The sequence below is a fragment of the Acinetobacter sp. YH12134 genome (assembly GCF_013418555.1).
Taxonomy (GTDB): domain Bacteria; phylum Pseudomonadota; class Gammaproteobacteria; order Pseudomonadales; family Moraxellaceae; genus Acinetobacter; species Acinetobacter indicus.
This window is the reverse complement of record NZ_VPBT01000006.1, coordinates 1-115,343: the sequence shown is the minus strand read 5'-3', so window position 1 is coordinate 115,343 and position 115,343 is coordinate 1. Positions and strand designations below refer to the sequence as shown.

Sequence of the window (115,343 nt, the reverse complement as noted above, 5' to 3'; positions counted from 1 at the left end):
CCAGTGTTTTGAGAATAGACACACGCGCACGTTCAATCAGGTCATTGGTCTGGCCTGCTGAAATGTATTCTGATGCAATATATGGATCGAGTGTTAACACCTGTGCAACGGTTACTTTACTGCCGAAAGCTTTGGCAAGCTCGACTGCTTTGGCAACTGCTGCGTAAGAAGTTTCAGAACCGTCCACTGGAACTAAAATGTGTTGAAATGCCATCGTTATTTCTCCTTATTGTGTCATTCAACAATAAAAAATTGAGGGAACACTTTCTATTGCCTTAATCTTATCTTAGCGCTTATTTTTAAATAATAAAACCCAGTAATTTCATAGGGATAATTATTTTTTAAGGAAGTTTAAGCCTTTCTAATTTAACATGTTTTTGAGTAATTAATCAGCAGTTTACACTAAAGTTGAAGGCTTATTTCATTAAGTCTGGCTTTAGAATGTGTTTAGCTCAGGTTTTTTGAGTTTTAATATCGATTAGATGAAAGTTTTGACCTGATGCTTGGCCTAAGCAAAAGTCCAAGGGAATAATCAGCAGTCTTTGAAATAATCAACCAAAGCAGCAACATCCTCTGTCTGTAACTGTTCCCGCATCTTTAAAAACTGCTTTTCATCCATCTCGTAAATTTTAAGGGAAAGCAGTTTTTCTATATCTTCTTGTGGAAAGCGATATTTAATAATTTTGGCAGGAACTCCTCCCACCACGGCATAAGGTGGAACGTCTTTTGTTACGACCGCACCACTTGCCACAATTGCACCTTCACCCAGCGTCACGCCTTGCATAATCATGGCACGTGAGCCAATCCAGCAACCATCACCAATAACAGTATCGCCAGCAGGTACAAAACTGCGCGTATCAAACGGAAAGGCAGAAATCCAGTCAGTTCGGTGTAACTGATTACCGCCCATCATAATCACGCATTCCGCCCCAAAACACACGAAATTGCCAATATAAAGCTGATCAATTGGCTTCTCAGGCGTAGAAGGCTTGTCATGCAAATAACGCACAACACAACGCTCAAAACCCTGATCCCAATAAGCAGAATAATAAGAATAGTTTCCCTTAATGTGAATATTAGGGTTTTTCATAGTTTTAGAAATAAATTCGAATTCACACCAATGCTTAACAGGGGAATTAATTAAGGGTTCAGCCATAAGAGCAATCAAAGAACAAGCGTAACGCCATTATAGCCGAAGTTAACTCAAATGCTTAAAGGCCTCAATTGCACGAACACGACTGCTTTTTAAATCTACAATCGGCTTTGGATAATCCAATTTTAGTTGTGGATTTTTCGCATAAGGTTCGTGAATTTGTTTCGCATTTAAATGTGAAATTTCAGGTACCCATTGACGAATATAATCGCCATTTGCATCAAACTTTTGCGACTGACTTACAGGGTTGAAAATACGGAAATACGGTGCAGCATCTGTTCCTGTAGATGCACACCACTGCCATCCACCGTTATTGGCAGCCAAATCACTATCAATTAAATGCTGCATAAACCATGATTCGCCTAAACGCCAATCTATCAGTAAATTTTTGCTTAAAAACATCGCGCAAATCATACGAGCACGGTTATGCATCCAACCCGTTGCAAGTAACTGTCGCATGCCAGCATCTACAATTGGGATACCTGTTTGCCCATGCTGCCAAGCCTGTAAATCTTCAGGAGCATTGCGCCATACAATGCGTTGAGTGTCTAATTTAAATGGTAAGTTTTTCGATACGCGAGGGTAGTCGAATAAAATATGCTGATAAAACTCACGCCAAAGGAGTTCATTTAACCAAATTTGTTGCCCATTGTTTTCAAATTCCATACAGCCGTGACTGTGGCGAAACAAAGCTTGTAAACATTGGCGAATAGAAAGAATGCCAATATTTAAATAAGCTGCAAGTTTACTCGTGCTATTCAAATTCGGGAAATCACGTTCAATATGATAATACTCAACTTGATTTTCAATAAACTCATCTAAAAGTTCCCAAGCATGATGCTCACCAATTTGCCAAAGATTCTGTAGGTTTTCGCTGATTACTTTTTCTTCTGAATCTGAGTAAATATCACTTAATTGTGGAACTTCTCTTGTAAAGTCATTGTGCTGTGGAATTGGTTTTTGAACCTCAATAGTTGGGTAGCATTGTGGCAAGCTTATGCTGAGTTTCTCATAGCATTGCTTTTTAAATGCACCAAATACTTGATATGGATGACCAGTTTTATTACGAATGCTTCCAACAGGGAAAATAGTTCGGTCATGATACAACTCAAAACGAATATTATTCTTTTCTAATAGCTGTTGAGTTTGAGCATCGCGTTTTAATTCATTTACACCCAATTCTATATCGGCATGAACAGCTTGAATATTATGATTTTGGCATAAGCTTAATAATTGATTTGGCAGGTCTTTCCATAATGGAATAGTTAAAATAACAAGTGGAATATTTAACGTGGCAAGTTCATTTTTTAGATGATTCAGTTGTCTTAAATAGAAGTCAATTTTAATTAGCGCATCATTGTGCACTTGCCATTGTTTTGGCGATAGCACGACTAAGGCAATGCATGGGCCAGCTTCGCGAGTATGCCAAAGAGCTGCATGATCATGAATTCTTAAATCTTGACGGAACCAAATAAGCTGCATTTTAAAATTTATAGAAAAATATTGACTATTAAAGCATATACATTTGCTGTAATTTTTTTGTGAACTTTTGTTTGAAAGATAATAAAAAAACCCCTCAAACGAGGGGCTTAGGCAATCTGGGCATTGAATTGATTAGATATATTCAACACTTACGATTTCGTATTCTACTTCACCTTGCGGGGTGACAATTTTTACGTCATCGCCTTCATTTTTGCCCAACAGGCCACGCGCGATTGGAGAGTTCACAGAAATCTTGTTAATTTTGAAATCTGCTTCGTCATCACCGACGATCTTGTAGGTTTTTTGCTCTTCAGTATCCAGGTTTTCAATCGTTACTGTAACACCAAAGACCACACGGCCATTTTGCTCTAATTCTTTCACATCAATAACCTGAGCCGCGCCCAGTTTACCTTCGATGTCTTGAATACGGCCTTCGCAAAAACCTTGCTGCTCGCGGGCCGCATGATATTCTGCATTTTCTTTTAAGTCACCGTGTTCACGTGCTTCTGCAATCGCAGCAGTAATACGTGGGCGTTCAACAGTTTTTAACTGGTGTAATTCTTTCTCTAAGGCGACTTTGCCTTCAGGAGTCATAGGATAACGTTGCATTGTTGTCCCTCAAGTTGAATATTAGAAAAATACAGCTCTATAAATGAAAAAAAGCCCGCCACCGAGAGGTGACGGGACTTCTCGGTATACAATTAACCTTTGCTTAAATCTTGCAAACGATAAACATCCATCGGCAATTTAATGGCTAACGCTTGGCATACCGCATCGGCACCATTCAGGGTAGTCGTATGATAGACCTTACCTTGCAGGGCAGAACGGCGGATTGAGAATGAATCCTGCTGCGCTTGTTTGCCTTCAGTGGTATTGATAATGAGGTGAATTTCGCCATTTTTCAAGCGGTCCACAATATTCGGACGACCTTCAGTTACTTTATTCACACGTTCACATTCAATTCCTGCGGCTTTGATCACATCATAAGTACCGCCGGTAGCGATAATTTTGAAGCCAAAGTCTGCAAGCTGTTTGGCAATACCTGCTGCACGTGGTTTATCAGAATCACGTACTGAAATGAATGCATGCTTGATTTCACCTTCGGTTGGCAAACCTGGTAAGCGTTCATTCGAGCCTAACACAGCTTTGTAGAATGCTTCACCAAAAGTTTTACCCACACCCATTACTTCGCCTGTAGATTTCATTTCAGGGCCAAGGATTGGGTCAACACCCGGGAACTTGTTGAATGGGAACACCGCTTCTTTAACAGAGAAGTGCTCAGGAATAATCTCGGTTGTGAAGCCTTGTGACTCCAGAGATTGACCCGCCATACAACGTGCAGCAATTTTCGCTAATGATTCACCGATACACTTAGATACGAACGGCACGGTACGAGAAGCACGTGGGTTCACTTCCAGAATGTAAACGTCATCGCCTTTTACCGCGAACTGTACGTTCATTAAACCGATAACGCCCAGCTCTTTGGCCATCGCTACGGTTTGACGACGCATTTCGTCCTGTACTTCGTTTGATAACGAGTAAGGTGGAATCGAACATGCAGAGTCACCTGAGTGAATACCCGCCTGTTCAATGTGCTGCATGATCCCGCCGATCACCACATCTTTACCGTCAGATACGCAGTCTACGTCAACTTCAATCGCATCATCCAGGAAGCGGTCAAGAAGAACAGGGGCATCATTCGACGCCTGAACGGCATCACGTAAGTAACGCTTCAATTCTTCTTCGTTGTACACGATTTCCATCGCACGGCCACCTAGTACGTATGATGGACGTACCACCAGTGGATAGCCCACTTTCGCCGCTTCAGCAATACCTTCTTCAGCAGATTTTACGATGCTGTTGTTTGGTTGACGCAGTTGCAGACGTTGAATCATTTGCTGGAAACGTTCACGGTCTTCGGCACGGTCAATCGCATCTGGAGATGTACCAATGATTGGTGCACCAGCCTCTTCTAACGCACGCGCCAGTTTCAGCGGTGTTTGACCACCGTACTGTACGATAATGCCTTTAGGCTTCTCGGTACGCACGATTTCAAGCACATCTTCCAAAGTAATTGGTTCGAAGTACAGACGATCTGAGGTGTCATAGTCAGTAGAAACCGTTTCAGGGTTACAGTTCACCATGATGGTTTCATAACCGTCTTCACGCATCGCAAGCGCCGCGTGTACACAGCAGTAATCGAATTCGATACCCTGACCAATACGGTTAGGACCACCACCGATGACCATGATCTTGTCTTTCGCAGATGGATTCGATTCACATTCTTCATCGTAAGTTGAATACATATAAGCGGTATCAGATTCGAATTCTGCCGCACATGTATCCACACGTTTGTAAACCGGAGTCACGCCCAGGTTCCAGCGGTGTTTACGGAATTGTTTTTGTGAAATACCCATCAGGTTGGCGATGCGCAGATCCGATAAACCTTTGCGTTTGAACGCACGGATATTGTCTGCGTTTAAATCACCGAAACCTAAAGTTTTGATCTGGTTTTCAGTATTGATGATGTCTTCAATCTGAATCAGGAACCAGCGGTCAATTTTGGTCGCTTCAAATACTTCGTCTAAAGTGAAGCCATGACGGAAGGCATCCGCTACGTACCAGATACGCTCTGGGCCTGGAACTTTAAGTTCTTGCAGGATTTTCTCGCGTGCGCCTTCAGTACCCACTTCGATTTTTTCATCAAAACCAGAAGCACCGACTTCTAGACCACGAAGGGCTTTGTTGACAGATTCCTGGAAGTTACGGCCAATTGCCATTACTTCACCCACAGATTTCATCTGAGTCGTCAGTGTTGCATCTGCTTGCGGGAATTTTTCGAAGTTGAAACGTGGAACCTTGGTTACAACGTAGTCAATTGATGGCTCGAACGATGCAGGAGTTGTACCGCCAGTGATGTCGTTTTTCAGCTCATCCAGGGTATAACCCACTGCCAGTTTCGCTGCGATTTTCGCAATCGGGAAACCTGTTGCTTTAGACGCAAGGGCAGATGAACGCGATACACGCGGGTTCATTTCAATGATAACCATACGGCCATCTTTCGGGTTAATACCGAACTGAACGTTAGAACCACCGGTTTCTACACCAATTTCACGCAGTACCGCTAAAGACGCGTTACGCATGAGTTGATATTCTTTGTCGGTCAATGTTTGTGCCGGAGCAACTGTGATGGAGTCACCAGTATGCACGCCCATTGGGTCAAAGTTTTCGATTGAACAGACGATAATACAGTTGTCGTTTTTGTCACGAACAACTTCCATCTCGTATTCTTTCCAGCCAATGAGTGATTCATCAATCAATAACTGGTGAGTCGGAGACAGGTCGAAACCACGTTCACAGATTTCAAGGAATTCTTCGCGGTTGTACGCGATACCGCCACCAGAACCACCCATGGTGAATGATGGACGAATAATCACAGGGAAACCGAAGCGCGCCTGAATGTCCAGCGCTTCTTCCATAGATTCCGCAATCGCAGCTTTTGGACATTCTAGACCAATTTTACGCATTGCTTCGTCAAACAGTTTACGGTCTTCTGCTTTTTCAATCGCTTCTTTAGTCGCGCCAATCAGCTCAACATTGTATTTTTCTAAAATACCGTTGGCATCCAGAGCAAGGGCACAGTTCAGTGCAGTCTGGCCGCCCATGGTTGGTAAAACTGCATCTGGACGTTCTTTTTCAATGATCGCTGCAACGGTTTGCCAGGTGATTGGCTCGATATAGGTTGCATCCGCCATTGCCGGGTCAGTCATAATCGTCGCCGGGTTCGAGTTCACCAGAATGACGCGGTAACCTTCTTCACGCAGCGCTTTGCAGGCTTGAGCACCCGAGTAGTCAAACTCACAGGCCTGACCGATAACAATAGGACCAGCACCAATAATTAAGATGCTTTTAATATCCGTACGCTTTGGCATTATTTGCTCCTTAATTACTTCTTAGCTGCTTCAAGAAGTTCGATGAAATGATCGAACAGTGGGGCACAGTCGTGTGGACCTGGGCTGGCTTCAGGGTGACCCTGGAAGCTGAATGCCGGCTTGTCTGTACGGTGGATACCCTGGTTAGTACCATCGAACAGTGAACGGTGGGTAACACGCAAGACTGCTGGCAGGTTGCTTTCATCCACTGCGAAGCCGTGGTTTTGCGAGGTAATCATCACTGTACCATCTTCGATGTTTTGTACAGGATGGTTGGCACCGTGGTGACCGTGCGCCATTTTCATGGTTTTTGCGCCAGAAGCCAGAGCAAGAATCTGGTGACCTAAACAGATACCAAACACAGGGAGATTGGTGGTTTCAACAATAGTTTTTACAGCTTCAATTGCATAATCACAAGCAGCTGGGTCGCCAGGGCCGTTCGACAGGAACACGCCATCTGGATTTAACGCAAGTACGTCAGCAGCAGGGGTTTGTGCAGGCACAACGGTCAGTTTACAGCCGCGGTCTGCCAGCATACGCAGGATGTTGGTTTTGACACCGTAGTCGTATGCAACCACATGGAATTTAAGTTCAGGTTGAGTAAAGCCTTTGCCAAGTTCCCATGAGCCTTCGGTCCATTCAAAACCGTTCGGGTCACAGCATTCTTTTGCAAGGTCTAAACCGTTTAAGCCGCCAAATGCACGTGCTTTTGCAATTGCTTCTTCTTCAGTGATATTTTCACCAGCCAGAATACAACCGTTTTGCGCACCTTTTGCACGTAAAATACGAGTCAGTTTACGCGTGTCGATATCGGCAATGGCAACCACATTGTGTTGCTTCAGGTAATCCGCTAAAGACTGTGTAGAACGGAAGTTGCTATGCAATAAAGGCAGATCACGAATGATTAATCCGTTGGCCCATACTTTATGAATACGACCAGATTCTGCGTCTTCTTCATTACAACCTGTGTTACCAATATGCGGGTAAGTTAAAGTCACAAGTTGCTGTGCATAACTCGGGTCAGTCAAAATTTCTTGATAGCCAGTCATGGCAGTGTTAAAAACGACTTCACCAGTCGTACTACCCGATGCACCGATTGACGTTCCTTTGAAGATCGTACCGTCGGCAAGGGCTAAAATGGCGGGGGTGCTCAAACCAAAGCTCCTGAAATTTAGGCTGTAAAAAAGCGAGTAGACGAAAAAAAAGGAAGGCTACTATACAACCTACCCTCCTCACATCTGCTCGCTTGAACTTAACAGCGCATTATACGCACCAACTCTGAAAAAGTCCACGTTATTGAAGCGGAATATCCAATAAAAAAGTATTCTTTTGGTGCAAAAGCATGTTTGTCACGCAATGTCACAGAAATGTAAGCATTTAATAATTGTCTAACAAATCAAAACTTAAATTTTATCTGTTTCTACTATGCTGTGGTCTTTCATAATAACAGGCGGGTGAACGGCAATGACAGCAGAACAAAAACAGCCAGCGGCTAAAAACTCCTTAAAAGACGTGGTGGCAGAAGGCACTGAAAAGCTTGAACAGGCAGCGCAAGAGGCCAAGCAGCAGGTTACTGAAGCAGTCGGGGAGACCCAGGAAAAACTGCAGACCGAAGCGAAAAAATTTAATGGCAGCGTGCAGGAGCAGCTCAGTCAGCTCAAGAAGGAGCTACTGCAGAAAATTGAATCGCTCAAGGAAAATTTTGGCAGCTCACAAAAAGATCTTGGTGAACTGAAAGAGTTTGTGAAAACCGAGTTTAATGCGGTGATTGAAGATTTGAATAAAATTGGCAAAGAGCTTAAAGCTGATGTCAGCCAGATTTCAGTCAAGCATAAAGACCAGTTAACCGAAACCTTCAAGCGCTCCAAAGAACATACCTTGGAAACCTGGAAAAAAGTTGTACCAGCAAAAGAGGCGGCACCTGCTTCTGAAACCGACACCACCCTTAAAAGCTAAGGCGTGTTGTAGCGGGTGCGTGCGATGCAGGCAATAAAAAAGTGAGGTCATGTGCCTCACTTTTTTTATACTGCGTTTTAGTTCAGACATAATGCCTAGAACTGATGCAGCCAATCGCGCTTGTTATGAAAATCGGCCTGTGGGCTGCTGTGCTGCATGGCGTAATAGTGTTCACCTTCAGAAGTGTTTAACACGGCAGTTAAACCAATGAACAGATCCGACCACTTTAATTTATGCTTGGCCATGAATTCGCCCAAGTCCAGACTGACATTCAGTCCATAATGGGTGCGTTTCAGCTGGTTGAGCTCAATATCATAGGCGGCTTGCGGCGGCATATCTTCCGGATAGCGATATTCCTCAAACTGATAGGCCTGCCAGGCTTGAGATGGAGAAAGATTAATTTCACGATAAAAATCTTCCCCATGAACCCCAATAAACACTTCAAAACAGGTGTTCTGCCAGAGAAAATCCTGACGCGGATGCGCAGACACCAGATCGGGCCACTGCACATACTGGTTCGGATCACGCAGCCAGTAACCAATATTCAGGTTAAACGGGCTTTGCTGCTCAATCGCCCCGACCAGGGAGATGGCCTGAAAACGGCGATCAAAAGCACTCAGTTCATAACTTGCCATAAGGAAAAATTATTTTGCCAGATGCGCGTGACGAACCAGGTTCGATAATTTTGGATTTTGCGGTTTGGCTTTTTTATACAGCAGGGCAATTTTACCAATGGTCTGTACCACTTCTGCACCAGTCGCTTCTGCAATTGCCTCAATTACAGCTGCACGTGCTTCACGGTCTTCACCGCCAATTTTCACTTTAATCAGTTCGTGGTCGTTTAACGCACGCGTGGTTTCTTCAATGACATTTTCAGTAAGCCCTTGTCCGCCAATCATCACAACCGGATTGAGTGCATGACCGATTTGACGTAAACGCTTGCGTTCCTGAATAGATAAAGCCGCCATAAAAATAACCTGATTTTAAAAACGGCTTAGTATAGCAAATCCCAATTTGAAACGCTGTAAAATCTGCGCAAATAATCGATGCAAATAATAGAAAAAATCACACCCTCTACGTCCATTTAACTACACATCTGTACTGCAAGCGCGGCAATTTTCACGTACAATTATAAATTAGAAGGTTTTTAATATTTAGAGAGTTATGGCAACACGCATTACCAACCAGAAATTATCCAAAAGTAGTCGTGCGTGGATGAGAGAGCACCTGGATGACCCTTTCGTGAAAAAAGCCCAGAAGGAAGGTTATCGTGCGCGTGCTGCGTATAAACTGCTAGAGATTCAGGAAAAATATAAAATTATCAAACCCGGCATGACGGTGGTCGATCTGGGTGCTGCGCCCGGCAGCTGGTCGCAAATTGCCGGCAAACTGGTCGGTGACAAAGGGCTAGTGATTGCATCGGATATTTTGCCTATGGATGCCTTACCAGATGTGACCTTCCTGCAAGGTGACTTCCGTGAGGAAGAAGTTTTTGAAAAATTGTTAAATATTTTAAATGGCCGGACTGTAGACGTTGTAATTTCCGATATGGCCCCCAATACATCAGGTAATAGAGCAGTAGATCAGCCACGACAAATCTATTTATGTGAACTGGCTTTGGACTTTGCGCAAAAAGTGCTGGGGCCAAACGGACAGTTTGTCGTGAAGGTGTTCCAGGGTTCTGGCTTCGATGAATTTCGCAAGCAGGTCGTCGACAGCTTCGATGTATTAAAGACTGCAAAACCAGCAGCTTCTCGTGCACGTTCGAAAGAAGTGTTTTTGATCGGACAGGGCCGGAAGAAGGCATTCAAATAAAGTTTACTTGCCAAGCCGTTAAAAATTGTGCATTTTGTACGTTTTTAAGAGTTTTGTAGGCTGATCTTCAGCTTTAACATTAAGGTCACCCTGTAAAGGGCATGATCAAATTAGATTGATATGGGAATAAAGCTTTGAGCGATCTCTTCAAGAATGCCGTATTGTGGCTAATTATACTTGGTGTACTGATTCTGATTTTCAGTAACATCAATGGCAGTGATAAGCCAACGTCAATGAACTATTCAGAGTTCGTTGCGGCGGTGGATGCTGGTCAAATTAAAAAAGTTACAATTGATGGCGAAAGAATTAGTGGTGAAAAAGCCAATGGCTCACCATTTGAAAGTATTCGTCCGGCGGTTCAAGATCCTGAACTCATGCCGAGCCTCATTGAAAACAACGTTGTTGTTGAAGGTACTGCACCTCAACGTCAAGGTTTGTTGATGCAACTACTCATTGCTAGTTTCCCTGTACTTTTAATCATTTTGTTATTCATGTTCTTTATGCGCAACATGGGTGGCGGTGCAGGTGGTAAAAACGGCCCAATGAGCTTTGGTAAGTCCAAAGCGAAAATGCTGTCTGAAGACCAGATTAAAGTAACCTTTGCCGATGTTGCAGGTTGTGATGAAGCCAAACAGGAAGTAGTAGAAATTGTCGACTTCCTGAAAGATCCGGCCAAATTTAAACGTTTGGGTGCAACCATTCCGAAAGGCGTGTTAATGGTTGGTCCTCCGGGTACCGGTAAAACTTTGCTGGCAAAAGCCATTGCTGGCGAAGCTAAAGTGCCATTCTTCAGTATTTCAGGTTCTGACTTCGTAGAAATGTTCGTGGGTGTGGGCGCCTCTCGTGTCCGTGACATGTTCGAGCAGGCGAAACGCCACGCGCCATGTATTATCTTTATTGATGAGATTGATGCGGTCGGTCGTCACCGTGGTTCAGGTACCGGTGGTGGTCACGATGAGCGTGAGCAGACCTTAAACCAGATGCTGGTCGAAATGGACGGTTTTGAAGGCAACGAAGGTATTATCGTCATTGCCGCAACCAACCGTGCCGATGTACTGGATAAAGCTTTATTACGTCCAGGTCGTTTTGACCGTCAGGTGATGGTGGGCTTACCCGATATTAAAGGTCGTGAGCAAATCTTGAATGTTCACCTGAAAAAATTGCCTTCAACCACAGGTGTGGATGTAAAAGTCCTTGCACGTGGTACACCGGGCTTCTCGGGTGCACAGTTGGCCAACTTGGTGAACGAGGCAGCGCTATTTGCTGCACGTCGTAACAAGAACACGGTCGACATGCATGACTTTGAAGACGCCAAAGACAAGCTGTACATGGGTCCTGAACGTAAATCAATGGTGATTCGTGAAGAAGAACGTCGTGCGACGGCTTATCATGAAGCAGGCCATGCCATTGTGGCGGAAATGCTGCCGGGTACGGATCCTGTGCATAAAGTTACGATTATGCCGCGTGGTTGGGCGCTGGGTGTAACCTGGCAGTTGCCTGAGTTTGATCAGACCAGCCATTACAAAGACAAGATGCTGAAAGAAATTTCAATCCTGTTTGGTGGTCGTATTGCTGAAGAAATTTTCATTAATCAGCAATCTACCGGTGCATCGAACGACTTTGAGCGTGCAACCAAAATGGCACGTGCCATGGTGACCAAATACGGTATGTCGGACAAACTAGGCGTGATGGTTTATGAAGATGATTCACAGCAATCCTTCATGGGCAGCCTGGGTAGCCGGACCATTTCTGAAGCGACACAGCTGGAAGTGGACCGTGAAGTGCGCCGCATTCTGGATGAGCAATATAAAGTGGCCTGGGATATCCTGGAAAACAACAAAGAGATTGCCCATGCCATGGTAAAAGCGCTGATGGATTGGGAAACCATTGATCGTGAGCAGATTCGTGACATTATGGAAGGCCGTGAACCACAGCCACCAAAAGTATATGTTGCAGAAAATCCGGTGATTGATGTAACCCCAAGCAATGGTCCAAGCACACCGCCACCATTGCCAGCCAACTAAGAATATTTTAAGAAAACCACCTTCGGGTGGTTTTTTTATGCATGAAATTTGCATGTATTTATCGGTACCTGACCCAATTGGTTAGATGAAAGGTCTATGCAAGCCATAAACCCGGACAGGAGAAAAGACAACAATTAAAGATTGTAGAAATTTTTATCCTTTGTCATATTAAAAACGCAATAAAAATACCACGTGCCACAAGCACACATGCTATTCACCACAGACCACAAGTACAGGGTGAACAGGGGATTCTCAACATGAATAACCAATCTAATCCAAGCGCGTTAAAAGCTGCGCCTCTACCATCGATGCATCCGCTTAAACATAGTTATATGGATGACAGCCTAGCACTGTTCTCAGGAACGCTGTTTGTCGGAATTACCCTGATTCTGTATGAACAGGCAGGTCTGCTGACCGGGAGTACCGCAGGGATTGCTTTTGTGCTGCACTATGCAACTGGCTGGTCGTTTAGTTTGCTGTATTTTCTGATTAATCTGCCGTTTTACTGGTTTGCGTGGCGCAGACTGGGCAAAAGCTTCACGCTGAAAACCTTTATTTGTGTGTCCTTACTTTCTTTATTGACCTATATTGTGCCGCAATATCTGGACATTCATTATTTGCATCCACTTTTTGCCGCCATTGCCGGTGGCTTAATGCTGGGAACTGGTATTCTGTTTTTGGCTCGGCATCAATCGAGTTTGGGCGGCGCCACCATCTTGTCGATGTATTTGCAAGATAAAGCTGGCATCAGTGCCGGTAAGGTACAAATGGCCATTGATTGTGTGGTCGTTGCATTGGCTTTTGGGGTGATGCCATATCAGCAGGTGTTGTGGTCTATCTTGGCAGCGGCGATTATGGGTATCTTTTTGGCCCTCAATCATCGGCCGGGGCGTTATCAGGGTCAGTCATAATCTCCTGTCTTTAATAGGGGATCTATCAGCTGTTTTGTCGGACGAAAAATGATCCCTTTTGTGAAATTAAGCCGACTGTCCAAGCTGTTGCAATATGCAAATAAGCCGCAGTTTGACATCTAAGGCTTTACTTTACTGAATTATCCATAAGACAATATTTGCCTTATTGTGAATGAGGAGAAAAACATGCAGCTGATGCCATTACCGCAGCGTCAATGGAGCTTTGGAGCTTTAACTTTGGATCTGTCTCAGCCGCATGTGATGGGAATCTTGAATGTAACCCCGGACTCGTTTAGTGACGGGGGGCAGCACAATGAAAAAGAGCAGGCGATTGCCCGTGCCAAACAGATGATTGCTGAAGGTGCCACCGTCATTGATGTGGGGGGTGAATCGACCCGTCCCGGCGCAGCGGTGGTGGAAATTGAGGAAGAAATCCGCCGGGTGGTGCCTGTGGTCGAGGAGCTGGCCAAACTAAATGTGGTGATTTCAATTGATACTTCACAGCCAGAGGTGATTCGTGCGGCAGTAGCGGCCGGTGCGCATATCTGGAATGATGTGCGGGCTTTAACCCGTCCTCAGGCGCTGGAAACCGCAGCTGAATTAAATATTCCGGTGATCATCATGCATATGCGCGGTGAGCCAACCACTATGAATAATCTGGATCAATATGAGGATGTCACCACAGATGTCATTCGTGAGCTTTCGCAACGGGTTCAGGATGCACTGGATGCCGGGGTCAAGGCTGAAAACATTATGATTGATCCGGGCTTTGGTTTTGCCAAAAATGCCCAGCAAAATCTGCAATTGCTAAATGAGTTCCATAAACTGACTGACATGGGTTATCCAATTTTATCTGCCTTGTCGCGTAAACGTTTTATTGGCAGTGTGCTGGATGCCGCAGAGCCACAGCAACGTGCAGTTGGTTCAGCCACTGCGCATTTGCTGAGTATTCAGCAGGGTGCCTGTATGGTGCGCGCGCATGATGTGAAAGCTACCGCCGATGCCATTAAAATCTGGCAGGCGATGCAATTGGCTTAAGGGCTGCTCTATACCAGCCTGCTTTATATCATATAGGTATTCAAATCTCGCTCAGTTTGGCTTTTCAGGGGCTTTGTGCTATATAGCCTGTCTTGAATTTGACCTTTTGTAGTTTTGAGTGCCTGTATGTTTACAGATTTACTTCTCCCCATGTTTGACGATGACTATTATCCCGATATTCTGGTCGCTGAAATCAAACAGTCCATTGAACAGTTTGCGAAAAAAGTCGCCAAGCCGAATTTGTCCGAGGCTGACATTTATCACTTCGCGCATGAAACGGTAAACGTCATCAACAAGATGAAACCACAATTTGAAGATCTGGATTCATCACTGGATGATACTGCGGCAGATTATATTGCCGAAGCGATGATGATGGTGCTGCAAGATGCCGGCTATTTCGAGCTGGAAATGGAAGAACTGGTATCGAATCGAGAGTGGTAAGCCGCTCTCTTTTTTTATAATGGGGTGATCTGGGTTTGAGATGATTCTATCGCTCAATCTTACAGGGTGTACAGTAAATAGCAGCTCTGTTTCGGATATGCTTTAGTCCTCTCATCTACCTGCACGACCTACTCAGTGTGTTACTCTGCTGTACGGGCGTTTCTTGATCATATTAAATGCTTGATTCATCGGCGGCATAAATGCTTGAAAAACAGCTTGGCAAGGTGAGTAGGGTGACCTGATATTTCATTCTTCTTTTTATATTTCTTCTCTTTCTATTCAATCTGTTTTATTAAATTTCGGGCATAAAAAAACCAGCTTGACGCTGGGTAATTTATTGCACCATTTTAAGATCTATTAAAATGGTGCCCGAGGCCAGACTCGAACTGGCACGCTTTGAGGGCGGGGGATTTTAAATCCCCTGTGTCTACCGATTTCACCACTCGGGCATGTGCGCAATAATAGAGGAGGATGGAAAACTTGGCAAGTAAATTTGCTTACAATTGCTTTCTTTTCAAGCAAATCATTGTATTAGCCTAAACTCGAAGCAGGCTGGATGTCGACTGTCATCATTTTTTCATCAAAATGAGATCAAAGCTAAACCTCGGTTTTCTAAGGTAGATCAAATAAAAACAACAGGAAAACCGTATGACAACGCACATGAACCGTCGCGAACTGATTCAAAAAACCATTGCTGGTTTTGGGGCACTGTCTTTGCCACTCAGCTTAACTGCCTGTGGCGATGATGATCCAGAGCATCCATCTCCTGATGCGCCACAAATACAATTTTTACATGGCGTGGCCAGTGGTGACCCATTGGCAGACCGGGTGATTCTATGGACCCGTCTTAGCCCCGAAGATACGGCTATGCGTCTGGAAGTACAGTGGGAAATCGCGACCGATCAGGCGTTTCAGCACATTGTAAATACGGGCAAAGTGCTGACCACACAGGCGCAGGACTTTACCGTCAAAGTTGATGCAGACGGTTTAGAAGCCAATCAGACCTATTTCTACCGTTTCCGCTATGGCGCACAAAGCTCACTGGTGGGCCAGACCAAAACCTTGCCGCTTGATACCGCTGCCGTAAAGTTTGCAGTCTGTTCTTGCTCTAACTATCCGGCCGGTTATTTCCATGTCTATAAGGAAATGGCCAAGGAAAATCTGGATGTGGTCATCCACCTGGGTGATTATATTTATGAATATGGCGCCGATGGTTATGCCACTGAAGATGCCGAAAAACTGGGACGTACCCTGGCCGCCGATAACAATCAGGAAATTATCCGTTTAGATGATTATCGCAAGCGTTATGCTCTGTATCGTGGAGATGCCGATTTGCAGGCAGTGCACCAGCGTCATCCGTTTATTGTAATCTGGGATGACCACGAGCTAACCAATGACACTTGGATGGAAGGGGCGGAGAATCATCAGGACAACGAAGGTGATTTCTTTGCACGCAAGTTGGCTGCATTGCAGGCCTATTTTGAGTGGATGCCAATTCGTCCGGTCTCTGAAAATGACCATCTGAATATTTACCGCCAGTTCAATTTCGGTCAGCTGGTGCAGTTGAATATGCTGGATACGCGGGTACTAGCACGTCACAAGCAGCTGGATTATGCCCATTATTTAACCGCGACCGGTCTGGATGCCGCCCGATTTAACGCAGATTTAACTGACACTAACCGTACCTTGCTTGGACGTACTCAGTTTGCCTGGCTGGCCCAGCAGCTGACTCAATCTCAAGCCACCTGGAATGTGCTGGGGCAACAGGTGCTGATGGCGAAAATGCTGATTCCGGTGGAAATCTTGCAGGTGCTCGGGCAAATCACCAGTGGTCAGGCAACCGTAGAGACCTTGGCCAATGTCGAGCGGATGCTAGTAGAACTGGTCACATTGAAAAGCCGTTATTTACAGGGCGATCCCACTTTAACCGCACAGGAAAAGGCCCGTATTTTGACCGTGGTGCCGTATAATCTGGATGCCTGGGATGGCTATGCTTACGAGCGTGAAGCACTGTATAGCATATTGGGTCAACTGGGTAAAAAAGTGGTGGTGCTGGCGGGCGATACTCATAATGCCTGGTCTGCACAGCTGTATGATGCCCAGCAGAACTTTGTCGGGGTGGAGCTGGCCACCAGTTCGGTGTCCTCTCCGGGGATGGAAAAATATCTGCAGATTCCGGCGGCCAAGCTGTACGAATTTGAATTTGCCTTTAATACCCTGATTGATGAGCTGAGTTATTGCAACCTGAATCAGCGAGGTTATCTGACCGTCAGCTTTACGGCAGATGAAATGCTGGCCGAGTGGAAATTCGTGAACACGGTCAAAGCAGCAGATTATCAACTGGATGATGCGCGTTATCACCGTCTGCAATACACGCCGGCTCTGGTGGAAATTAAAGAACTGCCGGCCAGTGCTTAAACCCTGTTTCTATAAAAAAACCGGGATTGTCCCGGTTTTTTTATTGGCTGATTTCGTTGAGATAACTGTCCAGATCAATAAATTTAATCTGCTGCGCAAACTTGTGTTCAACCTGCATGATTTGCTGATGCAGATTGGCATATTTCATCCGCTGTACCGCCAGGTCTGCATAGCGTGCCGAACTTTTGGGATAAAAGTACATTTTTAGGTGGGTATTACGAAGCTGACGATATGACCAGTACGCTGCACGGCGAATCTGCTGCAAACAGTATTGCTGTTCTGGTGTAGCCTCATGACGAAACAGGTTTTCTTTATAAAAACGTACAAAGCCAAAACTCAGGGCAAAAAAGAACAGTATCCCTTGCAATAGCACGCTTTGCCAGTAATAGACATTCAGTGCCTACACTAAAATCACGATCGCCAGTTTGATTGGGGTATGGCGGAGCATGCGATATAAGGCCGCTGCACTGTGTTTGAGTTGGTAAATCACATAGGGTGTCGTGAGCATCAACAGCAACATGAGCGCTAAAATTGCCATACTTTTGCTTTGTGCGGCATCAAACTGTGGCAAGTGCTGCTGAATCACATCTGCAAGGACCATCGACAGCGGAATAAAAATCAGCAGGGCCAGCACCCAGGGGAGGATTTCTTTCCACTCATCCAGCATGCCTTTGATTTTTATTGCGCCATACAGCAGAAAATTGCGTTTAAATGCAGCCGGATGGTGTTGTTGTAGCTGTTGTAGAAAAAGCAGGGGCTGTTGTGGGGTCATGGACAGGGTCAACGCAGAAGCTAAATTGCAGGCATAAAAAAACCAGCTTGACGCTGGATTCTTTACTGCACCATTTTAAGATCTGTTAAAATGGTGCCCGAGGCCAGACTCGAACTGGCACGCTTTGAGGGCGGGGGATTTTAAATCCCCTGTGTCTACCGATTTCACCACTCGGGCATTTTTACCAAGATTGGAGGCGGAGGTCGGAATCGAACCGGCGTCCACGGAGTTGCAGTCCGCTGCATGACCACTCTGCCACCCCGCCACGTCTTGGTGATGCACATATTAGCAAGCTCTGGGAAAAAAACAATACTATAAATCGCGCATATGCACATAAATTCGGCATATGAAAGAAAATTGCCTAAATTATCATGTATTATTTGCAAAATTGATTCCTATCAACATTTGGAGATGTGCCGTGGCATTAGTTTTGGATGGTCGTGCATTAGCAAAGCAAATTGAAGCTGACTTGTTAACACGCGTAGAAGCATTAAAGGCGAAAACAGGTCGTACCCCAATTCTGGCGACTATTTTGGTAGGTGACGACGGTGCATCTGCAACTTATGTACGTATGAAAGGGAATGCCTGCCGCCGTGTCGGTATGGACTCTTTAAAAATCGAGCTTCCACAGGAAACCACCACTGAGCAGTTACTGGCTGAAATTGAAAAACTCAATGCCAATCCTGATGTACACGGTATCCTGTTACAGCATCCGGTACCGGCACAAATTGATGAGCGTGCCTGCTTCGATGCCATTTCACTTGAAAAAGATGTCGATGGTGTGACTTGTTTGGGTTATGGTCGTATGGCGATGGGTGAAGCGGCCTATGGTTCGGCAACACCAGCGGGCATCATGACTATTCTGAAAGAAAGCAACATCGAAATCGCGGGTAAACATGCAGTGGTGGTTGGTCGTTCGGCTATTCTGGGTAAACCAATGTCGGCGATGCTGCTAGAAGCCAATGCAACTGTAACCACCTGTCACTCACGCACACAAAACCTGGCTGAATTCGTGAAGCAGGCAGACATTATTGTGGGCGCAGTTGGTAAAGCTGAACTGATTCAGAAAGACTGGATTAAGCCAGGTGCAGTGGTCGTTGATGCGGGCTTCCACCCACGTGAAGGCGGTGGTGTTGGTGATATCCAACTCGTTGGTATCGAAGACATCGCTTCTGCTTACACACCAGTGCCAGGTGGTGTTGGTCCGATGACGATTACAACCTTGATTCGTCAAACCGTAGAAGCGGCTGAGAAGGCTTTGGGTTAATCAAATCCTCCCTAACCCTCCACTTGCGCTAGATTTAAAAGCAGTGCTTTAAATCTTGCTCAGGAGAGGGAAAATTCATTGTAAAAATAATGGATACTCCTTCTCTTGCGCCGTATACGGCTCAGGGAGAAGGTTGGGATGAGGGTAAAACCTCTAACATCAGATTTTTGCTGAAATACATAAAGAATAAAAAACCAATGAGCTGCACCTTTCAATTTCCTAAAGCCCCTGAACATCTATTAAGTGCTTTGCATGATGTGATTCCACATTGTGAACTGCAGGCACAGCAATTGCCTGAAACACCGATTTCACTTTGGTTGATTCCGCCGGTTTTTCCCACCGATAAACTCGATGATGAAGTCATCCGCCGGATCTGGAATGATACGCCGTACTGGATTTTCTGCTGGGCCTCAGGATTGGCCATGGCGCAGTGGTTGCTGGCTGAACCACATCATGTGAAAAATAAAGTGGTGCTGGATTTTGGCGCAGGTTCAGGTGTGGTGGCGATTGCTGCCAAAATGGCAGGTGCCAAGCGGGTGATCTGCTGTGATATTGATCAGGTCAGTCTGGATGCCTGTCGGGCCAATGCCGAACTTAATGGCGTCGAGCTGGAATATCTGGATGATCTCTACAAAGCCGAGCAGGTTGATGTACTACTCGCAGCGGATGTGCTATACGATCAATGCAACCGTTTTTTCCTGGATGAGTTTTTAAAATTTGCCCCAGAAGTGTGGGTGGCGGACAGCCGAGTGAAAAACTTTAGCCATCCCAAATATGAAAAGCTGGATGAGCGTAGTGCCACCACTTGGCCCGATTTAGATGAGTCGCCCGAATTTCGTAATGTCAGTTTTTATAAGACGCTGTAAACAGCGTCTTTTTTATTGGCTTGCAGAAGCTTAAGAGCAGGTATAGCGCACCACAGTTAAAGTGCTTGGGCGGGCAGTGAGGGCATCACGTGTGGCCGGATTTTCACTGCTGTGCAGGCCAGGGGTATTCGACAGGCTGAAGGTGGCACGGGTATCGCCAATTTGACGTCCTGGAGCAGTAAGATTATTACCGGCCGCCGGGTTGGCAATTTCATTGACGCTGAGAATATTTAATTTAAAGACTTTATTGCTGGCCAGCACTTTCTGGCAGGCACGTTGTAGGCGCTGTTCATCTAATTGCTGATTGTTGCGTGTTGCAAGGGTGTAAGCCAGGGTGGCTGTGCTGTCAGTGCGGCTTTCGATCTGATAACCGACATTGCCATTAAATTCGCGTGGCCCACTCTGGCAGGCAGTGAGCAGGGTAACCGTACAGGCAAGTCCTAAAAGTTTATAAGTATTGTGCATTGCTATTATGGCTCATGATCTCTAATTTATACTTTCAAGTATGCCATAAAAGCCTGACCTGGGGACGACTGCTTTCCTCAATGATGTGTTGAAATTTATTGCCGGTAAAATGTAGCGTGTATAGGCAGGCAATAAAAAAGGCCGCTTTCGCGACCTCTTTCATGTTAATCAGTAATTAAGCAGATTTAACCGCTTCTAAAAGCTCGGCTTGACGTTTTTTCAATGCTTCTGGTAAACGCTCACCCAGTTTATTGAATAACTCAGTGTGGCTTTCCAGTTCTTTGATCCATTGATCTTTGTCTTGTGCTGTCACAGTTTCAAATTGCTCTTTAGAGAAATCTAAACCAGTCCAGTTCAGCTGTTCGTAAGTTGGAACGCGGCCAATTGGAGTGTCTACAGCATCTGCACGACCTTCACAACGGTCAATGATCCACTCAAGTACACGCATGTTTTGACCGAAACCAGGCCATACGAAGTTGCCTTCAGCATCACGACGGAACCAGTTCACGTTGTAGATACCAGGCAGTTTGTTACCTGCAGCTTCAGCTTTCGCACCCACTTTCTCACCCATTTCTAACCAGTGAGAGAAGTAGTCCGCCATGTTGTAACCCGCGAATGGCAGCATTGCGAATGGGTCACGACGAACGATACCTTGTTGACCAACCGCAGCAGCAGTGGTTTCAGAACCCATGGTTGCCGCTTTATACACGCCATCAACCCAGTCAAATGCTTCTGAAATTAGAGGCACTGTGTCTGCACGGCGACCACCAAAGATGAATGCAGAGATTGGAACACCTGCTGGATTTTCCCAGTCAGCATCAATTGAAGGACATTGACCTGCAGATACGGTGAAACGCGCGTTTGGATGCGCTGCTTTTTCTTCACCAGTGTGTGGTTGACCTTTCCAGTTGGTCAGGTTGGCAGGTGCTTCTTTAGAAAGACCTTCCCACCATACTTCGCCGTTGTCTGTTACAGCAACGTTGGTATAGATCACGTCTTTGTGCAGCGTCGCCATACAGTTCGGGTTAGTTTTGGTGTTTGTACCAGGTGCTACACCGAAGAAACCAGCTTCAGGGTTGATTGCGTATAGGCGACCATCTTCACCTGGTTTGATCCAGGCAATATCGTCACCTACAGTTTCAATCTTCCAGCCTTCATAACCTGCTGGTGGAATCAGCATCGCGAAGTTGGTTTTACCACATGCAGATGGGAATGCCGCTGCGATGTAGTGTTTTTCGCCTTGAGGATTGGTTACGCCAAGAATTAGCATGTGTTCAGCTAACCAGCCTTGTTGACGACCCATGAACGATGCAATACGTAATGCCAGGCATTTTTTACCTAACAATGCGTTACCGCCGTAACCTGAACCGTAAGACCAGATTTCACGTGTTTCTGGATAGTGCACGATGTATTTTTCTTTGTTGCAAGGCCATGCAACATCTTTTTCACCTTCGGCAAGCGGAGCGCCTACAGTGTGTACACATGGAACGAATTCGCCATCTGTACCTAATACGTCATAAACAGCTTTACCCATACGAGCCATTTTAGACATGCTGACTGCAACATAAGGAGAGTCAGTTAACTCGATCCCGATGTGTGCAATGTGTGAACCGAGTGGACCCATTGAGAATGGAACCACATACAGCGTACGACCTGCCATTGAACCGTCAAATAAACCGTTCAATTTTTCGCGCATTACTGCAGGCGCTTCCCAGTTGTTGGTCGCACCGGCATCTTCCTGGTTTTCAGAGCAGATGTAAGTACGGTCTTCAACACGAGCTACGTCAGAAGGATCAGAGTTTGCAAGATAAGAACCAGGGTGAGTTTCTTGGTTAAGCGCTTGCATTGTGCCGTTAGCGATCATCAAGTCGATATAACGTTGATATTCTTCTGCGCTACCGTCACACCATTCAATTTTTGCTGGTTTTGTTAATTTAGCAATCTCTTCCACCCAAGCAATAAGCTTAGGGTGACGAACGAATTCTGGTGCGTTCACTTGGGTCATGGTGAGGCCTATCTAAAATGTGTACAAACTGTTGTACAAAGTACAATCTGAGAGACGAAATGAACCGCTCAGATGAAATATGAAAAAAAAGTGGCTGTATTAAAGCACAAAATGACGAAAAAAATAAGACTAAAGGACTAAAGGAATTATTTTGGTAGTTAATGCAATCTAAATAATAAGTTTATAAAAAACAAAAAGATAATGTTTAAATAAAAGGTGGTCTTATTTATTTTTTATATTTATGTATATTATTTAATTTACTTATTTCCTTTTAAAACAATAATTTATATCTAAATTTTTTCTGAGAATCATTATTGATTAAATAAATGGTGATAATTCGATTTTTACATAAAGGTGCTTTAAATTTCCACTTAATTGGCTGAAATTAGAACAAATGCTTTAAAGATGTGGACAAAATGTCTGAACAATTCAAGCCATTGTCTATTGTATATAACAAAAAATCAGGCTTTCATGCGACCCATAAAACCGAGGTGTATGAAGAGCTGATCCAGATTTTTTCCCAATACGGTTTTGAAATCCAGTCCTTTGATATTGAACAGTATGCCAGTTTTGATGAATTAATGGCGCAGGTATTTTTACGTCATCAGGACCCGGACAATTATGGCGTGGTGGTGGCCGCAGGGGGCGATGGCACCTTGAATGCTGTGGCGGCCAAACTAATTCATACCGATATTCCCATGGGCATTTTACCTTTAGGTACCTTTAACTATGTGGCCCGCGTATTTGATATTCCGGTGGATATTATTCAGGCAGCGCATGTGATTGCAACCGGCCGGCCACGCAAGGCACATATCGCGCGGATCAATGAACACATCTATTTAAACAATGCCAGCTTGGGGCTATATCCTTTATTTATCCAGAAACGGGAGCTGTATAACCGCTATCTGGGTCGCTTTCCTTTACATGCCTATACCTCCGGTCTGGATGTGCTGATTCGTCATCGCAAGGAACTGAAATTAAAAGTTGAAGTGGATGGCCAGCTGTTTCCGGTGAAAACTCCGTTGGTATTTTTTGGCAATAACCAGCTGCAATTGTCGGAGATGAATTTGCGTATTGCTGCAGCGGTGGCACAGGGCAAGGTGGCTGGCATTGTGGTGGCGAAAAGCGATAAGTTGACCTTGTTTAAAATTTTATGGCAGCTGGTGAAAGGGGAAATTGAACAAGCGCCCGATGTATATACTTTTGCTGCAGATCAGGTGGTGATTCATGCACAACTAAAAACCATGCAGGTGGCCATTGATGGTGAAATTGTCCGGATGCGACCACCGCTAATAGTCACAGTGGAAAAAAATGCCTTAAATATGATGGTGCCTTATGATTCTGCATCTGTCTGACTTGCATTTTGGCACCGAAAAGCCGGCCTGCATGGCAGCCATCCGGCAATTTTGCCTGGAGCATCAGCCTGAAGCAGTGGTGGTCAGTGGTGATTTAACCCAGCGTGCGCGCTTTAAACAGTTTTATGACTGTAAGCAGTTTCTCGACAGCCTGGAGCGGCCGTATCTGGTGGTGCCGGGCAATCATGATATTCCGCTATTCGATTTATGGACCCGTTTTGTCAATCCATTTGCGCGTTATCAGCTGTTTTTTGGCAAGATGGAAACTGTGCTGGAAACCGAGCATTTTTTTCTGATTGGTTTAAACAGTATCCGGCGGCGTTACCATACCCGCGGGCATATTTCGCTGGCGCAAATCCAGCTGGTCGATCAGATTCTGGCCGCGGCGCCGGCGCATAAAATCAAGCTGATTGCTGCGCATCAACCGTTTTATACCCCGCCGGATGATCCGCATGGGGTAAAAGACTGTCCAATGCTTGGCAAAATGGCGCTGGAAAGCTGGAGTCAGCATGGCCTGTTCGGGCTGTTGCATGGTCATCTGCATCAGTCCGCAGTCTATGATTTAAACCAGATTTATCATTTGCAGGCCAGTCATCCGGTGCTGGATATTCATGCCGGCACGGCGCTGTCTTATCGTCTGCATCATCGTTTTAATAACAGCTTTAATGTGATTCATGACAGCGGTGAAATTCAGGCCTATTTTTTTAATGAACGCACACAAAAATTTGAACCGTATTAGAAATATGGGGAATAAAGCGACAGTGGTCTGATGGCTGGCGAAAAAAAAGACAAAAAACAGATTTTTTTTCATTTTTCCCCTTGAAGCGTTTTTTTCCATCCCCACAAAAGTGACATCTAAAATTCATTTTGATGATGACCAAAGGAATAAATAAGTCGTCATCAGTTATCTAACGAAGACTTAGTCTGATGGAGTTATTTATGAGCAACATTCGTCCATTACATGACCGTGTAGTAATTCGTCGTGTCGAAGAAGAAACAAAAACTGCTGGCGGCATTTTATTGCCAGGTTCTGCTGCTGAAAAACCTGCTCAGGGTGAAATCATTGCAGTTGGTAATGGTCAAATCACAGACAATGGCGTACGTGCATTAGATGTGAAAGTTGGCGATAAAGTATTGTTTGGTACCTATGCCGGCACCACTGTAAAAGTAGACGGTGAAGAACTGCTTATTATGAAAGAGTCTGACATTTTAGCTGTTTTAGAAGGCTAATTTCTCACTAACTCAATGGTTATCAGATTTAGTTAAGATTTAAAATTGGAGTAAATCATGTCAGCTAAAGACGTAAAATTTGGTGATTCAGCTCGTAGCAAAATGATTGCGGGTGTCAACATTCTTGCAGATGCAGTGAAAGTAACGTTAGGTCCTAAAGGCCGTAACGTGGTGATCGACCGTTCTTTCGGCGCACCGCACATCACTAAAGATGGTGTTTCTGTTGCGAAAGAAATCACGTTAAAAGACAAGTTCGAGAACATGGGTGCGCAACTGGTTCGTGAAGTGTCTTCTAAAACCAATGACATTGCAGGTGACGGTACCACAACTGCAACTGTATTGGCGCAAGCTATCCTGAACGAAGGTATCAAGTCAGTGACTGCGGGTATGAACCCAATGGACTTGAAACGTGGTATCGACATCGCGGTGAAAACTCTAGTTGCTGAAATCAAATCAACTGCACAACCTGCATCTGATTCTAAAGCAATTGAGCAAGTGGGTTCGATCTCTGCAAACTCTGACACCACTGTAGGTGCTTTAATTGCGCAAGCAATGGAAAAAGTGGGCAAAGAAGGCGTCATTACTGTTGAAGAAGGTTCAGGCTTCGAAGATGCGCTTGACGTTGTAGAAGGTATGCAGTTTGACCGTGGTTATATCTCTCCATACTTCGCCAACAAACAAGATACATTGACTGCTGAACTTGAAAACCCGTTCATCCTGCTGGTAGACAAGAAAGTCAGCAACATCCGTGAACTGATTACGGTTCTTGAAGCGGTTGCAAAAACAGGTAAGCCACTATTAATTATCGCTGAAGATGTTGAAGGTGAAGCGCTTGCAACGCTTGTTGTCAACAACATGCGCGGCATCATCAAAGTATGTGCGGTGAAAGCACCTGGTTTCGGTGACCGTCGTAAAGCAATGCTGCAAGACATCGCGATCTTGACTGGCGGTACTGTGATTTCTGAAGAAATCGGTATGCAGTTAGACCAAACAACGCTTGAACACTTAGGTACTGCACACAAAGTAACTGTATCTAAAGAAAACACCGTGATTGTGGATGGTGCGGGTAACGCAGGCCAAATCGCTGAGCGTGTTCAACAAATCCGTGCGCAAATCGAAGAATCGACTTCTGAATACGATAAAGAAAAACTTCAAGAACGCGTTGCTAAATTGGCAGGCGGTGTAGCAGTGATCAAGATCGGTGCTGCAACTGAAGTTGAAATGAAAGAGAAAAAAGACCGCGTAGACGACGCGCTTCATGCAACTCGCGCTGCAGTTGAAGAAGGTGTGGTTGCTGGTGGTGGTGTTGCACTGGTACGTGCTGCCAAAGCACTTGACGGTGTAACAGGTGCCAACGATGACCAAAACGTAGGGATCAACATCCTGCGCCGTGCAATCGAAGCGCCGCTTCGTCAAATCGTGGCAAACGCAGGTGATGAACCATCTGTTGTGATCAACGCTGTGAAAAATGGTGAAGGTAACTTCGGTTATAACGCTGCAACTGGTGAATACGGCGACATGCTTGAAATGGGTATTCTTGACCCAGCGAAAGTAACCCGTTCTGCACTTGAGCATGCTGCATCTGTTGCGGGCTTAATGCTCACAACTGAGTGCATGATCACTGAAATCCCAGAAGAAAAACCAGCAATGCCTGACATGGGCGGCATGGGTGGTATGGGCGGCATGATGTAATACATCTGCTGGTCATTCGATCATAAAAATCCCCGCAATTGCGGGGATTTTTTTATATGCAGGTCAATAAAAAACACAATGCAGTAAAACTAAACTTAATGCATAAAAAAGTAAGAAATAGATAAATGGTTCAAAAATAATTAAATGTATGATGAGCTTTTGTATTAAATTGGTAGGGCTTAATGATTAAGCTGGGGGAGAGATGAAAGAACAAGAACACCAGATCATTGGGTTAATTTATGATGCCGCGATGGATACGCGTTTATGGCCGCAAGTAATTGAAGCCATTGTGCACTACACCAACAGTAAAACCGCGATTTTTACCGCTTTGGACCAATTGAGTCCAAGTTATGACTTTGTGCATACTTATAATATTCCGCAAGCCTGTATTGATGCCTATCAGGACGAACGGATTAAAGTCATTGATATGAAACTGCATGCGCCGTTATGGCAGCAAATCGGGGTGGGGGATACTATTGAACAAAACTTGCAGTCCTATGGCCAGATGCCAGGCACAGATGAATATATCTTTTATGAGCGCTGTCTGGAACCAACCGGGATTTGTCATATCGCAGCTGTTTTACTTGATCAGGGGCAACATCGTTGGGGGGTCTTGGGTATTCACCGGGCGCCCGATGCTCAGCCTTATAGTCCGGAAGAGCATGAATTTCTTAAGCGGATCGGTAAGCATTTACGCCGGGCACTACAAATTCATCGGCAGCTTTGTCAGGCCAAGCAGCAGAAACTGGCTTTAGGCCATATTTTAGATCACTTAAAAACGGGCGTGCTGCTACTCGATCAGCAGTCCTGTTTAATCTATTCTAATAAAAAGGCTCAAGCAATTCTTAATCGCTCCAGCCTGATTGAGCTGGACCGTTATAATCATTTAAAAGTGGGCCGCGGCTTTCAGGCCAAACTCGATCAGCTCATTGAGGGGGCAGGTTCGAATTTAAGTCAATGGAACAAAGAGCCGGGTGGGGTTATGGCCTTGTCTGCTCCAGATCAGACGACATTAATGCTCACCATTATTCCTTTTAATTTAAGCCAGCTAAAGAATACTGAAGGACTACCAGAACAGGCCTATGTCGCTGTTTTTGTGACTGAAACCGAGCAAAAATATTATTTAGCTGCAGATTTTTTAAAACAGCAATATCACTTGTCAAACCGGGAAATTGAGTTATGCGAGTTATTTATTAATGAGCATGATTTAGAAAAGATCGCTGAATATTGTCAGCTCAGTTTAAGTACCGTTCGAACCTATTTTAAAAATATTTATGCAAAAACCCAGTGTAATTCACAGGCCGAGTTAATTCATTTACTGATGGGCATTACCGTAAATTTTGAGCATATCGTATAGGCTGTTTTGTTTGAGAGTAGAAAAAAGACGCATGCCGCGTCTTTTTTAATATATGAGAATTTTTACTGTTTTAAAAACAGGTCTGCAGCCTGACGTCCTAGTCCAGGATCATCTGTAAAGACACCATCAACACCGGCTTTAAAGAAGATTTCAAACTCGGCCAACGCCCCTGTTTCACACTTCTCAGCAGGATTTGGACTACAATCGAGGCGATCAGGTAAAAATTCATTTTCTGGGCGCAAGGTATAAGGATGTACTTTCAGGCCCTGTGCATGTGCCAGACTCACAAAATTGGTGATTACTCCCTGATTACTGACGATATAGGTTTTACTTGGTCCCACACCATCAGCATATTGCGCAACCGTTTTAAGTCCTTCTGCACTGGCCAATTGACCATAAGTAGTCCCCAGACCTGCTTTTAGTGCATCAGCAGGCTGAGAACTCTGTCCGCTGTAGAGCTGAATGATTTTTGCATGTTGCAAGGTGTTTAAACGATCTAGCTGACTGCGTAGATATTGCAGATTTTTAACTTCAAAAGATTGTAGATAGACCGGGGCAATACTTCGCGAATATTCATATTTCGCCAAGCTACTCAATAAACGGTCTTCCATGGCCAGATTTAAATCCTGGAAATAGGTTGGGTGTTTAGTCTCAATATACAGCCCAATAATTTTTCCTGTTTTTTGATAGTGCTGATCAGCCAGTTCAATAATTTCTTCTATCGTCGGCACTAAAAACTGATCATTATATTGAGTGTTTTGTGGGCGAATATCTGGAATACGTTCGCGGGCTTTCAGCTGCTTCAGTTCACTTAAGGTGAAGTCTTCGGTAAACCAGCCTGTTAAGCTGACTCCATCAATGATTTTGGTGGTTTTACGATCTGCAAATTGTGGCAGTTCACTGACATTGGTCGTACCGCCAATTTCATTTTCATGACGAGCAACCAAATAACCATCTTTGGTTGGAACCAGATCAGGCTCAATAAAATCTGCACCATCCTCAATGGCTTTTTGATAAGCCTCCAAGGTATGTTCAGGACGCAAGGCGCTAGCGCCTCGATGTCCGACAATAATAATTTCAGGTTCAACATAGGCCGGTGGTGTCGGCGTTGGAGTGGGATTATGCGTTTGATTATCACGATCATCACTATTACAAGCAGTTAAAGTGAGAATGCTGGTCAGTATCAGTGTTTTTCTTAGCATGTGGTCCTCTGATGATGCTGTTATTTTATTTGACGCATGCGTAGTGTTGAAGGAAAAACTTGCATTCTCATGACAGGTTGCAAAATAGCGACAATGTAAATGATGCTAGAGCGAGATAAATCTTTTATCTCCACATTTTCTCCTTATTTTTCGTTCAGCACATCTTTATGTAATATTTTCTTGTATTTTGGGCTTTAGTCACTGAATATCAATATAAATTTGCTAGGGTAAAGCGCCTTCAGAAGTGCTCAACCAAATCTTGGCTCAACCCCATCATGTGACCAAATCTATGCTGTCAAAATTTTTTATTGAACGTCCTATTTTTGCTGGAGTCCTGGCCATTATTGTCATGGCGTTTGGTATTTTTTCCACTTTAGGTTTGCCGGTCGAGCGTTATCCGGATATTGCCCCGCCGCGCATTACCGTGAGCACCACTTATACCGGGGCTTCGGCAGAAACAGTGGAGGAGAGCGTGACCCAGGTGCTGGAGCAGCAGATTCGAGGGCTGGATCATCTGCTGTATTTTAGCTCGAGTAGTGATTCTTCGGGGCGCAGCCGTATCAGCATCAGTTTTGAAAATGGCACAGACCCAGATACTGCACAGGTACAGGTGCAAAATGCGATTAATAGCGCCATTAACCGTTTGCCTGAAGATGTACAGCGCCAAGGCGTGAATGTGTTTAAATCTCTGGGTGATACCCATATGGTCATCGGTTTGTATGACAGCTCTGGTCACAGTTCCAATATTGAACTGTCCGATTATATGATGACCCATCTGGAACAGGATCTGGCGCGTATTGAAGGCGTGGGTGAGGTGGATGTCTTCGGTTCGCAATATGCCATGCGAATCTGGTTGAATCCTTTAAAACTGAAACAGTATGCCTTAATGCCAAGCGATATTCGGGCCGCTGTTGAAGCCCAGAATACCCAGGTGGCAGCCGGCAGTATTGGCGATTTACCCACCGCAACCGATCAGTATTTAAATGCCAAAGTCACCTCCGGTTCACGTTTAAAAACTGTCGAAGAATTTGAAAATGTAATTTTAAAGTCGGCCCAGGACGGCAGTTTTGTTTATTTAAAAGATGTGGCGCGGGTCGAGCTGGGGGCAGAAAATTATCAGTCCTTTAATACGATTAACGGCTATCCTTCAGCTGCGCTGGGCATCTCCCTGGCCTCTGGCGCCAATGCACTGGCGACCTCGGCTTTAATCCAGCAGGAAATTGATCATCTCTCCAAACAGTTGCCTGAAGGCTACAAGATAGTCTATCCACGCGATAATACGCCGTTTGTGAAGGAGTCGATGAAAGAGGTGGTAAAAACCCTCATTGAAGCGATTATTCTGGTGGTGATCGTGATGTTCCTGTTTTTACAGAACTGGCGCGCTACCTTAATTCCGACCATCACCGTACCGGTGGTGATTTTAGGTACCCTGACAGTGCTGTATGTGCTGGGCATGACCATCAATACCTTAACCCTGTTTGCGCTGGTACTGGCGATTGGCCTGCTGGTCGATGATGCGATTGTGGTCGTAGAAAATGTTGAGCGTTTGATGCATGAGCAGCAGCTTTCAGCCAAACAGGCGGCAATCCAGTCGATGCAGGAAATTAGCGGGGCACTGGTCGGGATTACCTTGGTGCTGACCGCGGTGTTTATTCCGATGGCATTTTTTGGTGGCTCGACCGGGGTCATCTACCGTCAGTTTTCCATCACCCTGGTGGCCGCGATGTCCTTATCTTTGCTGGTGGCACTGATTTTAACCCCGGCCTTATGTGCCTTAATTTTAAAGCCAAAGCAGAAAACCGCCCGATGGGCCGCCTGGTTTAATCAGAAACTGGAAAATCTGAAACAGCATTATCTGCGTTCTTCAAGCTGGACCCTGCAACATCGCACCATCTGTCTGGTGATTTTTGTGGCTTTAATCGGGGTATTTGCCTTGTTCTATCGAGCCTTGCCGACCAGCTTTATTCCAAGTGAAGATCAGGGCATGCTCACGGTACAATTTAAATTGCAAGAAGGCGCGCCCCTGTCAAAAAGCCGTGAAGTTGGGGGAACGATTCGTGCCTATTTTATTGCACAGGAACAGGCCAATGTTGATCTGGTGATGATTCGCTATGGCCGTAATTTCTCAGGTACTGGTCAGAACTTGGGGCAGGGCTTTATTGCGCTGAAACACTGGGATGATCGTCCGGGCAGTGACAATGCTGCGCAGGCAATTCGTGAGCGGGCCATGCAGCATTTCCAGCGTCATCCAGATGCGCAGATTATGATTGGGATGCCGGCCTCGGTGCGCGGTTTAGGCCAGACCGATGGCCTGCAGTTTTGGCTGCGAGATTTAAATGGGCAGGGCCGTGATTATCTGGAGCAGCAATTCCAGAGCCTGCGCAGTCAGGCCGACCGTTATTCCAGCTTTGCCAATCTGGATAAAAAATCCAATCCGGAAAAAGCCGAGCTGAATGTCAATATTCATCAGAAACAGGCCATGGCCAATGGCCTGAGCCAAGGCGCGATTAACAGCACCTTGTCGGCGGCATGGGGCGGCAGTTATATCAATGACTTTATTGATCGTGGCCGGATTAAACGGGTGATTATGCAGGGTGATGCCGAGTTCCGTGCCACCCCGGAAGATTTGCAGGCCTGGTCGGTCCGTAATGCCAACGGGCAGATGGTGCCGTTTGGTAATTTCTCTACCCTGAGCTGGGGCGGCGGACCAGAAGTGGTGAACCGGTTTATGGGCTATACCGCACTGGAAATGGAAGCCGATACCGCAGCCGGTGCCAGCTCTGGTCAGGCCATGCAGGATATTCAGCAGCTGGTTGACCAGCAGGACGGTGTTGATCTGGCCTGGAGCGGCTTGTCCTTTGAAGAAAAGCAGTCCAGCAATCAGGCTTTATTGCTGTATCTGGTATCAATTGGTTTTATCTTCCTGTGTCTGGCAGCGCTGTATGAAAGCTGGACCATTCCAACTGCGGTGATGAGCGCGATTCCACTGGGTATTGGTGGTAATATCTTGTTCAGCTACCTGGCCGGGTTCCCGAATGATATCTATTTCCAGATTGCACTGCTGACCACCATCGGCCTGTCCTGTAAAAATGCGATTCTGATTGTCGAGTTTGCTTCGATGGCGCAGCAGCAGGGGCGCAGCGCCGTGGAAGCCGCACTGGAAGGAGCGAGTCTGCGTTTACGTCCTATTCTGATGACCTCGCTGGCCTTTGGGGCCGGGGTCATTCCGCTGGTATTTGCCTTTGGTGCCGGTGCGGTCAGCCGTCAGGAAATTGGCGTGAGTGTGCTGGGTGGGGTGATTTTCGGTACGGTTCTGGCGCTGATCTTTATTCCCTTTATGTATGTACTGGTGCGTTCGATCTTTAAACTGAAACAGGCCTGATCCGCCGGGTTTATACAGAGAAAAATGCTGCTGCTTCAGGGACACTGCGGCAGCACGCAGATGCAGTGCAAATCACTTTACATTTTAAAAAATAACCAAGAATAATGATGAGAGTTTATGCTGAATCCTTTTGAACTTCAGGCACTGGAACAGGCCATTTTGCAGCAGCATCCAGAGCGGGTACAGACCCTGATTGCGCATATGAATCCGGCCGATTTGGCGGTCTGGATTGAACAGCTGTCGCTGCAAGCGCAAGTTCGATTGATTCCCACCCTGGAGCAGGCCGCGCTGATCTTTGAGTTTTTGCCAAAAACTGTGCAGGCGCAAATTGCCGAACAGCTGGACCCAGCCGATTTGTTGCAGCTGATGAGTGCCATGCATTCAGATGACCGGACCGACCTGTTTAAAGGTTTGAGTCCGACGCTACAGCCGTGGATTCTGGCCGAGCTGGCCCCGGAAAAACGTCAGCAAATTCAGCAGCTGGCGGCTTACCCGGAAGAATCTGCCGGGGCGATCATGAGTTCGGATTTTGTGACTTTATCCCCAGAGCTGACGATCCAGCAGGCGATTGAACAGTTGCGTCAGGTGGCGGCAGACCGGGAAACCCTGTACCTGATTTATATTGTAGATGCGCTACAGCATCTGCTCGGTGTGGTGTCCTTGCGGCAGATTGTTCAGGCCGCGCCAGAGGTACAGCTGCAGCATCTCATGACCACGGATCTGGTGATGGGCCAGGTCGATGAAGATCAGGAACAGATTGCCTGGAAGCTGGCGCATTATGATTTTCTGGCCTTGCCGATTGTTGATCAGGCGCAGCGTCTGGTCGGGATTGTCACCTATGATGATGCCATGGACATTGTCGAGGCCGAAACTACTGAAGATATTTTAAAATCCGGTGCGATTGAATCCTTGCCCAACCTGAGCCTGAAAAATGCACCAATTTTATCTTTATATCGCCAGCGCGTGTTCTGGCTGGTATTTCTGGTGTTTGGCAGTTTGCTGTCCGGTTTTGGGATTGCCCATTTTGAAGAGATTATTGCCGCGCATATTGTGCTGGTGTTCTTCTTGCCCTTGCTGGTCGGTAGTGGCGGGAATGCCGGGGCGCAATCGGCGACCTTAATGGTCCGTGCTTTAGCCACCGGCGATGTGCATTTTCGTGACTGGTTCTATCTGCTCGGGCGGGAAAGTCTGGTGGCGCTTTGTTTAGGTGGCACCATGGCACTGGCCGTGTCGGTACTGGGTTATGTGCGTGGCGATTTGATGGTGGCGGTGGTGTTGGCCTTAAGTATGCTGGGCATTGTGCTGATGGGCTGTCTGGTTGGCATGAGCCTGCCGTTTATTCTCAATAAGCTGAAACTGGACCCGGCCAGTGCGTCGGCACCTCTGGTGACCTCAATTTGCGATGCCAGCGGGGTGGTGGTTTATCTGTTTATTGCCTCACAGCTGTTGTTTTAGCCTGTATTTACAAAGCAGTAAAACGTTTGAGCAGCGCGCTCGAGTATAGTAAAAACATGACATAAATAGATAAAAATCAGGTTGATTCATGACAGAGCTGCACAGCACCAAACCCAAACTTTCCCGGCAAGAGGTGATTCGCCTGGAGCGTGATCTGGCCAAGTTTGCCAATATGATGGATTCGGTGGTGCGGATTCCGTTTACCAAACAGGGCGTGGGCGCTGATGCGGCTTTAAGTACCATTCCGGTGGCCGGCGATCTGGCCGGTTTTGTACTGACCTGTTATGCAATTTATAAAGCCAAACAGGTCGGCGTGCCACAAGCCAAACTGAATCCGGTCATGAAGCTGGCGGTTATGGATGCGGTGGTGGGCTTTATTCCGATTGCCGGGACGATTTTTGATATTTTTATTCGCCCTAGCCGTAAGGCGCTGGATATTGTGCATGAGCATATCCGGCAGGAATATGATATCCAGAGTGACCATCATGTGGTGCATCCTTTCTTGCATGAAAAACTGGAGCAGAAGCAGCAATATTCGGCATTCTGGCGTAATCCTGTGGTGGCCTGGCTGTGGATTCATCTTCCTGATTTATTAGGCCTGTTGTTCCTGATCATTCTGGTGGTGGCGACCTTGGCCGGGCTGCAATGGGTCTGGCAGTGGATGCAGGGTTTAAATCTTTAAGTAAGCTGTCATCATTCCAACCAGTATCTATCACACATAAAAACAAAAGCCTCCATATGGAGGCTTTTGTCTATTTAACGGTTGGGCATTATTATTAAGGCAGGTTTAACTGCTGTAATGCCGCCACACGCTGTTCAATGGTCGGGTGGGTCTGGAATAACGCTGCCAGACTAAACCCTTGTTCCTGACCGGCAGAAATCGCGAAGGCTTTCATTTCTTTTGGCATTGCATCTGGCATTTCAGATTCGGCCTGTAAGCGTAACAGGGCAGAAATCATGGCCTGTTTGCCAGCCAGACGGGCACCCGCTTCATCGGCGCGGTATTCACGTTGACGCGAGAACCACATCACAATGGCCGAAGCCAGAATACCAAACACGATATCCAGCACAATGGTAATCACGAAGTAGGCAATGCCTGGCGCTTCGCCATCTTCACGGCCAAATACGTTACGATCAATGAAATCACCGGCAACACGGGCAAAGAACATCACGAAGGCGTTGACCACACCCTGGATTAACGCCAGCGTAACCATGTCACCATTGGCCACGTGACCAATTTCGTGCGCCAGTACGGCACGTAATTCATCTTTGTTCATACGCTCCAGCAGACCGGTTGAAACCGCCACCAAAGCATCATTCTTGTTCCAGCCGGTTGCAAAGGCATTCGACTGATAAGAAGGGAAGATACCCACTTCTGGCATTTTAATGCCAGCACGTTGCGACAATTGTGCAACTTCATTTAATAACCACGCTTCAGCCTGGTTACGTGGGGCATTCGGGTCAATCAGCTCTGTACCGGTGGTTTTTTTCGCCATCCATTTAGACATGAACAGGGAAATTAAAGAACCGACCATACCGAAGACAAAACAGATGACCAACAGGTTGCCTAGATTTAAGCCACCCGCGCCATGGTAACTACCGACACCGAAGAGTGACAAAATAATGCCAGCTACAACCAGTACCGCGAGGTTGGTTAGCAAGAACAAACCAATCCGCATCATTGAGTAAATCCTCTTAAAATGAAAATGTAATCTGATTCATAAATCATGCAAGTAAATATGCGGTGAATGTATTAAAAATTCAAGAAAAAATCGTGAAAATCAACAAAAAATCGTCTTAGTCCGAAATGGTGATTCGGGCTGCAGCAGAGGCATGTGCCGTGGCATAGGAGCGGACCGGTGCATCGGTAAAGCTGCCATCTGCGGCAACAATAATTTCACGCGATGGGCGTGCAGGCTGGGCTGCAGTTAAATGCGAACCAGAAGAAAGCGTATTGGATTGGGCCAGTAACGGTCCCTGATCGCTACTGCTGACACCACCGGCATACAGATTGTGATAACGGCTGGTCACGCGGCGCACATAGTCCTGAGTTTCACGGAAGGGCGGAATGCCACCGTATTTGGCGACATTGCCTTCACCGGCATTATAACCGGCCAATGCTAAGGATGTATTACCGTTAAAACGTTTTAGTAACCAGGCCAGATATTTGGCCCCGGCCATAATATTTTCATAAGGATCGTAGGCATTAGAAACCTGAAAACGTTTGGCAGTGGCCGGCATCAGCTGCATTAAGCCTTGGGCCCCGACCGGAGAGCGAGCATTGACATTAAAGCCGGACTCGGTGTGCATGACGGCTTTAATCAGCCCAGACGAAATACCGTGGCGCTGCGCGGCCTGCTGGATAATATGGTCAAAGGCATTTTTATTGCGGCTATAGCTTGGTAAGACCGATGCTTCAGAGCTGCCCCAGTTGCTATAACGATGAATATTGCTGTCGGGATAATACGTCACTTTGACTTTTTTCAGGGACTGGTCTGAACTTTTACGATTGGTCAGCAGGGTAGAGCCATTATTGTCTTTATAGACATAAATCTGTCCGGCATGACTGTGCGATGCAACCGCAAGCAGCGTCACACATCCCCAAAAAGCCAGTTGTTTAAAATGTAATCTTTTATACATTATCGTATTCATTATGGTAACGAAGTTCATACTGTCCCCAAACAGGTGGTTTGAGTTTAACAAAAAAAACATTGATGAAAAGAGTCTTTACATTTATTTCCCCGTTTACTTTGTAAAAATCAAGCCCTGTTTGCTGACAGAACAATCAAAAAAAATATTTATTTTTTTTATTCTGGTCTGCTTGACACACTTAAACCATTGATTTTAATTATAAATAAAATTGATTAAAAAATGATCAATTTAAATAGAAGCCTTCAATTGCAGGCAAGTGACCTTGTCAAGTTGTTTTAAATCCACAAAGTTATCCACAGCTTTTGTGGAAAACTGTGGAAAAGTCCAAAAGATAAGCATCTTGCTTAAAAGATGAACGCAAACGTTCAAATTAGCATAAAAATAAAGACAGCGAGATGACAAAAAATGACAAGCAGGAAATTACATTCTTTTGATGCGTGCCGGGACTGAATCGGCTAAAATTGCGCGGTATTTTTTTTATGGGTAAATCTCGTCTATGTTCTCGCCAGTTGAGTCCGATCAAGGATTTAATTTTAAACCAGAACTGCCAACCAGCTCTGCGTATTACCGTTTGCTGAAAAAGCTGCGTCGCCAGGTGGGTCATGCCATTCGTGATTACAAGATGATCGAAGACGGTGACAAGGTCATGGTGTGTATTTCGGGTGGTAAAGACAGTTATACCTTACTGGATATTCTGTTGCAGTTTAAACGTATTGCCCCGATTCATTTTGATGTGGTGGCGGTGAATCTGGACCAGAAACAGCCGGGCTTCCCTGAAGATGTGCTGCCGCGTTATCTGGAAGAAAATAATATCCCGTATTATATTCTGGAAAAAGATACCTACAGTATTACCAAGCGTCTGACCCCGGAAGGCAAAACCTACTGTGCAGTGTGTTCGCGTCTGCGTCGTGGTTCACTGTACGGCTTTGCCCAGGAAATTGGGGCAACCAAGGTGGCACTGGGGCATCATCGTGATGATATTCTGGCGACTTTCTTCCTGAACCTGTTCCATGGCGGCAGCTTAAAGGCGATGCCACCGAAGCTGTTATCTTCCGACAAGAAGAATATGCTGATTCGTCCACTGGCTTATGTGGAAGAAAAAGACATCATCAAATACGCGCAAATGCGCCAGTTCCCGATTATTCCATGTAACCTGTGTGGTTCGCAGGAAAATCTGCAACGTGCGATTATCAATGACATGCTGCGTGAATGGGACAATGCTCATCCAAAACGTCTGCACAGTATTTTTGGTGCATTGCAAAATGTATCACCATCGCAACTGGCAGACCGCGAGCTGTTTGACTTTGAAGCACTCGATAGCGAGCGCGAGTTTGACTTTAAAGGCAGTTATTCGCACGAGAATGAAGATGGTCAGTCCAACCGCATCAACATGGTCAATTTAGGCTATGCAGCTGACTAAATAGTCAAAAAAAGCATTGAACTTCAGTTCAGTGCTTTTTTTATATATTTGAATTATTTCAATATTGTATTAAAAATATAAAATTTGAACGCATCGTACAAAAAATCTTAGCCATCTTTTATGATTACATGCTATAACAGGTCACAAGCATCATTGCTTCACAAAAATGTTGTCTGGACAGGCGACACAAATGAACAAATAAATTGAGGAATAATCATGCCTGCTTTTTTATCTGATGATTGGTTTGCAACCGTAGAGAACCTGACGGCTCAAGCTGGTGACTTAAATTTACCACCTGCGCTTGCGAATCTTGCAATTAATTTGGTTGTTACGGATGCTTCAGGCAATACAGAATTAGCTTTAGACGGTGGCAAAATCCAGAAAGGATTGTCTGCAAATGCAAAAACAACCCTGAATATGGATGCTGAGACCTTACGTAAAGTGTTCCTGGAGTTTGATATGGCTGCAGCCATGCAAGCCTTCATGACCGGTAAAATCAAAGTACAAGGCGATATGTCTCAATTAATGGCATTGCAAACTGCAAAACCAAGCCAAGAGCAAAAAGACCTGTTCAAAAACGTTTTGGCGCAAACCACCTGATTGTGACCCGACACAAAAAAGCTTACCCGAAGGTAAGCTTTTTTTTGCCTTGAAGATCAACGGTGAAGCATTTAAATATTCACCAGCTGCGGCGTGGTCTTGATGTGTTCCAGATAGGCACGGATACGGGTCACGTATTGTAAGGCCTGACGATAACGTCCGTTCTTGGCTTTATTGCCGTCTAAGTAAGCATACAGGTTGACCCAGTTGTTCGGGTTTTTACCGGTGGCCTGAATACGCTTCTGAATCTGGCTCACGGCACCCGGACCCATGTTATAGGCCACCAGTGCATACCAGTTACGGTCTGGAAACGGAATATGCTTATAACGGTTCAGCATCAGGTTGTAATACTTGGCACCGCCCTGAATGCTCTGGGTTGGATCGGTACGGTTACTGACGCCCATGGCTTTGGCTGTGCTGTTGGTCAGCATCATCAAACCACGAACACCGGTTGGTGAAACAGAGTTCGGCTTTAAGTACGATTCCTGATAACCAATGGCCGCCAGTAAATGCCAGTCCAGATCATACTGCTGCGCAGTGCGCTGGAAGCTGGCCTTATATAAAGGCATGCGATTGCTTAAGTCGCGCTGGATAGTATTCCAGGATTCCTGCTTAACCACATTCTGGTTATAGAACGAGGCCAGCTGGTTGATGGCACCGCTTTGTTTGCCACGGCAGACAAAGGCACTGGCGGTCTGGCTCAGCGGATCATCGGCATGTTTAAATACCCAGTTTAAATTGCTGTTTAGGCCATTTTTCTGCAAGGTGTTTAAATCGCCACAGGTGGCCGAAAAACCGGTCAGATGCTTGTTTTCAATGCTCTGAATACTGGCAGTGGTCATGGCAAAGTTGGCTTTACCTGACACCACCCATTGCAACGCTGTCGCATTGTCCGGTACGGTTTTAAACTCGAGTTTGACATTCAGGCTATGCGCATAGTTGCGCACCAGGTCATAACCAAAGCCATGCAGATGCTGACTGTTCTGAAACACGGTGGTCGGATTCGAAACAGAAACCACGGTCAATTTATTGTGATTGACCACGCGATCAAACTGATACGCTGCTTTACTTGCATTAATACTATGAAACGGAATTAACGCACTGCTTAATACTAAGACTTTTAAAGGGAGAGAGTTGAAAAAAGAGTGAAGGCCAAGCCTCGACCCAGAAGTTGAACTACTGTGCATGTTGTCTCCGCTACAAGTAATTTATGCCCTACAAAGCAGGAGGCAAAAGGCCTCAGACTTTTTCAAGTTTGATAAATTCAATAAGAGGGTGGGCACTCATGACGTCATTCAAAATGACATGGGATGAAAGATAAAAAATGTGGCTACGCCACACAGGTTAAAAAATGATCACAATTAAAAGATGTGCGCATAATAAAGACCAAAATTTGAGTTGTCAAATTTTGTCCATAAAAAAATAAAAAACTGTTTCATAAGTAAATGATTCTATTTAGGAAAAATATTTTATAAACTTTAAAAGTGGAGTAATTGGGGAGAAGGCAGCAGTTTTTGGTAAGCTACAGGCATATTTTTCTGCTGTTAAAGGCCATGAAATCGAGCTTAATTACCCGTGGTGGACATGACAAACTGGTCGCGGAACTTCAGCATTTGTGGCATGAAGAACGCCCTGAAATTACCAAAAAAGTGAACTGGGCGGCCAGTCTCGGCGATCGTTCGGAGAACGCCGATTACCAATATAACAAGCAGCTGCTGCGCAAGATTGACCGTCGGGTACGTTACCTCGGCAAGCGGCTGGAAGAGCTGCGAATTATTGATTTTTCACCTGAACAGGAGGGCAAGGTCTATTTTGGCGCTTGGGTCGATATTGAAAATGATGATGGCGAGCAGAAAACCCTAAGAATTGTCGGGGTTGATGAAATTTATGATCATCATCCACAACATATTTCAATTGACTCGCCAATGGCGCGCGCCTTGCTGGGCAAAAGTGTGGATGATGAAGCAGTAGTGCAGACGCCATCAGGTGCAAAACACTGGTATATTGTCGACATTCGCTATGAAAAGTTTGAAAATTCAGCAAATTAAACGATTTTGATTTTATTTTGTACAGTCGGTTGCGAAAACCTGGAAAAATATTTGCCAAGTTAAAATTTTCTTTATATGATAGCCGCCATTGGAAGCGTGGCAGAGTGGTTTAATGCACCGGTCTTGAAAACCGACGAGGGTGTGAGTCCTCCGTGAGTTCGAATCTCACCGCTTCCGCCAAATTCAAAAAGCCCTGACATTGTCAGGGCTTTTTTTATTGCGCTCCGTTTTATTTTTATATTCTTTATATGGAGCTGATTTATTTTAAAGAGGAGAGCTAAACATATTTTATAGGTATTATATAAATACCTTTAAGATATATTATTTTGCTTCGAATATCTAAAAATAAAAATCCATAAAATATGAAAAACGAATATTTATATAGATTGCTTTTCTATAAAATAATCATCGATAATCTTTCACCTGTCGCAATGTATATGCGACAGATGAAGATTAAAATCAATTATTTAAATTTTATAGGTTGACAGTAATATATTGGTTTCACTGTTATAAATCCCTGAAATACTTCTGATCCGACTTAAAATTAAATCAAAATTCACCAAATTGTCGGACTGGATTTCTACCAGTAAATCCCATTTGCCATTCGTCGTATGTAAGGTCTGAATAGCCGGATCGAGACGTAGCTCCTTGATGACGGCCTGTGCCTTGTTGCCTTCCACCATAATACTCTCCAGGCCTGAATAAGCTGTGGATTCAGGTTCGGTTTAATGCGTACCGTATAGCCGGTAATGATGCTAGTCGCTTCCATGTACTCGATTCGCTTTTGAACCGTGGCCCGGGAATTTCGGGTTTTCTGCGCAATTTCTGTAATTGAGATACGTGCATTTTCTCTTAACAATCCAAGTATTTTATTGTCCGTTTTATTTTTTTAAACGGATGAATAATTGGTTTTTAATTCTTGATTCTTAGTTATTATTGAATAATAAAAAAAATAATTGGATTTAAGGATAATATTCTAAGCACTATCTGCCTAAACTATTTCTGAATAAAATTCTTTATCCCAAGCTTATTGAAAATCAAAAGTGTATCTCTATTTTATAAGGCTATTCTCTTTAAACGATTTTCACTATAAAAAGAGAGAAGGCTAAACTTGCACTCAATGTTGAAGCAGAGTTTAGCCAGTTCATCTAGTTCAAATTAACGTACAGTTTTCCCCAACCGTGCCAGTAAAATCACTGGAATCAGTCCGACCAGAACAATCAATAAGGCTGCAATTGCGCCTTCTTCATAGGTACCACGTGAGGCTTCGGCATATAACTGCGTGGCCAGGGTTTCCATATTCAGCGGACGTAGCAACAATGTGGCCGGCAGCTCTTTCATACAATCCACAAAAATCAGTAAGGCTGCTGAAATCAGTGCAGGACGTAATAAAGGCAAATGGATACGGGTCAGAATCCCGCCTTTGCTCTGGCCCAGATTACGTGCGGCATCATCAAAAATGCCATGAATCCGGTTATACCCCGATTCAATCCCGCCAATTGAAATGGCTAGAAAGCGTACCGCATAGGCGTAAATTAAGGTGAAACTGGTGCCTAAAAACAGCAGGCCGGTATCCAGACCAAGCTGGAATTCCAGAAAATCCGCTACGGCGTGATCAATCGCGCCCAAAGACAGCATCAGGCCAATGGCCAGTACGGTGCCCGGAATGGCATAGCCCAAACTGGCAACCCGGCTTAGCCAGCTGCTTCGGCTAAACCGTGCGGTACTCACAATCATAAAGCCAATCAGCATGGTCACAAAAGTGGCAATACTGGCTAAGGTAAGCGTATTGATTGAGGCTTGCAGCAGATATTCAGAGAAACCGGCATATTGTAAACGCTGATAAGATTCGACCAGTAAATGACTGATCGGAATTAGAAAACCAATAATCACCGGAATCAGCCCTAGGCCGAATAGCAGCCAGGCTTTGGCGCCGGTCACTGGCTGGGCGGGCATCAGCCGGCTACGCTGGGCCGAGTTCATATAGCGCTGTTTGCGTCGCCCCAGCCGTTCTACCAGTACCAGCAGGCTAATGATCAGCAACATAAAAATTGCAATCTGGGCGGCACTGGCCAGATCGGACTGGTTGGTCCAGGTCGAATAAATTGACAGGGTCAGGGTTTTAATGCCCAGAAATTCGGTGGCACCAATATCATTGATGGTTTCCATCAGGGCCAGACTGGCACCAACCGCAATGGCCGGGCGAGCCAGCGGAATCGCAACCCGGAAAAATACCTGTTCCGGTTTTAATCCCAGACTGCGCGCTACTTCAATCAGGCTGGCTGACTGCATCAGGAACATGGCACGGGTGCTTAAATAGACATAGGGATACAGCACAAAACTAAGCAGAAAAATCGCGCCCCAGAGCGAGCGGATATTCGGAAACCAGAGCTGCTGCATTTCTAGCTGAAGCCAGTCCCGCAGCAGGGTCTGCACAGGACCAATCGGATGCAAAATATCAATATAGCTATAGGCAATAATATAGGTCGGTACGGCCAAGGGCAGTAACAGTGCCCAGTCCAGAAAACCACGGCCACGGAATTGATAGGCCGTGACCAGCCAGGCACTGCCGGTACCAATCAGAATCGTCAGAATCCCGACACCAAACAGCAACAGGCCGGTTTCAATCAGGGTGGGAGGAATCACATATTGCAGCAGATGGTCCCAAATCTCGCTATTGCCCTGTAAGGCCGTCCAGAGCAAAGCCAGCACAGGCAGACAGGCCAGCAGGGTAAACAGGCCACTGAGTGAAAAAAGTGCAGTTACAGGAGATTTTTTCTGGGTCATCGGGGGATCAACAGGCTGGACATGGACACAAGACTGATAGCACGAGCAGCAGTCTGCCCGCGCTATCTGATGATTCAGGTTTAGTGATTAAACTGGACTTTATCAACCAGCAGATTGGCTGCCTTACGATGGCGAGCAATCTCACTTAAACGCAGTGAATCAATATCTAACTTGCCGAAACTGGCGATAATCGGATCAATCTTCACGCCTGGTTTGACGGGATATTCATAACCACTTTGTGCATACATGGCCTGAGCCTGATCTGAGGCCAGGAACTCCAGTAACTGTACCGCTTCTTTGCGATTTGGCGCATGTTTGGCTACAACTGCACCTGAAACATTGACATGGGTGCCGCCATTTTTAAAGCGCGGTAACACCACATTAATGGCATTGCCCCAGCGCTGCTGTTCAGCATTGCCATTGCGCATGGTGCCCACATAATAGGTATTGGCCACACCAATATCACAGATTTTACCCAGAATATCGCGCGCCACATCGCGGTCACCGCCACTGGCCGGACGTGCCAGATTGGCTTTAACTCCACGTAACCAGGTTTCTGCCGCTTTTTCACCATGATGGGCAATATAGGCGGCAATTAACGCGGTATTGTAGGGATGGCTGCCCGAACGGATACAGATTTTGCCTTTCCATTGCGGATTGGCCAGATCTTCATAATGAATGGCGTTCAGTGGGGTACGTTCTTTGGAGGCATAGACTGCACGGGCACGCATTGACAGGGCATACCAGTGACCATTGGCTGCACGTAAATTGGCCGGAATGGCATTATTTAATACTTTGGAATTCACGCGCTGGGTGAGATCTGCTTCGACCAGATCCACCAGATTGCCAAAATCGACGGTCAGCATCACATCGGCCGGTGAACGGCGTCCTTCAGCTTTCACTCGCTCCAGCAGGCCATCTTTAATAAACACGGTATTGACCTTAATGCCGCTGCTTTCGGTAAATTCTTTTAATAAGGGCTGAATCAGCACCGGTTCACGCGTGGTATACAGGTTTATCTGCGCGGCTTGCGCCAGACCGCTCAGCGCCAGCAGGCCGCTGGCCAGCAGTGGAATTTTGATTGTTACTTTCATCATTTTTCATTCCTTATTGTCAATTTAAAAAGTATTGGCCACTTCAGTCGTGGTGGTGGCTGCCGGCTGTGAATCTTGGACGAAGAAAAAACACTGCTGCAGATCGAGGCTCACATAGACCTGTTCCTGATAAGCGGTGTGTGCCGGGCTGACCTGCGCCAGAATAATAGTCTCGGGGTCCAGTTGCAGGCGTAGCTGTTCGGCATGCCCCATAAAGCTGGAGGACAGCACGGTCGCCGGGATTGTACCGGTAGTCGGCTGGCTAAACACCTGCACCTGATGTGGACGGAAACAGCAGCGGATTGGCTCTTGGTGATGCGCCAGCGCTTCACTGATGGGATGTGCGCCAAAACAGGTCTGTAATTGCTGCGCGACACGCTGCGCCGGAATTTCATTCAGGGCAGAAAAATAACGGGCGGCAAATAAGGTGGCTGGCTGTCGGTATAGGGCTTTCGGCGTACCGATCTGAATAATTTCGCCCTGATGCATCAAAATAATCTGATCGGCAATTTGCAGCGCCTCTTCCGGATCATGGGTGACAATGACTGTAGTGGTGCCAGTCTGCTTCAGAATCTCGATGGTATTTTGCCGGATCTGGTCGCGCAGGCGATGATCGAGATTGGAAAAAGGTTCATCCATCAAAAGCACCTGCGGTTTAGGTGCCAGGGCACGGGCCAGGGCCACGCGCTGCTGCTCGCCACCAGACAGGGTATAAGGATAGCTGTGCAGATGATGCTGCATCGAAACATGCTGTAGCGCCTGCTCGGCCACCGCCCGACGCTGTGCTTTGGGCAGTTTTTTCAGGCCAAACATGACATTGTCCAGTACGCTTAAATGCGGAAACAGGGCATAGTCCTGAAACACCAGACCAATATTGCGCGCTTCGGCTGGAATCTGTTGCTGTTCATTCCACAGGATTTGCTGTTCAAGCTGGATTGAGCCACTGCTTGGGGTTTCTAATCCGGCAATCAGACGAAGCATGGTGGTTTTGCCACAGCCAGAATGGCCCAGCAGGCAGAGAATCTGTCCGCGCTGTGCAGACCAGCTGGCCTGATGCACCGCAAAACGCGAGCCGAATTGTTTGCTCAGTTGCCGAATGGTCAAGACATTGGCCTGAGCTGCAGTATAAGCATTCATGGTCAATTCACAGGATGATTTTTATGCAGTTATCATAACTGAGAATTTTTCTCATGTGGAGTGTTTTTACCAATGAGAATGTAAATAGTTTCAGCTTTTGAGAGTTTTAGCGGGTTATAGGCAATCGGCCGATTTTCTTCAATTTATTTTCATAAATGGTATTTGAGTTGCTGCAAAGGGTTCAGCTTAAACAGGCTGTTCACACTTAGGTAAAAGTCAATCAAGGCCAGCTTGAAGACATAAAAATAGCCGCTCAATGGAGCGGCTATTGGGTCAAAATCATCATGACCTTTGGGAGAGAAGGACGGGTTTATTTGCCCGGTAAGTCAAACCAGATCATCTGGCTTTCTTCGGCTGCCTGAATATCCGCATGTTCTGCAAATAAAAGTGCATCACCAGCTTTAACTGTATGTTCACCAATCTGTACTTCACCACGAATCACATGCACATAGTTGAGCTGCTGGGTCGCCTGTACGTTTAGGCTTTGGCCGGCTTCAAGTACCGCGGTTTTCACTTCAGCCTGCTGGCGAATATGCATGGGTGCCTGTTCGGTTGGGCCAACAATCAGGTGCCATTGGTTCGGCTGTTCACGTGGGTCGAGTTTAATTTGCTGATAATTTGGCTCTGCATCACGCACATTTGGATGAATCCAGATTTGCAGCATATGCACTGGTACATCGCCCTGGTTGATTTCACTGTGCTGAACCCCGGTTCCGGCGCTCATCAGCTGCCATTCACCCGCACTGATATGCCGTTCATTGCCCATGCTGTCTTTATGTGAAATGGTGCCATCCAGTACACAGGTTAAAATTTCCATGTTGTCATGCGGATGGGTACCAAAACCATTGTGGGCAGCAATCCGGTCATCATTAATCACACGAAGCACACTCACACCCATGTATTTCGGGTTGTACCAGCTGCCAAATGAAAAGCTGTGTTTGGTGTCTAACCAGCCGGCTTTAACATGACCACGTTCTTCACTACGATGTAAGTAGGCGTTCATCAGATAATCCTCTAATTCTTTTTGAGCTTGAGGCTATCTTAGTGTTTTACCTGGTGCCTGTTCTAGGCATGGAATGCAACATATCGTTCCAGATTCGCAACGTCATAGATTCAAACCTCCGTAATCAAAAAAGCCTGCATCGGCAGGCTTTTTATGGGGTATAAGCAGATTATTCGAGGAATTTAACCGTAACCCCTGAACGGACTTTACGGCCCAGGTCGTTGGCATCCCAGTTGGTCAGACGGATACAGCCATGCGAATAGGATTTAGAAATCATCGACGGGTTTGGCGTACCGTGAATACCAAAGGATTTTTTGCTCAGACCAATCCAGATATTCCCCACTGGACCGTTTGGACCTGGTGGTAAGGACAGTGGCTTCATGTTTTTGCCCTGGATAAAGTTACTTGGCGAGTAGCTGTACCACGGGTTTGGTGCCACACCAGTCACTTTATAAGTCCCGGTTGGTGAAGGGGTGTTGGTATTCCCAATACTGGCCGGGAATGATGCGATCATCTGGTTGCGGCTGTTAAATAGATACAGCTGCTTAGCGCCTTTGTGCGCCACAATCAGGTGGATATCTTCCGGCAGGTCATTACGCACATTGGCCACAATCAGTTTTTGACCGGCTTTGTTAAAGTTGGCATTTGGATTGAGCTTTTTCAGGAAGTTTTCATCCATATGGAACTTTTCACCCAGCATTTCAGTGACACTGGTGTAGTGCAGGCCTTTCATTTTGGCTTGCAGTGCATAATCGCCCGGAATTGATTTCACATACGGACCTTTCAGGTCATCTTCAGTAATGGTGTATTCCACGAAAGCCGGTTTTGAACCCTGACGGGCAATTAAAGCATCCCAGGTTTCCTGCGTCAGCACACCGGTCGGTTTAATCCCGTTCATCTGCTGGAAAGAGGCAATCGCTTTCAGGGTATTTTTACCGCTGGTTCCATCAATCGCACCCGGAGAAGCATGAGCATTATTGAGCATCACATGCGCGCGCGCATAGACCGGGAACTGGCCTTTGCCAATATTTTCATACCAGCTGGCATTGTTCAGGCCATCTAAAGTCCAGGAGGCTTTGGCTGGCGCTGTCCTGGCTGAAGTCGTTGCAGGCGCAGCAGTTGTCGGTGCGCTGCCGATATCAGCCTGGGTATCTTCGGCATTTTGCAGGTCTTCAAGGGTCGCTGAAGCCTTGTTCAAATCTTGTTCTTCTTGTTGCGTAATCTGCGTTTCAACTTCTGAAGGTACGACTGCCGCTGATGCGTCTGTTGCAAGCGGATCAATCGGATCTTCAACCGCTGTATCGCTAATCAATTGAGGATTCAACGGCTGTTCAGCAGTGGTTGCAGCCAGGGCTGTACCAGCAAACATGCAACTTAAACTCATTGCGAGTACTGTGCGAACGAACATGTAAGTCAACCTTAAGAATTATTCATTTACATTTTAAAAACTACACAAGTATTACAGAAAAAATGAGGAGATGCAGTATCTGTTTTGTGTAAATATCACTTTTATCTTTTACAGTCCGGCATTTTTAAAGGACTAAAGAAGTTATTAAAATTTCTGCCTTTTTGATATGATAGAGGCAAGATTCAGTCGAAGTTAGGAAAGTAAATGACGGCCTTAAAAAATGATCGTTTTCTACGTGCCTTGTTGCGTGAACCCGTAGATACCACGCCGGTATGGATGATGCGTCAAGCAGGACGTTATCTGCCTGAGTATCGTGAAACCCGTGCCAAGGCCGGAGATTTTCTTTCCTTGTGCAAAAATACCGAATTTGCCTGTGAAGTGACCTTACAGCCTTTGCGCCGTTATGAGCTGGATGCAGCCATTCTATTCTCCGATATTTTAACCGTACCGGATGCTTTGGGCTTAGGTTTGTACTTTGAAGCTGGTGAAGGTCCGAAGTTTCATAAAACCGTGCGTACCGAGCAGGATGTCGCCAATCTGCCGAATTTTAATGCCAAGTCAGATCTGGACTATGTCATGAATGCGGTATCGACCATTCGTTCGGCTCTGGGCGGACAGGTGCCGTTAATTGGTTTTTCTGGCAGTCCGTGGACGCTGGCGACTTATATGGTTGAAGGTGGTTCAAGCAAGGATTTCCGCTTTACCAAGCAGATGATGTATGCCCAGCCGGAAGTGCTGCATGCCTTGCTCGACCGTCTGGCAGTCGCCGTGATTGACTATTTGAATGCGCAAATTGATGCTGGCGCACAAGCGTTACAGATTTTTGACAGCTGGGGCGGGGCACTGGCGCATCGTGAATATATCGAGTTCTCGCTGAACTATATGCAAAAGATTGTAGCGGGTCTGCAACGTGAAAAAGATGGCCGTAAAATTCCGGTCATTCTATTTACCAAAGGCGGCGGTCAATGGCTGGAGCCAATGGTGGCCACCGGTGCCGATGCCTTTGGTCTGGACTGGACCACGCCATTAAATGTGGCGCGCCAAACCGTGAATGGCCGTGCTGCCTTACAGGGCAACCTGGATCCAGCCACGTTATATGGAAGCCCGGACTCAATTGCCAAGGCGACCAAAGCCATGCTGGATGATGCCTATGCGCATGGTGAAAAAACTGGCTATATTGCCAACCTTGGACATGGCATTACCCAATGGGTGGATCCGGCCAATCCGAAAGTCTTTATTGATACGGTGCATGAATACAGTGCCAAGTACCTTTAAGAAGATGCAACAATATTAGGATTCAGCCTTGATCACAATTTTAAAATCAGGTTTTGAATTCACTTATAAGGCAGCTTCGGCTGCCTTATTTGGAATTTTATTGCTGATTGCTTTTGCTTTTACCGCCAGTCTGGGTAGCCAGGACTATTACGGTTTTTTCCGTTATGACTATTTGCTGTTTTATGCGGTCCTTATCCAGATTTTACTGCTGTATCTCAAGCTAGAATCCTGGGCCGAGGCCAAAGTCATTGCGCTGTTTCATCTGCTGGCGATGATCATGGAAATTTTTCTGACCCATCCGGCGATTGCGTCCTGGCAGTATCCGCAGCCGGCCGTTTTTAAAATTATGACCGTACCACTGTTTGCCGGGTTTATGTATTCGGCCGTCGGCAGTTTCTTTGCCCGGTCCTTGCGTTTGTATCGGGTATCTTTTACTCGCTTGCCGGGTTTTGCCAATATGCTGAGTCTGGCGGTGCTGTCTTATATTAATTTTATGAGCAAGTTTTTTGTGCCGGATATCCGCTATGTGCTGTTTGCCTGGAGCGTACTGATATTCTGGAAAACCCGTATCCAGTTTGAATTGCAGCATCACCGGATGCAGCTGCCGATGTTACCGGTCTTGTTGTTACTGGCCTTTATTATCTGGATTGCAGAAAATATCAGCACCTTTTACCAGATCTGGCTGTATCCAAGTCAGGTCGACAGCTGGCATATGGTTGGCTGGGGCAAGTTGGGGTCCTGGTATCTGCTGTTATTGCTGAGTCTGGTGCTGGTCTTGAAAATTCTGGGTGATCGTCAGCCAAATGGCATCTGGCAACTGAAACCTGCGCACTTAAAGGATACAGAAAAATAATTTTTCCACTTTGGTATAAAGTGTTTTGTGTTCGCTGGCGGATGCGTTATCTTTAAACAGTGTAATAAAAATTACACATTGTGAAACAATAACAAACTCAGATAATAAATTCTGGAGACTTTTATGTTAAAAAAATTAGCTTTGGCAGCAGTATTGGCAGTAGGTTCAACAGCAGCATTTGCAGACGCTGATGCCGGCTGTGGTATTGGTTCTCAAGTTTGGGCAGGTCAGTCTGGTAAAGTGCCTAAAATTTTAGCTGCTACAACCAATGGTATTTTTGCAAACCAGTTGTTCGGTATTACCTTCGGTACTTTAGGCTGTAGCGGTACTGGTACTGTAACTGCGCAAGTGGTGACATTTACCAATGAAAATGCCGAAACGCTGGCGCGTGATATGGCTGTAGGCGAGGGTGAAAGCCTGAACGTACTGGCTGAATTACTGAGCATTAAAGCAGAAGACAAAGCACGTTTCTTTGCAGTGACCAAACAAAACTTCTCTGAAATTTATTCAGCTGACAACCAGACTTCTGTTGAAGTGCTGGCTTCTTTACAGTCAGTGATGGCACAAGACGACATCTTAAAAGCCTACGTCTAATTAAGCATCCCATAAAACCCTGTCTTCTGGCAGGGTTTTTCTCTATATAAGAACCGAATTAGAATTGATCTGCTGAATGAAACCTCTTGCTTTTGTATGTGCTGCTTTGTTATCTCCTGTGGCGTATGCCGCGACGTCTTCTCCTGAATCTTCAACGCCGGCACAGTTGTATATCCAGCGTGCTGAACAGCAGCAACTGGCACAGCAAAATACCTGGCAACGCTTAATGTATGCCAATACTTCCGGGCAGAGTACTGTCAGCTATGCCGGCTATTTTTTAACAGAGGCCAAAACACCCGATTTAAATCAGGAATTACAGGCGCATATTGCAGCGCTGTTTCAGCAGGCCGAGCCAAATCAATCGGTACAATGCCGTTTTCCGGCACGTAGCCGCTGGCTGGTGCAACAACTGAATATTCCACAGACGGAACTGGCTGCCGTGGCCTGTCCGGAACTGGATGAATGGATTGGCCAGATTCGTCCGTACAAAACCACTTTAATTTATGCCACCGATTTTATGGGCAATCCCAGCTCCATGTTCGGGCATACCTTGCTGCGACTGGACCCGAAAGATCAGCAGGAACTGAACCTGATTTCCTATGCGGTGAATTATGCGGCCACAGTGCCGGGTGAGCAAAGCTGGTCCTATGCCTGGAAAGGTCTGACCGGACAGTATCCGGGTGAATATTCCCTCATGCCGTATTACCGCAAGGTTAAGGAATATGGTGATCTGGAAAGCCGCGATTTATGGGAATACGAGCTGGATTTAAGCCCGGATGAAACCCGTTTTCTGGTGGAACATATCTGGGAAATGAAGCACGTCAGCTTTCCCTATTATTTTGTCAGTGATAACTGTGCCTATCGTTTATTGGGCCTGATTGATCTGGTCCGTCCAGAGCTGAATTTACAGCAACAGTTTAAAGTGGCGTCGATTCCGGTTGAAACCATCAAGGCGCTGGCAGATTCAGATCTGGTCAAAGACACCGTGTATCGCCCGGCGCTGGAAACCCAATTACTGGCTCAAGCCCGCCAGCATGGTACAGACCTGGCGCAAGCGGCACATCAGCTGGCTTTTGCCGAATCTACCGATTTAAATACGTTATTGCAGCCTTATACCGCATTAGAGCAGGCCAAAATACTGGAAATGGCCTACGATGATCTGTACCTGCAGTTTTTAGCCCGCAAGGTCGAAACCGGTTTTGCCCAGCCACGTTTACGCCAATTACTCAGCCTGCGAAGCCAGCTTCAGGTCGACAAGCAGCGCCGCGCGCCGGACGTCCCAAACGTTGATCCAAGCCAGGGCCATCATGCGCGTAATCTGACGTTAAGCACTGGTGAAGTGCAGGGACAATCCTTTATCGAACTGGGCCATCGGCAAGCCTATCATGATCTGCTCGATCCGCAAGGTGGTTTTCGTACCGGGACTCAATTGCTATTTTTACAGGGTGCGCTGCAATATCGGGATGAAACCCTAAAACTGAGTCAGCTCGATGTGCTGGCGGTGAACTCCTATAACCCGATTACGCCGTTTAAAACACCATTGTCCTGGGGTTTTAATCTGGGCTGGACCCAGGAAGCGCTCGATCAGCATGGTCAGTTCAGCACTCAGGAACAGCATGGTGTAGCCAATTTACAGGTCCAGATGGGCTATAGCTGGGCCAGTGCCGACCGTGAGCATATTTGCTATGCCCAGCTACAAAACCATCTACAGGCCGGTAAAGCACTGGGTCGTGGCTGGCGCGTGGGTGTCGGACCCACCTTGGGCTGCCAGAATATCTGGAGTCCGCAGCTGAATAGCGTGCTGCAAGTAGAATTACCGTATTGGGAAGATACCCAGCAATGGAATTTGAGACTGCACAGCCAGCTGCAATATGTGCTGAATCCGCAGCATGCGATTCGTCTGGGCTGGGAATATCAGCAGCAGGATCAACAGGACTGGCATCAGACCAGTCTTGGTTATGCCTGGTTCTTTTAAGCTGAAGTCGTGAAGTCAGGCTTGAAAATCCAGATTGTTATTAAGTGAATATTCATTTAATTCACAAAAGAATTGTCTTATGTGACAGCTGCGTTAAAATCTGCGCTGTAATTCATCTGTGTGAGGCGGTTGTATGAACCAAGAGCGTATAGAGGAACTTGCAGCGCAGTGGCAGGCGATTTGCGGGCAATTTTCTGAAACCGATTTAAGCTATAGCTTCGAGTTCATTCAACAGCATGTCACGGTGCTGGTGGCCGAATTTTATCGACAGATGATGCAGGAGCAGGAAGCCTCCTATTTCCTGTCCGATGAACTGGTACGTAGCCGCCTGAAAAATGCTCTGCAGCAATGGCTGCTGGACAGTTTTGCGGTTCCGTTCAAGCAGGATTTTAAAGTCATTGTCACCAAGCAGCTGAAAGTCGGGGAAGTGCATGCGCGTATTGGCGTTCCCTCCTGGCTGATTATTCGCGGCATCCGCGAAATCCAGCGCAAAAGTTTTGCCTTTTTTCTGCAAACCCCGCAGGCCGATGTACTGGCTGCTGCCGATTATATGACTCAGGTGCTGAGCCTGGCCGCAGAAATCATGTGCCGCACTTATGAGGCCAAGGTAGAAATTCATAATGATATGAAACACACCTACCGTCTGTTTTCTGCCATGCAGGATGTGGCCGTGCAAAAAGACCGCCAGCGCGGTTGTCTGCTGGACTGGGAAAATGAGCTGATGTTTAAAGCCTTTTCTGATCAGTCACCGCTGTTTCATCCGCCACTTTCCAAATCTGAATTTGGCCTGTGGTTCATTCATAAAGCAGCCTATGCTTTTGCCAGCGCCGAGCAGGTGGAGTTTATTATCCAGCGGATTTATCAGGTGGATCAGTTGAACCAGCAGCTGCTGGACACTTCCAATCAGCAGCAGAAGCTGTTACTGATTCAGCAGATTCGCTGTAAAAACCGCGAAATCCAGCATCTGGTCGATCAGCTGTTTCAGGTGGCGGAATATATCGGCACGGGCAATGATTCGCTGACCCAGCTGTTAAACCGGCGTTATTTAAATACCATCCTGATTCGTGAAATCCAGTTCTCGCGCAAAAACCGCTCACCTTTAAGTCTACTGGCGATTGATGCCGATTTCTTTAAAGAGATTAATGACCGCTATGGCCATGCCGCCGGTGATCTGGCCTTGCAGTTTATAGCCGAAGTGCTGCTGGAATCGAGCAAGGGTAGTGATTATGCTTTCCGGGTTGGTGGGGAAGAGTTTTTATTGCTGCTGGTCGATAGTGACTGGAACCGGGCCCAGATGATTGCCGAAACCATCCGTCGCCGGGTTGAAGATACCCCAATCCGTTCTGCTGAAGGTGAGAGTTTTAAATTTACCGTGAGTATTGGCGCAGTGCAGTATGATGGCCATCCGGATTATCAGCGTTTTCTGGATGCCGCAGATGCAGCCTTATATAGCGCCAAAAATGCCGGACGTAATCAGGTCTATCTGGCCAAATAAGCCTTTTAAGTCTCATCCCGGCATGAAAAAACGCCCAAAACTGTCGGGCGTTTTTTATATCAAAGCAGCAAGATAAAACCAGCCAAAACATCAAAAAGCTCAAGCGGTATTTTAGGCCTCAACCACCACATAATATTTTTTCACTGCTGCAACCACTTCAAAGGTACCGACAAAACCCGGTGGAATAATTCCGGCCTGACCGGCGGTAACTTCAATATATTGTCCGTGCTGGTCATGAATACGCACCACGCCTTCAATCACATTAAAGAATTCCTGTTTATTGTCAGCAAAGACAATATTCCAGGCGCCGACTTCGCACTGCCAGATGCCACAGCTCATATTGGGATGTTCATAGGCACTATAGGTATCACGTTTGGGATTGCCTTTGACCAAACGATCCGGACGCGGGAAGTCGACACTGCATTCACTTTGGGTCAGGCCCTGACCGGCTAAATAAATTGAAGACATTTGCATTCCTTAAAATAATAGGGAAACCAGCGGTAGTATAAGAAACAGGACATAAAAAAGCCCCAACAGATGTCGAGGCTCCAGCATTATTTAGGTTTAGTAACTTTCAGGTACGGCACTTAAAAATTCACGGCGTGCATCTTTATCAGTTTTAAAGTCACCAATAAATGACACGGTACGTGTGGTCGATTCCTGCTTGCCAACACCACGCATCATCATGCACATGTGTGCAGAGTCAATCACCACCGCAACACCGCGGGCTTTGGTCACTTCAGCCACGGCTTCTGCAATCTGCTGGGTCAGGTTTTCCTGAATCTGTAAACGGCGCGCAAACATTTCAGTAATACGGGCAAATTTAGACAGTCCCAAAACATTGCCTTCCGGTAAATAGGCAATATGCACACGGCCATAAAATGGCAGCAGGTGATGCTCGCATAGCGAATAGAATTCGATATTTTTGACCAGCACCATTTCACGGTTATCAGACGGGAACACGGCGTTGTTGGTCACTTCAGCCAACGTCTGGCTATAACCCGAGGTTAAATACGAAAATGCTTTAGCAGCACGCATAGGCGTATCTTTGAGACCAGGGCGATTTAAATCTTCACCAACGGCAGTAAGAATGTTTGCGTAGGATTGCTGCATAGACATAAGACGTGTTCACTTACACTGATATTGAACAAGGACGGCATTGTAGCAGAAAACCGCAACAATGCCTGCTTTTGAGGAAAAATCCGCTTATTGTTTAAACTTTGGATTCTTTTCTGCACGTTTTAGCAGAACCAGCACCGCACCGGTGCCGCCCTGTTTTTCCGGCGCACTGACAAAGGCCAGAACATCGCGATGCTGACGTAACCAGCCATTGACATAGGTTTTTAAAATGGCTTCCGGGCCTTTCCCATGCACAATTTTAATCACGTTCTGATTTTCATCTTTGGCCATCTGAATAATTTGCAGCACGGCCACCCGGGCTTCTTCCACGGTACAGCCATGCAGGTCGACCGCTTCAAACCAGCGCAAATTGCCAGCTTTTAAATCTTCAAACACCTTATGCTGCAAGGTGGCAATGCGGTAGCTTAAACTGGCCTGACTGCCCACCGGATTGAGCATGGCTTGCGTGTCCGACAAAATGGTCTCATTAGTTTGCATGGGGCCTTCGGCGGCTGCGCGTTTAGCCAGGGTCTGGGCATCCAGCTTTTTCTTGGTCGGTTGGTTCACCTGCGCGATATTGCCATGATCCATTTTTTGGACCCCACGCATTTCTTTTTGAAACAGCTCAAAATCTTCGGCCTGTTCCTGTTCGGCAGTTTTGATGGCCGGCGCTGCCGGCTCTACGCGCGGATGCGGATTACTGATCTGCTTTTTAAAGTCTTTGAGTAATTTAAACTGTTCTTTCGATAGCGAAGAATCGTGTTTGCTCATAATCGAAAATAGGAGGATAAAATTTCAATCCAGTATAGTCTGAATTACGCCTGATTTGAACTGAAACGGATTCAGCTTGGCGCTGCATCTGGCTTGAAATGAGAGATGTTAAGATGGGGCGATATAGGAAGATGACCGCCCTATGAAAGTAGGGCAGTGAAATTGCACAGTTCAGGATAAACCTGCCTCCTGAACTGCACCAAGACTTAGACCTTTTGCGGCGTACCAAACAGCTCGCTAAAGGCCTGATCCGGACACGGTTGTTTCATAAAGCTTTCACCGACCAGGAAGGCATGAATGTCATGCTCCTGCATCATCTTGACATCTGCCGGGGTGGCAATACCGCTTTCGGTTACCAGTAAACGTGCTGGATCGAGTAATTTTTTCAGACGCAATGAGGTGTTTAAATCCACATCAAAGGTTTTTAAATTACGGTTGTTCACGCCAAGCAGACAGCGATCACTTAAACGCAAAGCGCGTTCCAGCTCTTCTTCGTCATGCACCTCAACCAGTACATCCAGATTGTGTTCAAATGCGGTTTTCGACATTTCTTCCAGTTGCTGGTCTGACAGGCAGGCTACAATCAGCAAGATACAGTCGGCATGTAGCGCACGAGCTTCAACCACACCATAAGGATCAATCAGGAAGTCTTTCCGCAGTGCAGGCAGGCTGCAATGGTTACGGGCCAGCGCGATATTTTCATCAGCGCCCTGGAAAAAATCGACATCGGTCAGTACAGACAGACAGGCAGCACCGGCAGCTTCATATTGCTGGGCAATTTCAGCCGGATTAAAGTTTTCACGAATAATCCCTTTAGATGGCGAGGCCTTTTTTATTTCTGCAATCACGCCCGGACGTTTGCTTTTCAAGCTTTGGGCAAAACCGCGCACCGGTGTGGCGGCCTGGGCCAGTTGTTCCAGATCATTCAGACTGCGCTGTTTCAGACGTGCAGCAAACTCTTCCTGTTTGCGATCAACAATTTTACCTAAAATGGTATTTGCGATATCCACCATGATTTTATCCTGCCGTCTTAAGCTTCGTACTGTTTTAAGGTTTTGGTAAATTCGGCCAGTACGCCCATTTTTTCCAGTGCCTGACCGCCATAAATAATGTCATGCGCCAGTGCCACACCCTGTTGATAGGTTTTGGTCAGACCAGACACATAAATCCCGGCGCCGGCATTCAGGGCAATCATGTTGGCCGCTTTTTCACCGCGTTCAGATTTATTTTTGCCAAGTGCATCTTTAATCAGGGCCAGACTTTCTGCCGAGTTTTCCACCACCAGACCGGTGAGGGTTTGCGATTCAATGCCCACTTCTTCTGGAGTAATGGTCCATTCGGTGATTTCCCCATCTTTCAGTTCTGCTACGGTCGTGGCAGATGCCAGACTGATTTCATCCAGACCATCACGTGAATGCACCACCAGCACGTGTTCAGCACCCAGCTGGTTCATCACTTCAGCAATCGGGCGGCAGAGTTCGCTGGAGAATACGCCAATCACAAAACGTTTAACTCCGGCCGGATTCGTAAGCGGGCCGAGCAGGTTAAAAATACTGCGAATACCCAGTTCTTTACGTGGGCCAACTGCATATTTCATGGCTTTATGATGGTTCGGCGCAAACAGGAAACCTACGCCCATATCGCGGATACAGCGTTCAGTTTGCTGCATGTTCAGGTCAAGGTTAATTCCGGCCTGTTCCAGCAGGTCAGAGGAACCTGATTTGGTCGATACGCCCCGGTTACCATGTTTGGCAATGGTGGCGCCAGCGGCTGCAATCACAAAGCTGGATGCCGTCGATACGTTAAACAGGTTCTGGCCATCACCGCCGGTACCGACAATATCGACCAGATACGGAATATCGCTAACGTCAATTTTAATCGCGAACTCGCGCATCACGCGCGCGGCTGCGGTAATTTCATCAATGCTTTCACCTTTCAGGCGCAGACCCATCATCAGGGCGCCAATTTGCGCATCGGTGGCTTCGCCCGACATGATGGCACGCATCACATCTTCCATTTGTGGCTGAGTCAGGTGAATCTGTTTTGTAATATGATTTAAAGCTTGTTGAATATTCATGGTGTTCACTTTGTGCAAATTAGGCATAAATTTCTAAAAAGTTCTGGAAGATTTTGTGGCCATGCTGGCTCAAAATGGATTCCGGGTGGAACTGCACGCCTTCGACCGGCAATGTCTTATGTTTCACGCCCATAATTTCTTCCATGGAACCATCGGCTTCATTGGTCCAGCAGGTGACTTCCAGACATTCTGGTAAGGTCGCCTGATCAATCACCAGCGAGTGGTAACGGGTCGCAGAAAACGGGCAGGGCAAATTGCTGAAAATACCCTGATCGCTGTGATACATATCCGATAAACGGCCGTGCATCACTTTTTTGGCCCGTACAATGTTGCCGCCAAAGGCCTGACCAATACTCTGATGGCCCAGACATACGCCCAATAACGGGATTTTGCCGGCAAAATGCTGAATCGCTGGAATGGAAATGCCTGCTTCAGATGGTGAGCACGGACCGGGACCAATCACCAAATACTTCGGTTGCCATCGCTCAATATCTTCTAATGTGACGCTGTCATTGCGAACGACTTTAACTTCTTGATTTAACTCGCCAAAATACTGGACGATGTTGTAAGTAAAGCTGTCGTAATTATCGATCATCAAAAGCATGAGCTTAACCTGTCAAAATTTATGCACCTGACTGTGCTTGAAGAATTCCCTGAAATGCCTGGTTTTCCAAAGTGGAGGGAGGTCACAACACGGCTATTTTTCGAGCGAAAAAATGCGGGGAAAACGCAGTGCAAATCATCATAGCAAAAAATAAACATGTGCGGCTGAACATTTTCAAGCAGAATAGCTTTTATACAGATGAAATCTTTTAAGTTTATGGCTGAGCTGCATTCAGCTTGTGGCTTTTACGTGTCCGCTGTGATGTTGACCCCTCTTGCTGCCAAACCCCTAAAATGATGCATAATGACGCAGATTCACCAAAATGGCGCATTTTAAAATGGGCATAAAAATTTAGCTGAGCACGACTTGCGAAAAGCGCACAGAAAAGCACTTGAAGAAAAAATAAGCAGAAATAAATGAAAATCTGATTTTTACTGGAAAAAAGAGTTTTTATCTATAAATCACTCAATTAATCCAGTCTGAAATTCATTAGAAAAATTGCATGAAGCGCGAAATTGGCGAAATAAACAGCAGTATTATTAAGCTGTGTTAAAATGAAACCTGATTATTTGCACTATTTTGATACACACGAGAAATCTTTTGCAGGAAAAATCGCAAAGAGTGCTTGAATATGGTGCATTTCAGTATAGCCCTAGTATAATAGGCACAAAGCAAAATCCCTAAATCTTAATTTCTCATAAGAAATTCAATATTTTAACTTTGCTTTTAAAAGTTGGTACGGTAATTGCTTAATAACTGCCAACTACTAACACGCACTTGGGTGTGCAACAAAATATCATTGGAGCAAAATGAGCATGGCGAACAAGGTCCTTCAACTCATACAAGAAAGTGGTGCAAAATGGGTCGATTTCCGCTTTACTGATACTAAGGGTAAAGAGCAGCACGTAACTTACCCTGCAGACAGTATCGATGAAGATACCTTCGAAGACGGTAAAATGTTTGATGGTTCTTCAATTGCTGGTTGGAAAGGCATTGAAGCATCTGACATGATTTTACGTCCAGACGCTGAAACTGGTTTCATCGACCCATTCTTTGCGGAACCAACAGTTGTCGTGACTTGTGATGTCATCGAACCATCTACAGGTCAGGGTTATGAACGTGACCCACGCTCGATTGCTCGCCGTGCAGAAGATTACTTAAAGTCTACCGGTATTGGTGATACTGCATTCTTTGGCCCAGAACCAGAATTCTTCGTATTTGACGAAGTGAAATGGGACATCGATATGTCTGGCGCACGCCACACTTTAATTGCTGAAGAAGCGGCTTGGTCTACAGGTAAAGACTACGAGTCTGGTAACTCTGGCCACCGTCCACGCGTTAAAGGTGGTTACTTCCCGGTTCCTCCAGTTGATTCTCACCACGATATGCGTGCAGATATGTGTGCAAAAATCGAAGAGATCATGGGCCCAGGTCGTGTAGAAGTACATCACCACGAAGTTGCATCTTGCCAGTTAGAGATTGGTGTGAGCTTCAACACCATGGTGCGTAAAGCTGACGAAGTGCAACAGTTCAAATATGCGGTGTGGAACGTAGCGCACCAATACGCGAAAACTGCGACGTTTATGCCTAAACCAATGGTAGGCGATAACGGTTCAGGTATGCACGTGCATATGTCGATCTCTAAAGACGGCAAAAACCTGTTCGCGGGTGATGAATACGCTGGTCTGTCTGAAATGGCACTGTACTTCATTGGCGGTATCATCAAGCATGCCCGTTCATTGAATGCGATTACTAACCCTTCAACTAACTCGTACAAGCGTCTGGTTCCACACTTCGAAGCACCGATTATGCTGGCTTACTCAGCGCGTAACCGTTCTGCATCAATCCGTATTCCTTACGTGTCTAGCCCGAAAGGCAAGCGTATTGAAGCACGTTTCCCAGATCCAATGATGAACCCGTACTTAGGTTTCGCGGCATTGTTAATGGCGGGTATTGACGGTATCCAGAACAAGATTCACCCAGGTGAAGCTGCGGACAAGAACCTGTACGATCTTCCACCGGAAGAAGAAGCAAAAATCCCAACCGTTGCTCACAGCCTTGAAATGGCGCTGGAAGCACTGGCCGCTGACCATGACTACCTGTTAAAAGGCGGCGTGTTCACAAAAGAAATGCTCGATGCTTATATCGAGCTAAAAACTGAAGAAGTTCGTCGTCTGAACACGACTACTCACCCAGTTGAATTAGACATGTACTACAGCCTGTAATTTGACCTCAGATTCATGCTCAGAAAATCCGCGCTTGTCGCGGATTTTTTTATGGCCTTCATATTCATTGAGGTGAGGTAGATTGATGGCGAATATGACATTTGCGCTTTTTGGCTGAAAAGCCCATGGTTTAGTAACAGATTTCAGTTACACTAGGCCAAGCGATAAAAGGGGAATAAGTGATGCGCGGCCAACAGACCTGTCAATTTCAGGATCAGACCATTCCTGCAGGATTGAAGACATGGCTGTATGCACCAGGCTCCCTGACACAACAATTAACCGATCTGGCCGGTGGCCAGTTTCAGGTACAGCCACTGCGTGAACGTTTCCAGCGCCTGAGCTTTGAAGATGCCAAATGGCTGGGCATGCCGCATCAGCATACCTCCTGGGTGCGGGAAAGCTATTTATATGGCTGTGAAGAGCAGCCTTGGGTTCAAGCCAAAAGCATCTTTCCGATTTTAAGCCTGCAAAAAAAAGCACGCCTGTTCAAGCATATTGGTAAAAAGCCGATTGGCCAGTTTTTGTTTCAACGTACCAATCCGGCCTGTGAGCGCCGGGTGATTTTATTGCCCGAAGGCTGGACCAGACAGAGCTGCTATACTTGGCATGGCTGTAAATTTATTGTGCAAGAAAGTTTCTTGCCCAGCTTTGAGCAATTTCTACATTCTTCTTTTCAACAGCAACGTGGTTAAGGACAGTCATGGCAACTGCACATTCAATTACCTGGCGTGAGCGCTTGGAAGCCTATTACTATTTATGCCGTTTTGATAAGCCGATTGGTACCGAACTGGTGTTCTGGCCAACCATGTGGGTCTTATGGATTGCTGCTCAGGGAACACCGGCCATAGGTGTGCTGATTCCAATGATTCTGGGCGTGATCTTTATGCGTGCGGCAGGCTGTGCCATTAATGACTTTGCTGATCGTAAAGTTGATGCGCATGTTGAGCGGACCAAAACCCGTCCTTTGGCCACCGGCATCATTAGCGCCAAAGAAGCGGTGATGGTGTTTCTGGTGCTGGTTGCTGCCAGTGCCTGCCTGTTGTTGTTCTTGCCGCTTGAAACCTTTTACTGGTCGTTTGGGGCGTTATTTCTGGCCTTTATCTACCCGTTTATGAAACGCTATACTCATTTACCGCAGGTATTTCTGGGCGCCGCATTTTCATGGTCTATTCCTATGGCCTATACCGCGGTGGGTGCAACCCCGGATTTAACCTGCTGGTTATTGTACTTTGGCAACCTGGCCTGGACTGTGGCCTATGACACTCAATATGCGATTACTGACCGCGAATATGATCTCAAAATTGGGGTGAAATCGACCGCCATTTTATTTGGCCGTTATGATATTGAGATTATTTCTGCCTTGCAGCTGATCAGTCTGCTCCTGATTGGCGCGGCGTTGTGGATCGAAAATCTGTTCATGCCATTTGGTCTGGTGGCACTGGCTGTGGTGGCACTGGATTTTATCTATCAATGGCACAAAACCAAAGACCGCAATCCGCAGCAATGTTTCTGGGCTTTTCGGCATAACCGTTGGGTTGGGCTGATGATTTTTGCCGGAATTTTTCTTGCACTTCTCTAGGTTTATGCATTTGGTCTGATCTTGCAAAAAGCCAACAAAGCATCCGAGCAGGATGCTTTTTTTTATGCTTAATTCAAAGAACTCAGGCTGAGTACTTAACAACAAGAAGATAAAGAGGAATTCAAGATGACAACGACATTTAAAAAACTGTTATTGGCGGTAACCTGCTCCTCGGCGCTGTTATTTACAGCATGTGGTGGCGATGATAATGACTTTAACTTTATCCGTGACAAAACTTTTGTATCTGATGCTGCCTATACCCAAGATGGTATTGAAGGTGCGATCATCCGGGTCATGACCTATAAAATGCCAAATGTACGTGACCAGAAAACAGAAGCTACCGCCATGGTATTTTATCCGTCCGCACCTCGTCCGGTAGATGGCTGGCGTGTGGTGGTCTGGGAACATGGAACAGTGGGCATTGCTGATCATTGTGCACCGAGTCGCAACAGTTTAAATCCGCGTTTTAAGGCCATGGCGGAAAGTTTACTGGCCGCAGGCTATGTGATTGTCGCGCCAGATTATGAAGGGCTGGGCACGCCGGGCATTCATCCGTATTTACATTTAGAAAGTGCGGCCCAGTCTGCTATTTATTCAGTACGCGCCTTAAAAGAAGATCTGGGTGCACACATGCATGGTGCCTGGATGTCGGTGGGGCAGTCACAGGGTGGTCATGCCTCTTTAGGTACTGCGGAATTTGCCAATCAGGATGCCAATTATAAAGGTGCAGTGGCAGCAGCACCGGCTTCGAGTCTGGGTTATATCATTGCGGAAGTCGCGCCGGCGGCCATTCATGATCTGGAGCTGGCAGAGAGTGTTGGTCTGTATCCGGTTGGAACGGCCCGTAATGTCTATGCAGAACTGATGGCCTATGCTGCCTATGTCGCGGTCGGCATTAAAGCCTATGAACCGGACTTTAATTACCTCAGCATCTTCCAGCCGGAATCGCAGGATATTGTGCCAGAAGCCGAAGGCAACAATGGTGAAAATGGCCAATGTCTGGACGAGTTGATGCAGTCCTTTAGGGAAGATATAGATGCCTTTACTGAAAATAGTGGTCTTGCTGTGGCTGATTATCCGGGATTGACTGCAAATTTCCAGGACAATGCAACCATTAAGCGCTTCCTGGCCATTAACCAGCCGGCCACCAAAAAGCTGGATAAACCGATTATGGTGATTCAGGGTGAAGCAGATACTGCTGTGCCGGCAGCTGTCACCACGGCACTGGTAGATAACTTAAGAGAGATGGGGACGATGGTTGAATATGAACTAGTACCGGGTGCCTCGCATACCCAGGCCATTGTGCAGAGAAATGCCGAGCTGGTGCGCTTTATTCAAACCCATATGCCTGCGCAATAGTATCTTCCTGAAAAAAAACTCGCTGATCAGTCTGGAAGATCGAGGCTGATCAGCTCTCAGTGACCGAGATTTCGAGTTTGGTCAGTTCCTGAGTAATGAGCTGCAGCGCCAGATTATGGTTATTTTTACGGTAATTGGCATACAGATGGAGTGGCTGAACTTCAAAATCGGTTTCAATGATCGTGACATGCTCATCCAGAAAGCGCAGCAGATATTCCGGCACCAAACTGTAGCCCATCCCCAGATTAATCAGGTTAATATGCTGTAATACATTGGTGACCCAGAGTAACTGCTCGGCTGGCATCTGTTCAATCGGCACCTGCCGGGTGACCTGTTCATAAAACACCGGAGAAGCGGTTTGCTCGCACATAATCAGCCGCTGTTGCAGCAAAGCTTCAGCACTCATCCGGGACTTGGTCGGTGCAGATTTTTGCCCCGATACCAGATAGATTTTTTCTGACAGAATAGGAAGATCGACAAAATCATCCTGCTGAATGGCATAGCGGGTCAGGCTTAAATCCAGCTCGGCATTTTTCAGGCGCTGAATCTGCTCCAGACAGGTCAGACTCTGGATATGAATCTGCAGATTGGGAATGGCCTGTTTTAAGCGTTCCAGTATCAGTGGTAGTACTTTCAGTTCGGCCACGTTCAATAAGCCAATATGAATCTGGTTGTTTTTCTGATGCGCCACCTGACGCGCTGCGGAAATTGCAAGTTTGGCGTTTTCAATCGCTTGCAAGGCATAAGGTAAAAAGGCCCGGCCTTCATCGGTCAGTTGAATCTGCCGCGCCGAGCGATCCAGCAAACGAACCCCGACTTCTTCTTCTAAATCCTTAATCTGCTGGCTTAAAGGGCTGGGCGGTAAAGAGTTTATCTGCTGCTTTGGTAAAACTCTGTTCTTCTGCCACCGCTGCAAAATAGCGTAAATGCCGTAATTCCATGACTTTCATCCACTGTGCAGATCATCGCCCTAGTGTAACCCAACACGGTCTAAACTGCATTTCACATCAGCTGATGTGTTTTATCCAGCAGCTGACTAGAGCTAAAACCAATAGCACTATCGTTTATATACATAGAAATAGGCGGCCTGGATGGGGCGGATTACACTGCATACAAATATTCTGCAACAGATACAGCGGTAAAAGGCGTCCGGAATGTCTACACACTATGATACTGATGTGCTGGTGATTGGTACGGGGCCGGCGGGTTCCACCTTGGGGCTGGCCTTGGCCAGTTATGGCATCAGGGTGCAGCTGTTTACCCAGTTTAACTGGCTGGCCAACAGTCCGCGTGCGCATATTACCAACCAGCGTGCGATGGAAGTTATGCGTGACTTGGGCATTGAAGAGCAGGTCAAAGCCATTGCTACGCCGTGGCAGCAGATGGGTGAATGTTTACTCACCACCAGTCTGGTCGGGGAAGAAATTGCCCGGATGAGCTGCTGGGGCACGGGCGATGAACGTCATGGCGATTACATCAAAGGCAGTCCATGTCCCTTTGTCGATCTGATCCAGCCAAAAATGGAAGCACTGCTGGTCAAGAATGCGGCCGAACGCGGTGTGATTTATAACTTCAATACTGAATATTTATCACATACTCAGGATGAGCACGGCATAACCGTGACCTTTCTGAATCGGGTGACCCAAACTGAATTTAGCCTGCGGGCCAAATATTTAATTGGGATGGATGGGGCGCGTTCGAAAATTGTTGAAGAGCTGAAACTGCCCTTAGAAGGGGGGATGGCGCGTGCCGGAACCGTGTACGTCACTTTTAAAGCCGACCTGTCCAAATACGTGACGCATCGTCCGGCCATTTTACAGTGGATTGTGAATCCGGAAGCCAGTTTTGGTGACTTGGGCATGGGATTGCTACGTGCCATTCAGCCCTGGAATGAATGGATTATGGGCTGGGGCTTTGATATCAGCAAAGGCGAGCCGCAAGTCACCGAAGCCCAGGTTCGGGCGCGACTGAACACCTTTGTGGGTGAAGAGGTGCAGCAGGTCGAAATTGAAAAAGTATCTTACTGGTATGTCAATCAGACCTGGGCCACCCAGTATTCGGTGGGGCGTGTGTTCTGTGGTGGCGATGCGGTACATCGTCATCCGCCATCGAGTGGTTTAGGTTCCAACACCTGTATGCAGGATGCGTTTAACCTGGGCTGGAAGCTGGCTTATGTGCTTAAAGGCTGGGCCAAGCCAGCGCTACTGGACTCTTATAGTGATGAACGGGCGCCGGTGGGCAAGCAGATTGTAGCGCGTGCCAACCAGTCCCGTTTTGACTATAAGCACTTAAAAGCAGTATTTGGTTTTGATCAGGGTGTGCAGACCCAGGCCGAGATGTTGCAGCGGATTTTTGCGGAAACACCGGAAGCGGCCGAGATTCGGGAAAAGCTGTATCAGGCGCTGGCGATTAAACATTATGAGTTTAATGCTCAAGGGGTGGAGCTAAACCAGCGTTATTTGTCCAATGCCGTGCTGGCAGAAACAGATGAAGAAATCTTTGTACAGGACCCGTAGCTGTATTTGCAAGCCACCACACGTCCGGGTGCCAAACTACCGCATACCTGGCTGATTGATGCGCAGGGCTATAAATATTCCACCCTGGATATTGTCGGTAAAGGGCGCTTTACGCTACTGACCGGTTTATCGGGTGCAGCATGGAAAGCGGCAGCGGCCCGGTTAAAGCTGGACTATCTGGATGTGATTCAGATTGGTTCACGTGAACATCGCGATGTCTATGCCACCTGGCAGCAAAAATCGGAAATTGCCGATGCCGGTGCCGTGCTGGTACGTCCGGATGGCTATGTGGCTTGGCGGATGCAGGACACACCAGAACAAGGCTTTGATCATCTGGCCTGTTTAACTCAGGTTTTTGGCGAGATTCAGCTGAACCTCTAATCGGGTAGATGAGCAGTCTGACGTGATCTGTAACGCAGCCGTCTGTAGCCGTACAGGCGGCTGTGTTGTATCTTCAGGTTCAAGCAAACATCAACAGAGGCTTTGTCCTCGAAAATGATTTTGTTATATTGAGCGTCATTTTGATGCATCTGACAGAGGACTCTCTCATGACCGCGCCTGAACAGCAACGACCGAATCAGCCACCCAATACCAAAAAGATTATTCTGTTGGCCAGTTTAGGTCTGCTGATTCCTGTTTTTCTGGTCAGTATGGCGTTTCTGGCTGTCAACAGCGATGCGAAAAATCAGGAAAAATATAAACAGCAGCAGGCAGAGATGATTGCGCGGATTAAAGCGCGTGAAGCAGCTGAACAACAGCAGGCGCAGCAACAAGCTCAACAACAAGCCGATGCAAACCCAGCAGCTTCTGAAGCTGTAGCGCCTTAATTAAAGAATATCCTGCTGCAATTGTCTGATACTCGGAATCTCCGTGTATCGGATCACCTGATAGCCCGCCTCAAGCAACATGGCATCCCGCTCGGCATCTTCGCTTTCTTTGCCAATATGAGTGGGATCATCCAGTTCAATAATAATCACCACATTCATCTGCTGATCCAGCAAAACAAAATCGGTGACCTTGCGATTAAAGCGGGAACGGATCTTGTAGTTACTATTGGTAATTAACGCACTAAAAGCAACTTGAGCCAGAATATGATGTTCGGGAAAAGCCTGCTTTAAGCGGGCAAACATCTTGGCTTCAAACGGGGTAATGACTTTTTTCGGAAAATATTTCTGTTTGGGGCGCAAATAGGAGGCCGCCACCAGCAGCATCAGCACCAGTGTGGCCAGGCAGCCAATAAAGAAGAAAGTCGACTGAGCGCTATTGAACACAACACATACTTGTATAAAGAAAAAACCCACTCAAATGGAGTGGGTTTTTAGAATCTTGGCTCTCCCACCTGGGCTCGAACCAGGGACCTGCGGATTAACAGTCCGTCGCTCTACCGACTGAGCTATGGGAGAATCTGAAACGCATTCTAGGCGGCAAAGGGCAGGTGGTCAAGTCCGCGGCCTGAAAAAATGTAGTTTTTCAGTTTAACTGAATTAAAAATAAACGAATGAAGGCGTTTGGAAGCAGAAAGCTTGGTGTGTGGCTTTTACTGGTCTATGACGGGCAGGGTGCCGTGGTACAGGTAGGGGCTATTTTAGGATGATGATTCTCATTGAATCCCCCAATCTAAACGCCATAAAAAAACCCACTCAACTGGAGTGGGTTTTTAGAATCTTGGCTCTCCCACCTGGGCTCGAACCAGGGACCTGCGGATTAACAGTCCGTCGCTCTACCGACTGAGCTATGGGAGATTAGATGGCTCTCCAACCTGGGCTCGAACCAGGGACCTGCGGATTAACAGTCCGTCGCTCTACCGACTGAGCTATTGGAGAATCTGATGCGCATTTTAGGGAGGAATGCGCCGGTCGTCAACCAGATTATTTAAACAAATGAATCATTTGCCTTAGATTTATGCAGTTATTCCCTAAAAATAAAAAAATCACCCTTAAAGGGTGATTTTTTACACAGAAAAATAAAATTATTTTTCTACGCCAGCTGGTTGGCCTGCAAGTTTCGCGTTGGCATAATCCCAGTTCACCAGGCTTTCAAGGAAAGTCGAGATGTACTTAGGACGTGCATTACGGAAGTCGATGTAGTAAGCGTGTTCCCAAACGTCAATCGTTAATACTGCAATTTTGCCGTGCGCCATTGGCGTATCTGCATTTGAAGTTTTCATGATTGATAGTTTGCCGTTTACATCGTCAGCCACTAACCATGCCCAACCTGAACCGAATTGAGTTGCAGCAGCAGTTGCAAATTCTTCAGCAAATTTTTCGTATGAACCGAAAGCTTCATCAATTTTCGCTGCAATTGCACCAGTAGGTTTACCACCACCGTTTTTCGCCATACAGTTCCAGTAGAATGTGTGGTTCCATACTTGTGCCGCATTGTTGAAAATACCTGCTTTAGAAGCATCGCCAGCACTTGCCTTGATGATTTCTTCTAAAGTTTTACCTTCAAGCTCAGTACCTGCGATCAGGTTGTTCAGGTTCACAACATAGGTGTTGTGGTGCTTGTCATGGTGAAATTCTAAAGTCTCTTTGCTGATGTGCGGCGCAAGATCTTCGTAACCATATGGTAATGCTGGTAAAGTAATCGTTGTCATGTTTTCAATTCCTTGCTTATGCTGGGTTTTGAGTTTAAGTCGGCTTATTGTAATAGATTATTCAACAAAATTGCGCATTGCTTATAAATAACATTACACAATAAATCCTTAATTTATACGTATAAGCCAGCCTCAATTCATCTCACAAGTTTTAAATCGGATTATTCAATTCGAAATAGACATATTCGAGATTAAATTCGCGTGCCAGCGCCTGTCCCAAACGCTGTACACCGTAGCGTTCAGTCGCGTGATGGCCACAGGCATAATAATGGACGCCCAGTTCTTTGGCTTCATAAAAGGTACGTTCTGACACTTCGCCAGAAATATAGGCATCACAGTCTTGCGCTGCGGCTTTATGAATATAATCCTGCGCGCCGCCGGTACAGAAACCGACTTTGCGGATTTCGGTTGGATTGGCCGGTAAATGAATGGTATCAAACCCCAGTTTTTCACTTAACAGGGCTTTAAACGCTTCTGGTGACATGGCCTGTTTTAAATAGCCAATATTGCCAATTGGATGACGTTCACTCGGGTCCAGTGCTTCTAGTTGCTCCAGTCCCAAAATATCAGCAATGGCCGCATTATTGCCCAGTTCAGGATGTGAATCGAGCGGTAAATGATAACCTACTAGTGAAATATCATGCTGGATTAGGCTTTTAATGCGTTTACCGCGCATTCCGGTAATCGGGTAGGGTTCACCTTTCCAGAAATAGCCATGATGCACCAGCAGCACATCGGCCTGCTCGGCAATGGCGGCTTCAATCGCATCTTGTGATGCAGTTACCGCACACAGAATTTTTTTGACTTCCGGTTTGCCTTCAATTTGCAAGCCGTTTGGGGCATAGTCTTTAAACTCGGCTGATTTTAAGGTTTGATCACACCAGCGGATCAGGTCATGCAGCTTAGCCATAAATCTCTCAAAAGCCTTAAATTTTGTTGTCATCAAAACATATTTTGAATTGTAACTAAAGCAGCACAAAACTCTTTAGTGATTTTTATGTTTCCTTATGTATTTCGCTTTACAATAGGTCATAAATTACTTAGTCATCAATGAATTAAAAAATTTTAGAGGATAGAGCTGTGCGCCGGACCTTTACATGGTTACCTTGGGTGTTACTTATTATTGTGATTATTGGCTTTTTGGGCTGGCAACAGTTTCAAAAACCGAAAGCTCCCGTTGCCCCGGATGGGGTGAAAATGCCTGCTGAAAAAGTAGAACCGCTGATTGATACCACCCGTACTGGCGGGGTGGTGTCTTATAGTGCTGCCGTAAAAGTAGCAGCACCGGCCGTGGTCAATATTTTTACCACCCAGAAAATCAAGCAGCCTAATCATCCTTTGTTTAATGATCCGGCATTCCGTGAATTTTTTGGTGATCAGTTACCGGAACAATATCGCCAGGGACCTAATGAAAACAGCCTCGGTTCCGGGGTGATTGTACGTGCCGATGGTTACATTTTGACGAATAACCATGTGATTGCCCAGGCCGATCAGATTGTGGTGGCCTTGCATGATGGCCGTCGTGCCGAGGCAAAAGTGGTCGGCACCGATCCGGATACCGACTTGGCGGTAATTAAAATTGAGCTGGATCAGTTACCGGTTTTACCATTTAAACTCAGTGGCAATGAAGTCGGTGATGTGGTGCTGGCGATTGGTAACCCGTTTGGGGTAGGCCAAACCGTCACTCAGGGGATTATTTCCGCGACCGGTCGTTCGGATTTAGGCATTAATACCTATGAAGACTTTATTCAGACTGATGCTGCCATTAACCCGGGGAATTCCGGCGGTGCGCTAATTGATGTGGCCGGGAACTTAATTGGGGTTAATACCGCAATTTTCTCGCAATCGGGCGGTTCTTTGGGCATTGGCTTTGCTATTCCGGCACAGGTCTGTCAGCAGGTACTGAACTCGATTTTAAAAGATGGTCGCGTGGTACGTGGCTGGTTAGGTATTAGCTTATTGCCGGTACAGCAACAGAATATTCTGGAGCCAAAACAAAGTGGCGTGGTGGTGGCAGATGTCTTGGCCAATGGTCCTGCGGCCAAAGCCGGTATTCGCCGTGGCGATAAAATCCTGAAAGTGAATGATGAAGAGATTAGCTCAACATCACACCTGATTAATTATGTGGCGCTGCAGCAACCGAACCAGCCGGTGAATATCCTGATTGAACGTGAAGAACAGTCTTTAGAGCTGCAAGTGGTGGTTGGTGAGCGTAAAGTGCAAAACAGTGATAAACAGTTTATTCCATTACCAGAATAAGCTCGCAGTACGCGCTGTAAATTAAACATGAAAAAGCTCCGCAGGTCGGGGCTTTTTTTAATGGGTGAATTTTATCAGCAGTCTGTTAGTGAAGAGCGATATTGTAAGATCAAGCGAAAATACGTAGGAACGTACTGAATGGCGCAGAGCAGACATACCGTCTTATAGAGATGATCGCTGTATCACATCTCTAGGTCTTTCCATCCCTCGAGATAATCGGTTGGGGACAAAATAAAGCAACTAAATGAATAACATTCCGCAGGCGGTGCAAAAACAAAAACAGCGGCCGAAGCCGCCGTTTTTGATCTTAGGTTTAATTAGTGTTCTTGCTGGATACCCGCAACCAACCAGTCCTGGCTAGAGCCTGCTGGCTTAACAAAATGCCAGATTTCAGTGAATGGCTGTGGCAAGCTGTTTAAATCTTCACTCACCGTACCGGTAAAGCGCACACTCACCACATACTGACCATTTTCAGTAGCAGAATCGACCACCATCGCATTTAGGTTAGAAAACTCAGCCACATCCTGATCCTGATTGGCCATGATGTCCTGATACATCGACTGGTACAGATCAGGGGTTAAATAACGCTGAATTTCAGCAATATTGCTGGCCGTATTCATAGACTGAATATGGTTAAAACGCTGACGTGCAACACGCAGAAAGGCTGCTGGCTCCGTACCATCTGGTAACTGGTTACCACTGTTGGTGTACGCGGTACCAAAGGCAGCGTTATTCACTGGTGCTGCACCAAATGGCGCATTGTTGGTTGGGGCTGAACCACCGACGTTCTGGCCAAAGATATTGGTGTTATCGCCACCGGCACGTGGTGCAGCAGCAGATTGACCAAACGGTGCGTTATTGGCACCGTTATTTGGCGCATACGGGTTATTGGCTGCTAATTTTTTTTTTTGCGCCCATCTTGCGGAAAATGAAGAAGGCGACTGCTGCAGCGAGGAGAATCCAGATCCAGCCTGGGATTCCACCTTCTTCCTCCTGTTGAGCCTGTGCCTGGCTGGCTGGCTGATCATCTGCTAAGGCATTGGCAGCCACTGCACCAATCGCAGCACCTGCAACACCCGCAGCGACCATACCACCGACACCCGGACCAGATTTTTGCTGCGCAGGCGCAGTAGCTGGAGCGGGCTGTTGTGCAGGAGTAGCTTGACGAGGCTGTTGGTAAGATTGAGTTGGTGTTGCTGAACGGCTCATGCCATGGCTTTTACCACCACCGGCACGTTTTGCTTCGGCTGCTAAAGGGGCAACCAAGAGGGCAGCTGTTAAAATACCAGCCATCAAACCACGCTGTCGAACTTCCATCAATTTTTCCTATTTAAAAAAAGAAATTTATCGCCCTGTATTTATGCAGGCATTTGTCCCGAATTTCAATACAGAATTCAGCTTTTTTCACATGAAAAGCTCAAAAAATAGGGCAAAGGCTCTAGTGCAGTTCTTCACTTAAACTCATGGCCTCGCTCAGGGCTTCATGCAAACGGGCCACCGCAATCACCTGCACCCCTGGAATCGCTTTTTGCGGTGCATTGGCACGTGGCAAAATAATATATTTAAAGCCATGTTTAATCGCTTCTTTTAGACGTTCCTGACCATTCGGCACCGGACGGATTTCACCGGATAAACCGACTTCACCAAACACCGCCAGTTGCTGGGGCAGGGCTTTGCCGCGAATACTCGAAGCACAGGCCAGCAGCACCGCCAGATCGGAGCCGGTTTCGGTAATTTTCAGCCCGCCGACAATATTGACATAGACATCCTGACCGGACGTCTGCACACCACCATGACGATGCATCACCGCCAGCAGCATATTCAGCCGGTTTTGTTCTAAGCCGAGTGCAACCCGGCGCGGCTGACCATGTGCATCATCGACCAGTGCCTGTACTTCCACCAACAGCGGACGGGTGCCTTCGCGGCTAATCATCACAATTGAGCCGGGAATGGCTTCATCATAACGGCTCAGGAAAATCGCTGACGGATTGGCCACTTCACGCAAGCCTTTATCGGTCATGCCAAACACGCCCAGTTCATTGACCGCGCCAAAACGGTTTTTGACCGCACGAATCATCCGGTAGCGGGAATCGGACTGACCTTCAAAATACAGCACACAGTCCACCATATGTTCCAGCACACGTGGCCCGGCCAATGCACCTTCTTTGGTCACATGACCGACAATAAACAATGCTGTGCCACTATTTTTGGCAAAACGGGTCAGGAGCGCCGCCGATTCACGGATTTGCGATACGCCACCCGGTGCAGACTGCAAGGTTTCAGTATATAAGGTCTGGATGGAGTCCAGAATCGCCACCGCAGGACGTTGCTGGGCCAGTACCTCACAAATCCGTTCCACACAGGTTTCAGCCATCACTTTGAGCTGATCGGTCGGTAAATCCAGACGCTGCGCGCGTAAGGCCACCTGTGATAAGGATTCTTCACCAGTGACATATAAGGCAGCGCTGTTGCTGGCGGCCATATGGGTCGCGGTTTGCAGCAAAATGGTCGATTTACCAATTCCGGGATCACCACCAATCAGCACCACTGAACCAGTGACCAAACCACCACCAAGTACCCGGTCAAATTCGCCAATACCGGTGGCAAGGCGGGTTTCGGTAGAGACTGAAATCTGGTTTAAAGTAGTTACAGTTGAGGCCTGACCGGCATAGCCGCCGCCCATACGTGGCTGGGCACGATGGGTCACCGCAGGGGCAATGCTGACTTCGGTTAAACAGTTCCATTCACCACAGTCTGAACATTGACCAGCCCATTTAGGATGATCTGCGCCGCATTGTTCACAGCGATAGACACTTTTTGCTTTTGCCATAAATAAACGTCTGGAATGTGTTTTTTAAATCTTGCCCCACAGCATACAGAGGAAATGCCGATTTTCAAATTGTTGATACGCCGGCAAAGAAAAACCACCCGCAGGTGGTTGATCTTGTAGTTTGATTTGAACGCTTTAGTAGAGTTCGCCGGATTTGCGTCGTGCAATAAAATCTTTCGATTCTTTGGCAATTACACCCGACAGCAGCAATAAGGCAATCAAGTTCGGTACCGCCATTAAACCGTTAAAGGTATCAGCAAACAGCCAGACCAGATCTAGGGTTGCGACACAGCCAATAAACACCGACGCAATGTAAATCAGGCGATACGGCAGTACAAATTTCTCACCAAGCAGATAGGTCGCACATTTTTCACCATAATAGCTCCAGCCTAAAATAGTCGAATAGGCAAAGAAGATGACCCCGAAAGTCACCACCCAGCCCCCGATTCCCGGCAGCAGTTTGTCGAATACGCTAATGGTCAGTACTGCACCGTTCTGATCACCAAAAGACTGGCCGGCCATAATAAAGCCCATGACCAGCACAATACCGGTAATTGAACAGACAATAATGGTGTCAATAAAGGTACCAGTCATTGAAACCAGACCCTGACGTGCCGGATGGTCGGTTTTGGCTGCAGCGGCAGCAATTGGCGCAGAACCCATACCGGCTTCATTGGAGAAGACCCCGCGCGCAACACCATAACGGATCGCGGCACCAATCGCACCACCTGCGGCAGCTTCACCGGTAAAGGCATAGGTGACAATCATTTTGAGTGCTGGCACCACCAGTTCAAGGTTATTCAGGATGATGACCAAACCACCGGCCATATAACCAACCGCCATAATCGGCACAATAACCGAAGAGGCTTTGGCGATGGATTTAATCCCGCCCAGAATTACCAGGGCTGAAAATACGGTAATGATGATGCCGGTAATCCAGGTTTCCAGGCCAAACCCATTTTCAACGGCCAGTGCTACCGTGTTGGATTGCACCGAGCTGCCAATCCCGAAGGAGGCCACTGCACCGAAAAAGGCGAAAATCAGCGCCAGCCATTTCCATTTCAGGCCACGTTCAATGTAATACATTGGACCACCGGACATTTCACCTTTCTCGTTTTTTACCCGGTATTTGACCGCCAAAACACCTTCGCCATATTTGGTCGCCATCCCGAACAGGGCGGTCATCCACATCCAGAATACGGCGCCCGGACCACCGAGTACGCAGGCTGTGGCCACACCGGCAATATTACCGGTACCAATGGTGGCAGAAAGTGCGGTCATGAGGGAGGCGAATTGGGAAATATCGCCGGAATGTTTGTCCGGGTGTTTGCCAAAAACCTGTTTAAAGGCCAACGGCAGCATCCGGAATTGCCAGAACAGCAGGCGGAAGGTCAGGAATATCCCGGTACCGACAATCAGCACCAGCATATATGGGCCCCAGACCCAGCCACTAAGGGTTTCCATGAGTGTTTGTAAATCTTGCATCATTGTTTCTTCTTATGTCTCAAAATAGATATTTTGTTTTCTATATAAGCAATTGATATGCCATGCTCATCCTGAGCAAGAGATATAGTTGCGTGCTGCATTTTTATTTGTTACACAGAATTTATGTTTTGACAAGAAAATTGATATAAACCTTGTCAATCATCCCTTTGGATAAATTGATAACTTTTTGTTATAAGAAAAATAAATTAAATTTAATTATTCCGCAGAAAATATAGATGAAGCGGCATTTCTTTTTGTTTTCTGATTTCTTTTACGTTAGTTTGTCGTGGTTAACACTGAAGTTGAATTCAATAATGTCGTATCAAAATACAAATTCGTCACAAGAAAAAGGCGATCTGCAGCGAAGCTTATCTAACCGGCATTTACAGCTGATTGCCATTGGTGGCGCCATTGGAACAGGATTGTTCATGGGCTCAGGCAAAACCATCAGCCTGGCCGGGCCATCGATCCTGATTATTTATATGATTATTGGTTTTATGGTGTTCTGCGTGATGCGGGCGCTGGGCGAACTGTTGCTGTCCAATCTGCAATATAAATCCTTTATTGATTTCAGCACCGACCTGATTGGCCCGTGGGCCGGCTATTTCGTCGGCTGGACCTACTGGCTGTGCTGGATCACCATCGGCATTGCAGACCTGTCGGCGATTATTTATTACCTGCAATTCTTTAATGGCGGGATACCGTTTACACCTGAAGAAGGGGTGATGATCAGTATTGCAGCTATTGTCTTCATCATGGGCTTAAACCTGGTGACCGTGAAGCTGTTTGGTGAAATGGAGTTCTGGTTTGCGCTGATTAAAATTATTGCCATTATTGTGCTGATTGCAGTCGGTTTATGGATGATTTTTACCGGTTTTACCTCAGATGCCGGCACAGTCGCATCCTTTACACATATCTGGAGTCATGGCGGCCTGTTCCCGACAGGTACTATGGGCTTCTTGGCCGGTTTCCAGATTGCGATTTTTGCCTTTGTTGGGGTAGAACTGGTCGGTACCACAGCGGCTGAAACCAAAGATCCAGAGAAAAACCTGCCGAAAGCAGTGAACTCGATTCCGGTACGTATCATCATTTTCTATGTATTGGCCTTATTAATTGTGATGTCGGTAACGCCATGGAACCAGATTGATCCAAATATCTCACCGTTTGTAAACCTGTTCAGTCAGGCGGGTATTGCGGCCGCGGCGATTATCATGAACCTGGTGGTACTGTCTTCGGTGATGTCGTCGATGAACAGTGGCGTATTCTCGACCAGCCGGATGCTGTTTGGTCTGTCACGTGAGCAGCAGGGTCCTAAAGCCTTTGGCCGTTTAAATAAACGTGCAGTCCCGGCCAATGCACTGTATTTCTCGGCGGTGTGTCTGCTGTTGGGTGCGGCGTTACAATATTTCGTACCCGATACCGTGAAAGCCTTTACGTTGGCGACCACGCTTTCGACCATTCTGTTTATTTGCGTCTGGCTGATTATTATCTGGAGCTATATTGTCTATTACAAAACCCGTCCGGAACTGCATGCCCAGTCGACTTTTAAATTGCCGGGTGGCCTGTTCACCTGCTGGATGGTGATCATCTTCTTTATTAGTATGATCTATGTGCTGTCTCTGGAGTCAGATACCTTGCAAGCCTTAATGATCAGTCCGATCTGGTTTGTGATTCTGCTGATTGGCTATTTCGGTTTCTATAAGCCAAAACAGAAATAAGCCATTGCACAACAAAAAACGTCAGTGTCCAACTGGCGTTTTTTTATAGCACAAGCTAATCTCTAGCGTTTAACACTTTGGTCACAGCAGTGATCGCGTTATACTTCATTGAAAATTTTAAATAGGTGGTCAGATGAGTTCTGTCATTTGCTGCATCAGTTTATTGACAGCCAGTTTTGTACTGGTCGGTTGTGGTCAATCGGGAGCTTTACAGTTGCCGAGTGATCCAAATTACGACAAACGTGCCAAATATCTGTTATATCCCAATGTCGATTCAGAGCAACATCCTGAAGAGCCGACACCTGCACCGGTACAGCAACAGTTTGCTGCACCTGTAGCTTCGAATTCCACGACGACACCTTAACGTTCATAGAAAGGATACATTCATGAGTTTCACCCGCATCAATGGGGTTTTGCACGCCGAACAATGTTCTTTACAACAGCTGGCGCAGCAATTTGGCACACCACTTTATGTTTATTCAAAAGCAACCTTTGAAAAGCATTATTTAGATATGGATCGTGCTTTTGGCTTTATCGACCATCAAATCTGTTTTGCGGTCAAGTCAAACTCCAATATTGCGGTGCTGAATGTATTGGCCAAGCTCGGTGCGGGTTTTGATATCGTGACCGGCGGCGAGCTGGCACGCGTATTGAAAGCCGGTGGTGATGCTTCGAAAATCGTTTTTTCTGGTTTGGGCAAAACCGAAGCTGACATTAAAAAAGCACTGGAAGTGGGCATTGCCTGCTTTAACGTTGAATCCTATGCAGAGCTGGATCGGATTCAGAAAGTGGCGGCTGAACTGAAGGTTAAAGCGCCAATTTCTTTACGAGTGAATCCGGATGTCGATGCCAAAACCCATCCTTATATTTCAACCGGTTTAAAAGAAAACAAATTCGGTATTCCATCAGATAGTGTATTTGATACCTATCAATATGCGGCATCGTTACCTAATCTGGACATTGTCGGGATTGACTGCCATATCGGTTCACAGCTGACTGAAACCCAGCCTTTTGTTGATGCGCTGGATCGGGTCATGCTGATGATTGAGCAGCTGAAACAGATGGGCATTACACTCAAACACATTGATATTGGTGGTGGTTTGGGCGTGACCTATAAAGATGAAACTCCACCATCGGTTGAAGAATATGCCAATGCACTGCGCCCGGCTTTAGAAAAACTGGGCCTGAAAGTGTATATGGAACCGGGCCGGAGTATTTCCGCCAATGCCGGTGTGCTGCTGACCAAAGTCGATTTACTCAAACCGACCAATCACCGTAATTTCGCAATTATTGATGCGGCAATGAATGACCTGATTCGTCCTGCTTTATATGAAGCGTGGATGGACATTCAGCCGGTGACGCCACGTACCGATGTCGAAACCCAACAGTGGGATGTAGTCGGTGCCATCTGTGAAACAGGTGATTTCCTTGGTAAAGAGCGTGATCTTGCCATTCAGGAAAACGATGTACTGGCAGTGCTGGGTGCCGGCGCTTATGGTTTTGTGATGAGCTCCAACTACAACAGCCGTGGCCGTGCTGCAGAAGTGATGGTCGATGGTGATCAGGCGCATCTGATTCGTGAACGTGAAACCATTGAATCACTCTGGGAACGTGAGCGTTTATTGCCTTAAGGAGTAAATCAGGATGTTTTTAGAATTTACCAAGATGCATGGTCTGGGCAATGACTTTATGGTGGTTGATTTAATCAGCCAGCGCGCCTATTTCGATAGCCTGACCATTCAGCGTCTGGCCGACCGTCACTTTGGTGTCGGGTTTGACCAGTTGCTGGTGGTTGAGCCACCTGATGTTCCGAATGCCGATTTTAAATACCGTATTTTTAATGCCGATGGTTCAGAAGTCGAGCAGTGTGGCAATGGCGTGCGCTGTTTTGCCCGTTTTGTGCATGAGCGCCAGCTGACCAGTAAAACCAAAATCAAGGTGCAAACCAAAGCCGGGATTGTTGAGCCGGAACTGGGTCAAAATGGCTGGGTGCGGGTAAATATGGGGCAGCCGAAATTCCAGCCGCAAGAAATTCCGTTTATTGCCGATGAACCGGATAACTTATATGACCTGATGCTGGCCAATGAAGAGAAGCTGAGCATTGATGTGGTCAATATGGGTAATCCACATGCTGTGACCATTGTGCAGGATATTCTGACGGCTGATGTCGCACGTTTAGGTCCACAAATTGAATCGCATGAGCGTTTCCCGCAGCGCGTGAACGCCGGTTTTATGCAAATTCTGGATGAACAGCATGCCCGTTTACGTGTGTTTGAACGTGGTGTCGGTGAAACGCTGGCCTGCGGTACGGGCGCGTGTGCAGCAGCAGTTTCAGGCATGCGCCGTGGCTTACTGGCCAGCAAAGTTGAAATTGAACTGGCGGGTGGCAAGTTACAGATCGAATGGAAAGAAGGCGATGTGGTCTGGATGACCGGTCCAACTGCCAATGTCTATGAAGGCCGTCTGGATTTACGTTATTTCCAGGGCTAATCTGACCATTTCCTATACAAAAGCACCGTTCTATTCACGGTGCTTTTTTATGTTAGGATGATTTGAGTTTTGCCTGCAGAGCCATGATGATGCATAAACTTGTTTTTCTGCCGGGTGCCTCAGGTAGTCAGCAATTCTGGCAGCCGTTAATGGCCCGGTTGCCAGTATCGGCCCGGAAAACCGTGATTGCTTATCCTGGTTTTGATGGGGTAGAAGCCGATGCCAGCATTCAGAGTCTGGCCGATCTGAAAACGCGGGTGATCAGTCAGATTGAAGAGGACAGCATTCTGATTGCCCAGTCGATGGGCGGAGTGTTGGCCATAGCCGCTGCATTGCAGCAGCCGAATAGACTTCGGGCCTTGGTGTTAATGGCTACTTCGGGCGGACTGGATTTAACTCCGTTTCAGGCCAAAGACTGGCGTGAGATTGAACCCCTGCAATGGGCCAAGCTGCCGCAGTGGTTTGTGGAAGATCAGACCTATTATCATCCGGAACAATTGGCCAGTATTGATCTGCCGGTGTTATTGCTTTGGGCCGATCAGGATGAATTGAGTCCGGTTGCCGTTGGTGAGTTTCTGGCCCGGCAGTTGCCGAATGCCCGATTGGTGATTATGCCCGATGCTGATCACTGGTTTGCATCCTCGCAGGCTGAACGTGTCGCCGGGGAGATCAACCGTTTTTTACACGACTATTTTTGCAAAGCTACTTTTTAAAAGACAATTTTTTACCAGAACATAGGATGGTGTGATGAAGTTAAGTGCTGAACAGTTACTGGAGATGTGGCTGAAACAACGCGAAATCCAGCATCAGTCGGCACATACTTTGCATGCTTATGCACGTGATGTTGGTGATTTCCTTCATTTTTGTCAGCAGAAAAACATGCCGCTGGCCGATGTGGAAACCGCTGACTTACGTGAGTTTCTGGCGTATAAGGTCGAAGCGCAGCAGCTGAGTTCCAGCAGTTTGCAGCGCATGTTGTCTTCTATTCGCCAGTTTATGAAATGGGCTGAACAGGGGAGTTATTTGGCGTTTAATCCGGCTGATGATTTTCAGTTAAAACGTCAGCCACGTCCTTTGCCGGGCATGGTCGATATTGAAACGGTACAGCAGATTTTAGATCAGCCAGAGCCGGAGTCAGAGCGGCAAAAACAGCTCTGGGTCCGTGATAAAGCGATTTTAGAGCTGCTGTATTCCAGTGGATTGCGCCTGGCGGAAGTACAGGGCTTAAGAATTAAAGATCTGGATTTTAACCGGCAGTTATTGCGGATTACCGGTAAGGGCAATAAAACCCGGGTGGTACCGTTTGGTTCTAAAGCCAAAGACAGTGTGATGCGCTGGCTACAGATTTATCCGCTGTGGCAGGGTGATTTTGTCCCGGATGCGCAGCTGTTTATTACGGAAAAAGGTCAGCCACTCGGTGCGCGGCAAATTGAAAACCGGGTCAAGTTGCAGGCCCAGCGTGCTGGTGTCAATGTCGATTTGCATCCGCACTTATTGCGACATTGTTTTGCCAGCCACATGTTATCTAATAGCCGTGATTTGCGTGCGGTGCAGGAGATGTTAGGGCACAGTAATTTGACCACCACGCAAATTTATACTCATGTCGATTTTGATCATTTGGCGCAGGTTTATGATCAGGCTCATCCAAGGGCGCAGCGCAAAGAGCAGGGCTGAATTGAGGCAAGTGAAAAGGACTTTCAATTCACGGGTGAAAGACTAGAATAGAGGTGTCAGGCATGAGCATGTGCCACCATTGTAGAATAAAAATAAAGGTGGAGATGGCGTATAAAGAGGGTTAATTTTTGACTCGAGTAATATTCAGAACGAGCACAAAAATTCCGAGGACCCAACCTGATTGATGATTTGGGAAAAATGTAAAGGCATAGATATGATTTCGGATATTCAACAAAAATATGAACAGCTGAGTCCGGCGCAAAAAGAAATTTTTGCCGGTTATGGTTTAAGACAGGTGAAACACTTTGTGGAAATTAACCTGCCAGCCATGCAGGCTATTTTACTTGAACAGGCTGTGATTCAAGGCATTAACGCACAAGGTAAGGTGCAGGCGGTTCATACGGAAACAGGTCAAGGCTATTTATGGATTTCCGATCGTCAGTGGCAGGAAAGCCAGCAATTGACCCAAACCGTCGATGCAACTGAAGATTTTATGCAGGTCTGGAAAGTGTTTAATCTGGCTGAATATGACCTGATTGATTTAAGCCACGTGCACCGCGACTTTTTGGATGGTCAGCAGGCTTAAATATAAGTACTGCGTGCAGCATAGCAAGAGAAGGTTATCTTGCGTGCTGCAACTTAACAATCTTCAAAATCGCCAACTAGGCTTATAAATCTTCCAGCGGCAGCTGAAAACTCTGTTTAATAATTTGACTTGGCAAATCGGTTTTGACACTGGTGATGCCATTTTTTTTGGTTAAATGGGTGGACTGAAATTTACGATAACTTTCTAAATCGGGCACCACCACTTTCAGCATCGCATCGCATTCCCCCAAAATAATATAGCACTCCATCACCTGCGGTAATTCTTTCATCGCCTCAATGAAGGTATCAATAGTTTCGGCATCCTGCCCGACCAGCCAGATCCGGGAAAATAAAATCAGTTGAAACCCAATCTTATGCGGGTCCACCACCGTAGTGTAATTCTGGATTACTCCGGCTTCTTCTAAAATTTTCACCCGTCTTAAGCAGGAGGACGGCGACAGGCCAATTTCACGGGCCAAATCGTTATTCTGAATGCGGCCATTGTTCTGTAAAGCTCGAATGATATTTTTGTCGATGCGATCCAGATTTATTCGAACAGACTTTGGATATTGCTTCATAAATTAGAAGATAATTTGAAAAATTATTTAGATTATAGAATATTTGAAATCCTATTTTATAGCGTTTCGCAGATACTAATTTTCACTTTCTCAAGTAAGACGGGTAAAAGGAAATGTCTGTATGGGTACTTTTTGCATTGACTGTGTTGCCGCTGATTTTTACGCCGGGGCCGGATATGTTATTCATTTTGTCGCAAGTGATGGGTAAAGATGCAAAAGCAGGCATGATGGCCACAGTCGGTGTATGTTGTGGTTATCTAGTGCATTCGATTCTGGTGGCGTTGGGAATTGCCGCGATAATCGTGTCCTTTCCGCTGTTATTTGAGGCGATTCGCTGGTTAGGTATCGCATATTTGCTGTATTTGGCGGTGGGTTTATTCAAGTCGGTATTGAGCAAGAAAAAGCTGGCGATTGAAAGTCGCAGCAGCAGTCATCCGGTGCGCAAAGGATTTTTTACGGCGCTATTGAATCCGAAAGGCATGCTGATTTACTTTGCGATTTTGCCGCAGTTTATTGATAAAACTGGAAATACCGTTACTCAAGGCTTGTTATTGTCCTGCATTTTTATTGGGCTAATTTTTATTGTGTACTGCGCGTTAAGTCTGATCTTTGCCAAAATCACCCAGAAAACCCAGCTGTATGAACGTAAACAGAAGTGGATTGATGGTACATCTGGTGGTTTACTGGCGCTGGCGGCCAGCTGGTTAATGGTCAATTAAGCTGTGAAATTTAGAAAAAGCATGTCCTAGGTCGACATGCTTTTTTATATGGAGAGCGTGAAAAAGAGAATTGTTACAAAAACAGAAATGAACCGATGGTCATCTTAGACCAAAGTCTGGCAGGGGATACAAACTGCTATCCTAAATGACATCAAAATAGCCAGGTTTCGGTCTGCTATGTTAAAAAATGAATAATAATTCATTTTATTGTGCTGGCTAGTTAATCAGAACAACTGATGTGATACATAAGATAAAAAGATAATATAAATCAATGGTTAAAATATAGCTTAATCTGGCTGAAATATAGCTGGGTTAAGCTGGATGAAAAAAGTATGAACGCAACGTTCAGCTATTTTTACGCATTTTTACAGCTTCTTGGGCAATTGTGACTTGACCGAAATGCCAAACCCATTGCAAGATAAGACACCTACAAAAATTTAAGTGAAGAGTTATCTTAACTTTTCTCATCTTTTACATTTACTAAAACAGCCGAGGATTACATGAAGGCTCTTGTTGCTGTAAAACGTGTGGTTGATGCCAACGTTAAAGTTCGCGTTAAACCGGACAATAGTGGGGTTGACCTTACTAACGTTAAAATGTCAATTAACCCATTCTGTGAAATCGCCGTGGAAGAAGCGGTTCGTCTAAAAGAAAAAGGAACAGTTTCAGAAATCGTTGTTGTTTCTATCGGTCCTAAAGAAGCGCAGGAACAAATCCGTTCTGCTATGGCGCTTGGTGCTGACCGCGGTATTTTAGTTGAAACTGCAGATGAAATTGGCGCACTTGAAGTGGCTAAAATTTTAAAAGGTGTTGTTGAGCAAGAGCAGCCACAACTGATCCTTTTAGGTAAACAGGCAATCGATGATGACTCAAACCAGGTGGGTCAGATGTTGGGTGCTTTACTGGGCGCAGGTCAAGGTACATTCGCTTCTGAAGTGAAAGTAGACGGCGACAAAGTACAAGTGACACGTGAAATCGATGGCGGTTTACAAACTGTTGAATTATCACTGCCAGCAATCATCACGACTGACTTGCGTTTGAATGAGCCACGTTATGCGGCACTTCCAAACATTATGAAAGCGCGTAAAAAACCGCTGGATACCAAGTCTCCTGCAGATTACGGTGTATCAGCCGGGACTAAACTGAAAACTGTAAAAGTTGAGTCACCAGCTGAACGTAAAGCGGGCGTACAAGTGAAGTCTGTAGATGAGCTTGTTGAAAAATTAAAAAATGAAGCGAAAGTGATCTAATACAGAAGGATATAAATCATGAGTATTTTAGTTATCGCTGAGCACGACAACAAAGCACTAAATGGTGCAACGTTAAACGTTGTGGCTGCAGCTCAAAAAATCGGTGGTGATATCACTGTATTGGTTGCTGGTTCTGGCGCGCAAGCAGTTGCTGATCAGGCAGCTAAAGTTGCGGGCGTGAGCAAAGTATTACTGGCTGATGATGCTGCCTATGCAAATCAGCTGGCTGAAAATGTCGCAAAACTGGTTGCTGAATTGGGTAAAGGCTATAGCCATATCCTTGCAGCATCTACAACAACAGGTAAAAACATTTTACCTCGCGCTGCAGCATTGCTGGATGTCAGCATGATTACTGACATTATTGCAGTAGATAGTCCAAATACATTCAAGCGTCCAATTTATGCCGGTAACGCGATTGCAACTGTTGAATCTTCAGAAGCAATTGTTGTCGGTACTGTACGTGGTACAGCATTTGATGCGGTTGCTGCGGAAGGTGGTTCAGCTGCGGTTGAAGCTGCGGCATCTACAGGCGATGCAGGTATTTCTAAGTTTGTGAACGAAGAAATCGTGAAATCTGAACGTCCTGAATTAACAGCTGCACGTATTGTAGTATCAGGTGGTCGTGGTGTAGGTTCAGGTGAGAACTATCACAAAGTACTTGATCCACTGGCAGACAAACTGGGTGCAGCACAAGGTGCATCTCGTGCAGCGGTTGACGCGGGCTTCGTTCCGAACGATATGCAGGTTGGTCAAACAGGTAAAATTGTTGCGCCTGATCTGTACATCGCTGTGGGTATCTCAGGTGCGATCCAGCACTTGGCCGGTATGAAAGATTCTAAAGTGATCGTTGCGATCAACAAAGATGAAGAAGCACCAATTAATGCAGTAGCTGACTACTGGTTAGTAGGTGACTTGAACACTGTAGTTCCAGAATTGGTTTCTAAAATCTAATTCCTGAACTTCGGTTAAAAAGACGCTCTTGCGCAAGCAGTAAAAGTTTTTACTTTGCTGTTTTGTTCAGGGGCGTTTTTTATTCTGTAATTTTTTATCGGAATTCATCAAAATTTAACATTTTTAGTATTGTTAAATTCAATAAACAGCAGAAGAGTCTAAAAATTATGCTAGTATGCCGGTTTTTGAAATCTTTGATTTCGTCAGCCGGAGTCTCCCATTGAGTTTTGATACCCGATTGTCCAATCAAGTCTTTATCTTATTTCTGCTGTGTCTAGGTTTGCCATTCCTGGTCGATTTGCATCTGCCACTTTTAGATGGTCAGCTCGTGCGTGGCGTTGAAAATGTTCAGGCTTTTTTATTATTGTTCTGTGCAATATTCAGTTATTTTTATATCCGTCCTTTTGATTTGGCGGATGGACAAAAGCAGTTCTGGTTATGGGCAATTTGCTGGTGGCTATTGTTGTTTGGCCGCAGTATCAGCTGGGGGCGAGATTATTTTCCGGAAGTGCCGAAAGTGTATTTCAGAGCGATTTCAATTGTGCTGATTGCGCCTGTGGTGTTTATGCTGTTCTCTCGTCATTTGCGTGCCGAAATTGTGCGTAAATTTAAGTCGGTATCCTTGCCGCTCTGGGTTTTAATTTTGAGTGTAGTCGGTCTAATTGCCGCAGATTCTATCGAACATGGCCGTGCCATCAGCTTTATTTTCCTGCACGATGTGGCTTATAAAGATTTTATGGAAGAAATGTATGAATTCCCGTTAATCCTGGGCTTATTCATGATGACTCTGCATATTATGAAGCAGGATAAACCGCCAGTGGTGGCCGAGCCAGTATATCTGGAGCTGGATGATCACGAAGCGGTGGCCAAGAACTAAGTCGGTTTCACATCATGCTCTCAAATATAAATCATGCCTTGTCCGAGGCATGATTTTTTTATGTCTTTTATTTCAAAAAAGAAGATTGCTTGATCCAAGGCCAATTTTGTCGCAAAGCGTATATTTTATGCATAGCGCAATATTGATCAAATGAGCAGAAATGCCATGTGGCGCGATGGATTTCACAGCTGGATATGCTGATGAAAAGTAGCTGCAAGACCGATTGGCAAAAATAGCTTAAAAATGTACCAAAAACTCATCTTTAAACATTAGAAAATTAACGAGATTAAGATGAACAGGATGACACAAAAATAGGACTATTTATGCTATAATTCCCAGCTAATTTTTCGTTTTTTAACTCAAGTTTTGAGTTAAATTTTTTGCCAAATTTACGATATAAAATGCGGGCAGAAATCTGCTTGTATAACAAGGAGTATGCATGAGCGTATCGGAAATTAGACCGATTGCCATTGAGGATGAACTCAAGCATTCATATCTCGATTATGCAATGAGCGTGATTGTGTCACGGGCATTGCCAGATGTACGAGATGGTTTAAAACCTGTTCATCGTCGTGTGCTTTATGCAATGCACGAATTGGGCAATGACTACAACAAAGCCTACAAAAAGTCTGCCCGTGTTGTGGGTGATGTGATCGGTAAATACCATCCACACGGCGATTATGCAGTCTATGAAACCATCGTTCGTATGGCGCAAGACTTTAGTCTGCGTTATCAACTGGTGGATGGTCAGGGTAACTTCGGTTCGATTGATGGCGATAGTGCGGCCGCAATGCGTTATACCGAAGTACGTATGACCAAGCTGGCCCATGAACTCCTGGCCGATCTGGAAAAAGATACCGTAGATTGGGTCGATAACTACGATGGCTCGGAGCGTATTCCTGACGTTCTACCAACCCGTATTCCAAACCTGCTGGTGAATGGTTCTGCCGGTATTGCCGTCGGTATGGCGACCAACATGGCACCGCATAACCTTACCGAAGTGATTAATGCCTGCTTGGCCTATGCCGATAATCCAAATATCAGCATTGAAGGCCTGATGGAACACATCAGTGGTCCAGACTTCCCGACAGGCGGCATCATTTACGGTAAATCGGGTATTGTCGATGCTTACCGTACCGGTAAAGGCCGTTTGCATATTCGTGGTAAATATCATTTTGAAGAAGACCAGAAATCCGGTCGTACCACCATTGTCTTTACTGAAATTCCGTATCAGGTCAACAAGGCCAAAACCATTGAGCGTATTGCTGAACTGGTTAAAGAGAAAAAACTGGAAGGAATATCGGAGCTACGTGACGAGTCCGATAAAGACGGTATGCGAATTGCGATTGACTTGAAACGTGGTGAGAATGCCGAAGTCATCGTCAATAATCTGTTCCTGAATACGCAGCTGGAGAACTCGTTCAGTATCAATATGGTCTGCCTCGACAACGGCCAGCCAAAATTGATGAACCTGAAAGACATCATTGCTGCGTTTATCCGTCACCGCCAGGAAGTGGTGACTCGCCGTACCATGTATGAACTGCGCAAAGCACGTGAACGCGGTCATATCTTGGAAGGCCTGACCGTTGCTTTGGCGAATATTGATGCCATCATCGAAACCATTAAAACTTCTGCCAACCCGGCCGAAGCGCGTGAGCGTTTACAGGCTGGCGAATGGGCCGCTGGTGGTGTGGTGGCATTGCTGGAAAAAGCCGGTTCCGTGTCTATTCGCCCGGATGAAATTGAAGGTGAAGATTTAAGCCGTCCATTTGGTTTGGATGGAGATGTTTATCGTCTTTCTCCAGCGCAGGTCGGTGCGATTCTGGAACTGCGTTTACACCGCTTAACCGGTCTGGAACAAGACAAGTTACATGCAGAATATTCTGAAATTCTGGCGCAAATCGCTGAATACACTGCTATTTTAAATGACTTTAATTTATTGATGGCGGTGATTCGTGAAGAGCTGGCGCTGGTATTGCAGCAATATGGCGATGCACGTCGCACTGAAATTGTTGAATCCCGCATCGACTTCTCGCGTGAAGATTTAATTCCTGAAGAGCAGGTGGTGTTAACCGTTTCACAATCCGGTTATGCCAAGACTCAGCCATTGTCCGATTATCAGGCTCAGCGCCGTGGTGGTCGTGGTAAGTCTGCCACAAGCATGAAAGAAGATGATTATATCCAGCATCTGATTGTCACCTCGAACCACGCGACCGTACTGTGCTTTACCGATGTCGGTAAGGTCTATCGCCTGAAAGTATTTGAAGTGCCACAAGCTTCACGTGGTTCGAAAGGCCGTCCAATGGTCAACCTGTTGCCATTAGATGCCAATGAAACCATTACCGCGATTCTGCCAGTAATTGATGCACCGAAGAAATTCAAAGAGCGTCTGGCCGATTTCCGTAGTTTTGTGAAAGCCAACTCAGCACTATTACAGCAAAATCAAGTGATTGCTAGCCATTATGCCGAACTTGAAGCCGCATTTGCAGAACTGGCAGATGGTGATGATCTGTCGGATGCCTTGCGTGTTCAGTTAAAGCAGCTGGGCCTAGAGCTGTCAGCCACAAACCTGGATGATGAAATTGTTGCAGAATTTGCCGAGCAGGCTGAAAATCTGCGCAAAAACTTCTATGTGTTTATGGCAACAGCGTCTGGTACGGTTAAACGTGTCGAGCTGGAGCAGTTCAGCAATGTGCGTTCTAACGGTTTACGTGCCATTGAACTGAACGAAGAAGACACCCTGATTGGCGTGGCGATTACCGATGGCGAGCAGCAGATTATGCTGTTCTCGAATGAAGGTAAGGCAATCCGTTTTGCTGAAACTGATGTTCGTGCCATGGGCCGTTCAGCCAAAGGTGTGCGTGGTATGCGTGTCACCATTGGTGCAGCTCAAGCGGAAGAGGCCGAAGACGATACAGCCGATAGCGAAGATGATGCAACCGATAGCAATTTTGTTAGCCGGATTGTGTCGCTGGTCGTGGTGCCAGAAACCGGTGAAGTGCTGTGTGCATCCGCCAATGGTTATGGTAAACGTACTCCGGTCGATGACTTCCCGACCAAAAAACGTGGCGGTAAGGGTGTAATTGCAATCAAGACCTCTGAACGTAACGGTGAACTGGTCGGCGCGGTGGCCATTGATGCTTCGAAAGAATTGATGCTGATTTCGGATGGCGGTACGCTGGTACGTACCCGTGCTTCGGAAGTGGCGGAAACCGGTCGTAATGCGCAAGGTGTACGTTTAATCCGTTTAGGTGAAAACGAAACGCTGGTGGGTGTAGAAGCGATTGAAGCCGTGGAAGAAGATGAATTTTCTGAAGATTTAGCTGATGAAAATACAGCTTTAGATACGCTAGAGACCGATGCAGCATCTGCTGAGCAGGATGAAAAACCGGCTGAAGAATAATTTCTCTTCTCATGAAAAGGACGCTTCGGCGTCCTTTTTTACACAGTACCGTACAGGAATAACCCAATATGCAGCTTAAATTATGGATGGGCTTGAGTGTTCTGGCTTTGGCCGGATGTGATCAGCTGGGTCAAAAAGCCATGGACGCCATTCCAAACCCGAGTCCGCAGCAGGAACAGGTGGCACAGGCGGCCTATGACAATTTACGTGATGGCGAGTTCGAGCAGTTTCTGAATCATCTCGAGCCAGAACTCAAAAGCCATTTTCAGGACAATCAGAAAGTCATGAAACGCTTTGCCAAGGTGATTCCAAAAGACGAGTATAAGTCGCGTACCCTGATGACCAAAAGTATTGAAACCGGTAGCAATCAGCCGGGGCAGTACAAGATTAGCTATGAATATGCGTATCCAAAAAATCTGGTGCAATATGACGTCAGCTTTGACCAGCCGGGCGGTAGCAGTAAAATCCGCAACTTGAATATTCAGGTATTTGGTGAGTGAGTGCACTCTTAATCACTACATTTTACTAAGCTTTACCAGATCGCTGCGTATTACTGCATATATGCTTAAGATCAGCGCAAATTACATTTAATCAAGAGAAAAAGGTCATCCACATTGGGCCAGATATAGAGATGAATAGGCTTCCAATCTGCTGGAAAAGTTAAAATTATCTTGTGAATCTATATTGATTTTTCGACTGTATCTGCGTGCCAAGATTGAAATAATTTTGTGCAAGCCCGAGCAAGATGTGGTTAAATGCCTATTTTATTGTGTTTCACCTTGACAAGGAAAAATCATGCGCGCGTACAACTTCTGTGCTGGCCCTGCTGCATTACCCACTGCCGTATTAGAAAAAGCTCAAGCAGAAATGCTGGACTGGCACGGCAAAGGCCTTTCGATCATGGAAATGAGCCATCGTAGCAAAGATTATGTTGCGGTTGCAGAAAAAGCAGAAGCCGATTTACGCAAACTCATGAACATTCCTGAGAACTATAAAGTACTGTTCTTGCAGGGTGGGGCATCCTTACAATTCTCGGCAATTCCATTAAACCTGCTCGGTAAAAATGACAAGGCCGATTATATCCATACTGGTATCTGGTCTGAAAAAGCATTAAAAGAAGCACAGCGTTATGGCGATATTCATGTCGTGAACGCAGGTATTCATATTGATGGTAAACATGCGATTAGCGCGCAAAGCGAGTGGGATTTATCTGCAGATGCAGCTTATGTGCATTATGCCGACAATGAAACCATTGGTGGTCTGCAATTTGCCAGCATTCCTGAAACCGACAAGCCGTTGGTGTGTGACTATTCATCTAGCATTCTGTCTGCACCGCTAGATGTTAGCAAGTTTGGTTTAATTTATGCGGGTGCACAGAAAAATATTGGCCCGGCAGGTTTAACCCTGGTGATTATCCGTGAAGATTTACTGGATCAGGCCAAGCCGGAAATTCCAAGCATCCTGAAATATTCAGATCAGGCGAAAAATGGTTCAATGGTGAATACGCCATCGACCTATGCCTGGTATTTATCCGGTCTGGTTTTTGAATGGTTACTGGAAAATGGTGGGGTTGATGCCATGCATCAGACCAACCTTGAAAAAGCCAAACTGCTTTATGGTTATATCGATTCAAGCGATTTCTACGCCAACCCGATTGTTGAAGCCAACCGTTCGATCATGAACGTACCATTTACGCTGGCCAATGCCGATCTGGAAAAACAGTTCCTGCAAGAAGCGGAAGCCAATCATCTGTTGAATCTGGCTGGTCACCGTTCAGTTGGTGGTATGCGTGCCAGCATTTATAATGCCGTGCCACTTGAAGGTGTTCAGGCACTGGTTAACTTTATGGATGACTTTGCCAAACGCAACGGCTAATCCAGCGTATACGAAAAAGCCCATCATCAGGATGGGCTTTTTTATGGGATATGGAATACGGATTAAAAAATAAATTGATGCAGCAGGTAGGCAGAAATCATCATGCCTAGAACAAAAAACAGGCAGGACATTTTATCCAGACGATAACGCTGACCCATTTGATGTTCAACAGATTGTAAGTTTTCTTCTTGCACGATTTTCATAGATATTATATTCCAGTGATCTATTTATCGTTGATACTTTCGATTTGTCACATATTATTAACATAAAAAATTGGTTAAATAAAGTACTAAATACATTTTCCTTAATAAACTTTTCAGCCGATTTAAAATCAGAACATCATCTCTTCATTCTGTTGACCGGATTTATTCAATATTCAATTTTTAAACAGATTTAATCTAAGTCTATGAAAATCAATAGAGATTAAATAATAAGCTTTAAAATTTAAAACTGTGGATAAATAAGTGATTTTTGAATTTAAAATAGTGCTATTTAGAATAAAACTGTGGATAAAATATAATCAAATAAATTCAAAAGATACAAAAAAGACCTGCTTCAAGCTGAAAGCTCATATTGAAGCAGGTCTTTCTTTAAATATAAATTATTGTTTTTTCGCGTAAATACTGACCTGAATCCAGATATTTCCGCGAATGAACTGGCCAATTTCAAAATCAGCAAACTTGGGTTCTTTGGTCGCAATACGGATTAAAGTGGCTGGCTGGTTGTCTTCATGAATCAGGCAGACATCATACAGGGTGTAATCCTGATTCATAAATTGCGCTTGGGTTTTACCGACCACATTGCCCTGGAACCAGGCTTCATCTTCCTGTCCTAAGACTTCACCATATAAATAGGCCACCATTTTGGAGAAATTCACGGTCACCGGGGCTTTATCTTCTTCAGATTTTGGCTCCCAGGCGTCAATCTGTTCCTGCAAATTGGCCGGGGCAACACCATTATTGGCCGCCAGAATATCATTTAAGGCACGGTGATGTTTAATCGAGGCCGGATCATCAACAATCAGTTGCTCATCTTCTGCCACGGCTTCCAGCTCGTAAGCCCAACCATTCAGATGCGCGATATAAGTCTGGTCTTTTTGGTACTGGTGGTGATTGACGCTATACAGACTGTCAAAGGCATAGACCGTGGTGTTTTCACCCAGATTTAATCCCAAAACCGCCTGGGTATTGGAAGGGCAGCTAATAATCCGTTCAATGGTCACCGGGGTTTTATACGGGCTTTCAAAACATGGAAAGGCCGTTTTAACCGCTTTCGGCTGATTGGCCTCTACGGCAATGACCTGCGCCAGTTGAATCGGCTGTTTGACCGGACCCTGAATCAGCCAGGTGCTGTCATCCATATCACATTCTTGTGCGCATAGCCCCATTGGCATGATGGGTGCATCCAGTGCCTGACCTAACCATTTGGGAACATCAACATTCGGCTGATCGGTGAGCAGCGTCCAATGCTCTACATGGCTGCCAAAACTTTGATCTTCAATGGTAATAATGTCTGGTCTGTTCTGATTTTTCATAAGCACGTTAAGAGAATGTCGAGTGGCCTTAATCTATTTAATCGAGGGTGTTTTAAATTTTTCAAGTCTGGGCACCGATTTCTCCTTTGAAAATGCCCGAAATGATGAGAAAAGTCAAAAGATGAGCTTAAGCTGCTTAAGCACAATCAGCTGATCCAGCGTGTTATTACTCTAGCAGCATCTTGGTGAAAAAGCCTGTATTTCCCGCCGCGGCGTTGAGTGAATTTTGCTACACTAGGGACATCAAAATTGCCGGAATTGAAAGTGCTGCCATTTAAGCTGTGGGTGGATGCCGATGCCTTACCAAGAATTTTAAAAGATGTGATTATCCGGGCTTCTGATCGCTATCAGCTCGAAGTAATTTTTGTGGCCAATCAGAATGTGGGCATTACCCCATCGGTGCGAATTAAATCCTTGCAGGTCATGAGTGGGGCGGATGCGGCCGATCAGGAAATTGTTGAGCGGATGCATGCCAACGATATTGTGGTGACTCAAGATATTCCACTGGCAGCGCAGGTGATTGAAAAGGGTGGTATTGCAATTCATCCGCGTGGTGAAATCTATACCACCGCCAATGTTAAAGCGCGGCTGCATTTACGTGATTTTATGGATACTCTACGCGGCGCTGGCGTACAGACCGGTGGGCCACCACCAATTTCCGAACGCGATAAACGCGAATTTTCCAGCAGTCTGGATCAGACCATTCAAAAACAAAAACGTAAAACCGGCTGAATTACATGCCCTCAAAAAATAATATTGTCCTGACTTATATGCTGCTGGTGTTTATCTGGGCCTCGACACCGCTGGCGATTGTCTGGAGTGTGTCGGATCTGCATATGCTGTGGGCGCTGGCTTTACGTTTTTTTATTGCCTTGCCGCTGGCCTTTATCTTTTTACTGCTGCTCAAAGTGCGTTTTCCGGTTGATCAGACGGCATTGCACAGTTATGTGGCGGGTTCCTGCAGCCTGTTTGGTTCCCAGATTTTTACCTATCTGGCCACCAGCTATTTAAGCTCGGGCATGATTGCACTGATGTTTGGTCTGGCACCGATTATTGCCGGCCTGATCGGGCGTTTTGCCTTTCAGCAGCGTCTGAAAAAACTGCAATGGTTCGGGATGCTGGTTGCAGTGCTGGGACTGGGTATTATCTGTCTGGGCGGAGAAAACCAGCATGTACAGCCGGTCGGGATTGGTCTGATGCTGCTGAGCGTGCTGATTTATGCCATGTCCATTTTCTGGGTCAAAAAAGTGAATGCCAAGGTGGAACCTGTGGCACAGGCCACTGGTTCAATCCTGATTTCAACCTTGATGGCAATTTTGATGTTGCCAATAATCTGGCCTTATGCACCGACTGAAATTCCGGAAACCAAGGCTTTATTCTCTTTGCTGTATACGGTGGTGATGGCTTCACTGATTGCCATGTTCTGTTATTTTAAGCTGGTACAGAATATTCAGGCGACCACATTGTCACTGACCACTGTCATGACCCCAATGCTGGCCCTGCTAATTGGTGCATTTCTGAATCAGGAAGCCCTGAGCTTGACAGTGCTGATCGGAGCTTTGGTCTTATTGTTTGGCTTGTTCTTATATTTCTTCCATGATTTACGTGCAAGCCGGGCGTTGGCACGTAAACAGGCACATCCTGAAACTTATTTAGATTGACACTGCTGGATGACTTCGGCCAGTTTGCTGCGGTCTTGCGGGTGTAAAGTAATAAAATAGGCCCCGGTACGATAGCGGCCATTATCTTCGGCATTGCTATAGACCACCTGGGCAGTTGCAGCAATATGAAAGAAATTTTCCGGATGACTTAAGGTCACGTGAATATAGCTGCCATCGGCAATTTCACGCTCACTGTAGAAGCTTAAACCGCTTTCGGAAAAGTTGACCTGTTCTGGTACAGGTAACATGCTTTGTACAATTGCATCGTATAAAGAACCGGTAATCAGGTTTAATTTTTGGTTGAATAAGGATAAGATTCGAGCAATTTGTTGATCTTTTTCAGATAATTGTTCTAATTCGTAGTTAAGCGCATGATCAAATTGATCTAATTCAGCGAGTAGTAGAAAATAACGCGGCAACATAAAATTAGGATCGTAAGGATCATTAAGAGCAACTTGATCAGAAATAAGCTGATAGTTGATTCTCAACGCAGCATCGATACGTGACATCACGCGACGTTCATTTTGAGCGTTTTGATGCTGTAAATTTTCCATAATGTATTACCTCGGACTAGATGGTATGTTTAAACCAATCTCGCTATATATAGGGTTGAGATATACGCGCGCTCGGCGCAGTAATCACTTTATTTCTTTTATTGCTCTGGTTTCAATGATCGGTCTCACTTTAGGTGTTGCTGTTCTGATTACAGTGTTATCTGTGATGAACGGATTTGACCGTGAATTGAAGAACCGGGTCTTGGGGATGATTCCGCAAGCGACTGTTTCATCTACCCAGATTTTAACAGATTGGCCTGAACTTGCAAAAAAAGTTGAGCAACATGAGCATGTTACAGGTGCTGCACCGTTTACCCAATTACAGGGGATGTTGACCGCACACGGTCAGGTTTCCGGCATTATGGTGACCGGTATCGAGCCGGAATATGAGAAGAAAGTTTCGATTATTCATCAGCATATGGTGGAAGGCAGCATTGATAACCTGAAAAAAGGCGAGTTTGGGATTGTGCTGGGCAAGCAAATGACCGATGCCTTGGGCCTCAGTTTAAATGACAGTATTACTTTGGTCTTGCCTGAAGCAACGCCATCACCGGCCGGTGTGGTGCCACGTTTTAAACGTTTTACCATTGTGGGGATTTTCAGCATTGGTGCCGAAGTTGATTCGATGATGGGCTATATCGCCCTGAATGATGCTTCGACCCTGTTACGTCTGCCGGATGGCGCACAAGGCGTACGCATGAGGCTGGACGATATTTTTGCCGCACCTACCGTTGCCAACGACATTGTGAGTGAACTGCCAGCCAATTTCTATGCTTCAGACTGGACCTATACCCATGGTAACCTGTTCAGTGCGATTCAGATGGAAAAGGCCATGGTCAGCCTGTTACTGTTCTTAATCGTTCTGGTCGCAGCCTTTAATATTGTCTCATCTCTGGTGATGGTGGTGACTGACAAAAAAGCCGATATCGCAATTTTACGGACCTTAGGTGCATCTCCGGGCACGATTACCCGAATCTTTATGGTGCAAGGGACCGTGATTGGCGTGATCGGGACAGTCTCCGGCGCGATTCTTGGAATTATTTTTGCCTCCAGCATCAGTGGTTTTATTGCCTGGCTGAATAATGTTTTGGGCTTGAATCTGTTTGATGCCTATTTCATTAACTACTTACCATCACATTTAAGATGGCAGGATGTGGTAGTCATTGTCAGCCTGTCTTTAATTTTAAGTTTCCTGGCCACAATTTATCCGGCGTTACGCGCGGCGAAAATTCAACCTGCAGAGGCGCTTCGTTATGAATAAAACTGTACTAGAAGCCAAACAGGTCACTAAACATTTTACTGACGGCAAAACCACAGTAGATGTACTGCGCGGCCTCGATTTAAAAATCGAACAGGGACAATTTGTGTCGATTGTCGGCGCCAGTGGTTCAGGTAAAAGTACCTTGCTGCACGTCCTTGGCGGGCTTGATCGTCCAAGTCAGGGCGAGGTTTATTTAAATGGCCAGCGCTTTGACAATTTAGGCGAAGCTGAGCGTGGTTATTTGCGTAACCAATATCTGGGCTTTGTTTATCAGTTCCACCATTTGCTACCTGAATTTAGTGCGCTGGAAAATGTGGCAATGCCCTTGATGCTGCGTAAGGAAAGCAACTTTAAAGAAGTCAAACAGCAGGCCGAATATCTGCTGGATCGGGTGGGCTTATCGCATCGATTGACCCATAAACCGGGTGAACTGTCGGGTGGTGAACGTCAGCGTGTGGCCTTGGCGCGTGCCATTGTCACCAAGCCGGCAGTCATGCTGGCTGATGAACCGACCGGGAACCTGGACCGTAAAACCGCCATCAAGATTTTTGAGCTGTTACGCGAGCTGCGCCGTGAGTTTAATATGGCCATGCTAATTGTGACCCATGATGAAGAGCTGGCCAAATCGGCCGATACCATTTTGCATATGCAGGATGGCATCTGGGTACCCGACTAAAACCCGATTATCAGATCAATGACCCTTGAAGCCCACTCCGGTGGGCTTTATGCTTGCTCAAAATAAAAATAAGACAGAAAACGACATGTTCAAAATCATGGGTGCCGGCTGGATTGTAGGTATTGCCTGTATGGGCAAAACGCTATGGCCGATGCTGGATTTCCCGCTCTGGTTGTCAGGCCTGTTACTGATTATCCTGCTTTTACAGCAAATAGCTGCTTTACATTGGTCCCATCTGGGCATCCAATTGATTAATACCTGTGTGGCATTTGTCATTACATTTTTGTTGGGGCTGAATTTTGCCCAAAACCAGTTGCAAGAGCGGTTGATATTTCGTGAACTGACCCGCCAGCCGGCAGAGGTGGTGGTCTATGTCCAGCAAATCAATCAGCTGGGTAGCAGCCAGCTCCGGCAACCGGTTCAGGTGCTGAACCGGCATAGCCAGCCGGTGCAATGGCTGGCCTTGCTGCCGGCTGAACAGGAACTACAGCTGGGGCGTTATTACCGTTTACAGGGGCAGACCTTGCCGGCGCACAGTTTTGCCGTTCCGGGTGCGTTTGATGTAGAGCAGTGGTATCTCCAGCAAAATATCATGAGCGGCTTTCAGGTCCAGTCGATTGTGGAACTGACTGAATCGGAACTGTATCGGCTGGGATTTGGGGCACATTTAAGACAGCATCAGCAACTCTGGCCGCAATTTAAATTGTGGATCGAAACACAGCGTTTACAGATTCGTGACTTTATCCAGCAGCAGGCATTGCAGCATCCCGGCTTAATACTGGCACTGCTGACTGGCGATAAAAGTTTACTCGATGAAGCCACCGAGCAGCAGTTTCAGCGTTTCGGGATGAGTCATTTGCTGGCGATTTCCGGGCCGCATGTGCTGATTTTTGCCGCCATGCTGTGTTTTGTGCTGCAGCGCCTGGTCACTCGCTATTGGCCCGAATTATATGCGCGACAGCCCCGCAGTTATCTGCTGTTGCTGCCGTTTATGGGCTGTGTATTTGTATATTGTGCCTATGTTGGGTTTGAAATTCCTGCGCTCAGGACTTTACTGATTTGTCTGGTGGCAGGCGCCTGCCTGTTGCTAAAGCAGCCGATACAGCCGCTGTCTTTGTTGATTGGTAGTGCTTCGTTATTGCTGCTGCTTGATCCGTTGAGTGTGCTGTCGGCGGCATTCTGGCTGTCTTATGGCGCCTGCTTTGTGCTGTTAAGGATTTACCAGACCCTCCGGCAACAACCGGTGCATCCGCAGCAGACGTTGATGCAGAAATTGTGGCAGGGCTTCCGGCTGTTATTTGAATCGCAATGGAAAATTTTTATTGCGCTGTTTCCGCTGATGATCATCTTCTTCAAGCAGATTGCCTGGATTGCGCCGCTGAGTAATCTATTGGCCATTCCCTGGATCGGTCTGGTGACTGTACCACTGGATATTCTGGCCGGTTTAAGTTTTTATCTGGCGGAACCGCTGAGCCAGTTGCTGTTTCAGCTCAATGACTTGGCGCTAAGTCTGTTATTGGGTTGTTTGCAGTTGCTGGATTTGCTGTTTGTGCCGCAACTGATTCCGGTTGCGCTGAGCCCACCGATGCTGCTGAGTCTGGTGCTGGGACTGATGATTTTATTTCTTCCCGCAGGTCTAGTGCCTAAAGCCTGGTCAGCGCTGTGCTTGTTGCCTTTGCTGTTTCAGGATCAGTTTTCTCGGCAGGTGGAACTTACTGTGCTGGATGTTGGGCAGGGGCAGGCAATCTTTTTACGCTATCGTGAACACAGCATGATGATTGATATGGGCGGTCATTATGATGAACAGAAATGGAGTATCGGCCGGCAGATTATCCAGCCCTTTTTAAGTGTCAAAGGCGTGCAGCAGTTAGATTATTTATGGTTGACCCATCTGGATCAGGATCATAGCGGTGCTTATCAGACCTTAAAGCCACAGTTACAGGTGCAACAGGTCTATGCCAATGCTCAGCTTGAAGTAAATCCTCATAGCCATTTTGACTATTGCCAGCAAGGACAGCAATGGCAGTGGCAGCCGGGCATCCAGATTCAGGTACTCTCTCCGAAACCGGAACAGTTAAATCCTGTAGAACAGCAGAAAAATGAAAGCTCCTGTGTGCTGCTGGTTGAGTTTGCACAAGCTCAGCCTTACTCACGCTTTTTATTGATGGGCGATGCAGGCTGGCCGACTGAATATCAGTTATTACAGGATTATCCGGATTTAAAAGTGGATGTGCTGGTGCTCGGCCATCATGGTAGCCGGCACAGTTCATCTTACCAGTTTTTAAAACAGCTGGAGCCTAAACTGGCAATTGCATCGGCGGGGCTGAATAACCGTTATGGGCATCCGAGCACGCAGGTACAAGCCCGACTGAACGCCTTAAAAATTCCGTTATGGCAGACAGCGCAGCAGGGCAGCATCCAGTTTTATCCCACTGAGAATGAGGTGCTACCGTACCGGCATACGCGGGTTTGGCTGCGGCGCGATTAAGCGGAATTGGCCTGTTTGGTATTTTGAATTAACGCCAAGGCTTCATCTGCCGGAATATCATAAATTCGTCTTAAGGCTGGATGTGCCTTAAAGCGTTTATAACTCCAGTGATAATGTTCCGGATGCCGGGCAATCAGCTGTTCAATTTTCTGGTGAATCATTGCAGTGCCTTCATTGGCAGAACAGTCGTAGAGCTGTGCGTCCATGGCCTCAATGAAAATATCAAAACCTTGCTGTTCATTGCGCAGTGCATATAAGAACAGGGCGGCGGCTTTGGTTTTCTGAATCAGCTTGGCGCTCAGGTTGCTGGATTCAAGTGGCAGGCCAAAATAGTGAATCATTTCACCCCCCAAATGCGGGGTGTGGTCCGGCAGAATCACGGTGGTTCCACCTTGTTTTAGTGCCTTAAAAATCTGACGAATACCGCTGTCATTGGTCGGCACCAGATTGGCCTGTTCACGGCTGCGAGCATTACGGACAAACTCATCAGCCGATGGATTTTTTACCGGTTTATACATGATGGTCATTTCAGTATGCTGCGCCACCCAGGCATTCATGATTTCCCAGGTGCCAAAATGCGGCACAATCAGCACCACGCCTTTTTGCGCAGCCAGTGCCTCATGTAACAGCTGTTCGCCATGCACCTGATGAATGCGGGAAATATTCTTGTGGTTTTCTGCACCCCAGATATTAAAAAACTCAAAATAAGAGGTGAGTTCATTGCGAATGGCCTGACGCGCCAGCTGTTCACGCTGGGTCGCATCTAAATGCGGCAAGGCAATATTTAAATTGAGGCGAATCACCTGAGAGGTCTTGCTGAGCTGAAAGACATTCAAAAATGCCGCCAATACGTGGGCCGCCCAGCGGGAAAGGCTGAGAGGCTGTCGACTGACAAAATGAAGTAAACGAGAGATAGTCGTTGGGGCGAGTTTATCAGTCATTCAGTATAGTGAAATCTAAAGAAAAGGTTAAAAATGAAAATATTATAGGGGAAAATATTCAATTTAGACAGCAATCAGTTTTTCGGCGTATATAATGGAGTAAAATTAACTCGAGTTTTGGATTGTTTTTATGTCCGATTGGCCGCCTAAACCAGAAAATGAAATCAAGAATAGCCATCCACCCACAGCACAACAACCGACAGGAAACGAATGGAAGTTACTGGAAAAAGCGGTTTTAGCCTCTGTTGAAGAACAGCGCCGCGCCAGACGCTGGGGAATTTTCTTTAAGTTCCTGACCTTTGCCTATATTTTTATTCTGCTGGTGATTATGGGTAAAGGCTGTAGCAATAATTCCGCTACGGCCGTGACCAGCAGTTCGCATATTGCTGTGGTCGATATTGTGGGCACCATCGCAGCCGATAAACAGAGCGTCAATAGTGAAAATACCATTAAATCACTGCGTAAAGCCTATGAAGCAACCGGCAGTAAGGCGGTAGTGCTAAATATTAATTCACCGGGCGGATCACCGGTTCAGTCCGATGAAATCTGGCAGGAAATCCAGTATTTAAAACAGCAGCATCAGGATAAAAAACTGTATGCGGTGATTGGCGATACCGGTGCTTCAGGGGCTTATTATATTGCTTCAGCCGCCGATGAAATTATTGCCAATCCATCCAGTCTAGTTGGTTCGATTGGAGTGATTATGCCGAACTATGGCGTTAGTGGCTTAATGCAAAAGCTGGGTGTCGAAGATCGCACCATGACCTCCGGTGAAAATAAGGCGCTGCTGTCGATGACACAACCGGTGGATCCAGCGCAAAAAGCCCATGTTCAGGGTGTACTAGATAATGTGCATGCGCATTTCATTAGCGCAGTCAAACAGGGCCGTGGCAACAAGTTAAAAGCCAATGATCCGACCTTGTTCTCGGGTTTATTCTGGACCGGCGATCAGGCGTTGAAACTGGGGATTATTGACCGTCTGGGCAGTATGAATACTTTAAAACGTGAATTAAAAGTCGACAAAACCGTCAACTATACCATTGAATATAATCCGCTAGATTCGATGCTGGGTCGTATGGGCACTGCGGTAGGTCAGGGGATGGCCAGCGCTGTATCGCAGCAGATTCAATCTGAACAAAGTACCAAATTACAATGAAACCATTAATCCATTTTGCTCACGCCAATGGCGTACCGTCACGGGTCTATCAAAAACTATTTCAGCATCTGCAAGATGATTATGACGTGATTGATGTGCCTTTGCTCGGGCCAGATAAACGTTATCCAATCGATAATCACTGGAACAGTCTGACCCAGCAGGTGATTGACAGTATTGTGCGGCAGGCACAAGGCCGCAAGGTGATTGCACTGGGTCATTCACTTGGTTCGGTGCTGAGCTTTCAGGCCGCGCAGCAACGCCCGGAACTGTTTTCCCAGCTGATCATGCTGGATCCGCCAATGATCATGGGTAAAGAAGCCTTAGTGATGCATGTAGCGAAACTGTTGAAGCTGAAAGCCCTCGATAAAATGTCACCGGCGGGATTGTCTAAACGCCGCCGTGATCATTGGGAGTCACGTCAGCAGGCGGCCGAGCTGCTCAGACCCAAAGGCTTTTATCAAGATTTTGATCCGGACTGTTTTCAGGCTTATATCGACCATGCACTGACAGAAGATCCTGTACGTGGTGGGGTGACGCTTACCATTCCTAAAATGGATGAAGTACAGATTTTCCGTACCAATCCATCTTTATGGTGGTTGCCACAGGCCAAATTGAAAGTACCGGCACAACTGGTGGTGGCCGAGAAAGGTCCGTTTCTGGCCCGCAAGTTTCCACAGCAAATTGAGAAGAAATTCGGGATTCCTTTTCATGTTGCGCCGGGCGGTCATATGTTCCCACTGGAACAGCCTGAGCAAGTGGCACAGATGATTAAATCCTTATTACAGGATCAGGCACCTTAAGATTACTTTTGGGAAAAATTAGGTCATAAAAAAACGCATCCGAGGATGCGTTTTTTTATAGATATTACTTTTTATTTTAGCGCTGACAGAACTGTAGCGGTTGCGCTAACACCTGACCACGATACAGCACCGCGTTTGGTGTGTGCTGCAGCGTACCACTACAAATCCATTCCACCACTTGCGGATAAATCAGATGTTCCAGCACATGCACACGATTGGCCAAGCTTTCCACGCTGTCCTGATGCGATACAGTAAGTACCCCTTGGGCCAGCGCCTGACCGGCATCCAGCTCGGCAGTCACATAATGTACCGTACAGCCATGATAGACATCACCCGTGTTTAACACCCGTTGATGAGTATGCATGCCTTTGTAATGCGGCAGCAGAGAAGGGTGAATGTTCAGCATTTTCCCTTCCCAGGCTTTAACAAACTTGGCGCTTAAAATGCGCATAAAGCCTGCCAGCACCACCAGATCAACCTCCCAGTCTAAAAGCTGTTGATGCATCACATCATCAAAACTTTCACGGTCTGGGTATTGCTTGTGTTCAATTACCGCAGTGGCAATACCGGCTTTTTGGGCACGTTCCAGCGCATAGGCTCCAGGTTTGTTGGAAATGACCCCGACAATTTGTCCCGAAAGACGGGCATCAATCAGGGCCTGTAAGTTCGATCCACTGCCTGAAACAAGTACAGCAATTTTCAACATAGACAATTACGCAAAAATCACACGGATTTTTTCGTCAGCACCTTCAACAGATTCTGCATTGTCAACAATGTGACCCATTGCCCAAGCTTTTTCGCCCAACTGGTTCAGCAATTCAACAGTTTTGTCAGCATCCGCTGCATCCACTGCCAATACCATACCAACGCCACAGTTAAAGGTACGGTACATTTCGAATTGTTCAACACCGCCTTCTTTTTGCAGCAGTTTGAACAGTTCTGGCCATTCCCAAGAGGATTCGTTAATTACCGCTTGCGCACCATTTGGCAGAACGCGTGGTAAGTTACCAGGTAAACCGCCACCGGTGATGTGCGCCATTGCGTGAACATCAACAGATTTAAGTAATTCAAGAATAGGTTTGACATAAATACGGGTTGGCTCCATCGCTGCATCTGCCAGCGGACGGCCATCTACGATTTGAGTCAGGTCAACGTTTTTCACGTCCAGAATTTTACGAAGCAGAGAATAGCCGTTTGAGTGTGCACCTGAAGACGCAACACCAATCAGAACGTCACCCGCTTTGACTTTAGAGCCATCAATAATTTTGCTTTGCTCAACCACGCCTACACAGAAACCTGCAAGGTCATAATCTTCGCCTTCATACATGCCAGGCATTTCAGCAGTTTCACCGCCAACCAGTGCACAGCCCGCAAGCTCACAACCTTGACCGATCCCGGTAACTACATTGGCTGCAACATCAACGTTTAAGTGACCCGTTGCATAGTAGTCGAGGAAGAACAGTGGTTCTGCGCCACAAACCAGCAGGTCGTTCACACACATGGCCACCAGATCCTGACCAATAGTGTCATGACGGTTTAAATTAAGGGCTAAACGTAATTTTGTACCAACACCGTCTGTGCCTGATACGAGAACAGGTTCTTCATAACCTTTAGGAATTTTACAAAGTGCGCCAAAGCCGCCTAATCCGCCCATCACTTCAGGACGAGTGGTGCGTTTCGCAACAGATTTAATTCGATCGACTAACGCGTCACCGGCTTCGATGTCGACACCAGCATCTTTATAGCTTAAACCAGGGGTAGGGTTAGAAGTTGAGTTGCTCATAATGAAGTCTCCGCATTCGCGCGGGGGATTATAACCCGAATATACGAAACTCTTATGTTATTTATGCGCTAAAATGCTATCTTTATTAAAATATTTTACTTTATATAACGATTACACTGCAAAAAGGCGAGATTCTATGGCAGATCGTACTTTACGTCGCATTTTTATCCTTGCCGGGATAGCTTTAATTTTTTGGATTTTATATTTACTCAAGCCGGTCGTTATTCCATTTATTGTCGCCTTTCTTGTGGCTTATCTGTTCAGCCCACTGGTCGATACGTTATATCGGGTCGGGGTGCCGCGCTGGTTATCCATCAGCATCGTTTTTGTCGGAATCGGGATTCTACTGACCGTGGCAGTCTGGTACATCATTCCGCTGGTCTGGAAACAGCTGATGATTGCCCGCGACAGTATTCCGGTCGGAATTAACTGGATCAATACCACCTTTTTGCCTTGGATTTCTGAAACCTTTAATGTGGATGAGATGGAAATTGATACCACGCATATGTCAACCATTATCATGGACTATGTGCAGACCAATTACAGCGCCGACAGCATTCAAGCCATGATTTTACGGGTGGCGCAGTCCGGTCTGAACTTTATCCAGATTGGCGGGACCATTGTTTTAATTCCAATTATTGCCTTCTATTTTCTGCTCGACTGGGACCGTATGCTGGACAGTCTGCGCCGTTTAATTCCACGTCCGTATGAGCGCAGCACCCTGCATATTGTGAATGAATGCCATAACGTATTAGGCGCGTTTGTCAAAGGTCAGTTCCTGGTGATGATCCTCCTAGGTGTGGTCTATGCCACCGGTCTGCAACTGATTGGTCTGGACGTTGGCCTGATTATCGGGATGGTGGCAGGTCTGGCCAGTATCATCCCATATTTAGGTTTTGCGGTCGGGATTATTGCTGCGGTCATTGCCACCTTATTGCAGTTTGGTATCGACTGGATGCAACTGTTCTTGGTGCTGGTGGTGTTTATGATTGGTCAGGCGGTAGAAGGCTATGTGCTGCAACCGTTTTTACTGGGCGATAAAATTGGACTGTCACCGGTAGCAGTGGTATTTGCTGTACTGGCTGGTGCGCAACTGGCCGGTTTCCTCGGGATGCTAATTGCCTTGCCGGTTGCCGCGGTAATTGTGGTCTTGCTACGTCATGCCCGGGATTGCTATGAACGCAGTCAGTGGTATGGACAGTCGACGGCTATCATTCATCATGACCAGCAAACGGGCAGTATCAGCATAGAAACTGATCAGGTGGATGTGGATATTGATCTTGAGAAAGATCAGACAAAGCCACTGCAACAGACTGAAAAATCGAGTAAGATGAATCCTCTTGATCCTAAAGATGTTTAACGAAGGCCTATTCTGTATATGCGTCAACTGCAGCTTGATATAGAACCTCAACTCGATGCCCGAATCAGTGATTTTTCTGGTCCGGGCTGGGGCCATGTAATTGACGCAGTGCGACAGTTGCATGCGGGGCTGGTCAACCGTTTTTATGTTTATGGCGGTGCGGGTACCGGCAAAAGCCATCTGCTTTCGGCGATTTGCGATTCTTATCTGGAAATTGGCAAATCCGCGATTAAAGTCTCTTTGCTGGAACTTCTGGATGCCCCGACCGAAGCCATTACCTCTTTAGATCATTTTGATCTGGTCTGTCTGGATGATATTGAAGCGATTAGCGGCGTGCCGCATTGGCAGCGCGCGGTATTTCATTTAATCAATTACAGCAATGAAATGGGCGGGCAATTGGTGTTTTCATCACGTTTTGCCCCGATTGAACTGAAACTGGAATTGCCCGATTTACAGTCCCGTTTAACTCAGGCTGTGAGTGTGAAAGTGCCGACCGGCAGCCTGTTTGCCGACCGTCAGGCTTTGGTAACTTCGGTGCTGCAACGTAAAGGTATTCAGATTGATCAGCAGATTATTGACTACTTGCTGTTACATGGTCCGCAGCAGACTTCAATGCTGTTACAAAGCCTGCAACAACTGATTCAGCTGCTAAAAGGCGAAAAAACCAAACTGAGCGGTGCGAATTTGCGTCAGATCTACGCATTAATTGACGAATATCGGTAAAATACAAAAAAACTTGAGTAATTACTCTAGCTATGACAAATTACACTCAAAATAAGTCTTAGTTGCAAGGAAGCTGCAACTTAAAAATAAAAATGAATAAATAGGTTAAGGAGTAAGCTTATGCTCAAGCGGAGCATCGGCATTGGTATGCTGTTTATTGCGGGACATGCTTATAGTAGCAATATTGTTGTCACCATCACTGAAGATATTCAAGCCAATGATAAAGAATGCTCACTGCGCGAAGCAGTCGAGTATATTAATTTGGGGTTGCCGGAAGAAGGTCATAATGGCTGCGGTGGCGAAAATTCCTCCAATGTCATTCTGTTAGAAAAACACGCCGTTTATAAACTCAATCAGCAGTTAAAAATTACCCAACCCTTAAGCATTAAAACCACCTATGACACCGGCCTGAAAGAAAACAATATCAAAGGCCTGAACAATGCCATTATCGAAATGGCTGGTAATGAACGTATTTTTCATATTGAAAGCAGCGATGATAAACGTATTCAGGTCAACCTGAGCGAAGTCAGCCTGCAAGGCTGTGGCAGCGACAGTTGCCGTCCCAATCAGGGCGGTCTGATTCTGAACCATGAATACCTGGTGCTGGATTATGTCAAGCTGAGTCAGGGTCGAGCCAACCAGGGCGGCGCCATCTATAATCTGGCTGAAGAGGGAGAGAATATCGCGCCAGCCTTTATTGAAATTAAAAACAGTTTAATCCAGCACAACCATGCCACCGAGGGTGGCGCCATCTATAGCCGACTGCCAAGCTTCCGGATTTATGCAGCGGTGTTTAGCGACAACAAAACCAGCGATCTGGCATCTGCCAACCTCTACACCCAGTTACCTACAGAAGATGTCGAAAATCTCAAGCTGCTGGCCGCTGCCAATACCATCAGCAGTACGACCTTTAACCGCAATGAAGGCTATGTGCTGAACCTGAGAGACAATATCGGGGTCAATAACGTCACTTTAATGGGCAATAGCGCAGGGGTACGTTTAGAAGCCCCGGCAGGAAAAGGCTATATTGCCAACAGTATTCTGCTGGCCAATCCACATCCTGTGACGGCGCAGTCTGCTAACTGTAGCAAAGAGGCAGCCGATCAAAGCGTGCTGCAAAACAATCTGGTCTCTGAAGAATGTGGACTGGGTGATACCAATTACCCGAACCAGATCTGGCAGGGTAGCCATATTTTTAGCGGGAATATCCTGGAAGGCGCCTGTAAAGTGCTGAGTGAAGATGAGGACGCCTTATTCTGCCCGTATCAGGTTAAAGAAGAGCAGTTCCTGGGCTATATTCGCCCACGTATTTTACTGAATTACCAAGCTCTGGCTGACTCTCCAATCGTCAACAAAGGCTATGCACAAGTGGGTACCACTGAGCAGGTTACTTGTGCCTCGGCAGATCAGCGCGGGGTGAACCGAGCTTCGGATAATACCTTGTGTGACCGTGGTGCAATTGAAATTACCGTACCTGATGCCTCAGGTCTCATTGGTCGGGATATTCTGGCCGGTGAAATTGCCGAAATGTCGGTCAGCGATTTAATTGGTGATAGTGATCTGGTACCAGCCGAGTTCTGTGACAGTCTGTTTAGCAGCAATCCGACTGGGAAAGCCTGGCAGGCCGGTTGTGTGCAGATTGAGCAGACCCAGACCAGTTCCAAGGGTCAACTGACGATTGATGAGCAGGGCAAGATTATTTATACCCCGGATTCTGCCTGGCATGGCGCAGATGTTTTTAAAATTAAACTGGTGACCACCAGTACACGTTTTAATACCACCAAACCATATGTAGAAATTCGTGTACAAGTGATTCAGGCACCTGAAAACCACATGGACAGTGACAAAATTAAAACATCTGGCGGAGCAGTGGCTGGCTATGGCGTGCTCATATTGATGTTACTGGCAGCTTGGCGCCGTAAAAAATAAAAACAGGGAAAGGGAATGAAAAATTATAAAAAAGCACTCTTGGGAGTCATGATTGTCAGTGCCATGTCATTAATGGCCGCAGAAGACCGTACTATTTATGTCACCACATTTGCCGATGAAAATGGTGAAAACCCGGATAAATGTTCGCTACGTGAAGCCTTGGTGGCGGCCAAACAGAACAAAGCCTTTGGGGGCTGTAGTGTCGGCAATACCAACTATATTGCAGTAGATTATATCCGTCTGCAAGCGGGTGAATACAAGTTATATGCTGAATTACGCCCGCAATCCAATGTGCGGATTATGGGGGCGACACCGCTTGATTACAGCAAGAAAGATCCTATCACCCACCGTTATCCGGCGCTGATACCACATCAGACCATTATTAACGGCCAGGGGTTGCATCGTATTGTTAATACGCTCGACAGTCAGGCCAATGTCATGTTTGACGATCTGACCCTTAAAAATGGCTATAGCGATGGGCTGGGCGGGGCTTTACTGGTTGCCGGACCGTTGACCTTGACCAATACCGCAATTCTGGATTCGCAGGCAGCGCGGGGTGGTGCACTGTATATTGCTGCCCATAATCAGGAACAGCCAATTACGGTGGTGAATAGCCTGATTCAGGGGAACAGCGCCAGTGTCGGCAGTGTGCTGGCGATGGACTGTACGGCAAATCTAGCAGATACCCAGGCCAATATCACCATTCAGCAAAGCAGTGTCATTCAAAATGGCAACAGCAACAGCCTGAGTAGCTTTGATTTTTGTGGCAAGCCGCGTCTGACTTTAACCAATACTACAGTGGCTAAAAATAAAGCGAACTTAACGCAGGGGCATATTTTTAACCTGGCCAATGGCCCGGAACACCGCCTCAGTACGCAATCGGTCTTCAGTTTAAATAACAATACCATTGTCGAAAATGAGGCCGCCAGCACCTTCTATTATGATGATTCAGGCATTAAGGTGTTAAGGTTTAATGTGCTGGCATTTAATACCGGAAAATCATGCCGTTATGCGTTGAATAATGGCAATTTAACCGAGCGGCAACCGAATATCAGCTCATCACGCAATGCGCTAATTTTCCCGAATGCACAAAGTGTAGAGCAGGGGGTATGTGACCTGCCGGAAACGCTCGCGAGCACAGAAGAAAACTCAATGAGCTCGGTGAATCTGAGTGGCAAGCAGTTAAGTGATGTGCTCTATCCAATGCAGCCGGCTTCAGCCTACAACTTATTCCTGCCGTTATATTATCCAAAAAATCTGGACAATGATGCGGACCTGGTCAATGTCGAAGGATTTGGCTGTGAAGTGTCAGATCAGCGTGGTTTACAGCGTGTGACTGATGGCACCCTGATTTTAGATCCAGAACAGAAAAACAGCTGTGAAATTGGTTCGGTTGAACTCATGCGTATGACCGCAGCAGATATTGTCAATCTGAAAAACGTGTCGCATGTGACCTTGTTTGACAGCTATCAGCAGGAGATTGACCGTTTAAAAGCGCTGGTTCAGGCACCAGAGAAAAATAAAGAGCTGTTGGCCCAACATCAGGCAGATCTGCAAAACTATGAAAATTTGCTTAAATTTTCCAAGGAAAAACAGAAATATCGGACTATTTATATCGATCCATTTGCATTAGCCCTCAAGCATGATGAACCAAATGCCGATGGTAGCGTGGCACAGTTGCTGGAACTAAAACCGGAACACTTTAATATCAGTACAGAAGTCTATGGTATTGGCGGTGGTTTAGAAGATGTGGCCTTTGACCGCAGTAAACTGCTGCATGATCCAAACCTGAAATGCGAATGGGATGCCGATGTAAAACGGATTCTGTTCTATCGGGTCGATGATCAGGTGACCCAGAATATTGATTCTGCCTATTGTGCCTATACCATTACGTCGGTGACGGATCCAACTGTTCAGTCGAGTGGTTTGCTTGAAGCAAAATTCATGAACATCAAACCGATTGCCAAAGCCGACCGCTACACCATTGAATATGGTTCGGATTTGAAAATTAATGTCAATCCGCTGGAAAATGACAGTGATGATGGCGATGGACCTGTCAATACACTGCTGTCTGGACAAAATAAACCGGCCTTTTATACCGATAGCAATGGACTTGAATTGCCAATCCGTTTAACCAATGTACCTTCAAGTGTACTGGTCACGGCAGACCGGAGTGGTCCATGTCCAGGGGATTATGTGCGTGAAACTTGTTATGGCGGAAACCTGCAGATTCAGGTGCGTAACAGCTATAGCCCGTTTGATTATGAGCTGAAATACACAGTATTTGATGCTGAACAGGAGCTGTCCAATGAGGCGACCATCAGCCTGATCAATACCGCGAAAAACAGCAATACTGAAGGAAGCGGTGGTGGAAGTCTAGGGCTTGCTGGATTATTTGGTTTATTGGGCATGGCGGTATATCGTGTACGCCGTCAGTTTAAATCATAAATCATAAATCCAGTGAATGTAAAAAAGCCTCTGATAAGAGGCTTTTTTATGGACCAGCACTGGGTTGATGTGTGGCTTAATCGCTTAGTATTCTGTCGGCGTGATATATTTATTGATATATTCTTCACGAATCAGCACGCGTTCTTCAGGCGTGGCCTTCTGCATTCTTTGGCCGAGTTCCTTGCGTTCCTGGGTACTCATTTTTTGCCAGGTTTCACGCATTTTCTGCTTTTCTGCATCGGGTAGCTGAATAAACCAGTCCATACGCTGTTGCAAAGAAGCACTTTTATCGGACGGCAGTTCTTTTAAATTCTGATAACGTTTGATTAAGGCCAATTGTTCTTCATCTGAGAGGGTTTCCCAGCTTTCAACAATTTTTGTATCTGCATCTTTGGAGAAAATCCAGAAACGCTCAAAGCCAGCAAAGCTGGTTTGTAAAAAGCCCAGCGCACAGAAGGCGAATGCTAAACGTTTAGCTGCCATGTTGAACTTTATCCTCACCCAGCACCAATAACATTTCTAGATCTTCCATCATTTGCGGTGAAAGTTTTGGCGTAGCCACCACCTGATTTTGCGGTTGTGCGGTCATTTCTACCGAATTTGGTAAAATGACGAACCCTGCAATGGCAGCCGCAAGTGCAAAACCGGACATTTTCCACAGGCCATAGCGTGATGTCTGCTGGTCCTGAATCTGATCCAGAACATGATTCATCACCACAGCTTTGTCTTTGTGGTGGTGGGCGAGTCCATCAAGTTTGGAAGTCACTTGTTTTAAGAAATCATCTTGTTTCATTCGGATGATCCTCCCAGATATGGATTCATATGTGCCAGGGTCTGGCGTAAAGCCTGAATAGCACGATGATAATGGGTTTTTACACTGCCTTCTGAACAATTCATAATCTGGGCAGTGGTCTGAGTATCGAACCCTTCCCAGGCCCGCAGCATAAACGCTTGTTGCTGACGTACCGGAAGTTTGGCGATTGCCTCCTGAATTTCTTCAGCAGTCATGGCTTGGTCCAAAAACTCAGCAGGATTGAGTGCACGTTCATCGACCAGATCATTTTGTTCGACATCATCGTCATCCAGGCTGACTTTGCGGAAAAATGAAAAGGGTTGTGCACGACGGGCTTCTTTACGTCGCCAGTCCTGTAATTTGTTATTTAAAATGGTGTAGAACAGCGGATACCACTCATCTGTGCTTTTATCGGCATAGGATTTGTGCAGGGAAATAAAGGCTTCCTGAACCAGATCCATCGCGATGCCATGCTGTCCCTGAGTGGCACTTTCCATCATCACTAAGGCGCGCCCGGTGACCTCGTGCATAAAAGTTTTCAGGCGTTGTTCAGCCGTACTCTTCAGAGTACTCAAACTTTCAGGTTGAGACTTTTTGGGTGCTAAATCCATAGAGATGGAAAATCCTGTCATTGGATACCCACCATTATTTTTAACTTCATGGCACTATTAACGTTAAAAATAATGGTTCGGTTGACATTACAAGTTATTATTTTTCTAGTGTAATCTATTTTTTTAATAGGGCCAGCCTATTTAATATAAATTAACGTATTAGAGTCGTTGACGTACCATTTCAAAAAAACAGACTGAACCGGCAATCGCGACATTTAAGGATTCCTGTCCGCCCGGTTGGGGAATGGTAACGGCTTCTGCATGTGCTAGTGCGTAATCCGATACACCTTGACCCTCATTGCCGAGAATCCATACGCATGGCTGGCTTAAGTCTTTGACATACAGGCTGGTGGAACGGTGTGAGCTGGTGACATAGACCGGAATTTTAAACTGTTCCAGAATCTCCTCGAGCTGGATATTTTCAAAGGTCTGCAAAGAAAAATGCGCACCCATCCCGGCACGTAATACCCGTGGTGACCATAACGAGGCGGAGCCTTTGGTGCAGACAATTTGCTGGATGCCGGCTGCAGCAGCCGAGCGTAGCAGGGTGCCGACATTGCCCGGGTCCTGGACATTTTCCAAGATTAAGGTATCGGCCTGATAGTCAAGCGCCTGACTGGAACTTGGCAAATCGACAATAGCCAGACAGGCAAGGGTGGTGCCCAAGGTACTTAAATCTTTATATAAAGACTCGCCAATCACAAACACCGTACCCTGATACTGGTCCAGAATATCGTTCAGATCAGGATGTTTCAGGGCATTTTCGGTGGTGAAAATCGCGTTAATTTTCCGGTTTTGTTCTAACCATGCCAGACAAAGGTGCGAACCTTCAAGCACAGTCTGACCTTGTTTTTTACGGTAGCTGTTTTGTTCAATCAAGCCACGTAGGTGCTTAATTTTAGGATTATCTTTCGATTCGAGAAATAAGATAGGCATGGAGAACATCCACACCTGTGAGCACAGACCCACAGGTGTTAATCAGAAAAAATTAAGCGTGGTAGCCAGTAACAAGATCAACTTCGTTTTTAGAACCAATGATCACTGGTACACGTTGATGCAGATCGGTCGGTTCAATTTCCAGAATACGTACACGACCTGTTGTCGACGCACCACCGGCTTGTTCCATGAGCATACTCATCGGGTTGGCTTCATACATTAAACGTAAACGGCCAGCTTTTTTCGGGTCTTTCAGATCGTATGGATACATGAAAATCCCGCTACGGCATAGAATACGGTGGATATCACCTACCATACAGGCTACCCAGCGCATATTGAAGTCTTTTTCACGTGGACCGGTTTTACCTGCTAGCAGTTCATCAATATAACGTTGAACGGGTGTTTCCCAATGACGCTGGTTAGAGGCATTAATTGCATATTCTTTGGTGTCGGCTGCCACCTGGATATTTTCCGAAGTCAGCAGGAATTCCTGAGTTTCCGGGTCAAAGGTAAAGAACACTACACCTGCACCGACGGTTAAGGCCATCATGGTTGATGGGCCATACAGTACATAACCGGCAGCAACCTGGTGAACACCGGCCTGCATGAAATCAGCTGCTTGCGTGACGGCATTTTTTGCCGGAAGAATCGAGAAAATGGTGCCGACACACATATTGATGTCGATGTTGCTTGAACCATCTAGCGGATCGAACAGCACTAAATATTGGCCATTTTCCTGTGCCGGAGTGAATTCATCCAGTTCTTCTGAGGCTAAACCGCCCACATTGGGATGTTTCTGTAAGGCATCAATCAGGTAATCATTGGAAATGACATCGAGTTTCTTTTGCTCTTCGCCTTGCACGTTCTCATTTTGTGCGCTGCCCAGAACCCCAGCCAAGGCACCTTTTTGTAAAGCCTGATCAATGGTTTTGCAGGTGTTGGCAATGGTCTCAATCACCTGTGCAAGTTCAGGGGTTAAATTTCCGCTTTGTTGTTGTAGAAATTGGGACAGGGTGCGATAAGACATAATAGGAAAACTCCGAATAAGAATCGATCGGGCATGATCAAAAAAGCTTTGTCCGATATTTTAGATGAGAACAGCTTAAAAGAAAAATTAAACTCAACTATTTGACGTGATTTTGCCCTTGCAAGTCTGCTAGAAAGTGCTATGTTGATGTGAAGGAACAGAATCAACCAGTATATAGGAGCACACATATGACAACGTTAAAGTTTGATGCGACTCCAACCCCAAGCGAAGGCATTAGTTTAGATGAAATTAGCGCCGACAAGGTTAAAGAAGCCTGGAAGGGGTATGAAGCAAAGCCAGAGTACAAGAAATTTAACAAGCACGACATGATTGAGTCGATGCAACCCGCCAAAGATGAAGAAGATGCACAGGCAAATGCACCTTAAATAGAATTTGGCTCAGCTCTTGTGTTTGAGTATTAAAAAAGCGCCCGATGGAGTAATGCCAGTCAGTTAAGAGATTGACTGGCTTTTTCTTGGGTATTTTTGAGGTTTTCCTTTTACAACCCTTGGATAACTCCTCATCCGTCTCTCAGGTAAAACATATCTATCAGATTTCTCCAT

Annotated in this window: 101 protein-coding genes, 7 tRNA genes and 4 pseudogenes (1 of these 112 running past the window's edge); 59 read left to right on the top strand and 53 right to left on the bottom strand. The window is 46.2% G+C overall.

The window, feature by feature from the left end; all coding sequences use genetic code 11:
- From FTU69_RS06265 to carA, 6 genes are all read right to left on the bottom strand, one after another.
- Positions 1-214 carry the beginning of a universal stress protein gene (locus FTU69_RS06265; protein WP_005176293.1) on the bottom strand. 224 nt of this gene lie to the left of the window's left edge, so the window shows 214 of its 438 coding nt (coding positions 1-214); the start codon lies at positions 212-214; its stop codon lies off the left edge, out of view.
- A 318-nt stretch (positions 215-532) separates the two neighbouring features.
- Positions 533-1,156: a CatB-related O-acetyltransferase gene (locus FTU69_RS06260; RefSeq protein WP_180103621.1), complete on the bottom strand. Its 624-nt coding sequence runs from the start codon at positions 1,154-1,156 to the stop codon at positions 533-535.
- A gap of 42 nt (positions 1,157-1,198) precedes the next feature.
- On the bottom strand, positions 1,199-2,635 hold the full coding sequence (locus FTU69_RS06255; protein ID WP_180103620.1) for a deoxyribodipyrimidine photo-lyase: 1,437 nt from the start codon (positions 2,633-2,635) through the stop codon (positions 1,199-1,201).
- A 132-nt stretch (positions 2,636-2,767) separates the two neighbouring features.
- The gene (gene greA / locus FTU69_RS06250; RefSeq protein WP_075167191.1) at positions 2,768-3,244 is read right to left on the bottom strand and encodes a transcription elongation factor GreA; all 477 of its coding nucleotides are present in this window, start codon (positions 3,242-3,244) and stop codon (positions 2,768-2,770) included.
- 92 nt (positions 3,245-3,336) lie between these two features.
- On the bottom strand, positions 3,337-6,567 hold the full coding sequence (gene carB, locus FTU69_RS06245) for a carbamoyl-phosphate synthase large subunit (RefSeq protein ID WP_016659941.1): 3,231 nt from the start codon (positions 6,565-6,567) through the stop codon (positions 3,337-3,339).
- A gap of 14 nt (positions 6,568-6,581) precedes the next feature.
- On the bottom strand, positions 6,582-7,721 hold the full coding sequence (gene carA, locus FTU69_RS06240) for a glutamine-hydrolyzing carbamoyl-phosphate synthase small subunit (RefSeq protein WP_005176309.1): 1,140 nt from the start codon (positions 7,719-7,721) through the stop codon (positions 6,582-6,584).
- A gap of 310 nt (positions 7,722-8,031) precedes the next feature.
- Between carA and FTU69_RS06235 the strand changes: the two genes are divergently transcribed.
- The gene (locus FTU69_RS06235; RefSeq protein ID WP_180103619.1) at positions 8,032-8,523 is read left to right on the top strand and encodes a hypothetical protein; all 492 of its coding nucleotides are present in this window, start codon (positions 8,032-8,034) and stop codon (positions 8,521-8,523) included.
- 95 nt (positions 8,524-8,618) lie between these two features.
- Here the strand turns inward: FTU69_RS06235 and FTU69_RS06230 are convergent, their stop codons facing one another.
- Both FTU69_RS06230 and yhbY read right to left on the bottom strand, forming a co-directional pair.
- A complete protein-coding gene (locus FTU69_RS06230; RefSeq protein ID WP_075167187.1) occupies positions 8,619-9,158 on the bottom strand; it encodes a DOMON-like domain-containing protein in 540 nt (179 codons plus the stop codon).
- A gap of 9 nt (positions 9,159-9,167) precedes the next feature.
- Positions 9,168-9,491 carry a ribosome assembly RNA-binding protein YhbY gene (yhbY, locus tag FTU69_RS06225; RefSeq protein WP_005176314.1) on the bottom strand — a complete coding sequence of 108 codons (324 nt, stop codon included), beginning with the start codon at positions 9,489-9,491 and terminating at the stop codon, positions 9,168-9,170.
- 196 nt (positions 9,492-9,687) lie between these two features.
- Here yhbY and rlmE point away from each other — a divergent pair, with 196 nt between their 5' ends.
- The 5 genes from rlmE (at position 9,688) to FTU69_RS06200 (ending at position 14,752) form a co-directional block, all read left to right on the top strand.
- Positions 9,688-10,338 carry a 23S rRNA (uridine(2552)-2'-O)-methyltransferase RlmE gene (gene rlmE / locus FTU69_RS06220; protein ID WP_005176316.1) on the top strand — a complete coding sequence of 217 codons (651 nt, stop codon included), beginning with the start codon at positions 9,688-9,690 and terminating at the stop codon, positions 10,336-10,338.
- Between the two features lie 134 nt (positions 10,339-10,472).
- Positions 10,473-12,362: an ATP-dependent zinc metalloprotease FtsH gene (gene ftsH, locus FTU69_RS06215; protein ID WP_160241524.1), complete on the top strand. Its 1,890-nt coding sequence runs from the start codon at positions 10,473-10,475 to the stop codon at positions 12,360-12,362.
- 257 nt (positions 12,363-12,619) lie between these two features.
- On the top strand, positions 12,620-13,273 hold the full coding sequence (locus tag FTU69_RS06210; protein ID WP_180103618.1) for a YitT family protein: 654 nt from the start codon (positions 12,620-12,622) through the stop codon (positions 13,271-13,273).
- Positions 13,274-13,459: 186 nt separating this feature from the next.
- The gene (gene folP / locus FTU69_RS06205) at positions 13,460-14,311 is read left to right on the top strand and encodes a dihydropteroate synthase (RefSeq protein WP_160243446.1); all 852 of its coding nucleotides are present in this window, start codon (positions 13,460-13,462) and stop codon (positions 14,309-14,311) included.
- A gap of 126 nt (positions 14,312-14,437) precedes the next feature.
- Positions 14,438-14,752, top strand: coding sequence for a DUF5713 family protein (locus FTU69_RS06200; RefSeq protein ID WP_045796482.1), 315 nt, complete (start codon positions 14,438-14,440; stop codon positions 14,750-14,752).
- Between the two features lie 363 nt (positions 14,753-15,115).
- Here FTU69_RS06200 and FTU69_RS06195 read toward each other — a convergent pair.
- Positions 15,116-15,201, bottom strand: a tRNA-Leu gene (locus FTU69_RS06195).
- Positions 15,202-15,400: 199 nt separating this feature from the next.
- Between FTU69_RS06195 and FTU69_RS06190 the strand changes: the two genes are divergently transcribed.
- Positions 15,401-17,170 (top strand): alkaline phosphatase, encoded by a 1,770-nt coding sequence (locus FTU69_RS06190; RefSeq protein WP_180103617.1) that lies wholly within the window; start codon positions 15,401-15,403, stop codon positions 17,168-17,170.
- A gap of 40 nt (positions 17,171-17,210) precedes the next feature.
- Here FTU69_RS06190 and FTU69_RS14790 read toward each other — a convergent pair whose 3' ends face one another.
- The 4 genes from FTU69_RS14790 to FTU69_RS06175 all read right to left on the bottom strand — a co-directional run bounded on the left by FTU69_RS14790 (position 17,211) and on the right by FTU69_RS06175 (position 18,207).
- The gene (locus FTU69_RS14790; protein WP_257223607.1) at positions 17,211-17,537 is read right to left on the bottom strand and encodes a hypothetical protein; all 327 of its coding nucleotides are present in this window, start codon (positions 17,535-17,537) and stop codon (positions 17,211-17,213) included.
- A 33-nt stretch (positions 17,538-17,570) separates the two neighbouring features.
- Entirely contained in the window at positions 17,571-17,942 is a 372-nt protein-coding gene (locus FTU69_RS14785) for a hypothetical protein (RefSeq protein WP_257223606.1), read from the bottom strand.
- Positions 17,943-18,033: 91 nt separating this feature from the next.
- Positions 18,034-18,119, bottom strand: a tRNA-Leu gene (locus FTU69_RS06180).
- Between the two features lie 14 nt (positions 18,120-18,133).
- Positions 18,134-18,207, bottom strand: a tRNA-Cys gene (locus FTU69_RS06175).
- Positions 18,208-18,360: 153 nt separating this feature from the next.
- Between FTU69_RS06175 and folD the strand changes: the two genes are divergently transcribed.
- Complete coding sequence (folD, locus tag FTU69_RS06170) at positions 18,361-19,209, top strand: bifunctional methylenetetrahydrofolate dehydrogenase/methenyltetrahydrofolate cyclohydrolase FolD (protein ID WP_180103616.1); 849 nt, start codon at positions 18,361-18,363, stop codon at positions 19,207-19,209.
- Positions 19,210-19,406: 197 nt separating this feature from the next.
- Positions 19,407-20,075: a methyltransferase gene (locus FTU69_RS06165; RefSeq protein WP_034597408.1), complete on the top strand. Its 669-nt coding sequence runs from the start codon at positions 19,407-19,409 to the stop codon at positions 20,073-20,075.
- Positions 20,076-20,105: 30 nt separating this feature from the next.
- Here the strand turns inward: FTU69_RS06165 and FTU69_RS06160 are convergent, their stop codons facing one another.
- Both FTU69_RS06160 and FTU69_RS06155 read right to left on the bottom strand, forming a co-directional pair.
- The gene (locus tag FTU69_RS06160) at positions 20,106-20,540 is read right to left on the bottom strand and encodes a hypothetical protein (RefSeq protein ID WP_168381648.1); all 435 of its coding nucleotides are present in this window, start codon (positions 20,538-20,540) and stop codon (positions 20,106-20,108) included.
- 175 nt (positions 20,541-20,715) lie between these two features.
- Complete coding sequence (locus FTU69_RS06155; RefSeq protein WP_005176337.1) at positions 20,716-22,545, bottom strand: phosphoenolpyruvate carboxykinase (GTP); 1,830 nt, start codon at positions 22,543-22,545, stop codon at positions 20,716-20,718.
- Positions 22,546-22,961: 416 nt separating this feature from the next.
- Here FTU69_RS06155 and FTU69_RS06150 point away from each other — a divergent pair, with 416 nt between their 5' ends.
- From FTU69_RS06150 to FTU69_RS06130, 5 genes are all read left to right on the top strand, one after another.
- A complete protein-coding gene (locus FTU69_RS06150; protein WP_180103615.1) occupies positions 22,962-23,900 on the top strand; it encodes a diacylglycerol kinase family protein in 939 nt (312 codons plus the stop codon).
- Positions 23,881-24,639, top strand: a complete 759-nt coding sequence (locus FTU69_RS06145) for a metallophosphoesterase (RefSeq protein ID WP_180103614.1) — start codon at positions 23,881-23,883, stop codon at positions 24,637-24,639. The genes FTU69_RS06150 and FTU69_RS06145 overlap by 20 nt, the downstream gene beginning before the upstream one ends.
- Before the next feature lie 200 nt (positions 24,640-24,839).
- Entirely contained in the window at positions 24,840-25,130 is a 291-nt protein-coding gene (gene groES / locus FTU69_RS06140; protein ID WP_004810787.1) for a co-chaperone GroES, read from the top strand.
- A gap of 57 nt (positions 25,131-25,187) precedes the next feature.
- On the top strand, positions 25,188-26,822 hold the full coding sequence (gene groL, locus FTU69_RS06135) for a chaperonin GroEL (protein ID WP_127798938.1): 1,635 nt from the start codon (positions 25,188-25,190) through the stop codon (positions 26,820-26,822).
- A gap of 202 nt (positions 26,823-27,024) precedes the next feature.
- On the top strand, positions 27,025-28,179 hold the full coding sequence (locus tag FTU69_RS06130) for a LuxR C-terminal-related transcriptional regulator (protein ID WP_171432062.1): 1,155 nt from the start codon (positions 27,025-27,027) through the stop codon (positions 28,177-28,179).
- A 62-nt stretch (positions 28,180-28,241) separates the two neighbouring features.
- Here the strand turns inward: FTU69_RS06130 and FTU69_RS06125 are convergent, their stop codons facing one another.
- Positions 28,242-29,381, bottom strand: coding sequence for a glycerophosphodiester phosphodiesterase (locus tag FTU69_RS06125; protein ID WP_005176354.1), 1,140 nt, complete (start codon positions 29,379-29,381; stop codon positions 28,242-28,244).
- A 289-nt stretch (positions 29,382-29,670) separates the two neighbouring features.
- On the opposite strand from FTU69_RS06125, the gene FTU69_RS06120 reads away from it, so the two are divergent.
- The 3 genes from FTU69_RS06120 to FTU69_RS06110 all read left to right on the top strand — a co-directional run bounded on the left by FTU69_RS06120 (position 29,671) and on the right by FTU69_RS06110 (position 34,900).
- Positions 29,671-32,763, top strand: a complete 3,093-nt coding sequence (locus tag FTU69_RS06120; RefSeq protein WP_180103613.1) for a multidrug efflux RND transporter permease subunit — start codon at positions 29,671-29,673, stop codon at positions 32,761-32,763.
- 117 nt (positions 32,764-32,880) lie between these two features.
- Positions 32,881-34,218 carry a magnesium transporter gene (gene mgtE / locus FTU69_RS06115; protein WP_180103612.1) on the top strand — a complete coding sequence of 446 codons (1,338 nt, stop codon included), beginning with the start codon at positions 32,881-32,883 and terminating at the stop codon, positions 34,216-34,218.
- Positions 34,219-34,306: 88 nt separating this feature from the next.
- Entirely contained in the window at positions 34,307-34,900 is a 594-nt protein-coding gene (locus tag FTU69_RS06110) for a DUF4112 domain-containing protein (protein ID WP_180103611.1), read from the top strand.
- Positions 34,901-34,994: 94 nt separating this feature from the next.
- On the opposite strand, the gene htpX is transcribed toward FTU69_RS06110, so the two are convergent.
- Together htpX and FTU69_RS06100 are read right to left on the bottom strand one after the other, a co-directional pair.
- On the bottom strand, positions 34,995-35,900 hold the full coding sequence (gene htpX, locus FTU69_RS06105; RefSeq protein WP_005176364.1) for a protease HtpX: 906 nt from the start codon (positions 35,898-35,900) through the stop codon (positions 34,995-34,997).
- Positions 35,901-36,015: 115 nt separating this feature from the next.
- Positions 36,016-36,858 carry a lytic transglycosylase domain-containing protein gene (locus FTU69_RS06100; protein ID WP_034597413.1) on the bottom strand — a complete coding sequence of 281 codons (843 nt, stop codon included), beginning with the start codon at positions 36,856-36,858 and terminating at the stop codon, positions 36,016-36,018.
- A gap of 508 nt (positions 36,859-37,366) precedes the next feature.
- Between FTU69_RS06100 and ttcA the strand changes: the two genes are divergently transcribed.
- Positions 37,367-38,290 (top strand): tRNA 2-thiocytidine(32) synthetase TtcA, encoded by a 924-nt coding sequence (ttcA, locus tag FTU69_RS06095; RefSeq protein WP_005176370.1) that lies wholly within the window; start codon positions 37,367-37,369, stop codon positions 38,288-38,290.
- Between the two features lie 216 nt (positions 38,291-38,506).
- Positions 38,507-38,890: an SCP2 sterol-binding domain-containing protein gene (locus tag FTU69_RS06090; RefSeq protein ID WP_016659963.1), complete on the top strand. Its 384-nt coding sequence runs from the start codon at positions 38,507-38,509 to the stop codon at positions 38,888-38,890.
- 71 nt (positions 38,891-38,961) lie between these two features.
- On the opposite strand, the gene FTU69_RS06085 is transcribed toward FTU69_RS06090, so the two are convergent.
- Positions 38,962-40,077, bottom strand: coding sequence for a transglycosylase SLT domain-containing protein (locus FTU69_RS06085; protein ID WP_168398145.1), 1,116 nt, complete (start codon positions 40,075-40,077; stop codon positions 38,962-38,964).
- A 366-nt stretch (positions 40,078-40,443) separates the two neighbouring features.
- Here FTU69_RS06085 and greB point away from each other — a divergent pair, with 366 nt between their 5' ends.
- The gene (gene greB, locus FTU69_RS06080; RefSeq protein WP_005176376.1) at positions 40,444-40,938 is read left to right on the top strand and encodes a transcription elongation factor GreB; all 495 of its coding nucleotides are present in this window, start codon (positions 40,444-40,446) and stop codon (positions 40,936-40,938) included.
- A 90-nt stretch (positions 40,939-41,028) separates the two neighbouring features.
- Positions 41,029-41,118 (top strand) — tRNA-Ser (locus FTU69_RS06075).
- A 287-nt stretch (positions 41,119-41,405) separates the two neighbouring features.
- Here the strand turns inward: FTU69_RS06075 and FTU69_RS06070 are convergent.
- The 6 genes and pseudogenes from FTU69_RS06070 to FTU69_RS06045 all read right to left on the bottom strand — a co-directional run bounded on the left by FTU69_RS06070 (position 41,406) and on the right by FTU69_RS06045 (position 48,367).
- Positions 41,406-41,806: pseudogene (locus tag FTU69_RS06070) on the bottom strand (Lrp/AsnC family transcriptional regulator).
- 290 nt (positions 41,807-42,096) lie between these two features.
- Positions 42,097-43,725, bottom strand: coding sequence for an iron ABC transporter permease (locus tag FTU69_RS06065; RefSeq protein WP_180103610.1), 1,629 nt, complete (start codon positions 43,723-43,725; stop codon positions 42,097-42,099).
- A gap of 80 nt (positions 43,726-43,805) precedes the next feature.
- A complete protein-coding gene (locus tag FTU69_RS06060; RefSeq protein ID WP_180103628.1) occupies positions 43,806-44,819 on the bottom strand; it encodes an extracellular solute-binding protein in 1,014 nt (337 codons plus the stop codon).
- Between the two features lie 24 nt (positions 44,820-44,843).
- On the bottom strand, positions 44,844-45,956 hold the full coding sequence (locus FTU69_RS06055) for an ABC transporter ATP-binding protein (protein ID WP_180103609.1): 1,113 nt from the start codon (positions 45,954-45,956) through the stop codon (positions 44,844-44,846).
- A 310-nt stretch (positions 45,957-46,266) separates the two neighbouring features.
- Entirely contained in the window at positions 46,267-46,959 is a 693-nt protein-coding gene (locus FTU69_RS06050; RefSeq protein WP_180103608.1) for a pirin-like bicupin family protein, read from the bottom strand.
- Between the two features lie 169 nt (positions 46,960-47,128).
- Entirely contained in the window at positions 47,129-48,367 is a 1,239-nt protein-coding gene (locus FTU69_RS06045; protein ID WP_180103607.1) for a L,D-transpeptidase, read from the bottom strand.
- A 204-nt stretch (positions 48,368-48,571) separates the two neighbouring features.
- Here FTU69_RS06045 and hemE point away from each other — a divergent pair, with 204 nt between their 5' ends.
- The 5 genes from hemE to FTU69_RS06020 all read left to right on the top strand — a co-directional run bounded on the left by hemE (position 48,572) and on the right by FTU69_RS06020 (position 54,559).
- Positions 48,572-49,642, top strand: a complete 1,071-nt coding sequence (gene hemE / locus FTU69_RS06040) for a uroporphyrinogen decarboxylase (protein ID WP_180103606.1) — start codon at positions 48,572-48,574, stop codon at positions 49,640-49,642.
- Between the two features lie 28 nt (positions 49,643-49,670).
- The gene (locus FTU69_RS06035; protein ID WP_016659970.1) at positions 49,671-50,495 is read left to right on the top strand and encodes a DUF817 family protein; all 825 of its coding nucleotides are present in this window, start codon (positions 49,671-49,673) and stop codon (positions 50,493-50,495) included.
- A 123-nt stretch (positions 50,496-50,618) separates the two neighbouring features.
- Positions 50,619-51,089, top strand: a complete 471-nt coding sequence (locus FTU69_RS06030; RefSeq protein ID WP_180103605.1) for a DUF3015 family protein — start codon at positions 50,619-50,621, stop codon at positions 51,087-51,089.
- 76 nt (positions 51,090-51,165) lie between these two features.
- Entirely contained in the window at positions 51,166-53,064 is a 1,899-nt protein-coding gene (locus FTU69_RS06025; protein ID WP_180103604.1) for a DUF4105 domain-containing protein, read from the top strand.
- A gap of 133 nt (positions 53,065-53,197) precedes the next feature.
- Complete coding sequence (locus FTU69_RS06020) at positions 53,198-54,559, top strand: diguanylate cyclase (protein WP_180103603.1); 1,362 nt, start codon at positions 53,198-53,200, stop codon at positions 54,557-54,559.
- 111 nt (positions 54,560-54,670) lie between these two features.
- Here the strand turns inward: FTU69_RS06020 and FTU69_RS06015 are convergent, their stop codons facing one another.
- The 6 genes from FTU69_RS06015 to FTU69_RS05990 all read right to left on the bottom strand — a co-directional run bounded on the left by FTU69_RS06015 (position 54,671) and on the right by FTU69_RS05990 (position 59,130).
- Positions 54,671-55,027: a cupin domain-containing protein gene (locus tag FTU69_RS06015; protein ID WP_005176472.1), complete on the bottom strand. Its 357-nt coding sequence runs from the start codon at positions 55,025-55,027 to the stop codon at positions 54,671-54,673.
- Positions 55,028-55,123: 96 nt separating this feature from the next.
- The gene (gene folE / locus FTU69_RS06010; RefSeq protein WP_005176473.1) at positions 55,124-55,672 is read right to left on the bottom strand and encodes a GTP cyclohydrolase I FolE; all 549 of its coding nucleotides are present in this window, start codon (positions 55,670-55,672) and stop codon (positions 55,124-55,126) included.
- A 93-nt stretch (positions 55,673-55,765) separates the two neighbouring features.
- Complete coding sequence (locus FTU69_RS06005; protein WP_168381699.1) at positions 55,766-56,449, bottom strand: Smr/MutS family protein; 684 nt, start codon at positions 56,447-56,449, stop codon at positions 55,766-55,768.
- 206 nt (positions 56,450-56,655) lie between these two features.
- A complete protein-coding gene (trpC, locus tag FTU69_RS06000; RefSeq protein WP_005176475.1) occupies positions 56,656-57,462 on the bottom strand; it encodes an indole-3-glycerol phosphate synthase TrpC in 807 nt (268 codons plus the stop codon).
- A 17-nt stretch (positions 57,463-57,479) separates the two neighbouring features.
- Entirely contained in the window at positions 57,480-58,526 is a 1,047-nt protein-coding gene (gene trpD / locus FTU69_RS05995; RefSeq protein ID WP_016659977.1) for an anthranilate phosphoribosyltransferase, read from the bottom strand.
- Positions 58,527-58,545: 19 nt separating this feature from the next.
- Positions 58,546-59,130: an aminodeoxychorismate/anthranilate synthase component II gene (locus FTU69_RS05990; protein ID WP_005176479.1), complete on the bottom strand. Its 585-nt coding sequence runs from the start codon at positions 59,128-59,130 to the stop codon at positions 58,546-58,548.
- 809 nt (positions 59,131-59,939) lie between these two features.
- Here FTU69_RS05990 and glnA point away from each other — a divergent pair.
- The 4 genes from glnA to FTU69_RS05970 all read left to right on the top strand — a co-directional run bounded on the left by glnA (position 59,940) and on the right by FTU69_RS05970 (position 64,293).
- Positions 59,940-61,355 (top strand): type I glutamate--ammonia ligase, encoded by a 1,416-nt coding sequence (gene glnA / locus FTU69_RS05985; protein WP_171065055.1) that lies wholly within the window; start codon positions 59,940-59,942, stop codon positions 61,353-61,355.
- 182 nt (positions 61,356-61,537) lie between these two features.
- Positions 61,538-62,047, top strand: coding sequence for a chorismate lyase (locus FTU69_RS05980; protein WP_045795176.1), 510 nt, complete (start codon positions 61,538-61,540; stop codon positions 62,045-62,047).
- Between the two features lie 8 nt (positions 62,048-62,055).
- On the top strand, positions 62,056-62,934 hold the full coding sequence (gene ubiA, locus FTU69_RS05975; RefSeq protein WP_180103602.1) for a 4-hydroxybenzoate octaprenyltransferase: 879 nt from the start codon (positions 62,056-62,058) through the stop codon (positions 62,932-62,934).
- A 126-nt stretch (positions 62,935-63,060) separates the two neighbouring features.
- On the top strand, positions 63,061-64,293 hold the full coding sequence (locus tag FTU69_RS05970; protein ID WP_127800416.1) for a S9 family peptidase: 1,233 nt from the start codon (positions 63,061-63,063) through the stop codon (positions 64,291-64,293).
- A 49-nt stretch (positions 64,294-64,342) separates the two neighbouring features.
- On the opposite strand, the pseudogene FTU69_RS05965 reads toward FTU69_RS05970, so the two are convergent.
- A pseudogene (locus tag FTU69_RS05965) lies at positions 64,343-65,234 on the bottom strand (LysR family transcriptional regulator).
- Positions 65,235-65,447: 213 nt separating this feature from the next.
- Between FTU69_RS05965 and FTU69_RS05960 the strand changes: the two are divergent.
- Positions 65,448-67,190 (top strand): annotated as a pseudogene (locus FTU69_RS05960) (FAD-dependent monooxygenase).
- Between the two features lie 167 nt (positions 67,191-67,357).
- Positions 67,358-67,636 (top strand): hypothetical protein, encoded by a 279-nt coding sequence (locus FTU69_RS05955; protein ID WP_045795172.1) that lies wholly within the window; start codon positions 67,358-67,360, stop codon positions 67,634-67,636.
- Here the strand turns inward: FTU69_RS05955 and FTU69_RS05950 are convergent, their stop codons facing one another.
- The 6 genes from FTU69_RS05950 to FTU69_RS05925 form a co-directional block, all read right to left on the bottom strand.
- Positions 67,637-68,080: a DUF2726 domain-containing protein gene (locus FTU69_RS05950; RefSeq protein ID WP_005176498.1), complete on the bottom strand. Its 444-nt coding sequence runs from the start codon at positions 68,078-68,080 to the stop codon at positions 67,637-67,639.
- A gap of 56 nt (positions 68,081-68,136) precedes the next feature.
- Positions 68,137-68,212, bottom strand: a tRNA-Asn gene (locus FTU69_RS05945).
- 263 nt (positions 68,213-68,475) lie between these two features.
- Positions 68,476-68,551: transfer RNA gene (locus tag FTU69_RS05940), tRNA-Asn, on the bottom strand.
- Positions 68,552-68,556: 5 nt separating this feature from the next.
- Positions 68,557-68,632, bottom strand: a tRNA-Asn gene (locus tag FTU69_RS05935).
- A gap of 146 nt (positions 68,633-68,778) precedes the next feature.
- Entirely contained in the window at positions 68,779-69,405 is a 627-nt protein-coding gene (locus tag FTU69_RS05930) for a superoxide dismutase (protein ID WP_005176500.1), read from the bottom strand.
- Positions 69,406-69,556: 151 nt separating this feature from the next.
- The gene (locus tag FTU69_RS05925; protein ID WP_005176501.1) at positions 69,557-70,315 is read right to left on the bottom strand and encodes a Nif3-like dinuclear metal center hexameric protein; all 759 of its coding nucleotides are present in this window, start codon (positions 70,313-70,315) and stop codon (positions 69,557-69,559) included.
- A 170-nt stretch (positions 70,316-70,485) separates the two neighbouring features.
- Between FTU69_RS05925 and FTU69_RS05920 the strand changes: the two genes are divergently transcribed.
- Positions 70,486-71,664 carry a trypsin-like peptidase domain-containing protein gene (locus tag FTU69_RS05920; RefSeq protein WP_005176504.1) on the top strand — a complete coding sequence of 393 codons (1,179 nt, stop codon included), beginning with the start codon at positions 70,486-70,488 and terminating at the stop codon, positions 71,662-71,664.
- 317 nt (positions 71,665-71,981) lie between these two features.
- On the opposite strand, the pseudogene FTU69_RS05915 reads toward FTU69_RS05920, so the two are convergent.
- The 3 genes and pseudogenes from FTU69_RS05915 to FTU69_RS05905 form a co-directional block, all read right to left on the bottom strand.
- Positions 71,982-72,981: pseudogene (locus FTU69_RS05915) on the bottom strand (Tim44 domain-containing protein).
- 121 nt (positions 72,982-73,102) lie between these two features.
- The gene (gene radA, locus FTU69_RS05910; protein WP_016659986.1) at positions 73,103-74,494 is read right to left on the bottom strand and encodes a DNA repair protein RadA; all 1,392 of its coding nucleotides are present in this window, start codon (positions 74,492-74,494) and stop codon (positions 73,103-73,105) included.
- 135 nt (positions 74,495-74,629) lie between these two features.
- Positions 74,630-75,979 carry a sodium:alanine symporter family protein gene (locus FTU69_RS05905; RefSeq protein ID WP_034597619.1) on the bottom strand — a complete coding sequence of 450 codons (1,350 nt, stop codon included), beginning with the start codon at positions 75,977-75,979 and terminating at the stop codon, positions 74,630-74,632.
- 314 nt (positions 75,980-76,293) lie between these two features.
- Between FTU69_RS05905 and FTU69_RS05900 the strand changes: the two genes are divergently transcribed.
- From FTU69_RS05900 to FTU69_RS05870, 7 genes are all read left to right on the top strand, one after another.
- Positions 76,294-77,697 (top strand): amino acid permease, encoded by a 1,404-nt coding sequence (locus FTU69_RS05900; protein ID WP_127800407.1) that lies wholly within the window; start codon positions 76,294-76,296, stop codon positions 77,695-77,697.
- 133 nt (positions 77,698-77,830) lie between these two features.
- A complete protein-coding gene (locus tag FTU69_RS05895; RefSeq protein WP_180103601.1) occupies positions 77,831-78,061 on the top strand; it encodes a lipoprotein in 231 nt (76 codons plus the stop codon).
- 22 nt (positions 78,062-78,083) lie between these two features.
- Entirely contained in the window at positions 78,084-79,328 is a 1,245-nt protein-coding gene (gene lysA, locus FTU69_RS05890; RefSeq protein WP_016659989.1) for a diaminopimelate decarboxylase, read from the top strand.
- A 13-nt stretch (positions 79,329-79,341) separates the two neighbouring features.
- Entirely contained in the window at positions 79,342-80,187 is an 846-nt protein-coding gene (dapF, locus tag FTU69_RS05885) for a diaminopimelate epimerase (RefSeq protein ID WP_180103600.1), read from the top strand.
- 89 nt (positions 80,188-80,276) lie between these two features.
- Positions 80,277-80,900, top strand: a complete 624-nt coding sequence (locus FTU69_RS05880) for an alpha/beta fold hydrolase (protein ID WP_180103599.1) — start codon at positions 80,277-80,279, stop codon at positions 80,898-80,900.
- Between the two features lie 34 nt (positions 80,901-80,934).
- Positions 80,935-81,861, top strand: a complete 927-nt coding sequence (locus tag FTU69_RS05875) for a tyrosine recombinase XerC (protein ID WP_075167151.1) — start codon at positions 80,935-80,937, stop codon at positions 81,859-81,861.
- A gap of 214 nt (positions 81,862-82,075) precedes the next feature.
- Complete coding sequence (locus FTU69_RS05870) at positions 82,076-82,447, top strand: hypothetical protein (RefSeq protein ID WP_180087895.1); 372 nt, start codon at positions 82,076-82,078, stop codon at positions 82,445-82,447.
- An 82-nt stretch (positions 82,448-82,529) separates the two neighbouring features.
- Here FTU69_RS05870 and FTU69_RS05865 read toward each other — a convergent pair whose 3' ends face one another.
- On the bottom strand, positions 82,530-83,024 hold the full coding sequence (locus FTU69_RS05865; protein WP_016659993.1) for an Lrp/AsnC family transcriptional regulator: 495 nt from the start codon (positions 83,022-83,024) through the stop codon (positions 82,530-82,532).
- A gap of 113 nt (positions 83,025-83,137) precedes the next feature.
- On the opposite strand from FTU69_RS05865, the gene FTU69_RS05860 reads away from it, so the two are divergent.
- From FTU69_RS05860 to serC, 7 genes are all read left to right on the top strand, one after another.
- Positions 83,138-83,743, top strand: a complete 606-nt coding sequence (locus FTU69_RS05860) for a LysE family translocator (RefSeq protein WP_180103598.1) — start codon at positions 83,138-83,140, stop codon at positions 83,741-83,743.
- A gap of 500 nt (positions 83,744-84,243) precedes the next feature.
- A complete protein-coding gene (locus FTU69_RS05855; protein WP_005176529.1) occupies positions 84,244-84,993 on the top strand; it encodes an electron transfer flavoprotein subunit beta/FixA family protein in 750 nt (249 codons plus the stop codon).
- A gap of 18 nt (positions 84,994-85,011) precedes the next feature.
- Positions 85,012-85,944 (top strand): FAD-binding protein, encoded by a 933-nt coding sequence (locus FTU69_RS05850; RefSeq protein WP_005176532.1) that lies wholly within the window; start codon positions 85,012-85,014, stop codon positions 85,942-85,944.
- A gap of 175 nt (positions 85,945-86,119) precedes the next feature.
- Positions 86,120-86,821, top strand: coding sequence for a hypothetical protein (locus tag FTU69_RS05845; RefSeq protein WP_016659995.1), 702 nt, complete (start codon positions 86,120-86,122; stop codon positions 86,819-86,821).
- 439 nt (positions 86,822-87,260) lie between these two features.
- Positions 87,261-90,224: a DNA gyrase subunit A gene (gyrA, locus tag FTU69_RS05840; protein ID WP_180103597.1), complete on the top strand. Its 2,964-nt coding sequence runs from the start codon at positions 87,261-87,263 to the stop codon at positions 90,222-90,224.
- Between the two features lie 68 nt (positions 90,225-90,292).
- Complete coding sequence (locus tag FTU69_RS05835; RefSeq protein WP_005176544.1) at positions 90,293-90,724, top strand: hypothetical protein; 432 nt, start codon at positions 90,293-90,295, stop codon at positions 90,722-90,724.
- A gap of 295 nt (positions 90,725-91,019) precedes the next feature.
- A complete protein-coding gene (gene serC / locus FTU69_RS05830; protein ID WP_180103596.1) occupies positions 91,020-92,099 on the top strand; it encodes a 3-phosphoserine/phosphohydroxythreonine transaminase in 1,080 nt (359 codons plus the stop codon).
- Positions 92,100-92,161: 62 nt separating this feature from the next.
- On the opposite strand, the gene FTU69_RS05825 is transcribed toward serC, so the two are convergent.
- Entirely contained in the window at positions 92,162-92,302 is a 141-nt protein-coding gene (locus FTU69_RS05825) for a hypothetical protein (RefSeq protein WP_005176552.1), read from the bottom strand.
- Between the two features lie 398 nt (positions 92,303-92,700).
- Entirely contained in the window at positions 92,701-93,633 is a 933-nt protein-coding gene (locus FTU69_RS05820) for a hypothetical protein (protein WP_075168247.1), read from the bottom strand.
- A gap of 264 nt (positions 93,634-93,897) precedes the next feature.
- Here FTU69_RS05820 and FTU69_RS05815 point away from each other — a divergent pair, with 264 nt between their 5' ends.
- On the top strand, positions 93,898-94,365 hold the full coding sequence (locus FTU69_RS05815; protein WP_075168257.1) for a YaiI/YqxD family protein: 468 nt from the start codon (positions 93,898-93,900) through the stop codon (positions 94,363-94,365).
- A 5-nt stretch (positions 94,366-94,370) separates the two neighbouring features.
- Positions 94,371-95,294 (top strand): DMT family transporter, encoded by a 924-nt coding sequence (locus FTU69_RS05810; RefSeq protein WP_180103595.1) that lies wholly within the window; start codon positions 94,371-94,373, stop codon positions 95,292-95,294.
- Here the strand turns inward: FTU69_RS05810 and FTU69_RS05805 are convergent.
- Positions 95,282-95,848: a PilZ domain-containing protein gene (locus FTU69_RS05805; protein ID WP_005176561.1), complete on the bottom strand. Its 567-nt coding sequence runs from the start codon at positions 95,846-95,848 to the stop codon at positions 95,282-95,284. The genes FTU69_RS05810 and FTU69_RS05805 overlap by 13 nt on opposite strands.
- 25 nt (positions 95,849-95,873) lie before the next feature.
- Here FTU69_RS05805 and FTU69_RS05800 point away from each other — a divergent pair, with 25 nt between their 5' ends.
- The 3 genes from FTU69_RS05800 to FTU69_RS05790 all read left to right on the top strand — a co-directional run bounded on the left by FTU69_RS05800 (position 95,874) and on the right by FTU69_RS05790 (position 100,273).
- On the top strand, positions 95,874-97,109 hold the full coding sequence (locus FTU69_RS05800) for a lipoprotein-releasing ABC transporter permease subunit (RefSeq protein ID WP_180103594.1): 1,236 nt from the start codon (positions 95,874-95,876) through the stop codon (positions 97,107-97,109).
- Positions 97,102-97,785: a lipoprotein-releasing ABC transporter ATP-binding protein LolD gene (lolD, locus tag FTU69_RS05795; protein ID WP_005176563.1), complete on the top strand. Its 684-nt coding sequence runs from the start codon at positions 97,102-97,104 to the stop codon at positions 97,783-97,785. The genes FTU69_RS05800 and lolD overlap by 8 nt, the downstream gene beginning before the upstream one ends.
- 85 nt (positions 97,786-97,870) lie before the next feature.
- Entirely contained in the window at positions 97,871-100,273 is a 2,403-nt protein-coding gene (locus FTU69_RS05790) for a DNA internalization-related competence protein ComEC/Rec2 (RefSeq protein ID WP_180103593.1), read from the top strand.
- On the opposite strand, the gene FTU69_RS05785 is transcribed toward FTU69_RS05790, so the two are convergent.
- On the bottom strand, positions 100,270-101,214 hold the full coding sequence (locus FTU69_RS05785) for a lysophospholipid acyltransferase family protein (protein WP_180103592.1): 945 nt from the start codon (positions 101,212-101,214) through the stop codon (positions 100,270-100,272). The genes FTU69_RS05790 and FTU69_RS05785 overlap by 4 nt on opposite strands.
- Positions 101,215-101,344: 130 nt before the next feature.
- Here FTU69_RS05785 and sppA point away from each other — a divergent pair, with 130 nt between their 5' ends.
- Positions 101,345-102,370 carry a signal peptide peptidase SppA gene (gene sppA, locus FTU69_RS05780; RefSeq protein ID WP_045795154.1) on the top strand — a complete coding sequence of 342 codons (1,026 nt, stop codon included), beginning with the start codon at positions 101,345-101,347 and terminating at the stop codon, positions 102,368-102,370.
- Positions 102,367-103,170 carry an alpha/beta fold hydrolase gene (locus FTU69_RS05775; RefSeq protein ID WP_005176572.1) on the top strand — a complete coding sequence of 268 codons (804 nt, stop codon included), beginning with the start codon at positions 102,367-102,369 and terminating at the stop codon, positions 103,168-103,170. The genes sppA and FTU69_RS05775 overlap by 4 nt, the downstream gene beginning before the upstream one ends.
- A 76-nt stretch (positions 103,171-103,246) precedes the next feature.
- Here FTU69_RS05775 and purN read toward each other — a convergent pair whose 3' ends face one another.
- Entirely contained in the window at positions 103,247-103,876 is a 630-nt protein-coding gene (purN, locus tag FTU69_RS05770) for a phosphoribosylglycinamide formyltransferase (protein WP_016660003.1), read from the bottom strand.
- Positions 103,877-103,882: 6 nt separating this feature from the next.
- Complete coding sequence (purM, locus tag FTU69_RS05765; protein ID WP_005176576.1) at positions 103,883-104,953, bottom strand: phosphoribosylformylglycinamidine cyclo-ligase; 1,071 nt, start codon at positions 104,951-104,953, stop codon at positions 103,883-103,885.
- 136 nt (positions 104,954-105,089) lie between these two features.
- Between purM and cxpE the strand changes: the two genes are divergently transcribed.
- The 4 genes from cxpE to FTU69_RS05745 all read left to right on the top strand — a co-directional run bounded on the left by cxpE (position 105,090) and on the right by FTU69_RS05745 (position 111,413).
- Complete coding sequence (cxpE, locus tag FTU69_RS05760; protein ID WP_005176578.1) at positions 105,090-106,313, top strand: chloramphenicol efflux transporter CxpE; 1,224 nt, start codon at positions 105,090-105,092, stop codon at positions 106,311-106,313.
- 18 nt (positions 106,314-106,331) lie between these two features.
- Positions 106,332-107,036, top strand: a complete 705-nt coding sequence (gene hda, locus FTU69_RS05755) for a DnaA regulatory inactivator Hda (protein WP_005176580.1) — start codon at positions 106,332-106,334, stop codon at positions 107,034-107,036.
- Positions 107,037-107,156: 120 nt separating this feature from the next.
- Positions 107,157-108,965: a rhombotarget A gene (gene rbtA / locus FTU69_RS05750; RefSeq protein WP_180103591.1), complete on the top strand. Its 1,809-nt coding sequence runs from the start codon at positions 107,157-107,159 to the stop codon at positions 108,963-108,965.
- Between the two features lie 15 nt (positions 108,966-108,980).
- Entirely contained in the window at positions 108,981-111,413 is a 2,433-nt protein-coding gene (locus tag FTU69_RS05745) for a CSLREA domain-containing protein (RefSeq protein WP_180103590.1), read from the top strand.
- An 84-nt stretch (positions 111,414-111,497) separates the two neighbouring features.
- Here the strand turns inward: FTU69_RS05745 and FTU69_RS05740 are convergent, their stop codons facing one another.
- From FTU69_RS05740 to FTU69_RS05720, 5 genes are all read right to left on the bottom strand, one after another.
- The gene (locus FTU69_RS05740; RefSeq protein ID WP_005176585.1) at positions 111,498-111,896 is read right to left on the bottom strand and encodes a DUF3106 domain-containing protein; all 399 of its coding nucleotides are present in this window, start codon (positions 111,894-111,896) and stop codon (positions 111,498-111,500) included.
- Positions 111,886-112,206 carry a hypothetical protein gene (locus FTU69_RS05735; RefSeq protein ID WP_016660007.1) on the bottom strand — a complete coding sequence of 107 codons (321 nt, stop codon included), beginning with the start codon at positions 112,204-112,206 and terminating at the stop codon, positions 111,886-111,888. Before FTU69_RS05735 ends, FTU69_RS05740 begins: the two co-directional genes overlap by 11 nt.
- Positions 112,203-112,817 (bottom strand): RNA polymerase sigma factor, encoded by a 615-nt coding sequence (locus tag FTU69_RS05730; RefSeq protein WP_005176588.1) that lies wholly within the window; start codon positions 112,815-112,817, stop codon positions 112,203-112,205. The genes FTU69_RS05735 and FTU69_RS05730 overlap by 4 nt, the downstream gene beginning before the upstream one ends.
- A gap of 159 nt (positions 112,818-112,976) precedes the next feature.
- Positions 112,977-113,753, bottom strand: a complete 777-nt coding sequence (locus tag FTU69_RS05725; RefSeq protein WP_127800507.1) for an RNA methyltransferase — start codon at positions 113,751-113,753, stop codon at positions 112,977-112,979.
- Positions 113,754-113,805: 52 nt separating this feature from the next.
- The gene (locus FTU69_RS05720; protein WP_180103589.1) at positions 113,806-114,780 is read right to left on the bottom strand and encodes a class 1 fructose-bisphosphatase; all 975 of its coding nucleotides are present in this window, start codon (positions 114,778-114,780) and stop codon (positions 113,806-113,808) included.
- Positions 114,781-114,968: 188 nt separating this feature from the next.
- Between FTU69_RS05720 and FTU69_RS05715 the strand changes: the two genes are divergently transcribed.
- Positions 114,969-115,166 carry an NF038105 family protein gene (locus FTU69_RS05715; RefSeq protein ID WP_163145979.1) on the top strand — a complete coding sequence of 66 codons (198 nt, stop codon included), beginning with the start codon at positions 114,969-114,971 and terminating at the stop codon, positions 115,164-115,166.
- The last annotated feature ends 177 nt before the right edge of the window (positions 115,167-115,343 follow it).

What these genes read in the sequence shown, in the direction of transcription:
- FTU69_RS05740 (WP_005176585.1), bottom strand. Translation starts at nt 111,896, where the DNA reads ATGGCAGCTAAACGTTTAGCATTCGCCTTCTGTGCGCTGGGCTTTTTA.
- FTU69_RS06155 (WP_005176337.1), bottom strand. Translation starts at nt 22,545, where the DNA reads ATGACCCAAGTGAACGCACCAGAATTCGTTCGTCACCCTAAGCTTATT.
- FTU69_RS06125 (WP_005176354.1), bottom strand. Translation starts at nt 29,381, where the DNA reads ATGCTAAGAAAAACACTGATACTGACCAGCATTCTCACTTTAACTGCT.
- FTU69_RS06190 (WP_180103617.1), top strand. Translation starts at nt 15,401, where the DNA reads ATGACAACGCACATGAACCGTCGCGAACTGATTCAAAAAACCATTGCT.
- FTU69_RS05800 (WP_180103594.1), top strand. Translation starts at nt 95,874, where the DNA reads ATGTTTAAACCAATCTCGCTATATATAGGGTTGAGATATACGCGCGCT.
- FTU69_RS06090 (WP_016659963.1), top strand. Translation starts at nt 38,507, where the DNA reads ATGCCTGCTTTTTTATCTGATGATTGGTTTGCAACCGTAGAGAACCTG.
- FTU69_RS05925 (WP_005176501.1), bottom strand. Translation starts at nt 70,315, where the DNA reads ATGGCTAAGCTGCATGACCTGATCCGCTGGTGTGATCAAACCTTAAAA.
- FTU69_RS06015 (WP_005176472.1), bottom strand. Translation starts at nt 55,027, where the DNA reads ATGTCTTCAATTTATTTAGCCGGTCAGGGCCTGACCCAAAGTGAATGC.
- FTU69_RS05955 (WP_045795172.1), top strand. Translation starts at nt 67,358, where the DNA reads ATGACCGCGCCTGAACAGCAACGACCGAATCAGCCACCCAATACCAAA.
- FTU69_RS05785 (WP_180103592.1), bottom strand. Translation starts at nt 101,214, where the DNA reads ATGACTGATAAACTCGCCCCAACGACTATCTCTCGTTTACTTCATTTT.
- FTU69_RS06230 (WP_075167187.1), bottom strand. Translation starts at nt 9,158, where the DNA reads ATGGCAAGTTATGAACTGAGTGCTTTTGATCGCCGTTTTCAGGCCATC.
- FTU69_RS06165 (WP_034597408.1), top strand. Translation starts at nt 19,407, where the DNA reads ATGAGCTGCACCTTTCAATTTCCTAAAGCCCCTGAACATCTATTAAGT.
- FTU69_RS05880 (WP_180103599.1), top strand. Translation starts at nt 80,277, where the DNA reads ATGCATAAACTTGTTTTTCTGCCGGGTGCCTCAGGTAGTCAGCAATTC.
- greA (WP_075167191.1), bottom strand. Translation starts at nt 3,244, where the DNA reads ATGCAACGTTATCCTATGACTCCTGAAGGCAAAGTCGCCTTAGAGAAA.
- FTU69_RS06145 (WP_180103614.1), top strand. Translation starts at nt 23,881, where the DNA reads ATGATTCTGCATCTGTCTGACTTGCATTTTGGCACCGAAAAGCCGGCC.
- rbtA (WP_180103591.1), top strand. Translation starts at nt 107,157, where the DNA reads ATGCTCAAGCGGAGCATCGGCATTGGTATGCTGTTTATTGCGGGACAT.
- FTU69_RS06130 (WP_171432062.1), top strand. Translation starts at nt 27,025, where the DNA reads ATGAAAGAACAAGAACACCAGATCATTGGGTTAATTTATGATGCCGCG.
- FTU69_RS05970 (WP_127800416.1), top strand. Translation starts at nt 63,061, where the DNA reads ATGACAACGACATTTAAAAAACTGTTATTGGCGGTAACCTGCTCCTCG.
- FTU69_RS06235 (WP_180103619.1), top strand. Translation starts at nt 8,032, where the DNA reads ATGACAGCAGAACAAAAACAGCCAGCGGCTAAAAACTCCTTAAAAGAC.
- hda (WP_005176580.1), top strand. Translation starts at nt 106,332, where the DNA reads ATGCGTCAACTGCAGCTTGATATAGAACCTCAACTCGATGCCCGAATC.
- gyrA (WP_180103597.1), top strand. Translation starts at nt 87,261, where the DNA reads ATGAGCGTATCGGAAATTAGACCGATTGCCATTGAGGATGAACTCAAG.
- lolD (WP_005176563.1), top strand. Translation starts at nt 97,102, where the DNA reads ATGAATAAAACTGTACTAGAAGCCAAACAGGTCACTAAACATTTTACT.
- mgtE (WP_180103612.1), top strand. Translation starts at nt 32,881, where the DNA reads ATGCTGAATCCTTTTGAACTTCAGGCACTGGAACAGGCCATTTTGCAG.
- cxpE (WP_005176578.1), top strand. Translation starts at nt 105,090, where the DNA reads ATGGCAGATCGTACTTTACGTCGCATTTTTATCCTTGCCGGGATAGCT.
- FTU69_RS14785 (WP_257223606.1), bottom strand. Translation starts at nt 17,942, where the DNA reads ATGACCCCACAACAGCCCCTGCTTTTTCTACAACAGCTACAACAACAC.
- FTU69_RS06210 (WP_180103618.1), top strand. Translation starts at nt 12,620, where the DNA reads ATGAATAACCAATCTAATCCAAGCGCGTTAAAAGCTGCGCCTCTACCA.
- htpX (WP_005176364.1), bottom strand. Translation starts at nt 35,900, where the DNA reads ATGATGCGGATTGGTTTGTTCTTGCTAACCAACCTCGCGGTACTGGTT.
- greB (WP_005176376.1), top strand. Translation starts at nt 40,444, where the DNA reads ATGAAATCGAGCTTAATTACCCGTGGTGGACATGACAAACTGGTCGCG.
- FTU69_RS05835 (WP_005176544.1), top strand. Translation starts at nt 90,293, where the DNA reads ATGCAGCTTAAATTATGGATGGGCTTGAGTGTTCTGGCTTTGGCCGGA.
- FTU69_RS06120 (WP_180103613.1), top strand. Translation starts at nt 29,671, where the DNA reads ATGCTGTCAAAATTTTTTATTGAACGTCCTATTTTTGCTGGAGTCCTG.
- purN (WP_016660003.1), bottom strand. Translation starts at nt 103,876, where the DNA reads ATGTTGAAAATTGCTGTACTTGTTTCAGGCAGTGGATCGAACTTACAG.
- FTU69_RS06030 (WP_180103605.1), top strand. Translation starts at nt 50,619, where the DNA reads ATGTTAAAAAAATTAGCTTTGGCAGCAGTATTGGCAGTAGGTTCAACA.
- FTU69_RS06055 (WP_180103609.1), bottom strand. Translation starts at nt 45,956, where the DNA reads ATGAATGCTTATACTGCAGCTCAGGCCAATGTCTTGACCATTCGGCAA.
- FTU69_RS06200 (WP_045796482.1), top strand. Translation starts at nt 14,438, where the DNA reads ATGTTTACAGATTTACTTCTCCCCATGTTTGACGATGACTATTATCCC.
- FTU69_RS06020 (WP_180103603.1), top strand. Translation starts at nt 53,198, where the DNA reads ATGAACCAAGAGCGTATAGAGGAACTTGCAGCGCAGTGGCAGGCGATT.
- FTU69_RS05805 (WP_005176561.1), bottom strand. Translation starts at nt 95,848, where the DNA reads ATGGAAAATTTACAGCATCAAAACGCTCAAAATGAACGTCGCGTGATG.
- FTU69_RS05735 (WP_016660007.1), bottom strand. Translation starts at nt 112,206, where the DNA reads ATGAAACAAGATGATTTCTTAAAACAAGTGACTTCCAAACTTGATGGA.
- yhbY (WP_005176314.1), bottom strand. Translation starts at nt 9,491, where the DNA reads ATGGCGGCTTTATCTATTCAGGAACGCAAGCGTTTACGTCAAATCGGT.
- FTU69_RS06025 (WP_180103604.1), top strand. Translation starts at nt 51,166, where the DNA reads ATGAAACCTCTTGCTTTTGTATGTGCTGCTTTGTTATCTCCTGTGGCG.
- FTU69_RS05930 (WP_005176500.1), bottom strand. Translation starts at nt 69,405, where the DNA reads ATGACAACGATTACTTTACCAGCATTACCATATGGTTACGAAGATCTT.
- serC (WP_180103596.1), top strand. Translation starts at nt 91,020, where the DNA reads ATGCGCGCGTACAACTTCTGTGCTGGCCCTGCTGCATTACCCACTGCC.
- FTU69_RS06060 (WP_180103628.1), bottom strand. Translation starts at nt 44,819, where the DNA reads ATGAAAGTAACAATCAAAATTCCACTGCTGGCCAGCGGCCTGCTGGCG.
- rlmE (WP_005176316.1), top strand. Translation starts at nt 9,688, where the DNA reads ATGGCAACACGCATTACCAACCAGAAATTATCCAAAAGTAGTCGTGCG.
- trpC (WP_005176475.1), bottom strand. Translation starts at nt 57,462, where the DNA reads ATGGTGGATATCGCAAATACCATTTTAGGTAAAATTGTTGATCGCAAA.
- FTU69_RS05845 (WP_016659995.1), top strand. Translation starts at nt 86,120, where the DNA reads ATGCCGGTTTTTGAAATCTTTGATTTCGTCAGCCGGAGTCTCCCATTG.
- dapF (WP_180103600.1), top strand. Translation starts at nt 79,342, where the DNA reads ATGTTTTTAGAATTTACCAAGATGCATGGTCTGGGCAATGACTTTATG.
- FTU69_RS05855 (WP_005176529.1), top strand. Translation starts at nt 84,244, where the DNA reads ATGAAGGCTCTTGTTGCTGTAAAACGTGTGGTTGATGCCAACGTTAAA.
- FTU69_RS06150 (WP_180103615.1), top strand. Translation starts at nt 22,962, where the DNA reads ATGTCTGAACAATTCAAGCCATTGTCTATTGTATATAACAAAAAATCA.
- FTU69_RS06005 (WP_168381699.1), bottom strand. Translation starts at nt 56,449, where the DNA reads ATGAGCAAACACGATTCTTCGCTATCGAAAGAACAGTTTAAATTACTC.
- FTU69_RS05715 (WP_163145979.1), top strand. Translation starts at nt 114,969, where the DNA reads ATGACAACGTTAAAGTTTGATGCGACTCCAACCCCAAGCGAAGGCATT.
- groES (WP_004810787.1), top strand. Translation starts at nt 24,840, where the DNA reads ATGAGCAACATTCGTCCATTACATGACCGTGTAGTAATTCGTCGTGTC.
- sppA (WP_045795154.1), top strand. Translation starts at nt 101,345, where the DNA reads ATGTCCGATTGGCCGCCTAAACCAGAAAATGAAATCAAGAATAGCCAT.
- FTU69_RS05825 (WP_005176552.1), bottom strand. Translation starts at nt 92,302, where the DNA reads ATGAAAATCGTGCAAGAAGAAAACTTACAATCTGTTGAACATCAAATG.
- FTU69_RS05875 (WP_075167151.1), top strand. Translation starts at nt 80,935, where the DNA reads ATGAAGTTAAGTGCTGAACAGTTACTGGAGATGTGGCTGAAACAACGC.
- FTU69_RS05820 (WP_075168247.1), bottom strand. Translation starts at nt 93,633, where the DNA reads ATGAAAAATCAGAACAGACCAGACATTATTACCATTGAAGATCAAAGT.
- folE (WP_005176473.1), bottom strand. Translation starts at nt 55,672, where the DNA reads ATGCAGCAATCCTACGCAAACATTCTTACTGCCGTTGGTGAAGATTTA.
- FTU69_RS05865 (WP_016659993.1), bottom strand. Translation starts at nt 83,024, where the DNA reads ATGAAGCAATATCCAAAGTCTGTTCGAATAAATCTGGATCGCATCGAC.
- FTU69_RS05745 (WP_180103590.1), top strand. Translation starts at nt 108,981, where the DNA reads ATGAAAAATTATAAAAAAGCACTCTTGGGAGTCATGATTGTCAGTGCC.
- lysA (WP_016659989.1), top strand. Translation starts at nt 78,084, where the DNA reads ATGAGTTTCACCCGCATCAATGGGGTTTTGCACGCCGAACAATGTTCT.
- FTU69_RS05870 (WP_180087895.1), top strand. Translation starts at nt 82,076, where the DNA reads ATGATTTCGGATATTCAACAAAAATATGAACAGCTGAGTCCGGCGCAA.
- FTU69_RS06110 (WP_180103611.1), top strand. Translation starts at nt 34,307, where the DNA reads ATGACAGAGCTGCACAGCACCAAACCCAAACTTTCCCGGCAAGAGGTG.
- FTU69_RS06045 (WP_180103607.1), bottom strand. Translation starts at nt 48,367, where the DNA reads ATGTTCGTTCGCACAGTACTCGCAATGAGTTTAAGTTGCATGTTTGCT.
- FTU69_RS06260 (WP_180103621.1), bottom strand. Translation starts at nt 1,156, where the DNA reads ATGGCTGAACCCTTAATTAATTCCCCTGTTAAGCATTGGTGTGAATTC.
- FTU69_RS05905 (WP_034597619.1), bottom strand. Translation starts at nt 75,979, where the DNA reads ATGCAAGATTTACAAACACTCATGGAAACCCTTAGTGGCTGGGTCTGG.
- FTU69_RS05860 (WP_180103598.1), top strand. Translation starts at nt 83,138, where the DNA reads ATGTCTGTATGGGTACTTTTTGCATTGACTGTGTTGCCGCTGATTTTT.
- FTU69_RS05850 (WP_005176532.1), top strand. Translation starts at nt 85,012, where the DNA reads ATGAGTATTTTAGTTATCGCTGAGCACGACAACAAAGCACTAAATGGT.
- purM (WP_005176576.1), bottom strand. Translation starts at nt 104,953, where the DNA reads ATGAGCAACTCAACTTCTAACCCTACCCCTGGTTTAAGCTATAAAGAT.
- FTU69_RS06050 (WP_180103608.1), bottom strand. Translation starts at nt 46,959, where the DNA reads ATGAACGCCTACTTACATCGTAGTGAAGAACGTGGTCATGTTAAAGCC.
- FTU69_RS06085 (WP_168398145.1), bottom strand. Translation starts at nt 40,077, where the DNA reads ATGCACAGTAGTTCAACTTCTGGGTCGAGGCTTGGCCTTCACTCTTTT.
- FTU69_RS06255 (WP_180103620.1), bottom strand. Translation starts at nt 2,635, where the DNA reads ATGCAGCTTATTTGGTTCCGTCAAGATTTAAGAATTCATGATCATGCA.
- glnA (WP_171065055.1), top strand. Translation starts at nt 59,940, where the DNA reads ATGAGCATGGCGAACAAGGTCCTTCAACTCATACAAGAAAGTGGTGCA.
- hemE (WP_180103606.1), top strand. Translation starts at nt 48,572, where the DNA reads ATGACGGCCTTAAAAAATGATCGTTTTCTACGTGCCTTGTTGCGTGAA.
- FTU69_RS06160 (WP_168381648.1), bottom strand. Translation starts at nt 20,540, where the DNA reads ATGCACAATACTTATAAACTTTTAGGACTTGCCTGTACGGTTACCCTG.
- FTU69_RS05790 (WP_180103593.1), top strand. Translation starts at nt 97,871, where the DNA reads ATGTTCAAAATCATGGGTGCCGGCTGGATTGTAGGTATTGCCTGTATG.
- FTU69_RS05900 (WP_127800407.1), top strand. Translation starts at nt 76,294, where the DNA reads ATGTCGTATCAAAATACAAATTCGTCACAAGAAAAAGGCGATCTGCAG.
- ubiA (WP_180103602.1), top strand. Translation starts at nt 62,056, where the DNA reads ATGGCAACTGCACATTCAATTACCTGGCGTGAGCGCTTGGAAGCCTAT.
- ttcA (WP_005176370.1), top strand. Translation starts at nt 37,367, where the DNA reads ATGTTCTCGCCAGTTGAGTCCGATCAAGGATTTAATTTTAAACCAGAA.
- carB (WP_016659941.1), bottom strand. Translation starts at nt 6,567, where the DNA reads ATGCCAAAGCGTACGGATATTAAAAGCATCTTAATTATTGGTGCTGGT.
- FTU69_RS05895 (WP_180103601.1), top strand. Translation starts at nt 77,831, where the DNA reads ATGAGTTCTGTCATTTGCTGCATCAGTTTATTGACAGCCAGTTTTGTA.
- FTU69_RS05730 (WP_005176588.1), bottom strand. Translation starts at nt 112,817, where the DNA reads ATGGATTTAGCACCCAAAAAGTCTCAACCTGAAAGTTTGAGTACTCTG.
- FTU69_RS05990 (WP_005176479.1), bottom strand. Translation starts at nt 59,130, where the DNA reads ATGCTTTTGATGATCGATAATTACGACAGCTTTACTTACAACATCGTC.
- FTU69_RS05980 (WP_045795176.1), top strand. Translation starts at nt 61,538, where the DNA reads ATGCGCGGCCAACAGACCTGTCAATTTCAGGATCAGACCATTCCTGCA.
- groL (WP_127798938.1), top strand. Translation starts at nt 25,188, where the DNA reads ATGTCAGCTAAAGACGTAAAATTTGGTGATTCAGCTCGTAGCAAAATG.
- FTU69_RS05810 (WP_180103595.1), top strand. Translation starts at nt 94,371, where the DNA reads ATGCCCTCAAAAAATAATATTGTCCTGACTTATATGCTGCTGGTGTTT.
- FTU69_RS06065 (WP_180103610.1), bottom strand. Translation starts at nt 43,725, where the DNA reads ATGACCCAGAAAAAATCTCCTGTAACTGCACTTTTTTCACTCAGTGGC.
- folP (WP_160243446.1), top strand. Translation starts at nt 13,460, where the DNA reads ATGCAGCTGATGCCATTACCGCAGCGTCAATGGAGCTTTGGAGCTTTA.
- FTU69_RS05775 (WP_005176572.1), top strand. Translation starts at nt 102,367, where the DNA reads ATGAAACCATTAATCCATTTTGCTCACGCCAATGGCGTACCGTCACGG.
- radA (WP_016659986.1), bottom strand. Translation starts at nt 74,494, where the DNA reads ATGGCAAAAGCAAAAAGTGTCTATCGCTGTGAACAATGCGGCGCAGAT.
- FTU69_RS06100 (WP_034597413.1), bottom strand. Translation starts at nt 36,858, where the DNA reads ATGTATAAAAGATTACATTTTAAACAACTGGCTTTTTGGGGATGTGTG.
- FTU69_RS05720 (WP_180103589.1), bottom strand. Translation starts at nt 114,780, where the DNA reads ATGTCTTATCGCACCCTGTCCCAATTTCTACAACAACAAAGCGGAAAT.
- FTU69_RS05725 (WP_127800507.1), bottom strand. Translation starts at nt 113,753, where the DNA reads ATGCCTATCTTATTTCTCGAATCGAAAGATAATCCTAAAATTAAGCAC.
- trpD (WP_016659977.1), bottom strand. Translation starts at nt 58,526, where the DNA reads ATGAATATTCAACAAGCTTTAAATCATATTACAAAACAGATTCACCTG.